This is a genomic window from Terrabacter sp. FW104-15G4B (genome assembly GCF_058790095.1).
Map to the genome: position 1 here is coordinate 165,101 of NZ_JBYTCI010000002.1, position 109,607 is coordinate 274,707.

The window sequence follows — 109,607 nt, forward strand, 5'->3', positions numbered from 1 at the left end:
CGCGGGGTGGGGGGGGGGGCGGGGGGGGGGACGCCGGTGACGCGCCCGAGCCCTTCGACGAGGACGGGATCCACCTGCACCCGGTGGCTCTCTCGGCCGAGGAGGTGCGCGACTACTACGAGGGCTTCTCCAACGACACCCTCTGGCCGATCTACCACGACGTCATCGTGCCGGCGAGCTTCCACCGCGAGTGGTGGTCGAGCTACCAGACGGTGAACCGGCGCTTCGCCGAGGCCGTAGCCGAGGTCGCCGCCGAGGGCGCCACGGTCTGGGTCCAGGACTACCAGCTGCAGCTCGTGCCGGCGCTGGTGCGCGCGCTGCGTCCCGACGTGCGCATCGGCTGGTTCAACCACATCCCGTTCCCGCCCGTCGAGCTCTTCGCCCAGCTGCCCTGGCGGGCCCAGCTGCTCGAGGGCCTGCTCGGCGCCGACTTCCTGGGCTTCCAGCGCCAGGCGGACGCCCGGAACTTCGTCCGCGCGTGCCGTCAGCTGCTCGGCGCCCAGACGCGGCGCGACCGGGTCACCGTCGAGGGCTCCCGCCGTCAGGTGCGGGCGGCGGCGATCCCGATCTCCGTCGACTTCAAGGGGCTCGAGGAGCTCGCGAAGCGCCCGGACGTCAGAGCCCGGGCCCGCGAGATCCGCGCGAGCCTCGGCGACCCGGAGGTGCTCATGCTCGGGGTCGACCGCCTCGACTACACCAAGGGCATCCGGCACCGCCTCAAGGCCTACGAGGAGCTGCTCAACGAGGGGCGCTTCGGGCCGCCGGAGGTCACTCTCGTGCAGGTCGCCACGCCGAGCCGGGAGCGCGTCGAGGCCTACCGCAACCTGCGCGCGGAGATCGAGCAGACGGTCGGGCGGATCAACGGCGACCTCGGCCAGATCGGCTCCCCGGCCGTTCACTACCTGCACCACTCCTATCCCCGCGAGGAGATGGCGGCGCTCTTCCAGGCTGCCGACGTCATGCTCGTCACGCCGCTGCGCGACGGCATGAACCTCGTCGCCAAGGAGTACGTCACCTGCCGCCACGACCTCGGCGGCGCACTCGTGCTCTCCGAGTTCACCGGTGCGTGGCACGAGCTGCACCAGGCCTTCGCGTGCAACCCCCACGACATCGAGGGCCTGAAGCAGACCATCATGCGGGCCATCAACACCCCCGCCAAGGACAAGCAGCGCATCATGAAGGCCCTGCGCCGCCGGGTCTCCGACCACGACGTCCAGCGATGGGCGGCGCGCTATCTTGCGGCGCTCGAGGCGGCGCCCGAGATGCCCGTGCCCGAGGCGCGCAGCCACCCCGTGCCGCACGCCGAGGAGACCCCGCTCATGCCCGGCCCCGGCGCGTCGCGCTCATGAGCGTCGGCGTTCCCCCGGCCGAGGCGCTCGAGCGGGCCGCAGCCGCGCCGACCCTGCTCGTCGCCACGGACTTCGACGGCGTGCTGGCGCCGTTTGACACCGACCCGATGAACGTCGCCGCGGTCCCGGGCGCCATCGACACGCTGCGCCGGCTCGCCGGCCTGCCCGGTGTGCACGTCGCCGTGGTATCGGGCCGCGACCTCGACACCCTGCGCGCGCTCACCGGCATCCGAGAGGACGAGCCGATCGTCCTCATCGGCAGCCACGGCGCCGAGTCGTCGAGCCCGGCCGTGCGAGAGGTCATGGAAGCGGCAGCCGTCACCCCGGACGACGAGGCGACCCTCGCCCAGCTGCGTTCCGACATCGAGGCGCTCGTCACGGAGCACCACCCGAAGGCCGCGATCGAGTACAAGTCGGCCGCCGTGGTCGTCCACGTCCGCGGACTCCCCCGTCAGCTGGCCGACGCCGCCGTCGCCGACGCGCGGCGGGTGGCCCTCGACCACCCGGGCGTCAAGGTGCTCAAGGGCAAGTCGGTGCTCGAGCTGTCGGTGTCTCACGCCGACAAGGGGTCTGCCGTGACCGCGCTGGGCCGGCACGTCGGCGCCGTCGCGCGCGTCTACCTCGGCGACGACGTCACCGACGAGGACGCCTTCATGCGGATGCGCCGTCCCGAGGATGTCACGGTCAAGGTGGGCAGCGGATCCACCGCAGCCCGCTACCGCGTCGAGGACGAGCCGGCCGTCGCGGACCTGCTCACCCAGCTGTGGCAGCTCTGCTCAGCGGCTCACGAGGCGGACTGACCCGACAGTCCCGGCACGCGGCATTCCGGCGCTCAGCGCCGGCTCCAGCCGTCAGCTGATGAGGTATGCCGGCCGGCGCGTCCGGCGCTCAGTGGCGCCGCACAGCGCCCGTCGACCCCCGCACGACGAGCTCCGGACGGAAGACGTATTCGGCACGGGGAGAAGGCTGCCCGGCGATCTCGTCGAGCAGGGCACGCACCGTCGCATCACTCATCGCGTTGACGCTCTGTCGCACGGTCGTGAGCGGCGGGTCGGTGAAGGCGATGAGCGTCGAGTCGTCGTAGCCGACCACGGAGAAGTCACGCGGCACGGAGAGGCCACGCTTGCGGGCCTCCCGGATCGCGCCGAGTGCCATGAGGTCGGAGCCGCAGACGACGGCCGTCGCACCACGGTCGAGCAGTCGCCCCGCGGCCGTGGCACCGCCCTCGACGGAGAAGAGCGAGCGCTCGATGAGGTCGTCGACATCGGACCGGCCCGTCAGCTCCTGCATGGAGTGGCGGAACCCCGCGATCTTGCGGATGACCGGCACGTAGCGGTCGGGCCCCACCGCCAGGCCGATCTCGCGGTGGCCGAGGCTCACGAGGTGCTCGAGGGCCAGGCCCATCGACGCGACGTCGTCGTTGCTGATGAACGGCGCGTCGACGCCCTCGATGAAGCCGTTGACCAGCACGAGCGGCAGGTTGCGTTCCCGAAGGGCGATGTAGCGGTCCGGCTGGGTCGTGGTGTCCGCGTGCAGGCCAGAGATGAAGATGATGCCCGCGACGCCGCGCTCGAGCAGCATCTGGACGTAGTCGTCCTCGTGCACTCCCCCGGCGACCTGGGTGCAGAGCACCGGCGTGTAGCCGTTCTGCGCCAGGGAGTTTTCGATGATCTGCGCGAAGGCCGGGAAGATCGGGTTGGTCAGCTCCGGCACGATGAGCCCCACGAGTCCGGCACTCTTGCGGCGCAGGCGACTCGGGCGGTCGTAGCCGAGGACGTCGAGCGCCGTCAGGACGGCCTGACGGGTCGACTCGGCCACTCCGGGCTTGCCGTTGAGCACTCGGGACACGGTGGCCTCGGACACGCTCGCCTGGTCGGCGATGTCGCGCAGTCGTGCCTTCACGTCACCCCCTCCTTCGTCGCACGTGCCGTGGACCGTCGTCGGTGGGACGCCACGTCCAGATGCTGACGCCGGGCCCCGAGGCGCCCAGTGTGACAGTCCGCTTGCGCACCTTCGGCGAATACCCGTAGAGCGGCGAGCCTGACTCGATCCCGGCGAGGTGCCGCGTGTCCAGGACGACCGGCTCGTGCGCGGCGCGCGCCACGTGCACCAGGGCCACCTCGTCGGGAGTCTCACGGAGGTAGACCATCGCGTCAGCCTCGGCGTGCACCCAGCGCAGGCCTCCGCGGCGAAGCGCGACCGACTCCCGACGAGCCCGGATGAGTCCGCGGTAGACCGCGAGCGTGCCTGCATCCCAGTCGCTCTCGTCCCAGGGCATGGGACGGCGGCCGTCCTCGCCGAACGTGCCCTCCATGCCGATCTCGTCGCCGTAGGTCACCATCGGCATCGAGGGGAAGGTCATGAGGAGTCCGGCTGCGGCCTCCACGGCCTCAGGGCCGACGAGGGTGCGGATGCGCGGGACGTCGTGCGACCCGACGAGGTTGAACGAGTGCACGAGGGACTGCCAGGAGATGCGCGAGGTGAAGTCACGCATCGTCTCGACGACCGCGCCGGCGTCGAGCAGCGGGAGCGGCACCGGGGCGCCGAGGAACCGCGGGTCCTTCGGTTCCTGCCGGAGCCATGTCCACGCGGGCTTGCAGAAGCCGGCGTAGTTCATGACGCCGTGCCAGCCGTCACCCGGCATGTCGGGCGTGTAGTCGTGGAAGTGCTCACCCACGAGCAAGGCGTCCGGCGCGACCCGGCCCATGACGTCACGCATCTGCCGGGCGACGTCGTGGTTGACGTCCGTGTCGCGCCAGCGACCGGTCATGTTGGCGACGTCCACCCGCCACCCGTCGAGCCCGCCGGAGCGACCCAGCCACTTGCGTACGACCCCTTGCGGGTGCTCGAAGATGCGGTGGCGCAGCGCCGCATTGAGGTGGTTGAGCTTCGGCAGGGACGGGACTCCCAGCCAGGCGACGTAGCCGCCGTCCTCCCAGATGTAGTAGTCGCGCTCCGGGGTGCGCTTGCTGCCGGGCCCTGAAGCCTTCAGGAACCACTCGTGGGCGTTGCCCGTGTGGTTCGTCGTGAAGTCGCCCATCACCTTCAGGCCGCGCTCGTGAGCGGCCTCGGTGAGCCGGCGCAGCGCCGGCGCGCCGCCGAGCAGCGGGTCGATCTGCTCGAAGGACGACGCGTCGTAGCGGTGGTTGGACCGGGCCGGGAAGAAGGGGGTCATGTAGACGACGTCGACACCCAGTGACTCGAGGTGGTCGAGGTGCTCGGTCATGCCGTCGAGGTCGCCACCGTAGAGCTGGTGAGCCACTCCCTTCGGGCTCAGGTCCACGGGGTCGGACCATGCAGCGGGGATCGCCCAGTCGGGGGTCTCGCGCTTGTCGGCGCCTGCCGAGCGCGCGAAGCGGTCTGGGAAGATCTGGTAGACGACGGCGCCCAGGGCCCACTCGGGAGGGGGGCTCGAGTGCGCCACGAGCCGGAAGTCGCTGGCATCCGGCACGTCACGCTGGTGCACGCCTGTGCCGTTGAGCCACGCGTACTTCGTCGGACCGCCGGTGAGCAGGAAGCGGTAGCTCGTGACCGGGTTGTGGCAGGTCAGCGTCGCCCGCCACCACTCGTCGACCGCGGTCGTACGGACCTTGCGGGCGACCGTGAAGGTGGCCTCGCCGTCGGGTGCCGTGCGCACGTGGACGGACTCCACCTCGGCCTCGAGCGGCACGCGGACGAGCACGTGGACGCGGTCGCCGAGCCGGGGCGCCTGGTTGGAGACGTAACGCCCCGACCCGTCGTGGTGCGGCTGGCTGAGCCAGCTCTGCTGGCGGACCGGGGCGGGGCTCACTTCACGGACCCCGTGGTGAGGCCGCCGACCAGCTGCTTCTGGAAGGCGAGGTAGAGCAGCATGACGGGGATCGAGCCGAGCAGCGCGCCGGCCGTGAACCGCCCGAAGAGCTCGTTGGCGTTGGTGCCGAGCGTCATGCCGTAGAGGCCGACGCCTAGCGTCTGCTGGTCCACGTCGGTGAGGAAGACGCTCGCCAGCATGAACTCGCCGTAGAGGCCGACGAAGACGAGCATGAAGACCGTCACGAGGATCGGCATGACGAGCCGCAGGGTCATCGTGAAGAAGATCCGGGCGTGGCTCGCCCCGTCGACGATCGCCGCCTCGTCGAGCTCGCGCGGCACTGTGTCGAAGTAGCCCTTGAGCAGCCACACGTTGGCGCCGAGCGCCCCACCGAGGTAGGCGAGGATCAGGCCCGTGGTCGTGTTGAGGCCGATGGCGGGGAGCACGTCACCGATGCCGGCGAAGATGATGTACGTCGCGACGATCGCGAGCAGCGCGGGGAAGAACGTCGTCAACAGCAGGAACATCATGCCCGGCCGCCGACCCTTGAACCGCAGGCGGGAGAAGGCGAATGCCGCGCACGCACCGAGGAAGACCGCCATGAGCGCCCCGGCGAACGAGATGATCATCGAGTTCTTGTACCAGGTCCAGAACGGGCGCGAGCTGTCGTTGAACAGGTCGGTGAAGTTCTTCGTCGAGAAGCCGGAGGGCCACAGGCTGGCGGTGTTCAGCGTGCCGCTCGGGTTGGTCGCGGCGGAGTAGATGAAGAGGATCGGGAAGAGCGCCCACATCAGGGCAAGGATGCCCAGGGCGTGACGCCACCAGACCGAACCGCCGAAGCCCTTCTGCTTCGGCGAGACCGGAGTCGTGGTGCTCGGGGGTTCCAGCTCGACGTGGGCGTCCAGGCGCGGGTCGGCGGGCACGGGAGTGTTGAGGGTCGACATCAGTTGACCTCCTCGAGGGCCTTGGTGCGACGGAAGCCCGGGATGCTCATCAGCGCCACGAGCAGGAAGATGACGACCGAGACCGCGGCCGCGAAGCCGTAGTTCGGCGCGCTGCCGGAGAAGGCCAGGCGGTACGCATACGTGATGAGCAGGTCGCTCGAGCCGATGCTCGTGTCGGCGCCGTTGAACGGGCCGCCCTTGGTGAGCAGGTAGATGAGCCCGAAGTTGTTGAAGTTGAAGGCGAAGGACGCGAGCAGCAGCGGACCGACGGCCACGAGCAGCAGCGGCATGATGATCGAGCGCAGCGTCCGGAAGGCGTTGGCGCCGTCGATGGTCGCCGCCTCACGTACGTCCTGCGGGATCGACTGCAGGGCGCCGGTGCACACGATGAACATGTATGGGAAGCCGAGCCACAGGTTGGTGATGAGGATCGCCGCCTTGGCCCCGGCGGGCGTGCCGAGCCAGTCGACGTCAAGGCCCAGCGTCTGGTTGATGATGCCGTAGTCCTGGTTGAACATGCCCTTCCAGACCAGCGCCGTCACGAAGCCGGGCAGCGCGTAGGGCAGGATCAGCAGCGAGCGGTAGATCGCCTTGCCGCGCAGCCTCGGGTCGTTGAAGAGCAGGGCGATGAGCATGCCGAGCAGGAACGTCGAGAGCACCGACACGATCGCGAAGACGACGTTCCAGGCGAAGATGCCGAGGAAGCCGCTGCGGATCGTCGGGTCGGTGAAGATGCGCGAGTAGTTCGCGGCGCCGACGCTCTCCTTCCACCCCTGCGGGAAGCTCACGGTCGGGTCGGCGACGTCCACCCAGCGGGCGTCCTTGGGCGCATACACCGTCGGAGGCTTGGTGGACGAGTCGGTGAGCCTGTCGGCGGCAGCGTCATAGGTGACCGTCGATTTGCCCTCGAAGGCCTCGGAGAGGCCGACCGGCTTGACGCCACCGCCGTCGCTCGTCGGTACGGCGATCGCGGACAGGTCCTTGCTCCGGGCGTTGGCCTGCCGGGCCGTCAGGACGGTGTAACCCGGTGCCTTGGTGACCTTGCCCAAGGAGGTCTTCGCGACACCGGCCGCAGCCAGCGGCTTCAGGCCGCCCTTGTCGCCGACGAACATCGAGCCGTCAGGCTTGGTGAGCAACAGCACCAGGTCGGCGCTGGTGGGGTCGCCGCCCTCCTTCGTCGCGATCGACATCTTGTAGCGCGGGGTGTCGGGGACCTCACGGACCGACTGGGCCACGATGTCGGTGACCGCCTCCTGCTTGCTGTAGAGGTGCCCGTCGCCGTAGTTCGTCGTCGAGAGGTTGACGGTGTAGAGCACGGGCCACAGCTGGAAGAGGGTCATGAAGAGCAGACCCGGCACCAGGTACTTCAGGGGGACGGCCCGTCGCATCGCGTAGACCGCGAGGATGCCCATCCCCACGAGTCCGGCGATGACCACGGCCATCGTGTTGCCTGCCTCCGCGAGCCTGGTGGCGATCCAGAGGATGCCGGCCATCACCGCGACGATGAGAACCCACTTGATCGCGAGCGCGATGGGCTTGGTCATGTGACACGTCCTTTTGCGCCGACCCGGCGCCGTTGCCGTAGATACACGAAGGGGAGCTCTCGCGGAGCTCCCTGGTGGCCCGGGCCCGTACGCGTGGCCGGGCCGGGACCCCCGGGGGCCGCCCCCCCGGCGGACCCCGGAACCCCTGGTGGACCGAGCGAGCTCAGCCCTTGGCGATGTTGGCCGCGATCTCCTTGGCAGCAGCGTCGAGACGCTCCTTGGCACCGGCCTTGCCTGCGATGATGTCAGCGGTCGCCTGGCCGAAGGGGCCCCAGACCGAGTTCATCGCGGGGATGTTGGGCATCGGCTTGCCGTCGGCGCCGGCCTCGTACCACGCCTTGACGTCGGGGTCGCTCGCGGCGACCTCGTCGTAGGCCTCCTTGAGGGCCGGCGGACGCTTGCCGACCTCGAAGAGGGCCAGCTGGACGTCCTTGCGCGGGATGTAGTTCGTGACGAACTCCTGCGCGAGGGCGGCGTTCTTGGCCTTGCTCGAGACGTAGAACATCTGGACACCGAGGAACGGCTTCATGGCGCTGCCACCGGTGAGGCTGGGCAGCGGGGCGATGCCGTAGTTGATGCCGGCTTCCTTGGCCTTCGCGACGCTCCACGGGCCGGAGATCATGAACGGGGCGGCCTTCGTGTCGAAGAGCGCGTCCTGGTTCGTGTCGTCGACGTTGGTCGAGAGGACCTTCTTCTTGCCGAGCTCGCCGAGGACCTCACCGCCCTTGACGGAGTCAGGGGTGTTGACGATCAGCTTGTTCGGGTCGTAGTCGCCGTTGCCCTTCGTGGCGAAGATGCCACCCTCGGGGAAGGCCGAGAGGTACGGGTAGGCGAAGTACGCGTTGCCGACCTTGGAGACGAACTGGCTGAGGACCTGCTTGGCCTTGCCCGCCTTGACGAGCTTCTCGCCGGTGGCGACGAGCTCGTCCATGGTCTTGGGGGCGTTGGGGACGAGGTCCTTGTTGTACATCAGGCCGATGTTCTCGACGGCGTAGGGAACGCCGTAGGACTGGCCGTTGAACTTGGTGGCCGCGATGGCGTTCGGCAGGAACTTGGCCGCGACGTCCGAGCTGAGGTTGACCGGGGCGACCGTGGAGTTCTGGACGAGCTCGCCGAGCCAGTCGTGGGCGCCGACGATGACGTCGGGGCCCTTGCCGACCTTGGTGGCGTCCTTGAACTGGGCGCGGGTGTCGGTCGAGATCTGGACCTTGACCGTCACGCCGTTCTCCGCGGCGAACTCGTCGGCGTACTTCTGCACGGCCTTGGAGCGGTCGGCGTCGGTCCAGATGACGAGGTCGACGTTGGCGTCACGGACGGGAGCAGCGGTGCCGCTCGGCGTCTCGGGAGTGCCGCTTGTGGTGGCCTTGCTGCTGCCGGCGCTGCCGGCGGTGCCGGCGGCACCGGTGTTGGACGGGGTGGTGGGGCTGGACCCACCGCAGGCGCTGAGGGCCAGGGCGGCAACACCCGTGACGGCAACAGCGGCAAGCGCACGCTTGTGCATGGATTCTCCTTTGAAGCCAGGTGGCACACGCCGCCACCGGTGCCCCGGAATGTAGCAAGAACTTGCAGAGATCGGGAAACCCCTTGCAGCAAGTCTTTGCAACGTTCCGGATACATCGCGAAACGTCCGGTCAGCCCCTTTGGGCGCGGGTTCCCGCCACGTCGGCCCAGGGGTGGTCATCCTGCCACGCATGGGTCATGATGACGGTGCCTGCCCACCCGGGCACGCAGCACCTTTACAACGGATCGTCCGGCACGTTCCTGCCGGTGAAGGAAGGCAAAGAAGCCATGGCAACAGTGACGTTCGACAACGCGACGAGGCAGTACCCCGGCAACCCGGTCCCCTCCGTCGACAAGCTCAACATCGAGATCGCGGACGGGGAGTTCCTCGTCCTGGTCGGTCCCTCCGGGTGTGGCAAGTCCACCTCCCTGCGCATGCTCGCCGGACTCGAGGAGGTCAACGAGGGCCGCATCCTCATCGGTGACCGCGACGTGACCAACCTGTCCCCCAAGGACCGCGACGTCGCGATGGTCTTCCAGAACTACGCGCTCTACCCGCACATGACGGTCGCCGACAACATGGGCTTTGCGCTCAAGATCGCCGGCGTCGACAAGTCCGAGATCCGCAAGCGCGTCGAGGAGGCCGCCAAGATCCTGGACCTGACGCCCTACCTGGACCGCAAGCCCAAGGCGCTCTCCGGTGGCCAGCGCCAGCGCGTCGCCATGGGCCGCGCCATCGTCCGCTCGCCGCAGGTCTTCCTCATGGACGAGCCGCTGTCCAACCTCGACGCCAAGCTGCGCGTCCAGACGCGTACGCAGATCGCCTCGCTCCAGCGCCGTCTCGGCGTCACGACGGTGTACGTCACGCACGACCAGGTCGAGGCCATGACGATGGGCGACCGCGTCGCGGTGCTCAAGGACGGCATCCTGCAGCAGTGCGACAGCCCGCGGAGGATGTACGACCACCCGGCCAACGTCTTCGTCGCGGGCTTCATCGGCTCACCGGCCATGAACCTGATGAGCGTGCCCGTCTCCGATGCCGGCGTCGACCTGCACGGCCACATGGTGCCGATCGCCCGCCAGGACCTGTCCGGCGTGGGCAAGGACGTGACCCTGGGGGTCCGTCCCGAGGACCTCGAGCTGTCGTCCGACGCCTCGGGCATCCCGGTCACGGTCGACGTCGTCGAGGAGCTCGGCGCCGACGCGTACATCTACGGCTCCACCGAGCAGAAGCTGCTCGAGGCGACCGGTGAGAACGCCGGCGCGGTGCCGTTCATCGCGCGCGTCGACGGTCGTCGCCCCCCGGAGAAGGGCGAGAAGATCTACCTCAAGCCGAAGCACGGCCACGTGCACGTCTTCAACTCCGAGTCGGGCCTGCGCGTCGGCGACTGAGCCACCCCGCGTAGCGCCGAAGACGCCGCCGGGCCGGCACCCCTCGTGGGGTGCCGGCCCGGTGCCGTTGCAGGGCCGTTGCAGGGCCGTTGCAGGGCCGTTGCAGGGCAAGGGCCGGGGTGGAGCACAGGTCCGGCAAGGCGTGGTGGCGACCCTCGACCTCGGGCCGTTGGTGGACTGGCACCCCCACCCCTTCGTGAACGTCGCCACGATCGGCGACGGCTCGACGCTGCTCAATGCGCCCGCATCGCCGTGCTGTTCCTGGCTCTGGCCACCCTGGCGCTGTGGGCCGATCGACGCCTCTCGCGCGGGCGTGCCACGATGATGGCGTGACGCTCCAGATCACCACAGCCAGGCCCGAGTCCGCCCTGCTCGACCTGCCCTGGTCGACACCGCTCGAGGAGTGGCCGGAGCACTACCTGGCCGCCCTCCCCCGCGGCATCTCCCGGCACGTCGTGCGGTTCGTCAAGCTCGGCCCCCGGGTGCTCGCGGTCAAGGAGATCAAGGACGACCTCGCCGACCGCGAGTACGCCATGCTGCGCAACCTGCGCCGCATGGACGTGCCGAGCGTCGAGCCGTTCGGTGTCGTCCACGGCCGCACGACGCCCGACGGCGAGCCGCTCGACGCCTGCCTCGTCACGCGTCACCTGCAGTTCTCCCTCCCGTACCGCGCCCTCTACAGCCAGAACCTGCGTCCTGACACTGCGGTGCGCCTGATGGACGCCCTTGCCCTGCTCCTCGTGCGCCTGCACCTCGAGGGCTTCTGGTGGGGCGACGTGTCGCTGTCCAACACCCTCTTCCGCCGGGACGCCGGCGCCTTCGCGGCCTACCTCGTCGATGCCGAGACCGGCGAGCTGCACGCGTCGCTCTCCGACGGTCAGCGCGAGCACGACCTCGACATCGCGCGGGTCAACATCGCCGGCGAGCTGATGGACCTCGCGGCCGGCGGCTTCCTCGAGGAGCACGCCGACCCGTTCGACGTGTCGGCGTCGATCATCGAGCGCTACCACACGCTCTGGGACGCCCTCACTGGCACCGAGCGCTTTGAGGTCGGCGACCGTTGGCGCGTCGACGAGCGCATCCGGCGCCTCAACGAGCTGGGCTTCGACGTCGACGAGCTGTCGATCACCACCGACATCGGCGGCACGGAGATCGTGATCACCCCGAAGGTCGTCGACGCAGGCCACCACTCGCGCCGCCTGCTGCGCCTGACCGGGCTCGACGTGGGCGAGAACCAGGCCCGCCGCCTGCTCAACGACCTCGACGCCTACGCGGCCGCCACCGACCGCCAGGGCGACGACGAGGAGATCGTTGCGCACGAGTGGCTGGCCAAGGTCTACGAGCCGGTCACCCGCGCCGTGCCGCGCGAGCTGAAGGGCCGCCTCGAGCCGGCCGAGATCTTCCACGAGGTGCTCGAGCACCGCTGGTACCTGAGCGAGCGGGCCGGGCACGACACGCCGATCGAGGAGGCGCTGCGCGACTACCTCGCGACGGTCCTTCCGGCCAAGCCCGAGGAGAAGTCGGTGCTCGGCGTCGACACCGAGGAGATGCCGGTCATCAGCCGCTTCGACTGAGGACGTATGCCGCCTGGCCCGTCTGGCTTGTCTGCCCCGCTGGCTCGTCGCGGGGGCTGAGCAGCGCGGGTCGAGGTGCGCCGTCGCGACCGGGCCCGGCGGCAGACCTCGAACGGGTCTAGGCGCGCTCGTCGGCCGGGGTGGAGAGGATCTGGCCGAAGAGCACGGCGATCCACAGCAGGAAGGTCACGACGTGCACCGCGGTGCACCACAGGCAGATGGCGTGGACGCGGTAGAGCTCGGCCCACACGAGGTAGAGCGCCATGCCGAGGCCGATGGTGACCCAGCCGAGGCGGACGGCGTCGAGCCACCTCTCCGGTCGGCGCCAGACGCCGGGCAGGCACAGGGCCCCGGTGACGGCGAAGAAGACGAGCCCGAGCAGGGCGACGGGCACGCCCATGAAGGTGCTCCAGGCGCTCGTCGTGACCTTGGCGCAGTCGACGACGCCGCCGATGCTGCAGGCGAGGGTCGCGTTGGCCGTGAAGTGCTCGAACGTCAGGTACACCGAGACGAGCAGGCCCACGACGGCGAGCGCGAGGGACACGGGGGCGAGCCAGCCTGGCCGCGCGCGGCGGCCTGGCACCGCGGCCCCGCCCTCCGTGGTCGGGTCGTCGCGCAGTGAGCTCACGGGGACGTCACCGCTTGAGCAGCACGGACGCGGACGCGACGCCCTGGCTCGTGCAGACGTCGGCCGGCTTGCCCTTGGTCTCCTGGCAGATCTGGGCCGTGATCATGTTGATCGCCGGGGTGACCGTCTTGCCGATGTCGGAGGTTGGGTCCTGGATGCCGGCGATGATCTGGTCGTAGGTCTTGCCCTCGAAGGCGTTCGCGTCGACGGTCGCACCGTCGGTGGCGTAGGTGCCGCCGTAGGTGATCCACGGGATGCCGCCGCCCGGGTTGAACTTCTGGAAGAGCGCGAGGTTCTGGCCGTCGAGGGTCTGCAGGGGCTTGCCCTCGCGGTCCTGGGTCTCGATGGCCTCGAAGGCGACGACGTCGCTGGTGTACTTGGCGTCCTTGAACGAGAAGGTCGGGGTGTTCGGGTGCACGTCGGTGCTCGAGCTCGTCGTCTCGGTGACACCGGTGACCGTGCCGAAGCGCGAGAGTGCACCGATGAGCGCCCAGCGCTCCATCGCGCAGAAGGGGCAGTACTCGGCGCCGATGTAGAGCACCTTCGGCTTGCCATCCTGGGTCAGGGGGGTGGCACCGGCGAGCTTCTTGGGCGCCTGCTCCGGGGAGGGCGCCGGCGCCTTGTCGAAGAGGGCTGCGGGCAGCTTCTCGAGGGTGGCGAGGGCAGCAGCACCGCCGGACGCGGCTGCCGCCGGAGCCTCCTTGGGCCGGTTCGAGATGACGACCCCGACGACGACGGCGATGACCACGATGACGACGGCGACCACGGCAGCGACGACCTGGGTTCGCTGGCGGTCCTTGCGGGCTGCGTCAGCGCGCAGCTGCGCGGCTCGGGCCGCCGTCTCGGCACGGTTGCTGTTCGCCACGGTTTCGGTCCTCCGGGATCTTCTGCTGCGCCAACCGCAGCCGGGCTCTGGGTACTACCGCTCGTAGTTGACCTGCGCACGCACTCTACCGAGGTCACCTGAACCAGCGTCGGAGAGGGTCCGTGAGTTCCCGGTGGCGTCAGGAGGCGAGCACGTGTGCCGTCCGACCGGCCGGACCGCATACGTCAGCGGCGGCGCTGCCGGGCGATCTCGTAGAGCGTCACGCCCGTGGCGAGCCCGGCGTTCAGCGACTCGACGGCGGAGCTCATCGGGATCGAGACGATCTGGTCGCACGTCTCGCGCACCAGCCTGGAGAGGCCCTTGCCCTCCGAGCCCGTCACGATGACGAGCGGCTCGCTCGCGAGCGTGACGTCGGGCAGCTCGACGTCGCCGTCCATGTCGAGGCCGAGGATGAAGAAGCCGGCCTTCTTGAACTCCTCGAGCGCGCGGGTCAGGTTGCTCGCCCGTGCCACCGGGATGCGCGCGGCGGCGCCTGCCGAGGTCTTCCAGGCCGACGCGGTCATGCCGACCGAGCGCCGCTCGGGGACCACGACGCCGTGACCGCCGAAGGCCGCCACGGACCGCACGATGGCGCCGAGGTTGCGCGGGTCGGTGATGCCGTCGAGGGCCACGACCAGCGGGATGCCGGGCATCTCGGGGTCGATGAGGTCGTTCGGGTGGGCGTAGTCGTAGGGCGGCACCTGCAGCGCCAGCCCCTGGTGTACCCCGCCGTCGGTCAGGCGGTCGAGCTCGCCGCGGGGCGTCTCGAGGATCGCGAGCCCGCGTTCGGTGGCCAGCTTGAGGGCCTCGCGGACGCGGTCGTCGGTGTCGATGCGAGTCGCGATGTACATCGTGGCGACGGGCACGTCGGCGCGCAGGGCCTCGACGACCGAGTTGCGGCCGTAGACCATCTCGCTCGACGCCTTGCTGCCACGGCTCTTTGACCGCGTCTGCCCGCGGCCCCCCGGACCCGAGGTCCCGGTGCCGGCACGCTTCGCGACGGCCTTGGCCCGCTTGTGGGCGGGGTGGTACTCGCGGTCGGCGGCCTTGGGCGTGGGGCCCTTGCCCTCGAGCCCGCGCCGGCGCTGGCCGCCGGAGCCGACGGTCGCGCCCTTGCTGTTCTTGCGGATGGCGCCGCGCCGCTGGGAGTTGCCTGGCATGTCAGCCCTGTGCCTTCTCGGCCCCGAGGGCCGCAGTGGTGAGGTCGGTGATCTCGGTGGAGGCGGCGTCGCCGCGGCCCGGCCGCGCGAGCGACCACTGGGCCCCCGAGGGGGTGTCGGTGATCTCGATGCCGACGGACGTGAGGGTGTCGCGGATCTCGTCGGCCCGGTCGAAGTCGCGCTCCTGACGGGCGACCTGGCGGGCGTCGAGGTGTGCCCGCACCAGCGCCTCGAGAGCGCGCTCGGCGGCGACGTCCTCGCGGCTGCTGCCCGAACCCCAGTGCGGCGCGAGCGGGTTCACGCCGAGCACCTCGGTCATGGCGACCACGGCGGCGGCCGCCTCGAGGGCCACCTCGTCGTCGTCCTCGTCGAGCGCGCTGTTGCCGGCCCGCACCGTGTCGTGCACGACGGCGAGCGCCCCGCTGACGCCCAGGTCGTCGTCCATCGCCGCGACGAAGGCCGCCGGCAGCTCGGTGGCCGGCACCGGACGGATCCGACCGCGCCGCCCGGCACGCTCGAGGAAGCCCTCGATGCGCTCCACCGCAGCGGCGGCCTCCTCGAGGGAGCCGGGGTGGTACTCGATCATCGAGCGGTAGTGCGCCGCCGTGAGGTAGTAGCGCAGCACGATCGGCCGCGTCGTCTCGAGCAGGTGGCCCACCTCGAGGGCGTTGCCGAGGGACTTGCCCATCTTCTGGCCCTTGACCGTGACCCACGCGTTGTGGAGCCAGTAGCGGGCGAAGCCCAGGCCCGCCGCCCGCGACTGCGCCTGCTCGTTCTCGTGGTGCGGGAACCGGAGGTCGATGCCGCCGCCGTGGATGTCGAACTCGTCACCGAGCCAGCGCCGCGCCATGGCCGAGCACTCGAGGTGCCAGCCCGGCCGGCCGGCACCGAAGGGCGTCGGCCAGGAGGCGCTCTCGGGCTCGTCGGACTTGTGGCCCTTCCAGAGGGCGAAGTCGCGCGGGTCGCGCTTGCCGCGGGGGTCGGCGTCGTCGACGCTCGCCATGTCGTCGAGCGACTGGCCCGTCAGGGAGCCGTAGTCGGGCCACGAGCGCACGTCGAAGTACACGTCGCCGCTGCCGTCGGGGGCGGCATACGCGTGCCCCTTCTCGATGAGCGTCTCCATGAGCGTCACCATGTCAGGCACGTGGCCGGTGGCGCGCGGCTCGTAGGTCGCGGGCTCGACACCGAGGGCGTCGAGCGCCTGCGAGGTGAGGCGCTCGTTGCGGTAGGTCAGGGCGAACCACGGCTCGCCCGCCTCGGCCGCCTTGCGCAGCACCTTGTCGTCGATGTCGGTGACGTTGCGCACGAGCGTGACGTCGTAACCGTGGCCGGTCTCGAGCCAGCGGCGCAGCACGTCGAACGCGACGGCGAAACGGACGTGGCCGATGTGCGGCGCACCCTGGGTCGTGAGGCCACAGATGTACATGCCGACCTTGCCCGCCTCGCGCGGCGTGAAGTCGCGCAGCTCCCGGGTCGCGGTGTCGAACAGTCGTAGGCTCACCCGCCGAAGTCTATCGGCGCGTCGCCGGGCACCCGACCACGCACGATCGCCCACCGCGCTCCCACCCGAGCACACGGCATACGCCGTCCCGCGTATGCCGTGTGCCGCGGTCCCAGCGAGGGGCTCAGTGCCCCCTGCGGATCCACTCCTCGACGTCCGGCGACTCGTCGCCGATCGTCGTCGAGTCGCCGTGGCCGGTGAGGACCGCCGTCTCGGGCGGCAGCGAGAGGAGCTGCTCCCGAATGGACTCGACGATGGTCGGGAAGTCCGAGAACGAACGCCCCGTCGCACCCGGACCACCCGAGAAGAGCGTGTCTCCGGTGAAGACGACGCCGAGGTCGGCCGCGTAGAAGCAGCAGGCGCCCGGCGCGTGCCCGGGGGTGTGCAGCACGACGAGCTCGACGTCGCCGACAGGGACGACATCGCCGTCGGCGAGGTCCTCCGTCGGGGCGAGGTCGGGGTGGGCCCGGTCCCACAGCACCCGGTCGTCCGGGTGCAGCGCGACCTTCACGCCGGGGTGCGCGGCGAGCAGCTCGGGCACGACGGTGACGTGGTCGTCGTGGGCGTGCGTCAGCAGCACGTGCGTGAGGCGGCGGTCGCCGACCAGTTCGAGGATCGGGGCCGCGTCGTGCGGGGCGTCGATGACGACGCACTCCTTGTCGTCACCGACGACCCAGACGTTGTTCTCGACCTCCCACGTCCCGCCGTCGAGGCTGAAGGTGCCCTCCGTGGTGGTGTGGTCGATGCGGACGCCGCCATCGGAGGCCGGGGACTCGGCGGTCTCGTCGGCGCTCACAGCTCCACCACCGAGCGCAGCACCTCGCCGGCGTGCATCTTGTCGAAGGCCGCCTCCACGTCGCCGAGGCCGATGCGCTCGGAGACGAAGGCGTCGAGGTCGAAGCGGCCCTGCTTGTAGAGCTCGACGAGCATCGGGAAGTCGCGGCTCGGGAGGCAGTCGCCGTACCAGCTCGACTTGAGGGCGCCGCCACGGCCGAAGATGTCGATCATCGGCAGCGTCACCTGCTGGTCGGGCGTCGGCACTCCGACGAGGACGACCGTGCCGGCGAGGTCACGGGCGTAGAACGCCTGCTCGTAGGTCTCGGGGCGCCCGACCGCCTCGACGACGACGTCGGCGCCGTTGCCACCGGTCAGGCTGCGGATGGCCTCGACGGGGTCGGTGTCCGCGCTGTTGACGGTGTGCGTCGCGCCGAAGTGCTTCGCCTGCTCGAGCTTCGCGTCGCTGATGTCGACGGCGATGATCGTGGTCGCGCCGGCCACCTCGGCACCGGCGATGGCGGCATTCCCGACGCCACCGCAGCCGATGACGGCGACCGAGTCGCCGCGGCTCACCCCGCCGGTGTTGACGGCAGCGCCGAAGCCGGCCATCACGCCGCAGCCGAGCAGACCCACCGCGGCGGCGTCCGCCTCCGGCACCTTCGTGCACTGGCCTGCGGCGACCAAGGTCTTCTCGATGAAGGCGCCGATGCCGAGCGCCGGCGTCAGCTCCGTGCCATCGGTCAGGGACATCTTCTGTGTCGCGTTGTGAGTGTTGAAGCAGTACCAGGGCTTGCCCTTGGCGCAGGCGCGACACTGCCCGCAGACGGCCCGCCAGTTGAGCACCACGAAGTCACCGGCTGCGACCTCCGTGACGCCTTCTCCCACGGCCTCCACGTAGCCGGCGGCCTCGTGCCCGAGCAGGAACGGGTAGTCGTCGTTGATGCCACCCTCGCGGTAGTGCAGATCGGTGTGGCACACGCCGCAGGTCTCGATCCTCACGACCGCCTCACCGGGCCCGGGGTCCGGCACGACGACGTCGACGACCTCGACCTCGGCCCCCTTGCTGCGGCTGATGACGCCCTTGACGGTCTGCGGCATGACTGCTCCTTCTGCCTCGTCGGTACGGTCGGTCCGATCCTGCCAAATCCACTCGCCGATGCAACGAGTGGTACGCAAGTGCCCACTCGACCGGGACTTGGCCTGATTCGAGTGGGCACCCCTTCACGCGCTCCAAAAGGCGTTCGGGCTCAGCTGTCGCGGGTGGTCCCGCCCGTGCGCCGGATCTCGCCGGCATTCCCGGTGTCGTCGCCGTAGCCGGTCTCGCCGCGCAGGCCCTCGCCGTTGCGCGTGTCGTCCAGGCGGTTGCCGTGCTCGTCGACGCGGTAGCCCTCCTTGTCGGTGCGCACGTCCGGGTCGTGCAGGTCGGCCTGGCGCATCCGCTCGTCCCGCTCGAGACGGACCGCCTCGGCGTCGCCCGAGTGCTCCCGGGCCTCGGCCTCGAGGCGCTCCGCCTCGAGCCGGCGCTTCTCAGCCTCCGCACGGGCGAGCTCCGAGCGGGCCTTGGCCTCGGTCGCACTCACCTCGCGCTCCCGCAGCTTCTGGTCGTGCTCCGCCGCCTCCTGCCGGATCTCGGCCGCCTTGTCGCGTTTGGCCTCCTCGCGTCGACCCTTGGTGCGTGACGTCACGAACGCGATGACCGCGATCACGACGACCACGGCCACGATGATCCAGATGATGGTGCTGGTCTCCATACGTCCTCCTGGTGAGGGCTACAAGCGGCGACTGACCGCTCCACGGGAGTGCGTACCCGCGAGGCCGCGAACCCAAGCGGCGGCTGACGCGGGGGCGACCGGTGCGGCTCGGTCAGCGCTCCGACCGGAGGACGACGACGGCGGTGGCGATGGCGGCGACGCCCTCCCCACGGCCGGTCAGGCCGAGCCCGTCCGTCGTGGTGCCGCTGACCGACACCGGAGCGCCGGCCGCTCCGGACAGTGCCGCCTCTGCCTCGCCGCGGCGGGAGCCCACCTTGGGCCGGTTGCCGACGACCTGGACGGCGATGTTGCCGATCTCGTAGCCCGTCTCACGCACCAGGCGCGCCGCCTCCGCGAGCAGGGTGGTGCCGGAGGCTCCGGCGAGCTCGGGTCGGCCGGTCCCGAAGTGCGCGCCCAGGTCGCCGATCCCGGCAGCGGAGAAGATCGCGTCGCAGGCCGCGTGGGCCGCGACGTCGGCGTCCGAGTGCCCGTCGAGCCCTCGCTCACCCGGCCACCTCAGCCCGGCGACCCAGAGCTCCCGGTCCGAGCCATCGGGTGCGTATGCGTGGACGTCGACCCCGACGCCGACGCGCGGCAGGTGCGCCATCAGGCGTCCTTCCAGTCGATCGGTCCCCGGTGGACCTTGTGCGGGGCGGCCTGCGCCACCGGCTTGACGACCATCGTGTCGATGTTGACGTGCTGCGGGAGCCCGACGACGAACCCGACGCACTCCGCGACGTCCTCGGCGACCAGGGGACGGTCGACGTTGTCGTAGACCTTGTCGGCCGCCGCGCGGTCGCCGTGCAGGCGGGTGAGGGAGAACTCCTCGGTGCGCACCATGCCGGGGCGGATGTCGATGACGCGGATGTGCTCGCCGTTGAGCTCGAGACGCAGTGTCTCGGACACCACGGAGGTGCCGTGCTTTGCCACGACGTAGCCGGCGCCGCCCTCGTAGACGCGCTCGCCGGCGATGGAGCTGATGTCGACGATCGTCGCCCGTGCCGACTGCCGCAGCAGGGGAAGCGCAGCCTGGGTCACCCGCAGCGTGCCGAGGACGTTGGTGGCATACATCCGCTCCCACTCCTGCGGGTCGCCGTCCTCGACGCGAGTGACTCCGAGCGCGCCGCCCGCGTTGTTGACCACGACGTCGCAGCGGCCGAGCGACGCGACGCCCGTGGTCACCGACTCCGGGTCGGTGACGTCCATGACGAGGGCGCGGGCCGACCCGCCGCCGTCCTCGATGCTCGCAACCACCTCGTCGAGCTTCTCGCGGCGGCGCCCGGCGACGACGACGTGGAAGCCGTCCTGCGACAGTCGTCTCGCGACGGCGGCCCCGATGCCGGTGCCACCTCCCGTGATGAGGGCCGTCGGGCGGGACTGGTCGCTGCTGAGGTGGTCGCTCGTCACCCCGCCGAGGATAGGGGTCGCAGCCGGGTCAGCGGATCAGGAGGCGGGCGGCCGCGTCGAGGTCGGCGGCAGTGGTCACCTTCAGGGCCCGCACGTCTCCCTCGACGACGAGGACCCGCTCGCCGAGGCGCTCGACGAGACCGGCGTCGTCCGTGGCGACGCTCGAGACGGCGTGCGCCCGCTCGAGCACGTCCCGCCGGAAGCCCTGCGGCGTCTGGACCGCACGCAGGGCCGCACGGTCGGGCGTGCCCACCACGAGCCCGTCGTCGTCGACCTGCTTGATCGTGTCGACGACGAGCGTGCCGGGCACGACCGCGACGGCCCCGCCCGCCACCGCGGCGACCACCCGGTCGAACACCTCGACCGGTGTCAGGCACCGCGCCGCGTCGTGCACGAGCACGATGTCGACCTGGTCGCCCAGGGCTCGCAGACCGGCTGCGACCGAGTCGCCCCGCTCGGCCCCGCCGACGACCACGGTCACGCGGCAGCCCGACCCGGCCTCACGGCATACGTCCTCGACGAGGCTGCCGGCCTGCTCGCGACGGGACTCCGGAGCCACCACCACCACCTCGGCGACGGCCGCACACGACAGCACCCCCCGCAGGGCGTGCCCCAGCAGGGGGACGCCCGCGAGGGGCACGAACGCCTTGGGCACACCGGCCCCCAGACGCGAACCGGAGCCGGCCGCGACGACGATGACGCCGACGCGACCGGCCCCGGTCTCGTTGTTCAGGATGCTGCCCGGATCAGGAAGCGAGGACCTCGTCGAGGATGGTCTCTGCCTTCTCCTCGTCGGTCTTCTCCGCGAGCGCGAGCTCGGAGACGAGGATCTGGCGCGCCTTGGCGAGCATGCGCTTCTCGCCGGCCGACAGACCGCGGTCCTGGTCCCGGCGCCACAGGTCACGAACGACCTCGGCGACCTTGATGACGTCACCCGAAGCCAGCTTCTCGAGGTTCGCCTTGTAGCGACGCGACCAGTTGGTCGGCTCCTCCGTGTGCGGGGTGCGCAGGACCTCGAAAACCCGGTCCAGACCCTCCTGGCCCACGACGTCGCGGACACCCACGAGGTCGCAGTTCTCGGCGGGGACCTCGATCGTCAGGTCACCCTGAGCGACCTTGAGCTTGAGGTAGAGCTTGTCCTCTCCCTTGATCGTCCGTGTGTTGATCTCTTCGATCAGTGCAGCCCCGTGGTGGGGGTACACGACCGTCTCGCCGACCTTGAAAACCATCTGCTGTTTTCCCCTTTCGCGACCTCAAGATTATCACGAAGCGGTGCACATCGCGATCTCAGGATCCGGCATCTGCGCAGGTCAGAGCCACAGTCGCAGGTCAAGGGGGCGAGATCGGGCCCTTGACAGAACGCCGGTTCACGTGCATCACGGGGGTCCGACTGCTCGCCGAGCCGCGTCCCGACGACGCGCGGCGGGTGCTCCGTCCCGCCCTGATCGGCGCCGGTAGGCTGGTGCCCGTGAAGCGTCGATACCCCGCCATGAGCCCCGTGCGCCGCCCGTCCACCCGCCAGGTGTCGACCCTGCTCGCCGGTGTGGCCCTCGCCGTCGTGACGACCGGTTGCCAGCTCGAGAACCCAGTCCAGACCAACGCTCCCTACCAGCCCGCCGACGGCGTGCAGGCGGACGTCGGCCAGCTCGCCGTGCGCGACCTGGTGCTCGTCGGCAACGGCACCGGCCCGGTGGTCATCTCCGGGTCCGCCTACAACTACGGCAACCAGGACCTCACGGTCCAGATCGCGCCGCAGCCGGACCCCAATGCGACCACGCCGCCCTCCGGGTCCGAGCTGCAGCTGCGCCCCTACGAGCAGGTCGACCTCTCGACCAAGGGCCTGCAGCTCACGGGCATCACGACGCGCCCGGGGGGTCTCGTGCCGATGACCCTCACCTCGAGCGCCGGCGGCACCACGGTCGTCAGGGTGCCCGTGCTGCCCGTTTCCGGGTACTACTCGACGGTCACGCCCGCGCCGACCGGCAGCTGAGCCGGCGCCACAGCGGTCGGCTGCGCCGGCGCGAGAGCGGTCACGCCGCCTCGAACTTGTAGCCGAGACCGCGGACCGTGACGATGTGCACGGGGTTCGCAGGATCCGGCTCGATCTTGGCGCGCAGGCGCTTGACGTGCACGTCGAGCGTCTTGGTGTCACCGACGTAGTCGCTGCCCCACACCCGGTCGATGAGCTGCATCCGGGTCAGGACCCGCCCCGAGTTGCGCAGCAGGATCTCGAGCAGCTCGAATTCCTTGAGGGGCAGCGTGACCGAACGCCCCTGGACGCGGACCGTGTGGCGCTCGACGTCCATCCGGACCGGGCCGGACTCGAGCGTCGCAGGCAGCAGGTCCTCGGGCTCGGCTAGCCGGCGCAGCACCGCCTTGACCCGTGCGAGCAGCTCACGGCTCGAGTACGGCTTGGTGACGTAGTCGTCCGCGCCGATCTCCAGGCCGACGACCTTGTCGATCTCGCTGTCCTTGGCGGTCACCATGATGACCGGCACCGTCGAGCGCTGGCGCAGCGCACGGCATACGTCCACCCCGGAGAGCCCGGGCAGCATCAGGTCCAGCAGCACCAGGTCGGCGCCGTTCTTGTCGAACTCGGCCAGGCCGTCCGGCCCGGTCCCGGCCACGGCGACGTCGTAGCCCTCCTTCTTCAGCAGGTAGGACAGCGGGTCGGAGAACGACACCTCGTCCTCGACGATGAGAATGCGACTCAAGACGGGCCTCTCAGGGTGGGGAAGCGTGGGTGTGGATGCTCGGGTGGTCAGCAGTGGTCAGCAGTGGTCAGCGGTCGTCAGCGGTCGGGCGAGGTCTGACGCGGCCTGGCGGGGTCGGGCTGCTCCAGGAGCCGGTCGGCGTCCGCGACCAGGGCGGCCGGCACGGCCGGGGCCTGGGGAGCGATAGCGGCGGACGCGTGCGCGGCGGGCAGCTCGATCGTGAAGGTGGACCCCCGGCCGGGCTCGGACCACACCGACACGTTCCCGCCGTGGTTGTCTGCCACGTGCTTGACGATGGCGAGACCGAGGCCGGTCCCGCCGGTGGCTCGCGAGCGCGCCGTGTCGACGCGGTAGAAGCGCTCGAAGATGCGCTGCTGCTCGTCGGCCGGGATGCCGAGGCCCTGGTCGGTGACCGACACGTCGATGACGCCGGACCGGCCGTGGCGGACCATGACCCCGACGCGGGTGCCGGAGTCGGAGTAGGCGATGGCGTTGCCGATGAGGTTGCTGACGGCTGTCGTGACGAGCTCGGCGTCACCCCAGACCTCGCACCCGTCGTCGATGGCCGTGACGAGCTCGATGCGGTGCTCGTCGGCGATGAGGCGGCTGCGCTCGGTGGCGTCGCGGGCGCACGCGCCGACGTCGATGAGCGTCGGGTCCTTGATGACGTCGGCCCCCTGCAGGCGGGACAGCTCGACGATCTCCTTGACGAGGCGCGTCAGCCGGTCGGACTCCACGCTCATGAGCTTCGCGAAGCGGGCGACCGCCTCCGGGTCGTCATGGGCGTCGAGCACGGCCTCGGCGAGCAGCGAGATGCCGCCGACCGGGGTCTTCAGCTCGTGGCTGACGTTGGCGAGGAAGTCGCGGCGGATCTCCTCGACACGGGCGGCCTTGGAGCGGTCCTCGACGAGGAGGAGCACGTGGTCGGCACCCAGGGGCGCGACGCGGGCCGCGACGACGAGGCGGCCGTCGCCGATCCCCTTCTGGAGCGTCAGCTCGGCCTCCCGGATGACGCCGTCACGGCGTACGGCCCGGGCGAGGTGGAGCAGCTCGGGGTGGACGAGCTCCTGTCCACGCACCAGGCCCTGCGCCACCGCGGCCGGGGAGTTGTTGACGACCCGGTCCGAGGAGTCGACGAGGATGCCGCTCGAGCGCAGCACGGCGATGACGTCACCGACGCCCGGGGGCAGGGGATGGTCCGGAAGGGGCGATTCCTCGCCCTCGGTCGAGCGGTCCGAGAGGCGTACGGCGACCATCGCGACGCCGCCCAGGGCGAGGCCGGCGATGCCACCGAGCGTTGCCGCGGTCGTCGGGTCCACGACACTCAGGGTACGCATGGAGTCGAGCTCCGCCGACCAGGCGTAGCGGCGTCGTGCGGGGAGTGAACCCACTGTTCACCTGAGCGCCCCCACCCATTCACGCGGGCCTGCGAACCTACGCATCAGCGGACCCGTGTCGCCCGTCCCCCGTATGCCGCGTGCGCACCTCACGCAGTGGCACTCTGGCTCGACACGAGCGCCCGACACCGCACGACCGGCAACCGACAGGAAGACCATGCGCGACCAGTTCCACGAGGACCTCGACACCATCTCGGACCAGCTCGTCGAGCTGACCCGTCTCGCGGGGTCGGCCATCTCCCGCGCGACGACCGCGCTCCTCGACGCCGACGTGCACCTGGCCGAGTCGGTGATCGACGCGGACCGCAAGCTCGACGACATCCGGATCGACCTGGACGAGCTGTCCATCGACCTGCTCGCCCGCCAGCAGCCGGTGGCCACCGACCTGCGCATCGTGGTCACGGCGATGCACATGAGCTCGGACCTCGAGCGGATGGGCGACCTGGCCCGCCACGTCGCCAAGGTGGCGCGGCTGCGCACGCCGGACTCGGCGGTGCCTCCCGAGCTGCGCTCGCACATCCTGCAGATGGGCCAGGTCGCCGAGGCGATCGTGGCCAAGTGCGGCTCCATCATCGCGAGCAAGGACGTCGCCGCCGCCATCGCGCTCGAGAAGGACGACGACGCGATGGACGAGCTGCACCGCCAGCTCTTCGCGGCGCTGCTCGACGAGAACACGTCATGGCCGCGCAGCGCGATCCTCGACCTGACCCTCGTCGGCCGTTACTACGAGCGGTTCGCCGACCACGCCGTGTCGGTCGCTCGCCGCGTCATCTACCTCGTCACCGGTGAGTACGACCAGAACGTCAGCTTCGACCACGAGGACGACGAGGACGCCGACGTGATCGCCGAGATCGAGCGGGACGAGAACAGCGACCGCAGCGCCTGACGCCACCCCCACCTCCTTTTTCACCGTCGAAAGGCCACAAACCGGGCTCCGCCTGGTGGCCCTTCGACGGTGAGGGGCCGGTTTGTGGCCTTTCGACGGTTGGGGGGTGGCGGGGTCGGGTGTCAGCGGCCCTGGTTGGCGACGGCTGCGGCGGCTGTCGCGGCGGCCTCGGGGTCGAGGTAGCGCCCGCCCGGGGTCACGGGACGGAACGACTCGTCGAGCTCGTAGACGAGCGGCATACCGGTGGGGACGTTGAGGCCGGCGATCGCCTCGTCCGAGATGCCGTCGAGCGTCTTGATCAACGCGCGCAGCGAGTTGCCGTGAGCGGCGATGAGCACGGTCAGGCCGTCGGCGAGGTCGGTCTGGATCTCATTCTCCCAGTAAGGCATCAGGCGCGTCACGACGTCCTTGAGGCACTCGGTGTCGGGCATCGCGGGGCCGAGGCCGTGGTAGCGGGCGTCGCCGTGCTGCGAGAACTCGTCGTCCCGGTCGATGGGCGGCGGCGGCACGTCGTACGAGCGGCGCCACAGCATGAACTGCTCCTCGCCGAACTGCTCGAGCGTCTGCTTCTTGTCCTTGCCCTGCAGCGCGCCGTAGTGCCGCTCGTTGAGGCGCCAGTCGCGCTTGACCGGGATCCAGTGGCGGTCGGCGGCGTCGAGCGAGAGGTTCGCGGTGGTGATGGCCCGGCGCAGCAGCGAGGTGTGCACGATGTCGGGCAGGATGCCGGCCTCCTTGAGCTGCTGACCGGCCCGCACGCCCTCGGCGCGGCCCTTGTCGGTCAGGTCGACGTCGACCCAGCCGGTGAAGAGGTTCTTGGCGTTCCAGTCGCTTTCGCCGTGGCGGACGAGGACGAGCGTGTAGGTCATGCGGCCAAGCCTATCGACGGCCGATCAGCCCCCCGACGCGTCGTCCAGCAGGTGACGGAAGGCGTCGAGGTTGCGGGTGGACTCCCCGCGCGACACGCGCCAGGCCCACTCCTTCCTCATCGAGCCGAGGAAGCCGAGCGCGAGCAGCTCGTTGAAGACGTCGTCGCTCGCCGCGAGCACGATCCCGAAGAGCTGGTCGAGGTGCTCCGGCTCGACGGCGACCGTCGGCACCTCTCCCCGCAGGTAGACGTCGCCGTCGGTGTCGATGGCATACGCGACGCCCTGCAGGCGCAGGTTCTTGCGCAGGAGGGTGCGGTAGAACGCCTCGTGGTTCTCGTCGGGGTTGCGGATGACGAACGCACTGACGCTCGTCGTCCGCTCGCGCACGAGCACCGACACGACCGTCTTGAGCTTCTTCTCGCCGGGCAGCGTGACGACGTACTCCCCCGCGCGACCGCCGAGCTCCCACTCGAGCCCCACGGAGCCGAGGTATGCCGTGAGCCGGCCTTCCGCGGCCGCGGCCGGGTCCCGCTCCGGCGATCCCTCGTCGCGCACGGCGTTCACGGGATCACCGCGGTGGGCACGCCGACGAGGTGCAGTCCCTCGTCGCCGGCGGCTTCGCTGCCACCGGTCGCGCGCTCGCGGATGGCCTGGCGGTAGACCTCGAGGAGCCGGTCGGTCGTGGCGCTCCAGCCGAACTGCGCGGAGTGCCGGACGGCGGCGTCGCCCAGGGCCAGGCGTCGGGCGTCGTCGTGCAGCAGGTCGTCGACGGCATCGGTCCAGTCCGGTGTGGCGTGACCGTCGACCAGGACGCCCGCGTCGCCGACGGCGGTCGGCAGCCCCCCGACCCGGGCGGCGACGACGGGGGTGCCGCAGGCCTGGGCCTCGAGCGCGACGAGGCCGAACGACTCCGAGTGGCTGGGCACGAGCACGAGGTCGGCGGCGCGGTACCACTGCGCCAGGACCGCCGGCTCGACCGGCTTGACGAAGCGCACGACGTCGTCGACGCCGAGGGACCGCGTCAGCTCCTCGAGCTCGTGTGGCCGGGTGAGCCCGCTGCCGCTCGGGCCGCCGACGACCGCGACGGTGAGCCGCTCGCGGCGCTGCGGGTCGCGGCGCACCAGCTCGGCGGCCACGCGCACGAGCACGTCCGGCGCCTTGAGCGGCTGGATGCGTCCGACGAAGAGGAGCAGCTGACCCTCGACGGGAAGTCCGAGCTCTCGACGGGCTGCCGAGGTGTCACCGGGACTGAAGGTGGCGAGGTCCACACCCGGCGGCACGACGGACACCTTGGCCGGCGGGGCGGCATACAGCTCGACGAGCTCACGGGCCTCGTCGTCCGTGTTGGCGATGAGCCGGTCAGCGGCCTCGACGACCTGGACCTCGCCGATCTCACGGCCGCGCGGCTCGGGCGCGTCGCCATCGGCGAGGTGGAGGTTCTTGACCCGGGCCATCGTGTGCATCGTGTGCACGAGCGCGACGCGCCAGCGGTCGGCGGCGAGCCACCCGACCTGGCCCGACAACCAGTAGTGCGAGTGGACGAGGTCGTAGTGGTCCTCGGGCACCGAGAGCCCGGCCTGCATGATGCCGGCGGAGAAGGCGCACAGCTGCCCCGGCAGGTCGTCCTTGCCCAGGCCCTCGTAGGGGCCGGCCGTCACGTGGCGCACGCGTACGCCGGGCACGAGCTCGACCTCGAGCGGGGTGTCGCCGGTGGTGCGGCGGGTGAAGATGTCGACCTCGACTCCCCGGGCAGCCAGTTGCTTCGCGGTCTCGGCGACGTAGACGTTCATCCCGCCGGCGTCACCGGTGCCGGGCTGCTCGAGGGGCGAGGTGTGGACGCTGATCATCGCCACGCGCTGTGGATCGGCCGCCATCGGCTTCCCTTCGTCCTGGGTCTCGTCGTCCCGCTCTTCCCGACTCAACCACACGCACGATTCGATGTATTCCGGCGCCACCCTTGACGCCGGTACACATCGACCCACGCTGAAAGGACGGTTTCGGACCGCCGGCAGCTGCTGGCTAGGCTGCCACGGTGCCCTCCCGCCAGCGCCCCGTCGGCACCGTCACCCGGGGCACGACGAACCCGAACCGGCTGCGGCGGTGTGACCGGTGGATCGCCGGACCACAGGCCTGGCGCCTACGCCGCAGCCCGACCGCTCCCGTCGTCGTCGACCTCGGCTACGGCGCCTCTCCGGTGACCGCGGTCGAGCTGCACGACCGTCTGCGACGGGTGCATTCCGACGTGCAGGTGGTCGGCATCGAGATCGATCGGGCCCGGGTGGCCGCCGCCAAGCCGCTCGAGCGCGAAGGACTGGGCTTCCGGCTCGGCGGCTTCGAGGTGCCCTTGGACGGTGGCGCGCGCCCCACCGTCGTGCGGGCCTTCAACGTGCTCCGCCAGTACGCCGAGGACGAGGTGCCGTCCGCGTGGGCCAAGGTGCAGGAGCGGCTGGCCCCGGGCGGCCTGCTCGTCGACGGGACGTGTGACGAGATCGGCCGCCGGGCCGCCTGGGTCGCGGTCGACGCGTCCGGCCCGGTCAGCCTGACCATCTCGATGCGCCTTGGTGGGCTCGAGCGGCCGTCCGACGTGGCGGAGCGGCTGCCGAAGTCCCTCATCCACCGCAACGTGCCCGGAGAGCCGGTCCACGCCTACCTCTCCGACCTCGACCGGGCCTGGGCCCGCAGCGCGCCGCAGTCGTCGTGGGGCGCCCGCCAGCGTTTCCTCGCCGCCGTCGCGGAGGTGGGTGAGAGCTGGCCGCTCCTGGACGGCCCCTCACGCTGGAGGATCGGCGAGCTCACCGTGGACTGGACGGCCGTCGCACCGGCCACCGGCTGAGGTCAGCCGAGCTCAGACCGGGCTCCCCGGGCCGTGTCCCGCCCGCAAGCCGCCTCAGCGGACGTAGTCGTCCTCGAGCCGCTCGATGTCGGTCTCGTCGAAGTGGCCGAAGCCCACCTCGAGCAGGCGCCCCGGGCGGTCGCCGGAGTTGCCCATGCGGTGGATGGCGTTGCGCGGCACCCAGACGGTCTCACCCGGCTGGGCGCTCCACGTGCGGTCGTCGACGGTCACGTCGATCGGCACGTCCAGCACCTGCCACATCTCACCGCGGTGGTCGTGGCGCTGGAGCGAGAGCCGGTGGCCCGGCTGCACCGTGATGATCTTGACGGTGACCTGCTCGTTGGAGACGAACTGCTGGAACTGGCCCCACGGCCGCACCGCGACGAAGATGTCCTCGGCGGGGTTGCGGTCCCCGAGCTCGTAGTCATCTGGCGTGTGCACCGGTGGGAGGTCGCTCTCCAGGACCTTCGGGACAGGGTCCCAAACGGTGGCACCCGCACGGTGGTGGTCGGTCATGGTTCCCCCATCATCGGTGGATGTTCAGTGTGCCTCACATCGCTACCGCTGATGCACCGGACGAAGGATAGTGCCTACCAGCCGCCGCTCGAACGGCCACCGATGCCCCGGACCTGGCGCAGTGCCGGGCGGACATCGGCGAGGTAGACCGCCGACCCGACGAAGGCGAGGAGCCCGAAGATGCTGAGCGGGTTGAACAAGGTGACGAAGCCGATCGCGAGCGCGACCCCCAGCACCACGAGCCAGAACGTACGCGTGCGCTTGCCGGCCGCCACATAGGCGTTCTCGGGGTGGCGCAGGGCGTCGACGAACGCGAAGATCTCACACCCGAGCGCGACCGCGCCGAGGACGAGGAGGACGACGCTCTGGAACCCCGAGTACAGCTGCATGGCGCAAGCGTAACCCGCTGGAGCCCGCTGGCCCCGGTTCGGCGTCTCAGGCGTCGACGACGAGCGTGACCGGCCCGTCGTTGACGAGCGAGACCGACATCATCGCCCCGAATCGCCCCTCCGCGACCTCGAGGGCGCGCTCCCGCAACGCCGTCACCAGGGCCGCGACGAGGGGCTCGGCGACGGGGCCCGGGGCGGCCGCGCTCCAGGACGGCCGTCGGCCCTTGCGGGTGTCGGCATAGAGCGTGAACTGGCTGACGACGAGCACCGGAGCCCCGGCCTCGGTGAGACTCTGCTCGTCGCGCAGGATGCGCAGCTCGGCGATCTTGCGCGCCATCCGCTCGACCTGCTCCGGCCCGTCGTCGTGGGTGACGCCGACGAGCGCCAGCAGCCCCGGGCGGTCGATCGAGCCGACGACCTCGCCGTCCACCTCCACGTGCGCGCGGGTCACGCGCTGGAGCACCGCCCTCACGACGACCTCGGCACGACGCGCCGCGTCAGATGCCCACGGCCACGACAGCGCCCACCGGCTGACCGTGGCCGAGAACGGGCTGGTTCTCCAGGACCTCGAGCAGGTCCTCGTCGCCGACCCCGATACGGCGGAGCACGGCGGCGAGGAGCACGCTGCGGGCCCGGGACGACCCGTCGGCCACCTTCAGGGCGATGCCACGCCCGTCCGCGAGACCGACGGCGTAGACGGCCTCCGCGCCGTCCTTGGCGACGAGCCCGTCGACGGACCGGATGAGGGCGGTGACGTCCCGGTGGGTGCCGCCGAGGTACTCCGGGAAGTCACGGATGGCCGTCGCGATCCGAGCCTCCGGTCCGGACGTGGCGGCCGCGAGCCGCCCGAACGAGCGCGCGAGGCCAGTCAGCGGGACAGCGTGGATCGGGGCGCCGCAGCCGTCGACGGCCACGGCGCTCGGCTCGAAGCCCGTGAGCTCACTGACGACGTCGGCGATGGCCTGCTGCAGCGGGTGCTCGGGGTCGCGATAGGTGACAAGGTCCCACCCGTTGACGACACAGGTCGCCAGCATCGAGGCGTGCTTGCCGGAGCAGTTCTGCACGATCGACTGCTTCGGGCGGCCGCTCGCGATCCACGCGATGCGGGCGGCCTCGTCGTAGGGGTAGTCCGGCGTGTTCTGCAGGTCGGTCTCGCTCAGGCCCGCGCCGGCGAGGATCTCGCGGGCGGCCTCGACGTGGAAGGCCTCACCGGAGTGGCTCGCGCAGGCGAGCGCAAGGAGGCGACCATCGGTGGCGAGTCCGGCCCGCACCATCGCGAGCGCCTGCAGCGGCTTGCTCGAGCTGCGGGGGAAGACCGGGCCGCTCGCGTCGCCGACCTCCAGCTCGACGGACCCGTCGGGCGCGGTGACGACGGCGGTGCCGTGGTGGACCGACTCGACGAACCCGGCCCGGACGACCTGCGCGACGACCGGTGCATGGGCGAGCGCGGCGCTGACGTGGTGGTCAGGCGCGGAGGTGGCAGACGGGGTGAGGTGTTCGGACACGACCCGAAGTATGCCGGAGGAACACGAACGGGCCGCCACCCCGGGTGGGGTGGCGGCCCGGTCAGCGGGCCGGCACCGAGCGTCAGCTCGTCGAGCCAGAGGTGGTCGTCGTGCTCTGGGCCGGCGTCGTCGCCGGAGCCGACTTCTTGGCGGGCGTGGCTTTCTTCGTGGCGGACTTCCTCGTCGACGAGGCCTTCTTCGCCGGCGTCGCGCGCTTGGTCGCGGTCTTGCTGGCCCTCTTGGTCGTCGCCTTGGCCGCCGTGCCCGAAGCGGCCTTGGTGGCCCTCTTCCTGACCGGGGCCGTCTTGCGGGCGACGGTCGCGTTCGCGTCGTCGGTCGTGGCGGAGCTGCGAGCCGCGACCTTGCGGGTGGTTGCGGCCTCGACCGCGTTGGCCCGGCGCGTCGCAGCGGCCTTCTGGGCCGTCGACCGGCGGATCGCCTGTTCGTGCGCGGCGGTGCGCGTGACGGGGACCGGGGCGGCGGCCGACTCGACGGCCTCGGTGGCGGCCCCGACCTGCGAACCGACCTTCGACGCGTCCTTGGCGATGACGTCCGCCAGGGTCTGGGCGACCTTGGTGCCCTCGGTCACGGCGGTTCCGGCGACGCGACGCCCACGCGTCACCGTGGCCGTGCCGCGCTCGGCGAGGTCGTATGCCGTCCGCTCCCCCTGGGCGCGCAGGTCGGTGACCACCTTCTCACCGCGGGCGGCAGCTGCGCCGTACTGGTCCTTGGCGTTGCTGGCGATGACGAGGCCCTCGTTGAGGACGCGGGCCGGGAGGTCCTGTGCCTGCGTGACGAAGCGCTCGGCATACGTCGTCGCGAGCTTCTGTAGCTCCGCGGTGCGGCCCTGGAGGTCGGCGATGCGCTTCTGGAGGTCCTTCTGCAGCTGGTTCGCCTCCTTCTTGGCGCCCTTGCGCAGGTCGACGTTCTTGGCCTGCTTGCGGGCGACCTCGAGCTGCTCGCCGGCGGTGCGCACGGTGTCGATCGCGATGTTCGCGGCGCCGACCACGGCGTAGAACGGCGTCGCGTCGACCTGCACCTCGGGCATGCGGCCCTCGACCTGCACGAGCTGGCCGCGCACGTCGGCCACGGCGGCCTCGGCCTGCTTCTGGGCGTCCCTGACGGCCTGGGTGATCTTCTTGCTGACTGCCATCTCAGTTCTCCTTCTCGTTGAGCTCGGGGGCAGCGGTTTCGCTGCGCGACGGGCGGCCGCGCGGGGCTGCGGGTGCAGCCGTCGTCGCGGGAGGTGGTGGCGGCGCGGCTGCGGCCGGGGTGGCCCCGCGCTCGCCGACGAACGACAGGTAGATGTCGACGAGCACCGTGCGTTGCCGGTCGGTCAGGACCGGGTCGGCGGCGATGGCGGAGAGGACGTCCGGGGTGGCGGCAGGGTCGCTGTCGGCGACCCGCTCGTCGAGGATGCCGGCCCGGACGTAGAGCGACTCGGCCGAGACCTGCAGCCCCTTGGCGATCTGCTGCAGGATCTCGGCACTGGGCCGTTTGAGCCCGCGCTCGATCTGCGACAGGTAGGGGTTGGAGACTCCGGCCATCTCGGCGAGCTGCCGCAACGACAGCTGGGCGCTCTCGCGCTGCTCGCGCAGGTAGGCCCCGAGGTCGGGTAGCGGAAGCTTGCTCATGCCTCCATTGTGCTAACTACAGCAAGCAGAATGCAAACTCTGGGAAGCGTGAGACGTCCCACACACGACTCTCAGGGGGTTCTGCGGTCCTTGATCGCGAGCACCTCGCGCGCCTCCGTGGTCGACATCGGTGGGCGCTGCATGACCGTGGCGATCTCGGCGGCCCTCGCCACGAGCTCTCGGTTGTCGGCGACCGGCCGGCCCTTGGCATACACCAGGTTGTCCTCCATGCCGACCCGCAGATGGCCGCCGGCAGACAGGGCCGCGGCCACGATCGGCAGGTGCGCCCGGCCGATCCCGGTGGCCGACCAGCTCGTCACCTCGGCCGGGAGCATCGAGACGCCGGCGAGGAGCGCCTGGGGCGTGCCCGGCATCGAGCCCGGCACCCCGGTGACGAAGTCGACGTGGACCTTGCCGCCGTAGGGCAGGCCGCACTCGTCGATGAGCCGGCGCAGCGCGTGCACGTGACCCAGCTCGAAGAGCTCGAACTCCGGCACGACCTCCCGTTCCTGGGCCTGGCGGTAGAGGTCGACCATGAAGCCCCACGGGTTGAGGAAGACGCCGTCGCCGAAGTTCGTGGTGCCGCACGTCAGCGAGCAGGAGTCGGGGCCGGCGTCGAGCACGGTCAGGCGCTGCTCGAGCGGGTCGGTGATCGACCCGCCCGTCGAGAGCTGGACGACGAGGTCGGTGGCCTCGCGGACGCCGTCGACGGCTTCCTTGAGCAGCACCCCGTCGAGCGTCGGCTGGTGCTCGCGGTCACGCACGTGGATGTGGATCAGCGCCGCGCCGGCCTCCTCGCAGGCGACCGCCGTCTCGACGAGCTCCTCCGGCGTGGTCGGCAGGGCCGGGACGTCGGCCTTGGCCGTCTCTGCCCCCGTCGGCGCGACGGTGATCAGCGTGCTCGCCGGGGCGGACCGGGCGCGTGCGGTCGTCATGGCGCTCATCCTGCCAGCGCCCGCGCCGCCAGGGCTCAGGGCGCGACGATCGTCGTCTGTGCCGCAGAGAGGTCGTCGACGAGCAGCTCGAGGGCGGGGTCGGTGTTGCGCTTGATGATCGCCAGGGCGATGGGCCCGTCGACGTGGTGACGCCCGACGGACGTGACGTGGCCGATCACGCGCTCTCCCGCACGGACCTCGCTTCCCCGCGCCGGAAGGACGTGGCCGGAGCCGTCGAGGTGGAGGAAGACCAGACGGCGCGGCGGCCGGCCGAGGTTGTGTACGCGAGCGACCGTCTCCTGCCCGCGGTAGCAGCCCTTGTGCAGGTGCACCGCGGTACGCAGCCAGTCGACCTCGTGGACGATCGTGCGGTGGTCGGTCTCGAGCCCGAGACGTGGGCGCCACGCGGCGATCCGCAGCGCCTCAGCCGCCCAGAGCCCGGCCACCGGCCGGTCGCCTACTGCGGCAACGAGACCCGCCCGCGGCACGATGACCTCTCGCCAGGCACGCTCCGTGCCGGGATGGTCAACCACCGGGCCGTATGCCGTCGTGTCGCCGACGAGGTCGGGCCACGGGTCGCGCCAGGCCAGGGGCTCGCCCGCGACCGACTCGCTCGCGTGCGGCTCGCCGAGCACGGCCCAGTCGTCGGTGACCAGGGCGACCTGGACACGCAGCATGAAGCGCATCTTGTCGAGCCACCCGGCGAGCGCCGGGCCGGCGCCGGGCTCGGTCGTGATCCACATGGTCTCGCCGTCGTCGACGAGGTGCAGCGAGTGCTCGACGTGGCCCTTGGGCGTCAGGATCAGCGCCTCACGTGACTGGCGCGGCTCGATGCCCAGGAGGTGCTGCGTCGTGAGCGAGTGGAGCCAGGTCAGCCGGTCGGGTCCGGTGACGGTCACGACGTCGTGGTTCGAGAGGTCGACGACCGCGAGGCCCTCCTCGAGCAGGCGCTGCTCTCGCATGGGGTCGCCGTAGTGCAGGGCGACACCCACCTCAAGCCCCTCGCCCGCCACGGCGCCCGGGCGTGACAGCAGCGGGCTCGTCGTCGGCCGGGTGGGCAGCTCCACGTCGCTCATGTTGGGTGGAACGCTCACGGCATACCCCTCATTCCGTGGTCACTCGACGCGCTTGAGCGTGGCCGACACGTGGCTCTGGAGCTCCTGGCCCACGGCTGCCATGTCCATGACCCACAGCAGGTTGGACTCGACGAGGCCGTACATCCGCGTCGCCGCGTTGTACTCCTTCGCACCGGGTGAGCGCAGGACGCCGTCGGTCTTGAGCTGGATCCTGGCCGGCTCGACTTTGCCGTAGTAGAGCTCGAGGATTCCGGTCGGGTGGGCGAGCAGCAGCTCCACCTCGCCGTTCTCGAGCGGACGCCAGAAGCCGGACTCAACGGCGGCCGGGCGCACCTTGGCGCCGTTCTCGGAGTCGAGGATCCAGGCGCGGCTCTCCCACTTGAGGAAGCCGCGCCCGTCGTGGGTGACCTCGACCTCCTGGCCGAAGTGCGCGGACTCGATCGTGGGATAGCCCACGACACCCGCGCCCTCCCAGCGTCCGATGAGCCAAGCCAGGGGTCGCAGCGGCTCCGGGATGTCCTGGTCGAGGTTGAACATGCGCCCGATCGTAGCCTGAGGCCATGGACACCCCTGCGCGCTCGCTCGTCGTCAAGGTCACCGCCGGCACCGAGGCTCCGGAACGCCTCTCGCAGGCCTTCACGGTCGCCGCGACAGCCGTCGCGAGCGGCGTCGAGGTCTCGCTCTGGCTGACCGGGGAGTCCACGTGGATGGCCGTGCCCGGGCGGGCGGAGCAGTTCGAGCTGCCGTATGCCGCCCCGCTCGTCGAGCTGCGCGACGCCGTGCTCGCCGGTGGACGGCTCACGGTCTGCACGCAGTGCGCGGCCCGGCGGGACCTGACGCCGGAGCAGCTCGTCGACGGCGCAGTCATCAAGGGAGCGGCGGTCTTCGTCGAGGAGGTCATGGCGCCGGGCGCGCAGGCCCTCGTCTACTGACTCCCTCACTCGCTTCCCAACCGTCGAGAGGCCACGAACCGGGCCCGGTTCGTGGCCTTTCGACGGTTGTCAGGTCGCGAACTTCGGCCTTTCGACGGTTGTCAGGTCGCGAAGTCTGGCCTCTCGACGGTCAGGGGAGGACGGCGAAGAGGTGCACCACCGCGCCGACGACGAGGACCGAACCGACGCCGGCACCCACCTGACCTCGGGCGGTCAGCATCGCCGGCTGGAGCGCGAACACCCGCCGGAACGACCACGACGCGGCGCCCGCGGCGGCGCCGATCCCGAGCGCCTCCGGCGTGCCGATCCCTGTGCTCAGGGACGCGGCGAGGAGCGCCGCGGCGACGCCCAGGACCAGCGCGACCACTCCGAGCACCGGAGCGAGCAGGCGCACGCCGGCGAGCAGGTCCGTCGCGACGGCGGCGACGACAGCCGCCATGGCCACGAGCGCGACCGTCTGACCGCGGTCTGTGTTCGCGGCCACCACCGCGGTGGTTCCCGAGGCGATGACGACGAGACCGCCGAACGACGAGAGCAGGGTGAGCACCAGGCCCTCGCGGCCCCCGCGCCGGACCAGCTGTCCACAGAAGGCCAGCAGGATGCCGAAGGCGACCGCAGCCGGCACCCACAGGAGGTCCGCCCGCAAGGCGCTCAGCACGATCGCGACGGAGGCGACGGCGAGCACGACCGTCGTCGGGGTGGGCGTGTAGGAGCCGGTCAGCAGTGGCCAGCCCCACGACAGCGCGAGAGCGAGCACGAGCGTCACGCCCAGCGTGGCGGCATACCCCGTGCCCTGGGCGACCAGGAGCGCGACCGCGGCGACGAGCGTCGCGGCGACGCCCAGCCAGCGGACCCGGTCAGCGGCCACGGGCGAGAGCGGGAGGTGCATCGACCCGGCGCCCCCGGAGGCGTCGGGGCCGGGCTCGCGCAGGGCCGCGTTGTCCTCAGGCACGGGCGCCATTGTGCATCACCCGCCGGCGAAGGGCGGCAGCACCTCGACGGTCACGCCGTCGGCCACCGGTGCGTCACGACCCACCTTGCGCCCGTCGAGCAGGAAGGTCGCCACCGAGGCGACCCGCTCGAGCGCCGGGTGCTCGGCCACGGCCGCGTCGACCACCTCTCCGACGGTGGCGCCCGTCCGCGGCTCGCTGTCGGAGCCCACCGCAGCCCGAGCCGCTGCCCAGTAGCGCACGATGACCGTGGCAACCGGCGCCGGCGTGCTGCCGTCTCCGTGAGCGGGCTCGGCGGTCGGTGCCGTCGTGCTCGGCTGGCGTCCAGTCGGGCCCATCTCACTCCGTCTCATCGTTGGTGCGGTGCGGTCCGCGGGTGTCCAGTCTCGCCTATCCTGCACGAGATGGCCCGACTGCTGCTGCTCACCAACGCGCTGGCCCCCAGTGCCGAGGTGCTGCCTGCCCTCGGGCTGCTGAGCCACACGGTGCGGGTCCTGCCCGCCGAGGCCACGGCGCTGGTCGACTCCCCCGACTGCGATGTCGTCATCGTCGACGCGCGGCGCGAGCTCGCCAGTGCCCGCTCCCTGTGCCGGGTCCTGCGCACGACGGGCATCGGCACGCCCCTTCTGGCCGTCCTCACCGAGGGTGGCCTGGCTGGCCTCACGGCCGAGTGGGGCCTCGACGACGTCCTGCTCGACTCCGCCGGGCCGGCCGAGGTGGACGCGCGCCTGCGCCTCGCCATGACCAGGGGCCAGGACGACGAGGCCGCCCTCGACATGCCGATCACCTCCGGCGAGCTGGTCATCGACGAGGCGAGCTACTCGGCGAAGCTGCGGGGGCACCCGCTCGACCTCACCTACAAGGAGTTCGAGCTCATCAAGTACCTCGCCCAGCATCCCGGACGCGTCTTCACCCGCGCCCAGCTGCTGCAGGAGGTCTGGGGCTACGACTACTACGGCGGCACCCGTACCGTCGATGTCCACGTGCGGCGGCTGCGCGCCAAGCTCGGCCCCGACCATGAGGCGCTCATCGGCACGGTCCGCAACGTCGGCTACCGCCTCGTGCCGGACCGCACCGGCGCTACGGCGCCTGAGCCCGCCGACGCCTGACCTGAGCCGCTGGCCCGACGGGTGCTGCCTGCCCGGCCCTGCGCAGGGCCCTCCGGACGGCCCTCTCTGGGAGGGAACGTGAAGCGGGCCCCCCCCCCGGGGGGGGGCGGGGGCGCGTCCGTCCCCGTCGACAGCGCCCCCGGGTCGGGGACGGGCCGCTTCGAGGTCTCGCCGCGTCAGGGAACCACGGTGATGCGCGTGGCCGGGGCCGGCGCGTAGTTCGCGTTCTCCGGCTTGGCGAGGTAGTTCGCGAAGGCGTCGATGTCGAGCCCACCGAAGTACTTGCCGGTGCCACCCTGGAAGGCGGGGAAGTTGTCGCCGCCGTCCGACAGGAAGTTGTTCGTGACGATGCGGTACGAGGCAGCCTTGTCGACCGGCGTGCCGTTGATTGCGACAGTCCCGTCGACCACCTTCTGCGTGGCCGTGCTCCAGGTGTAGGTGAAGCCCTTGTTGACCTGCAACATCTTGGCGTTCGAGCCGGAGTTCGACCCGGTCCGCTGCGCGTTGAGGACGTCGTAGATCTGCTGACCCGTGAGGTTCATCGACACGAGGTAGTTGTTGAACGGCTGGACGTTGAACGCCTCCTCGTAGGTGACAGCGCCGGGCGCCTCGGCGTACTTGGAGTTCGCGTACGTGAGGTCCGTGCGGATGCCCCCGGGGTTCATGAAGGCCGCGACCGGCGTCTGGCCGCCGGTGACGACCGACGGGTCGGCCAGCTGGGCGTCGGCGATGAGGTCACCCAGCGGGGACTCCCCGGCTGCGTTCTGCGTGCGCACGATGTCCGCCGAGATCGTGCCAATGATCTTGCTCGCGATCGCCTTGACGAGCTCCTTGTACTTCGCGAGAAGCTTCGTCTGGGCCTCGTCCGGGGTGACGGTCCGCGTCACGAGGTTGTTGACGGAGTCGGCCTCGGTCGGACGGACGATGTCGGAGGTGCGACGGTCGTAGGTGACCTCGGTGTCGTTGTAGAGCCGCCCGAAGGACGACGCCGACGTGACGAGGCGCGGGACGCCGTTGGAGTCCGGGATGGCGCACACGTAGGGCTGGTGCGTGTGGCCCGAGATCACCATGTCGATGGCCGGGTCGAGGTTCTTGACGATCGGGACGATCGGCGAGTCGGCCGACAGCGAGCCGCCGCCCTTGCACGTGTAGTCGTACGGCGTGTTGGCCGGAGGGGTGCCGCCCTGGTGCACGAGGACGACGATGGCGTTGACGCCCTGGGCCTTGAGGACCGGGACGAGGGCGTTGGCGGTCTTGACCTCGTCGTTGAACTGGAGGCCCGCGACGCCGGATGCCGTGACGATGGACGGCGTCTCCTTGAGCGTCATGCCGATGAAGCCGATCTTGGCCCCGTCGAAGTTCTTGACCCAGTAGGGCGGCAGGATCGTCTTGCCGGTCGCCTTCTCGACGACGTTGGCCGCGAGGTACTGGAACCTCGCACCGGTGAAGGTGCCGGCGGGGCAGGAGTTCTGGTTGTTGGCGCCGGCGCCGTCGTCGATGCAGCCGCCGTTCTGCAGGCGCTGGAGCTCCTTGTAGCCCTCGTCGAACTCGTGGTTGCCTACGGACGTGGCCTCGAGGCCGAGGTTGTTGAGAGCCTCGACGGTCGGCTCGTCGTGGAAGGCCGCGGACAGCAGCGGGGAGGCCCCGACCATGTCGCCGGCCGCGACGGTGACGCTGTTGGGATGGCCGACGCGGGCCTGCTTGAGGTGGGTCGCGAGGTACTCGACGCCGCCGACCGCGGTGGTGTCGGTCTTCGTCGGGCCGGTCTGCAGCGTGCCGCTCGACCCGGACGGGGTCTCGAGGTTCCCGTGGAAGTCGTTGAACGACAGGATCTGGATCGGGAACTGCGTCTTGCCGGGAGCCTTGCTCGTGTCAGGGCTCGCGGTGGGTGCGGCGAGCGCGGGTGCCGCGAGGGCCGCGGCGCAGATCCCTGCGACGGCGACGCCCGTGATGCGGCGGGTGGTACGGGACATGTGTTCCCCTTGTCAGCGGTGTGGATCGCGTGCCCATCGGCACCCCACGCGAGGCTAGTGCCCGCGGGTGCCCGAAAGGGGCGCGCTGCGTAACTATGTGGTGAATTGCCGGAGGCGCCGGAGGACGGGACGTGCCCGGTCTCGCGCCTGGTGTGCAGGGCCCCCTGCCCTGCCCGGACCCTAGCGGGGAACACCGACGACGGGGAGCCCCCAGAAGGGCCCTGTGGTGGAATCTCGGTATGCCGAGCCCGACGGTCGCCCGACGCGATTCGACCCACCCGCTCACTCCCGGCGAGTCCGCCGCCGCCCTCGAGCTGGCGGCCCGGGCCGCAGAGGCCGACGGCTCCGAGCCGCTGTCGGAGCAGTTCCGCCTCTCTCTGCGCGACCGGCAGCACGAGGGCGTCGACCACCTCCTCGCCATCGGGCCGGACGGCGAGATCGTCGGCTATGCGCAGGTCCGGACGGGTGACGGGCCGCCCTCCGGTGAGCTCGTCGTCGCGCCCGGCGACCGGCGACGCGGCGCGGGCCGCGCCCTGCTCGCGAGCCTGCCGGACGGCATACGCCTCTGGAGCCACGCGAGCGGCGCCGCGGCCCAGGCGGCCTCGGCCTTCGCCGCCGCGAACGGGCTCGAGCCCGTGCGCTCGCTCCACGTCATGGGCCGCGACCTGCAGACCGGCCCCGCCTGGCCGGAGGCGGCCCTCGACGAGCGGTATGCCGTCCGCTCCTTCGAGCCCGGACGTGACGAGGACGCCTGGCTGGCCCTCAACGCCGCGGCCTTCGCACACCACCCGGAGCAGGGTTCGATGGGTCGGAGCGACCTCGACCAGCGGATGCGCGAGCCGTGGTGGGACCCGGCCGGTCTCATCCTCGTCGTGGAGGCGGACCGTCCCGACGTGCTCGCCGCCTCACACTGGACCAAGGTCGACCCGCCCGGTGGTGAGGTCGGCGAGGTCTACGTCGTGGCAGTCTCACCCGACCGCCAGGGCCAGGGTCTCGGCCGGGCGGTCACCGTGCTCGGCCTCGACCACCTGCGCTCCCTCGGGCTGCGGCGCGTCGTGCTCTACGTCGACGAGGACAACGTCGCCGCCGTGCGGACCTACACGGCACTGGGCTTCGAGGACCTCGAGGTGCATCGCCAGTTCGCCCGGGCCAGAACGTCGGTCGACACGTCGAACTCGCAGCTGCCCCCGGTCGACTGAGACGAGTTCACCCTCGGGTCGCTCATCGGTGTCACGATGGGCGCATGAGCACCGGCAGCCTCACTCCCCCTGGCCTCCACGAGGACGGCCCCGACCCGGCCGCATCCCAGGACGCGGCGAGGGCCTCGACGGCCGTGACGGTGGGCCCTGCGGCCGAGGAACCCGCGAGCGAGGCCGCCGAGATCAGCTCGTTCACGAGCACCGTGCCGACGCGACGCATCCCCCAACGGGCTCCCAACGGCCGCTTCGTCGGGCCCCGCCAGGAGGGCGCGGCCGACCTGCCGGTCGACCGGTACCTCGAGCGGGAGCTGTCCTGGCTGCAGTTCAACGAGCGGGTGCTGCAGCTGGCCATGGACCCGGCTGTGCCACTGCTCGAGCGCACCCGTTTCCTCGCGATCTTCGCCAACAACCTCGACGAGTACTTCATGGTGCGGGTGGCCGGCCTCAAGCGCCGTATCGCGACCGGGCTCGCCGTGCGCACGGCTGCGGGCCTCGAGCCCCGAGAGCTCATCGAGCGCGTGGCCCGCCTGGCCCACGAGCTGATGCAGCAGCACGCCTCCGTCTTCCAGCACGACGTGCGCCCGTCGCTGGAGGACGAGGGCATCACGATCGTCCGCTGGGACGACCTCGACGAGGACGACCGGGAGCCCCTGCACTACTTCTTCGCCGACCGCGTCTTCCCGGTGCTGACGCCGCTGGCCGTCGACCCGGCGCACCCGTTCCCCTACATCTCGGGCCTGTCGCTCAACCTCGCCGTGCTGCTGCAGAACCCGAAGACCGGCACCGAGCACTTCGCTCGGGTCAAGGTGCCGCCGAGCCTGCCGCGTTTCATCCTCGTCGAGGAGGACATCGACGCCGAGGTCGAGCGCAAGCGGTTCGTGCCGCTCGAGGACGTCATCGCCAGCCACCTCGACCAGCTCTTCCCCGGGATGCTCGTGCAGGAGCACTTCAGCTTCCGGGTCACCCGCAACGAGGACCTCGAGGTCGAGGAGGACGACGCCGAGAACCTCCTGACCGCCCTCGAGAAGGAGCTGACCCGCCGGCGCTTCGGGCCGCCGATCCGCCTGGAGGTCGAGGACGACATCGACCCCAAGGTCCTCGACATGCTGGCCCGGGAGCTGCAGATCAGCGACCGCGAGATCTACATGCTGCCGACGCCGCTGGACCTGCGTGGCCTGTTCACCGTCGCCGACGTGGACCGATCCGACCTCGAGTTCCCCAAGTTCTTCCCGCGCACCCACCCGGACTTCGCCCCAACCGAGAGCGCCAAGGCCATCGACCTGCTCGCGGCCGTGCGTCAGAAGGACGTCCTGGTGCAGCACCCCTACAACTCGTTCTCGACGTCGGTGCAGGCCTTCATCGAGCAGGCCGCGAACGACCCGAAGGTGCTGGCGATCAAGCAGACGCTCTACCGCACCTCCGGCGACTCCCCCATCATCGACGCCCTCATCGACGCCGCGGAGGCCGGCAAGCAGGTTCTCGCCGTCGTGGAGATCAAGGCGCGCTTCGACGAGGTCAACAACATCTCGTGGGCCCGCCAGCTCGAGGAGGCCGGGGTCCACGTCGTCTACGGCGTCGTCGGCCTCAAGACCCACGCCAAGCTGTGCCTCGTCGTGCGCCAGGAGTCCGAGGGCCTGGTGCGCTACTGCCACATCGGCACGGGCAACTACAACCCCAAGACGGCACGTGTCTACGAGGACTTCGGCCTGTTCACCACCGACCCGCAGGTCGGTGAGGACCTCTCGCGCCTGTTCAACCTGCTCTCCGGCTTCGCCCCGCGGAGCAAGTTCAAGCGCCTCCTGGTCGCCCCTCGGTCGGTGCGCTCGGGGCTGATCGACCTCATCGACGAGGAGATCGACATCCACGAGTCCCGGCACGAGAACGCGCCCCCCGGGCGCATCGTGCTCAAGGCCAACTCCATCGTCGACGAGGCCCTCATCGACGCGCTCTACCGGGCCAGCATCGCGGGGGTCCGGGTCGATGTGTGGGTGCGCGGCATCTGCGCGCTACGACCCGGCGTCGAGGGTCTCTCCGAGAACATCCGCGTCCGCTCCATCCTCGGGCGCTTCCTCGAGCACTCCCGAGTCTTCTGGTTCGACCACGGCGGCGACCCCCAGGTCTACATCGGCAGCGCCGACATGATGCACCGCAACCTCGACCGCCGCGTCGAGGCGCTGGTGCGCATCGCCGAGCCGGCGCACATCGTCGAGCTCGCCGACCTCATCGACCTGGCCTTCGCCGACACGACGTCGCGCTGGGACCTCGGCTCCGACGGCCGGTGGGTGCGCCACCACCTCTCCGACTCGAGCGAGCCGCTCGACGATCTCCAGGAGAAGCTCATCGAGCGCCACGACAAGCGACGCCGCAAGGCCCGCCGGCGCTGAGCACGGCGGGACACGGCTGGAACTCGCACCTAGGGTGGGCCCATGACGTCGGTCAGGCAGGTCCAGGTCACCTTCGACTGCGCCCAGCCCGAGCGGGTCGCCCGCTTCTGGTGCGAGGTGCTGGGCTACGTCGTGCCGCCACCACCGCCGGGGTTCGCCACGTGGGGCGACTTCGACCACTCACTGCCGCCCGAGCGCCAGGGTTCGGCGTTCGCGTGCGTCGACCCGTCAGGGGTGGGCCCGCGGCTGTTCTTCCAGCGCGTGCCCGAGGGCAAGGTCGTCAAGAACCGGCTGCACCTCGACGTGCGGGTCGCCACCGGGCTCGTGGGCGAGGAGCGCCTGGAGGCACTCGAGGCGGAGTGCGAGAGACTGCTCCCCCTCGGCGCGGCACGCGTGCGCCTGCTGGTTGCCGATGGCTTCAACGAGTCGTGCCTGGTGATGCAGGACGTCGAGGGCAACGAGTTCTGCCTCGACTGAGAGTTCCCGACGTGGTCAGGCCGCCCCACCGGCACGCCGCAGCACGTCTGTCGCCGCCCGACCGACCTGCCCGGCTGACCGGCATACGGGCAGGTTGGGTGTCGGGAGGACCGCGCGACCGCCATCGGGCAGACTGGCGCGCGTGGCCTCTGTGATCCCCGCCGCCGGCACGCTGCCATGGCGACGTCGCGACGGACGTCTCGAGGTCGCCCTCGTGCACCGTCCCAAGTACGACGACTGGTCCTGGGCCAAGGGCAAGCTCGACCCCGGCGAGCGCCCGTGCGTGGCCGCTGCCCGCGAGACCTTCGAGGAGACGGGGCTGGTCGTGCGCCTGGGGGTGCCGCTGCCGTCGGCGGAGTACCCCGTGCTCGACTCGACCGGTGGCCCCGCGACGAAGCAGGTGCACTACTGGGCCGCGCGGGTCACGGGCGGCACCGGCGCGCTCGAGCACGAGATCGACGAGGTGGCCTGGGTCGACGTCCGCACGGCGCACGACCGGCTCGACTACGCCCGCGACCGTGAGCAGCTGCTCGCCCTGGTCCGCGCCGAACGCGCCGACGAGCTTCGGACCTGGCCGCTTGCCCTCGTGCGGCACTCCAAGGCGACGCCGCGCGGCAAGTGGGGCGGCGACGACCGCCGCCGCCCGCTGGACGCCGTGGGCCGTGCCCAGTCCACGACCGTCGCCGCGGTGCTCGGGGCGTACGGGGTGACGCGACTGGTGTCCTCGTCCTCCACCCGCTGCGTCGCGACGCTGGAGCCGTATGCCGTCGCCCGCGGACTGCGCCTGCGCACCCGTGACGCCCTGTCCGAGGAGGGCTTCGCCGAGAGCGAGGTCGACGCCGTCGCCCAGGTGCAGCGGCTCCTCGAGCGCGGGGACCCGGCCGCCCTCTGCAGCCACGGGCCGGTGCTGCCGACCCTGCTGGCGCTGCTCCACCCACGAGTCGCGCCGTCCCCTGAACGACCCGGCGTCGCGGAGCAGCTGCGGGCGGCCGGCGCCGAGCCGATGGGCAAGGGCGAGGTGCTGGTCTGCCATGTCGTCGGACGCGGCGAGGACGCGCGCGTCGTGGACGTCGAACGCATCGACAGCTGACCGTTCGGGCCGCCGGAGCAGGGGCCGACGCCAGTCGTCGAGGCCGTCAGTCGCGACTCGTCGAGGTGGCTCTCGAACCCTCCATCGTGCGTCGATCCGCGCGTCCGCGCACCCCAGGTCAGACCCCTCCCCAAGTCGTCGCCGTGCGTTCACCCCGCGTTAACCGCACGTGGGCGGCTGGTCATCCGGCGGTCTTATCTTCGCGGTGGATGAAGTCCACGCACCTCGGTCGGAATGACCGAGCCACCCGCACCACCTCATCGAGAGGGACCACACTCGTGTCAGTTTCGCGTATCGGCGCATTCGGCGCCATCGCCCTGTCCGGCGCCCTGGCGCTCTCGGCCTGCGCGTCCGAGAACACCAGCGCCGCACCCGCCGCGGACGGGGCCTCCGCCGGGTCGACCGCCGCCGGTGACTGCTTCAGCGGCGACCTGAAGGCCGAGGGCTCCTCGGCCCAGAAGAACGCCATCGACGAGGCCATCGCGGCGTACCAGACGAAGTGCGCCGACGCCAACATCGACTACCAGCCCACGGGCTCGGGTGCCGGCATCAAGCAGTTCATCGCCACGCAGGTCGACTTCGCCGGCTCGGACTCGTCGCTCAGGACCGAGCCGAAGGACGGCAAGGTCGAGGCCGACGACGCCAAGGCCGCCTGCGGCTCCGAGGCGTGGAACCTGCCCATGGTCACGGGCCCGATCGCGATCGCCTACAACGTCAAGGGCGTCGACAAGCTCGTGCTCAACGCCGAGGTCGCCGCCAAGATCTTCGACGGCAAGATCACCACCTGGAACGACCCGGCGATCGCTGCGCTCAACAAGGGCGTGACGCTGCCGTCGACGCCGATCAAGGTGTTCTTCCGCTCCGACGAGTCGGGCACCACCGAGAACTTCACCAAGTACCTCAAGGCCGCCGCCCCCGACGCCTGGTCCTACGAGACCGGCAAGAAGTGGACCGGCAAGGGCGAGGGCAAGGAGAAGTCCGCCGGCGTCGCCACCGCGACGAAGGGCCAGGACGGCGGCATCACCTACGTCGAGCTCTCCTACGCCCAGCAGAACCAGCTGCCCATGGCCCAGGTCGACACGGGCTCCGGCCCCGTCGAGCTGACCGCCGAGTCGGCCGGCAAGACGATCGCCACGGCCAAGCAGACCGGCTCCGGCAACAACCTCGCGCTCAAGATCGACTACGCCACCAAGGAGGCCGGGGCCTACCCGATCGTCCTGGTGACCTACGAGGTCGTCTGCTCGAAGTACGCCGACGCCGAGACGGGCAAGAAGGTCAAGAGCTTCCTCAAGACCTTCGCCTCGGACGAGGTGCAGAAGGACCTCGGGGCCAAGGGCTACGCGCCGCTGCCGACCGAGGTGGCGACCAAGGTCCAGGCCGCGGTGGACGCGATCTCCTGAACCGCCTGACCCGGCCGGAGCGATCCGGCTGGGTCCACGCAGGGGTGGGCGCCACAGACGGCGTCCGCCCCTGCGCCAGTACCACGTCATCGAAGGAGGAGGCCTCCACGTGTCGACATTGACGGGCGTGTCCGCCGCGGACCAGACCCCGGGACCAGACGGCCAGAAGCCACTGCAGGCGGACCAGGCGTCCACCGGCCGGTTCGGCGACCGCCTCTTCGGCGGAGCCGCCACGGTGTCGGGCATCCTCGTCATCGCCCTGGTCACCCTGATCGCCGTCTTCCTCGTCATGCAGGCCGTGCCTGCGCTCATGGACAACTCGGCGGGCTTCTTCACCAGCCGGGTCTGGGCGCCGGGCGGCGACAAGCCGGCCTTCGGCATCCTCGAGTTCCTCTGGACCACCGTGACCGCCTCGACCATCGCGATGCTCGTCGCGGTCCCGGTCGGCGTCGCGGTGGCCCTGTTCATCACCCAGTACGCGCCGACCTGGATGCGCCGCCCGGCTGCCGGTCTCGTCGACCTGCTGGCCGCCGTGCCCTCGATCGTCTACGGTCTCTGGGGCCTCATCGCCTTCGCCCCGGTCTTCAAGCCGGCGCAGGGCTGGATCGAGGACAAGCTCGGCTGGTTCCCGTTCTTCGCCCCGACCGGCATCAGCGGCGGCACCATCTGCTTCATCGGCATCGTGCTCGCCATCATGGTCCTGCCGATCGTGACCGCCCTCTCGCGCGAGGTGTTCGACCAGACGCCGCTCGCCCACAAGGAGGGCGCCCTCGCGCTCGGCGCCACCCAGTGGGAGATGATCCGCACGGCCGTGCTCCCCTTCGGCCGGCCGGGTGTCATCTCCGCCTCGATGCTCGCGCTCGGTCGCGCCCTCGGCGAGACGATCGCCGTGACCTTCCTCGTGTCGGCGCTGTCCGACAACAGCCCGTGGACGTGGTCGCTGTTCAATGGCGGCGAGACCTTCGCCTCGAAGATCGCCAACAACGCGGCCGAGTTCAGCAACCCCAACAAGACCGGTGCCTACATCGCGGCCGGTCTCGTGCTCTTCGTGCTGACCTTCGTGGTCAACAGCATCGCCCGCGTCGTCATCGAGCGCAGGAAGGCCTTCACCGAATGACCGTGACCACCGACCGACGCCTCCCCGAGCCGATCCTGCCCGGGGACCCCTCGACACCGCCCGGCGGCCGGTCGGGGCGTGAGGCGCTCTCCGAGATGAACCACCCGCACCGGGCCCGCGGCGTCAAGGACGTCGTGGTCAAGGTGGTCATGTGGGCCGCCTTCGCGCTGGCGATGGTGCCGCTCGTGTGGATCCTCGGAACGGTGGTCGCCAAGGGCTTCCACATGCTGACGACCATGACCTGGTGGACCGGCAACCAGCGCAACATCAACTCCGACGACTTCGGCGGCGGCGCCCGCCACGCCATCGAGGGCACTCTCCAGATGGTCGGGTTCACCGCCCTCATCGCGGTCCCGGTCGGCATCCTGACGGCCGTCTACCTCGTCGAGTACGGCCGCGGCCGGCTCGCGCGGGCGATCAGCTTCACCGTCGACATCCTCTCCGGCGTCCCGTCGATCGTGGCGGCCCTGTTCATCTACGCCGTGTGGGTCACGACCTTCGGGCTCGGCCGGTCCGGCTTGGCCGCTGCGCTGGCGCTGGTACTGCTGATGATCCCCGTCGTCGTGCGCTCCACCGAGGAGATGTTGAAGCTCGTGCCCAACGAGCTGCGCGAGGCGGCATACGCCCTCGGCGTGCCGAAGTGGGTCACGGTCGTCAAGGTCGTGCTGCGTACGGCCTTCTCGGGCATCGTCACCGGCGTGCTGCTGGGCATCGCCCGTGTGATGGGCGAGACGGCGCCCCTGCTGATCCTCGCGCCCTACACGAAGAACTTCCAGCGCGACCTGTTCAACGGCAACTTCCCCACGCTGCCCATGATGATCAACCAGGACCGCGGGGACTTCGCCCTCTCGACGGCAGCCGAGCGCATGTGGGGCGCAGCCCTCACCCTGATCCTGCTCGTCCTGCTGCTCAACGTCATCGGCCGGGTCATCGCGCACTTCGGCTCGGTCAAGAAGTAAGAGAAAGCGAATCTGAAACGATGGCAAAGCGAATCGACGTCACCGACCTCAACGTCTACTACGGCGCCTTCAAGGCCGTCGAAGGCGTCTCGATGACGGTCGAGCCCCGGTCCGTCACGGCGTTCATCGGCCCCTCGGGCTGCGGGAAGTCGACCTTCCTACGGACCCTGAACCGGATGCACGAGGTGATCCCCGGCGGCCGCGTCGAGGGCAAGGTCATGCTCGACGACCAGGACCTCTACGCCAGCTCGATGGACCCCGTGACCGTGCGCCGCACCATCGGCATGGTCTTCCAGCGGCCCAACCCCTTCCCGACGATGTCGATCTACGACAACGTCGCCGCGGGCCTGCGGCTCAACGGCGTGAAGAACAAGAAGACCCTCGACGGCATCGTCGAGCAGTCGCTCCAGGGCGCGAACCTCTGGACCGAGGTCAAGGACCGGTTGAACAAGCCTGGTGCCGGCCTCTCCGGTGGGCAGCAGCAGCGGCTGTGCATCGCCCGGGCCATCGCCGTGCAGCCGCAGGTGCTGCTCATGGACGAGCCGTGCTCGGCGCTCGACCCGATCTCGACGCTCGCGATCGAGGACCTCATCAACGAGCTGAAGAACGACTTCACGATCGTGATCGTGACCCACAACATGCAGCAGGCGGCCCGTGTCTCGGACCGGACGGCCTTCTTCAACCTCAAGGCGACCGGTGAGCCGGGCCGGCTCGTCGAGATCGACGACACGACCCGGATCTTCAACAACCCCTCGGAGCAGGCGACGGAGGACTACATCTCCGGCCGCTTCGGCTGAGTCCTCCACACGGCAAAGTGCCCACCCGACCTCGAGGTCGAGTGGGCACTTCGCGTATGCCGTATGGCTGTGGTCAGCGGAAGATCCCGGTGACGAACCAGGTGGCGGCGGCGACGAGGGCCGCGCCGGGGAAGGTCATGACCCAGGCGCCGACGATGTTGCCGGCCACGCTCCAGCGGACGGCCGAGAGCCGCTTGGTCGCGCCGACACCCATGATCGCCGAGGTGATCGTGTGCGTCGTCGAGATCGGGGCACCGAAGGCCAGTCCCGCGACGTAGAGGATCGAGGCTGCGGTGGTCTCGGCGGCGAAGCCCTGCGGCGGGGTGAGGTCGATGATGCGGCGACCGAGCGTACGCATGATGCGCCACCCTCCGGCATACGTCCCGGCCGAGATGACGATGGCCGACAGCAGCAGGACCCAGATCGGGATGGTGGAGCCCTGGTGGTACCCGGCGATGTTGAGGGCGAGGACGATGACTCCCGCCGTCTTGGCGGCGTCCTGCAGACCGTGGCCGAACGCCATGGCGGCCGCCGACGCCGTCTGCGCCAGCCGGAAGCCGCGGGTGACGCGGCCCGGGTTGGAGTGGCGGAAGGCCCATAGGATGGCGAGCATCACCAGGTAGCCGATGGTGAGACCGAAGACCGGCGAGAGCAGCATGGGGATGACCACCTTCGTCCAGATCACCCCCCACTGCACGACGACGCCCGCCGCCAGCGCCGCACCGGCCAGACCGCCGATGAGGGCCTGCGAGGACGATGACGGCAGGCCGAACCACCAGGTGATGAGGTTCCAGCCGGTGGCGCCGACCAGGGCCGCGGCGACGAGCCACAGCCCGTTGACACCGGTCGGAGCCTCGATGATGCCGGAGCCGATCGTCGCAGCGACCTTGCCGCCGAAGAAGGCTCCGAACAGGTTCGCGATCGCGGCCATCGCGAGCGCGACTCGGGGCGTCAGGGCCCGCGTCGAGATCGAGGTCGCGATGGCGTTGGCCGCGTCGTGGAAGCCGTTGGTGTAGTTGAAGCCCATCGCGAGCGTGACGACGACGACGACCCCCACGAACAGGGCAGGTGTTGATTCCATCGTCGGGTCAGGACTCCTTGACCGCGATGCCCTCGACGACGTGGGCCACCTTCTCGAACGCGTCAGCGGCGTTCTCGAAGCCGTCGACGATGGACTTGACCTTGATCAGGTTGACCGGGTCGGGCGAGTTGTTGAAGAGGCTGGCCACCATCTTGCGGTGGAGCGAGTCGGCCTGGTTCTCGAGACGGTTGATCTCGATCCAGTAGCTCTTGAGGTCCTTCATCGTGCGCAGCCGCGGCATGGCTTCCGCCGTCACCTCGGCCATGCGGGCGAGGATCTCGAACTGCTCGGCCAGGCCCTCGGGGATCTCACCCATGCGGTAGAGCACGATCAGGTCGGCGGTCTCCTCGATGAGGTCCATGCAGTCGTCGAGCGACGCGGCCAGACCGTAGATGTCCTCGCGGTCGAAGGGGGTGATGAACGAGCTGTTGACCTTGTTGAGGAGCTCGTGCGTCGCGTCGTCGGCGGCGTGCTCGAGGTCCTTCAGCCGGTCAGCCACTGCCTGACGCTCGGCGGGCTCCACCTCGAGGAAGCGGGTCAGCTCCCGCGTCGCCTCGACGAGAAGCTGCGCGGTGGAGGTGAAGAGGGAGAAAAAGCTCGTGTCCTGGGGTGTCAGGCGAAAACCCACGGGGATGCTCCGGTCGATCGGGGTCTGGTCCGGGGAAGATGCTACGGGTTGGTGGTCACTGCGGCGCAACCGAGCGTCCACCGGCCCTTCACGTGCGCAGTCCTCAATGGGCCGGGTCGCGATCCTCGACCGGAGCCTCGGACGGAGTCCTCCCCGCGGCGTCGGACGTGCCCGAAGGCGTGCCGCCGATGCCGAGGAGCTGGTCGACCTCCTCGGGAGTGAAGTGGCGCCCGCTGGACGAGGCGGCGACCACCAGGTCGCTCACGAGCTCGATCTCGTCGGCGAGTGCCACGTCGAGCAGGTCTCCAGACCGCTCCTCCTCCGGTGTCATGACTCCAATCTAAGGGCCTGCAGCCCACTCGCGCAGGCATGGTCCCGACTTGTATCGCTGTGCCGCCGCCAGTCGCGGTGCATCATTGGGCCATGCCCCTCCACACGGGATCGGGCTCTGCCGACGGCTGGACCATCGTCGAGCAGGGCAGCTTCGTCATCGGGCGCTGTGACGCCTGCGGCTTCACCAGCGCCGCACGGCGGGCGCGTTTCTCCGCGGAGACGGACATGCGCGACCACGTGAGCCTGTGCGTGTGGCAGGGCTCGAAGGGCTTGGCGACGGACGGGCCGCCCGCTCGAGCGACGGCCACCGCGCCGCCGCCGGGACCGGCTGCCGATCCCGAAGTAGGTGCGTCGGGTCGGGAGCGCCTCTCGGCACAGGGCCGCTCGTAGCGGCTGAATTTGGGACCCGGGGCTACCACGACCCGACGCGCACACAAGGATAAAGCCGTTCCAACGGATCACCAAAGACCCGTCAGCGCAAGGGGCAGGGCGCGCGTGAAGCCGACGACGGCGACCCGAAGACCACGGTGACCAGGGAACGACCTCAGTCGAGCGCGCCGTCGCGCCACAGGCGCGCACAGATCGTGAGGTCCTCGGCCATGACCAAGACGTTGGCCGCCTGCTCGGCAGCCTCGTCGCCCGACGACGTGTCGGCGCGGCCGGCGGAGACGACACGGCAGAACGCCGCAGCCCGTTCGAGGGCCACGGCGAGGTCGCCCTCGAAGACCCCACGCAGGACCTCGTCGATGACGCGGCCCATCTCCTGGGGCCCCGGTGGCTCGGCGGCGCCCGCCACGGCGTGGTTCGGACCGGTGAACCGGATGCCCGCGGCATACTCCCGGCTGGCCTCCTCGGGCCCGCGCTTGACCCACTCACGCAGCACGTAGAGGCGCCACAGGGCACCCGGGAGCGAGCGGGCGGGTCGCTGCGACCACAGCTCGGCGAGGGTCGAGAGGCCGATGTCGTCGACCAGCGCGACGAGCTTCTGCGTCACGGCCGGGTCGGCCGCCGCCCGACCGGCGTGCACCAGCGCCAGCGCTGTCTCGTGTGCGACGTGGATCTGCTCCGTCGGGTCGTAGACAGGACCGTGGGCCTCCAGTGCGGACTCGGTGAAGAAGGCGGGCCGCCTGTGGGCGCGGTGGTCGCTCTCACTCATTCCAGAAGGCTAGCCCCGGCACCCACGGGACGGGTCTGGCAGGCTGCGCTGGTGAGCTCACTCATGCCCCGTCTCGACCGCGTCTCCCGCACCTTCTGGCGCACGACCGGACGCCGCGTCGAGCTCGCCGGCGCGCACGCCTGGCTCGATGCGCCCGTGCACGACGGCGCCGTGATCGGCGACGCCTGGCTGGCGAGCGCGGCCGGCCGGTGGGGTGGACAGGTGCGCGAGGACGTCGAGGATGCCGGCCTGCTCCCTGACCTGGCCGTCCTCGACGGGCCCGGCTTCCGCGCCGCCGCCCTGCATCCCGACGTGCGGGACTTCTACGAGCACACGTCCCGGTGGCGGATGGAGGTGTGGACGCAGTGGACGGCCGCCTTCCAACCCGGAGGCGAGCTCGTCTCCCGCTTCTTCGGCCGCCGCGTGCAGCAGCTGGCCCTGCCGATGCGACCCATGGACGTCGCGCACGGGATGGACAGCCGGGTCGCCGTCATCACGGACGACAGCGGTGGCCAACGGGCCGCCGGGTGGATCCGCTCCCTGCGCTCCACGGGCGAGTTCGTCTACAGCGGCTGCTACGCGAGCCGGGTGCTGCCGGGCGCCGACCGCGCGAGCGTGCACGTGACGTTCCCGCTCGAGGCGGGCAACGTGCAGGTGTTCCTCCGGCCGACCGTGCTCCCCGACGGCTCGTTGCAGCTCGACTCTCCCCGGGGCGCCTTCGGCACGGACGGTGCCTACGTCGTCGTGACGGGCGCGCAACGCGACCACGCGGCCCGGGCACCGATCCACGAGCGCTTCCGCGTCTACGTGGATCGCGAAGGGGTGCTGCGCACCGACCACGAGCTGCGCATGTGGTCAGCCACCGCAGTTCGCCTGCACTACAAGCTCACTCGCATCGCCTGAGGGCGCCTGCAGGACCGCGTATGCCGTGTGTCAGCTGACGATGACGACGTGCAACGTGCGGGGGCCGTGGACGCCCTCGACACGGCTGAGCTCGATGTCGCTCGTCGCCGACGGACCGCTGATCCACGTCGTCGGGCGGGTCGGGTCGAGCCGGGCGACAGCGGCCGGGACGTCGTCGACGACCTGGTCGGCGCGGACGACGCAGACGTGGAGGTCGGGCACGAGCGTCAGCACTCGTCGCCCCTCCCCCGGCCCGTGCGAGAGCATGATCGTCCCTGTGGTCGCGATCGCGACCGTCGCGGTGGTGACCACCGCCGTGGTCGTGTCCAGGTCGGTCGCAGTCAGCCCGTCGTCGGGGACGGCGCCCGGGACGGCGTACGGCAAACCGTCCGGGGCGACGACGGAGGCGCCCTCGGGCAGCGCCGCGGCGATGGCGGCGTCGGCGCCGTCGGGTGCGCAGCGCACGACGGTGGCGCGGTAGTCGGCGACCCGCTGGGCGAAGAGGTCGACGTCGCCGTCCCGCTGGGGCCGGTCGAGCGAGGGGACGACGACGGGGCGTCGGGCCGACGCGATGGCGTCGCGGACCGCGCCGAGGATCTCGTCGCGGGCGCTCATCGCCTGCCTCCGTCGGTGCGCTTCCACCAGGCGCGGAAGGACTCGGCGGGCGGCACCGGGAGGTCACGGGCGTCGGTCCACGCCGCGCCGGGTCCCGGCAACCGGCCGAGCAGGCGGCGCTCCCCCGCTCGACGCGCGCCGCCGCCGCGGGAGGTGAGCGCGGCGAACGCGCGTCCGGCGAGACCCGCGACGCGCTCGGCGGCGCCGAGCCGCGCACCCGAGCCGAAGGTGGCCGCAGCCGCACGCATCGCCAGGGCCTCGGGACCGGGCACACCCGAGCGGTGGCTGTCGACGACCTGAGCGCGCAGGTCGACCAGGACGCTGGGGATGTCGATGAGCACCGGGCACGCCTCGAAGCAGGCGCCGCAGAGGGACGACGCGTAGGGCAGCGAGTCGGTCTGCGGGTCGTGACCGACGCCCCTGAGGAGCGGGTTGAGGATGGCGCCGATCGGCCCGGGATAGACCGAGCCGTAAGCGTGACCCCCCGTGCGCTCGTAGACCGGGCACACGTTGAGGCAGGCCGAGCACCGGATGCAGCGCAGCGCCTGTCGACCGACCTCGTCGGCGAGCGCGCGGGTGCGTCCGTTGTCGAGCAGGACGACGTGGACCTCCTGGGGACCGTCGCCGGGCGTCACCCCGGACCACGTCGAGGTGTAGGGGTTCATCCGCTCGCCGGTGGACGACCGCGGCAGCAGCGTCAGGAAGACGTCGAGGTCGTCCCACGTCGGCACGACCTTCTCGATGCCGACGACAGACACGAGGACCTCGGGCAGGGTCAGGCACATGCGGCCGTTGCCCTCGGACTCGACGACGACGAGGGTGCCGGAGTCGGCGACGGCGAAGTTGGCGCCGCTGACGCCGACCTTGGCGCGGAGGAACTTCTCGCGCAGGTGCAGCCGGGCGGCCTCTGCCAGACGGGCGGGGTCGTCGGTGAGGTCGGCGGGCGCGGCACGCCCCACGCGCGCCATCTCGCGCTCGAAGATCGCGCGGATCTCCGCGCGGTTGCGGTGGATGGCGGGAACGAGGATGTGGCTCGGCAGGTCGTCACCGAGCTGCACGATGAGCTCGGCGAGATCGGTCTCCCAGGCCGAGATCCCCTGCGCTGCAAGGTGGCCGTTGAGGTCGATCTCCTGGGTCGCCATCGACTTGACCTTCACGACCTCGTCGACGCCGTGGGCGCGGGCCACCTCGGCCACCACGTCGGACGCCTCCTGTGCAGTGCGGGCCCAGTGCACGACGGCACCACGCTCGGTCAGGGACTGCTCGAGGCGGAGGAGGTGCTCGTCGAGGTGGAGCAGGACGTCGTCCTTGACCGCCGCGGCCCGCACCCGCAGCGCCTCCCAGTCCTCGACCTCCGCTACGACGGCGGCCCGCTTGGCCCGGATCGTCGTCGTGGCGTGGGCGAGGTTGCTGCGCAGCTGGGTGTCGGCGAGGGCAGCGCGTGCGGCGGTGGGGAACGGCGGCATACCGACGAAGGTGCGGCTCATTAGGGGACCTCCGTCTGGGCCGGGCCCTCGGTGGAGGCGAGGACCTCCGCGAGGTGCATGACGCGGATCCCGGCGTGCTGCCGGGTCAGCATGCCGCCGATGTGCATGAGGCAGGAGCTGTCGCCGGCGACGAGCACCTCCGCCCCGGACTCGCGCACGTGCCGCGCCTTGTCGGCGCCCATGGCCACGGACGTGTCGGCGTTCTTGAGTGCGAAGGTCCCGCCGAAGCCGCAGCACTCCTCGGCGCGCGGGAGGTCGAGCAGCCGCAGGCCGCGGACGGCGCGGAGCAGCCGCTCGGGCCGGTCGCCGACGCCGAGCATCCGCAGGGAGTGGCACGTCGGGTGGTAGGTCACCGAGTGCGGGAACGAGGCGCCGACGTCTTCGACGCCGAGGACGTCGACCAGGAACTCGGACAGCTCGTGGACCCGCGGGGACACCTCGGCGACGGCGGCCGCGAGACCCGGGTCACCGGATCGGCGGGCGACGAGGGCCTGCTGGTGGCGGGCTGAGCCGACGCACGAGCCGGACGGCGAGACGATGGCGTCGTAGCCCTCGAACGCGCGGACGAAGGTGCGCACCACCGGCACGGCCTCGTCGAGGTAGCCGGTGTTGACCATCGGCTGGCCGCAGCACGTCTGTGCCGCAGGGAAGTCGACGTCGACGCCCAGTCGGCGCAGGAGGCGCACCACGGCCTTGCCGGCGTCCGGGAACATCGCGTCGTTGATGCAGGTCACCATCAACGCCACACGCATCTGGCCACCCTCGCACAGGCCGGCAGCGTCCGGGTGCCTGGGACCCGAGCGGCTGGCGCGGACCTTTCGGCATGTCGAGGGCTTGTGCAATGTTGATTGTTTGTCTAGGGTTCTCGTTGTCGGTCAAGAAAGCGCCGCCACCCTCTCTGGATGGAGACGACATGACCGACCCTTCGCGCGGTCCTCGCAAGGACGCCCGCACCCGTGAGCTCATCGCCACCCACCGCACCTCGGAGTCCGAGGCCGAGCGCTCGGAGGCACTGGAGGCCGTGACCCGGCTGCACATGCCGCTGGCGCGCTCCCTCGCCCACCGCTACGCCGGCAAGGGACTCGACCGCGAGGACCTCGAGCAGGTCGCCTTCCTCGCGCTGCTCAAGGCGATTCGTCGTTTCGACCTCGATCAGGCGACCGAGTTCGGCGCGTACGCCACCCCGACGATCACGGGCGAGCTGCGCCGCCACTTCCGCGACCACGGCTGGCTCGTCCGGCCGCCGCGCGGCCTGCAGGAGCGGCGGCAGCTCGTCACCGACACCCGCACGCGCCTCGAGCAGCAGCTCGGGCACGAGCCGGACCAGGAAGAGCTGGCGCAGGCCCTCGACCTCACCCTCGACCAGGTCAGGGAGGCGCAGGTCGCCTCGACCAACCTGCGACCGGCCTCGCTCGACGCCACGACCACCGAAGGCGGTCGCCCGGTGCTCGACCTCGTCGACGCCCGCGCCGACCACCAGTCCGACCCCGGCCTCGACGACGGCATCGTGGTGCGCACGGCGATCAAGCGGCTGACCCCGCAGGAGCAGGAGATCATCGAGCTGCGCTTCGCGCACGACATGACCCAGGCCGAGATCGCCCAGACGCTGGGCCTCAGCGCCATGCAGGTCAGCCGGCTGCTGCGGCGGGTGCTGGCCGAGCTGCGCGAGCACCTCGACTCCTCGGAGCTGATGAGCGCCTGAGGCCCGAGGTAGGGCACGTCGCCTGATCGAGACGTATGCCGGGTCGCCCCGCGGGCGACCCGGCATACGTCATTCGTCGGCGCGTGCCGACGAGTCAGTGCTGGTAGGTGCCGTGGATGACGGCGCGCGCCAGCGTCTTGAAGGCCAGGTTGAACGACACGGCTGCTGGTGACGCGGAGTCGTCGACGCCGAGCGACGGCTCGGAGACGGCATGGACGACGAAGAAGTAGCGGTGCGGCATGTCGCCTTCGGGGGGCGCGGCCCCCATGAAGCCCTGCTCGCCGCCGTCATTGCGTACGTGAAAGGCGTTGCCGGGCAGGGGTGCCGAGGCCGCTCCAGTGTCGACGGAGGTGAGATCGGCAGGAAGGTCGACGAGCACCCAGTGCCAGAAGCCGGACGGTGTCGGCGCGTCGGGGTCGAAGCACGTCACGACGTAGCTCTGCGTGCCCTCGGGTGCCCCCGTCCACGACAGCTGCGGCGACGTGTTGCCCTTCGCGGCGACCTGGTCGTCCTTCAGTGGCTCTCCGTCGGTGACGTCGTCGCTCGTCACCGTGAACGACGCCACGGCGGGGAGCAGGTCGTACGGATTGGGGGCGACCGGTCGGTTCAGGCTCATGCGGTCCTCCTGCGAAGTCGTTGACGCTCGGACCATACCCAGCGACGCCGTGTGCCGCGTCTGATGGCTGGGTGCCTTTCGTTCTCGGCGTCGACGGACGACCGCTCCACGTCGATAGGCTGGAAGTGACGAAAGTGTCATAACGGACAGGGGTCGGGATGCGCGAGGAACGACGGGCGGTGGGCATCGCACCAGCGGCGCCGGTGACGATCGAGGCCTCCGGGGCGCGAGCTGGAACCGACTTCCCCGTCTTCGCCGTCCGGGAGTGGGCTGCCCGCTTCTACGAGCAGGAGCGGCTCCGGCACGACGCAGTCTGGTGGCGCGCCAGCTGGCCCTTCGCCGTCGCGCTCCTGCTGGCCGCGGGCGCCGCCGGCGTGGCCCGATGCTGGCCGCTTCCCGAGACCGACGCCGCTCTGGGTGCTGCTGTCGTCCTTGCAGCTGCGGCGGTCGGCACGACCGCCGGCGGGCTGGTCCGCCTGCGGGCGCTGCAGATGCGCCTCTCCACGGCCCGGGCGCGCCCGGCGACGATCGAGGAGATCCCGGCAGCGGCCCGCGCCGTGGTGCTCGACTCCCCCAGGATGCGCTTCCGACGTCCCACGGACGGCACCGGCTTCGCCGCCGTCCGCGACGGCGTGGCCGCGATCGCGCCCGTCGGGGGGTTCGCCGCCGCCGTGCTCGTGTGGGCGCTGGTCATGCAGGGCAGGGTGGAGGGCACCTTGGAGGACTGGGTCCGCGGCCGCCGAGCCTGACGCCGCCGCCTACGCCGGATGCGCGGTTTGGCATGGGTGCTCCCGGGTAGGAGCGGGTCCAGCCCGGCGGCGAGGGGCCTGGCCGGGGGTCGAGCGAACCGCCAGGAGGCCGGCGCGATGCAGGGTCGGGCCACCGAGGACACTCCAGGCGAGCAGGGCTGGCCGCCGTTCGACGGCGTGGGCAGCATCGCCGTGCTCACGGCATCCGGCATCGGCGACTTCCTCGTGAGGGTGCCTGCCCTCGAAGCGCTGCGGACGGCATACCCCCGGTCTGCGATCACCGTGCTGGGTGACGTCTGGCACCCGGCCTTCCTCGAGGGTCGCCCCGGCCCGTGGGACGGCGCCGTGAGCGTTCCCAGGAACGAGGGCATATGCCGTCTCGACGGCGAGACGAGTTCGGGCACAGCCCAGTTCATGGCGCAGCACCGAGGCCGGTACGACCTCGTGGTCCAGATGCACGGCGGCGGCGCGGAGAGCAACGCTGTCGTGCGTGCCCTCGAACCCCGGTTCAGCGTGGGGCCGTGGACGCCGGGAGCCGAGCCGCTGACCCGCTGCCTGCCGTACGTCGACGGTCGCCCGGAGGTGCTCCGCTGGCTGGAGGTGGCCGAGCTGGCGGGCGCCCAGACCGCTCTCGGGACCGAGCGACTCGTGCCGTCGGTGGTCGTGACGGAGACGGACCTGGCGGACAGCCGCGTGGCGTGGGACGGCGACGGCCCGTTCGTCGTGCTCCATGCCGGTGCGCGGGACCCGCGGCGCTGCTGGCCGGCGGCCAAGTTCGCGACGGTCGCTCTGGAGCTCAGGCGCACCCTGGGCGCGTACGTCGTCATCGTCGGCACGGAGCGTGACCGGGCTGCCGCTGCAGAGCTGGTGCAGCGGATCGGCTCCGGGACGGTCGACCTCACCGAGGACCTCTCCCTCGGCGCGATGCTCGGTCTCGCCTCACGCAGCTCCCTCTTCGTCGGCAACGACTCCGGCCCCCGGCACCTCGCAATCGCAGCAGGAGCCCCGACCGTCGGCATCTTCTGGATCGGCAACCTGATGGCCTTCGGGCCACTGGTGGGGGGCGCGCACCGTGCAGCCCTCTCCTTCACGATCGACTGCCCGGTGTGCGGACTGCGGCAGCTGGACGGCCGGTGCCAGCACGCCGTGTCCTTCGTCGACGACGTGAGCGTCGAGGACGTGCTCGACCAGTGCGCTCTGGCCCTGGGTGCAGCGCGATGACCGGGTGCTTTCAGGGCGCCTCGCTGCCAGAATATGAGGATGACCGGCTCGCACGACCAGCCGTCATCCGCGGCTGACTTCGCGCAGCTCGCCCGGTTCCTCGCCGAGACACCGGGCGTGCTTCCCACCGTGCGTGGTGTGGTGTTGACCGCCGTCCGGAGCGTGCCGTGCGACTGGGCGGCCGTGGCCGTGACCGATGAGCTCACCCAGCGCCCGGCCCGGCTGGCGGCTTCGAACGACGAGGAGCTGGCGGTGCGCATCGGCACGATCGCCGCCGCTGCCGGCAGCAGCCCCGGCATCGCCGCCTTCGACCAGGACCGCATCGTCGCCTGTCCCGACCTCACCCGCGAGCAGCAGTTCGACGCCTACGCCCAACGGATGCTCGCCCAGACGGACGTGCGCTCGGTACTGTCCCTGCCGTTGCACCTCCACAACGAGAGGGTGGGGGTCATGACGCTCTATGCAGCCCGGCCCGAGGCCTTCCCCCTCGATGCGGTCGAGCGCGCGCAGGTCATCAGCGACCACGCGGTGATCGCCATCGAGTCCGCTCGCGCCGAGGACCAGGCCGTGAACCTCGAGGCCGCGCTGCGCACCAGCCGTAGCATCGGGATGGCGCTGGGCATCCTCATGGAACGTCACAAAATGACCCAGGACGCCGCCTTCGAGAAGCTGCGCGACGCCAGCCAGCACACCAACCGCAAGCTCTACGAACTGGCTGCCGACCTCGTCGAGACCGGGGCCGCCGACGGGATCCTCGACGACGGGACGACGCCACCCGATCCCTGACTGCGCGCTCCTACCGGCGTCGCGTGGTGGCATACGGGGTAACCGTCTGGCATGGAGCCGATCCCGGAGACACGACGCGCGCTGCTCGACCTGTCACAGTTCGAGGACACCGGGATCTACGGCGAGCTCGGGACCCTGGCCGCACAGGCACAGAAGCTGGTCCCCAGCCTCGCCGGGCTCAGCGTGACGGTCCTCGCCGAAGGCATCACGCTGACCTACGTCGCCTCGTCCGACGCCGTCGCGGCGCTGGACGCCGTGCAGTACGCCGACGGCGGTCCGTGCGTGACGGCGGTCGAGGAGGGGCAGGTGCTCGCAGCGGAGGGGGCCGGCCTGCTCGACGAGCGGCGTTGGCAGCTCTTCGCGCAGGCGGCAGCCGCAGCCGGGGTCCGCAGCACGCTGTCCCTGCCGATCCTCGGCGAGGGCCGGCCCGGCGCCGAGGTCGCCGACAGGAGTGACCCAGCCCGCGATGCGGAGTCGGGCGTCGGCACGCGGCTGGACACCGCGCCCGTCACGGCGGGCGTCAACCTGTACGGTTCGCGCGCCGACAGCTTCGACGGGCTGCACGAGCGGTTGGCGGAGCTGTTCGGCGCCTGGTCGCCCGGCGCGGTGACGAACGCGGACCTGTCCTTCAGCACCCGCCTCGCGGCGCTCGACGCACCTCGACGTCTCGACGCCCTCACGCTGGTGGGGCGAGCCGTCGGGGTGTTGGCCGCGGCGCACGACGTGACGCCGGACGAGGCGGGCCGCAGGCTCCGGTATGCCGCCGCGCGCGCCGGGGTGCCGCTCACCGTGCTGGCACGGATCATTCTCGGCGAACGGGACTGAGGGCGACCTCCGCCCGGCCGCTCAGCCGGCGAATGGCTCAGCGATGCGGGCCGCGGCGCCACTGACCAGGGCTGCCTCCTCGAGGACCTCGACCTCAATCCGGCTCGGCCGGCCCATCTCGACACCCTGGGTGATGACGAGCGTGTCGCCGACGCTTGCCTGCCCGATCGCGCGGAGGTAGCCCACGAGGGCGGCGGCGGCTGCTCCTGTCGCGGGGTCCTCCACCACGCCACCCCACGGGAACGGGTCCCGGGCACGCCACTTCCCGGGACCGGTGGCGGCCACGAGCTGCACCGTCACCCAGTCGTGCTCGCGACTCAGACGCTGCAGCGCCGGGAAGTCGTACGCCAGGTCAGCGAGCCGGGCCAGGTCCCGAGCGACGAGGACAGGATGCCGGTTGCCGCCGAAGCCGATGGCTGGCGGGAACCCGGGGTCGAGGTCGTCCTCCGACCAGTGCAGGGCATCCAGCAGCCGGCTCAGCAGGTGGCGCTCGAGCGGGAAGCAGCTGGTAGCGGGGCTGCGCAAGGCGCCGACGGATCGCATGCCGATGCGCCGGCCGGTGATGGCGACCGGACCGACCGGTGTCGAAAGCGTGTAGCTGCCGGCGCCCACGGACTCGCACAGGGCCACGGCGGTGGCGATGGTCGCATGGCCGCAGAAGTCGACCTCCCCCTCGGGGGCGAAGTAGCGGATCGGGATCGGGGGCGCTTCGGCCGCGTCGGCCGCGTCGGCCGCGTCGGCCGCTCCCGTCTGGCGTGCCGGAGCGATCGGGCCGGTGACGAAGGCCGTCTCGCTGTACCCGACCTGCGCGGCGATCTGCTGCATCTCGGTGGCACTGAGCTCTCCTGCGTCCAGCACGACCCCAGCGGGGTTGCCGCTGTCCGGGTCATCGCTGAACGCCGCGAACCTCTCGATGTGGGGCGCCTTCGAGGTCATGGTCGCCATCCTCCACGACCGGCGCACCTCATGGGCGGACTCCGATTCGCCGTGAGCCTCGCGCCCCCTCGGGGCGCGGCGTCGTACGCTCACGCGTTGTGACCCCTGCTGCCGTAGCCGTCTGTGTCCTGTTGGTTGCCCTCGCCGTCCTCCAAGGACTGCTGGCATGCGGCGTACCGCTCGGGCGGTTCGCCTGGGGCGGTCAGCACGACGTCCTTCCGACGCGTCTGCGGGTGGGCAGCCTGGTCACCATCGTCGTCTACGTCCTGATCGGCTGGGTGGTGCTTGCCCGCGCCGGGGAGCGCAGCGGCGCCGGCGGCATCCTCGGCGTGACCACCTGGGTCGTTGCGGGAGCCTTCCTCCTCGGCGCCGCGGGCAACCTCGCGTCACGCAGTCGCCCGGAGCGCCTCGTGATGACCCCGGTCGCCGTGGCGCTCTGTGCCCTGACCGGTGCCGTTGCGATCGCCAGTTGACGGATGGCTCGTGTGAACATCCCCGGTCGGCTGCGGCATACTGGCCCCGGGTCGCACTGCGACGGGACCACGGCAACGTTGTCCCGACCACTGCTGCGAGGGAAGCTTGTCTGAGCTCCCCGTCCCGGGCCTCTAGCTCAGTCGGTAGAGCATCGGACTTTTAATCCGCCGGTCGTCGGTTCGAGCCCGACGGGGCCCACCGCTTGCGTATGCCGTCTGCTCCGACCAGGAAGTCACTGCCGTGAACGACGCGTTCGTCTACGACGCCGTCCGCACCCCGTTCGGCCGTTTCGGCGGCGCGCTGGCGACGACCCGGCCGGACGACCTGGCGGCGCTCGTCGTCAAGGCTGTCGTCGACCGCTCCCCCAGCCTCGCCGCGGACCCGTCCCTGGTCGACGAGGTCGTCTTCGGCAACGCGAACGGCGCGGGCGAGGAGAACCGCAACGTCGCCCGCATGGCCACCCTGCTGGCGGGCCTGCCGACGAGCATCCCCGGCACGACGGTCAACCGCCTCTGCGGGTCCAGCCTGGATGCCGCGATCATCGCCTCGCGGCAGATCGAGACGGGCGACGCGGATGTCGTGCTCGTCGGCGGCGTCGAGTCGATGACGCGCGCCCCCTGGGTCATGCCGAAGACCGACAAGCCCTACCCCGTCGGCAACCTCGAGCTCTCGTCGACGACTCTCGGCTGGCGTCTCGTCAACCCGAGGATGCCGTCCGAGTGGACCGTCTCCCTCGGTGAGGCGACCGAGCAGCTGCGCGAGCGGCACGGCGTGACGCGCGAACGGCAGGACGAGTTCGCGGCCAGGTCGCACCACCTTGCGGACGCCGCCTGGACCGAGGGCTTCTACGACGAGCTCACCGTGCCGGTCCCGGGCGTTGAGCTCGCCCGCGACGAGTCGATCCGCGCCGACACGACGGTCGAGCGCCTCGCCGGTCTGCGCACGTCCTTTCGGGCGGAGGGTGGCACCGTCACGGCCGGGAACGCCTCCCCGCTCAATGACGGCGCCTCGGCCGTCCTCCTCGGCAGCGCGGCGGCTCAGGACGGCCTCGGCCTCGACGCGATCGCCCGCGTCGCCGGGCGCGGAGCGAGCGCGCTCGACCCGCAGTTCTTCGGCTTCGCGCCGGTCGAGGCGGCGAACCGGGCCCTCGTTCGCGCCGGCATCACGTGGGCGGACGTGTCAGCGGTCGAGCTCAACGAGGCCTTCGCGGCGCAGTCGCTCGCCTGCATCGACGCGTGGGACATCGACCCCGAGATCGTCAACCGGCACGGCGGCGCCATCGCCATGGGCCACCCGCTCGGCGCCTCGGGCGGGCGGATCCTCGGCACGCTGGCTCGCGACCTGCAGCGGTCCGGCGGCCGGTGGGGCGTCGCCTGCATCTGCATCGGGGTCGGCCAGGGTCTCGCCGTCGTCCTGGAGAACGTCACCCGCTGACCCCACCGATGGCGTATGCCGTCCGCTGACCCAGGTGCCCGACGTCCGCACCCGCGCGGGCCAGCGGCACCGTGCATCGTGTGCGGGTGTCCCCCGTGTGCCGAGCCCTTCGCAGGCTGTGCACGCTCAGGGCAGTGACGCGCCGCCGCACATGACGATGGTCTGGCCGGTCACCATCGCCCCACTCGGCTCGAGAAGGAAGCGGGTCAGGGCCGCGACCTCGGACGGCTCGACGAGGCGGCCGAGCGGCGGCACGACGGGCGGCACCGAGGCGCGCTTCGGGTCGTCGAGCATGGCCGTACGTGTCGGTCCCGGAGCGACGACGTTGACCGTGATGTGCCGCGTCGCGAGCTCCGCGGCCCAGGCACGGGCCATCGCGGCGAGCGCGGCCTTGGTTGCGGCGTACTGGCTCTTGCCCGGCACCCCGGTCATCGTGCGGCTGCCGACGAGGACGACGCGGCCACCGTCGAGGAGCGAGCCGACGAGCCCGCCGACAAGGAGCTCGGCGCCGCGCACGTGCACGGCCCACATCCGCTCACCCTGCTCGGGTCGCAGCTCGCCGACCCCTGCGGAGAACTGCAGGCCGGCGGCGTGGACGACCGCGTCCACGCCGCCGATCACGGTCTCGCGCACCAGGCGTAGGGCCTCGTCGGCCGAGGTCACGTCGGCCAGGTCGCACGGCACCCACGTGGCGGCGTCCGACAGCGCGCCGCGTGAGCGGCTGAGCCCGAGGATGCGCCAGCCGGCACCGACGAGGTCGTGCGCGATTGCGAGGCCGATGCCCGAGCTGCTCCCCGTGACGACCGCGGTGCGTGCCTCGCGCCCGTCCCCAGCACGTGGAACCGCACCGGGCGGCGCCGGCGCGGTCACCGGGATGGGCTCCGAAGGATGCGGTCGACGACGTCGGCAGGCAGGTGGACGTGCTTGATGGCGCGGCGGTGGTAGGTGAAGGCGACGTGCAGGTCGCCGTCCGGGCCGGGCAGCACCGAGGGGTAGGACAGCTCGCGGTTGAGCCCGTCACGGGAGTTGTTGGACATGCAGTAGCCGTCGCCCGTCTCGAGGTCGACCTGCACGGGCCACGTCCGCCCCTCGTCGGGGCTCAGGGCCAGCGTCATCGGCGCCCGCGGTGCGCCCCAGAAGGCCGTGCGACGGCCCGCGGCCTCAGGAGCCTCCCGCGAGGACTCGGCGACGACCGGACCGTCGAGACCGTCAACGACGCCCTCGTCGTCGATCTCGTCGTAGAGCGACACCCGTCGCTCGCTCGCGTCGAGGGCCGAGCTCCGGTTGAAGACGAGCGCCACCTCTCCCCCGCCGACCGCCACGGCCTGGATCGACGAGTTGTTGTTGGGCAGCACGGTCGGAGTGGGCTTGGCCCACGTCAGACCGTCGTCGGCGGAGGTCGTCTCCCACACGTGGTCGGCCCAGCGGCTCCGGAAGCAGGCCCACAGCGAACCATCTTCTCGCACGACGACGTTCATGTGAACGCACCCGAGCGACCCGGGCACGACTGCCTCGACCCAGGTCAATCCGCCGTCATCGCTCCACCAGACGCTCGAGGTGTCCTCGTTGCCGACCCACTTCTCGCCGGGCACGGTGACGCAGTTGAACACCGGCAGCAGGATGCGTCCGCTCGCCAGCACGACCGGCGGCTGGCGCACGAACACGCCACCGGCGTCGGTCGCCGGGAGCAGCACGGTCGGCGCCTCCCAGGTCTCCCCGCCGTCGCGCGAGACACGGCGTCGCACCTCCGACGTGTCCTGGTTGCCGGCGAGCTGCGCCGTGTAGAGCAGCCACACGTCACCGTTCGGCGCGGTGCACAGGACCGGGTTCTGCTCCGACCGCGTGGGGTCGTCGCTGAGCGGCACCGGGGCCAGCCACGCGTGCGAGCCGGATGGCATGCGCGAGAGGTAGGCGGTGATGTCGCTGACGCCCTCCTGCGTGCCGCCGAACCACACGCACGCGAGGTCACCGTTCGGCAGCCAGGCGAGGTTGGCGGCGTGGCACTGCACCGTTGGGGTGGGGAGGTATGCCGTGTGGCCGCCTCCCTCGCGCGGGCGCTGGACGCCGTCGGTCGGGAGCGTCTCCGCGCTCTCGGCGGGAGCGGGCCGGGCCACGGTCACGACTCGCCTCGGGCCGCCTTGAGGTGGGCCGTCGCGGCCTGCTCGAGGTGGATGAGGTCAGACGAGACGGTGGCGAGGGTGAAGCCCTGCCCTAGTCGCTTGGCCGCGACCTCGCCACTGGGCGTGTGGAAGCCGGCTGCGATCCCCGCGGACTCGGCCGCACGCAGGATGCGCTCGACCGCGGCCTCGAAGGCGTCGTCGACGGCCGGGTCGGTCGAGGTCGCGCCACCGACAGCGAGCCGGAGGTCGGACGGGCCGATGTAGAGGCCGTCGATGCCGGGCGTCGCAGCGATCGCCTCGACGTTCTCGAGCCCCTGCGGCGTCTCGATCATGGCGAGGACGACCGTCGCCTCGTTGGAGTCCACAGGGTTGGGACCGATCCGCAGCTGGGACCGCATCGGACCGTAGGAGCGGATCCCCTGCGGACCGTACTTCGCGTAGGAGACCGCGCGGGCAGCGTCCTCGGCCGTGTTGACGAGCGGCACGATGATGCCGGCCGCCCCTGCGTCGAGGGCCTGTCCGATGAGGAAGGGGTCGTTGCCGCCCACCCGGACCATCCCGACGGACTCACCGCCCGCGTCGATGGCCTGCATGCCGGCGAGGATGCCCTTGTAGTCGAGCAGCCCGTGCTGGGCGTCGAAACAGACGTAGTCGTAGCCGAGCCGGGCGAGCCGCTCCGTCGACACGGGCGAGTCGATGATGATCCAGTAGCCGAGGATCGTCTCGCGGGCCCGGAGGCGCCGCGCGTAGTCGAGCACCCGCTCGCGGCTGCGCTCCATCGCCGTGCCTTCGCCGCTCATCGGTTGTACCCCGGCATCGACCCGGCGATCGCCAGGCCTGCCACGTCGCAAGCGGCAACGACGTCGTCGGGGAGCGGACCGGCTTGTGCAGCAGTGATGTTGGACTCCAGCTGGTGTGGTTTGGATCCCCCGAGCAGGACCGACGAGACGACCGGCTTGTTCAGCAGCCAGCGCAGCGACAGCTCGGGAAGGGTGATGCCGGCCTGCGACGCGATGGCGCCGAGGGCCTCGATGACCGCGAACGTCTCTGCGTTCCAGTAGCGGTCCTTGTACATGGTCGCGAGCGCCGACGAGCCGAAGCGCCCCTCGCCCGGGGTCTCCGTAAAGGAGTGGCGCCCGGTCAGCAGCCCGCCGCCGAGCGGGTTGTAGACGATGGTCGGGAGGCCCTTGGTCGTCGCGAACTCGGCGTACTCGTCCTCGATCCGGCGCGCGACGAGGTTGTAGAGCTGCTGCGCGAGGATCGGCCTCGGGGTGCCGAGGTCGTCGCACGCGGCGAACACGTCGCCGATCTGCCAGGCGGAGAAGTTGGAGACTCCGATGGCGCGGACCGAGCCCTCCTTGACGAACTGGCCCAGGGCAGCGACCGTCTCGTCGATGGGCACGGACCGATCGGGCTGGTGCAGGTAGTAGACGTCGACGTGGTCGGTGCGCAGCCGGCGCAGGCTGGCCTCGAGCGAAGAGCGCAGTCCCGCGGCCGAGAGCAGCGGCGCGCCGCCGGCGTCACCGGGATAGATGCCGGCCTTCGTCGCGATCGTCACGGCGCCACGCCGGCCGACGAGGATCTCGGCGATCATCTCCTCGCTGCGCCCGGCGGCATACCCGTTGGCGGTGTCGATCGACGTGATGCCCGCGTCGAGCGCGGTGTCGACCATCGTGCGAGCGGTGCCGAGGTCGACGGTGTCGCCGAAGGTCATGGTGCCGAGGACGAGCCGCGGAAGCGGCATGTCGAGGCCGGGCAGGTCGAGGGTGGGGAGGTCGACGCGGGTCATGACGCCTTCTCGGTCTCGGCCGTGCGGGAGGCGGCGATGTGTCGGATGAGGTGTCGCGGCTTGATGCCGGTCATGAGTCCCGGCTCGAGTGCGGAGCGGCGCAGGCGCTGGGTGTACTCCTCCTGCGGGTGCGAGAGGAGGTCGTCGGTGCGGCCGCTTTCGACGATGCGGCCCGCCCGCATGACGACCGTGTCCTGCGAGATCGCCCGCACCACGCCGAGGTTGTGCGAGATGAACAGGTAGGTCAGCCCGGTCTCGGCCTGGATGTCGGCGAGCAGCTCGAGCACCTGCGCCTGGACGGACACGTCGAGGGCGCTCGTCGCCTCGTCGCAGACGAGCAGCTCCGGGCCGGAGGCGAGCGCGCGGGCGATGCCGATGCGCTGGCGCTGCCCTCCGGAGAACTCCGGAGGCTTGCGCTCGAGAGCGCTGCGCGGCAGCCCGACGCGCTCGATCAGCTCGGCGGCCTTGTCCCGCTGCACCCTGACCGATCTCTCGCCTCGCACCCGGATCGGCTCGGCGACGATCTCCTGGGCGGTCAGGTGCGGGTCGAGCGAGCCGTAGGGGTCCTGGAAGACCATCTGCACCCGGTGACGCATCGGGCGCAGCTGCTTCTCGGAGAGGCGGGCCAGATCCGTGCCGTCGAGGTCGATGACGCCCGAGGTCGGGGTCAGCAGGCGCACGAGCGCCTTGGCGATCGTCGACTTGCCGCAGCCCGACTCGCCGACGATGGCGAGGGTGCCGCCTCGCGGCACGCGGAAGGACACGTCGTCGACGGCACGGAAGGCGTCCTTGCCGGTGCCGTACTCGACGACGAGGTTGCGGACGGCGAGCAGGTCCTCAGCCATGGCTGGCCTCCTTCACGAGCGGGGCTCTGACGGCCGGGTCCTGCCACGGACCCAGCTCCGGGATCGCCCCGAGCAGCTTCTGGGTGTAGGGGTGCTGCGGGTGGTCGACGACGTCGGTCACCGGGCCGCCCTCCACGAAAGCGCCCGACTTCATCACGTGGACGCGGTCGCTCATGAGGCGCGCGACGCCAAGGTCGTGCGTGATGAGCAGAAGCGCGATCCCGGTCTGCTCCTGAAGCTCCAGAAGCAGGTCGAGGATACCGGCCTGCACCGTGACATCGAGCGCGCTGGTCGGCTCGTCGGCGACGATGAGGTCCGCGTCCGTCGAGACGGCCATCGCGATGAGCACGCGTTGGAGCATGCCGCCGGACAGCTGGTGCGGGTAGGCGTCGAACTGCTTGGCGGGGTTGCGGATGTGGACCTGCTCCATGAGCGAGAGGGCCCGCGCCTTCGCCTCGGCCTTGCCGAGCCGGGGGTACTTGATGCGCACGGCCTCGGTCATCTGCCGACCGATGGTGCGAATGGGGTTGAGCGCCGTCATCGGGTCCTGCGGGATGAGCGCGACGGCGCGACCGCGGAGCTTGTCGATGACCGCGCGGCTGCCCGTGACGTCCTGGCCGGAGATGCGCGCCTCGCCCGAGATGACCGCGAGGTCGTCGGGCAGCAGGCGCAGGATGGCCATCGCCGTCGTCGACTTGCCCGAACCGGACTCGCCGATGATCGTCACCGTCTCGCCCTGGTCGATGTGGAAGCTCACGCCGTCGACGGCGCGCACGACGCTGGTGCCGGTCAACAGCTCGACCTGCAGGTCCCTGACCTCGAGGACTCTCATGCCTGGTCTCCCCTCGCGCGTCGCACGCGTTCGCGCATGCCGTCTCCGACGAGGTTGACCCCCACGACGAGGAGTGCGATGGCCACGCCGGGGACCGTTACGAGCCACGGCTTGCCCGTGACGAACAGCTCACGCCCGTCCGAGATGATGCCGCCCCACGTCGGGTACGGCCGCTGGACCCCGGCCCCGAGGAAGGACAGCGCGCTCTCGAGCAGGACGGCCTGGGCCAGCAGCAGCAGCACGACGACGAGCACCTGCTGGAGGATGTTGGGCACGACGTGCTTGCTGAGGATCGAGAACTTCGGCAGGCCCAGCACCCGAGCGGCCGCGACGTACGGCTTCTCCCGCTCGACGAGCACCAGCGCGCGGGTGATGCGCGCCGGCTCGGGCCACTGGGCGAACGCGATGACGAGGGTGATGACGGGGATCGACGGGCCGAAGAGGGCCACGACGAGCAGCAGCATCAGCAGCAGCGGCAGCGCCATCTGCGCCTCGAGCAGTCGGGAGATGATCGTGTCGACCCAGCCGCCGAAGTAGCCGGCGGCGGCACCGGCGACGATGCCGAAGAGCCCCGAGACGAAGATCGCGAGCATGCCGATGACGAGCGAGGTCTGCCCGCCGTGCAGGATGCGTGAGAGCAGGTCGCGACCGTTGGGGTCGGTGCCGAGCAGGTGCCCTGCGCTGAACGGCGGCAGCGACGATTCGCTCAGCTGGCCGACGATCGGGTCGGGCAGGGGCAGGACCCCCGCGAGCGCGACCGGGATGACGACGACGCCGGCACAGATGGCGCCCACCCAGATCTTGATCGTGCTGTAACGCGCCCGGCGCGCGGCTGCCGAACGACGCATCAGCACCTTCGTCACGGCCGAGTCGCGGCCGAGGATGGAGCCGGGCACCTCGCTGAGGTTCGGGACCTGCGGGTGGCCGGGCAGGTTCGTCGAGGTGGTCATGAGCTGGCCTCTCCGAGTCGGACGCGCGGGTCCATGAGCGGGTAGAGCAGATCCACGACCAGCTGGACGACGAGCGCCAGCACCACGGTGACGAGGACGGTGGCCTGGATGAGCGGGAAGTCGCGCTGCTTGAGCGCGTTGACGACGAGCTCGCCGACGCCGGGCCAGTTGAAGACGACCTCGACGATGACGACGCCGTTGAGCATCGCCGCGAAGCGGGTGCCCAGCGCGGTCACGACCGGCAGGGCGGCGTTGGCGAAGGCGTAGCGCCAGGTCAGCGCCCGTTCGGACACCCCGCGCGACCGTGCCACCGTGAGGTAGGGCGCGGCGAGGTTGACCACCATCTCTCGGCGCACGAGCCGGGAGATCAGGGCGATCTGCAGGATCGCGATCGTCACCGTCGGCAGGATGATCGAGGTGGCCGAGTCGAAGCCCGAGGGCGCGAACCAGCGCAGGTTGACGGCGAAGAGCATGAGCAGCACGAAGCCGATCCAGAAGTCCGGCATGGACTGGCCGGCGATCGTGCCGATGTTGGCACCGAGCTCCGGCGCGGAGTTGTTGCGACGCGCCATCCACACGCCCAGCGGGATCGCCACGACCGCCGTGACGACGATCGCCGCGACCGCCAGGGTGATCGTGTAGGGCAGGCGTTCCAGGACGACGTCGAGCGCCGCGCGCTTGAAGAAGAACGACGTGCCGACGTCGCCCTGGAACAGGTGTTGCAGGAACGTCCAGAACTGCACCGGGATCGGCTGGTCGAGCCCGAACTGCTGGCGGATGGCCTCGAGCTGCGCCGAAGTGGGGTTCGGCGGCGCATAGTTCGCCGCCGGGTCGCCCGGGGCCATCCGCAGCAGGACGAACACCGTGGCGGTCGCGAGGAACGCGGTGAGCACGGTCTGCCCGATGCGCTTGAGGACGTAGGTCAACATGGGATCACCTTGAGGTGCCGGGGTGCGGCGACCGAATCAGGCCGAGACCGTCACGGAGCCGAGGTCATAGGAGTTGATCGCGCGCAGCTTGAGGCCCTGCACACGCTTGCGCTTGGCCAGGACGTTGTTGGGCGTCCAGGCCCACATGGCCGGCCACAGTGCCCACACCTTCTCCTGAGCCTGAGCGAGCAGGGCGTTGCGCTTGGTCTCGTCGGCCTCGGCGCCGGCCTGGTCGAGCAGCGTGGAGATCTCGGGGAAGACGAACCCCTGGTAGGTGTCGCGCGTCTTCTCCTTCTCGGCCGTGCCGCCGTACTGCCCCACGAGGTTGGTCAGGGCCAGCCCGGTCTGGTTGCCGTAGCCGTTGGCCAGCACGTCCCAGTCGCCGGACTCGCCACGGCGCCAGGCGTTGATGTCGCCGCCCTTGGGGATCATCTTCAGCGTGGCGGTGACGCCGACTGCGGCGAGCATCTGCGAGATGGCCTCGAGCACGCGGGAGGCACCCGCGAACTCCGAGTCCTCCCAGATGAAGGTGAGCTTGAGACCGCTGCCGCCGTTGTCGGCGAGCATCTGCTTGGCCTTGGCCGGGTCGTAGGTGTAGTCGCCGGTCTTGACGTAGCCCGCCAGCGTCTTGGGCACGACGCCCTCGGCCGAGGTGACCTGGTTGTTCATCAGGGCCTTGATGAGCGAGTCGTGGTCGATCGCGTAGGTGAGAGCCTCTCGCACCTTCGGGTTGGCGAGCGGGTGGCCCTTCGGCTTGCGGAAGTTGTAGAACAGGTGGATCAGGCGCGTGCCGGGGGTCTCGATGACGTCGACGTCGTTGTTCGTCTTGAGCGAGGCCGCCGACTCGGGGGTGATGGTGTCGATGACGTCCGCCTGGCCGGAGGTGATCGCGATGACGCGGGCGCCCTCCTCCTCCTGGTAGGAGACGTTGACCTGGTCCAGCTTGGCCTTCTCACCCCAGTAGTTGTCGTTGCGGGTCAGCTTGTAGCTGCCCGTGCCGGTGTCGGCGCTCGCGATGACGAACGGCCCCGTGCCGAGGCCGTTGCTCAGCTCCTCGGCCTTGTTGTCCTTGGCCGGGGTGATGAGGATGTTGGACATCAGGGAGTTGAGCGTGACGACGGGGACCTTGGTCGTCAGCGTGAACGTCCGGTCGTCGATCTTCTTGAAGCTCGGCTGCTCCGGGAACTGCGAGGCCACGTAGCCGGCCTTGACCTGGAAGTAGAGCTTGAGCGCGGTCTCGACGTCCTCGACCTTGACGGGCGACTTGTCCGAGTAGTGGATGTCGCTGCGCAGCTTGACAGTCCACTCGGTGGGCTTGGTCTGCTCGAACGACTCGGCGAGAACGAGCTGCGGCTTGAGGTCGTCGCCGATCTTGGTCAGGGCCTCGCGAACGGCGCGCTGGACGGTGACCGCCGCGTCGTACTGGTTCAGCTTGTTGTCGAGGCTGACCAGGTTGCGGTTGAGCACGATGCTCAGTGTGCCTCCTGCACCACCTGCTCCGGCGGTGCTGGCGGAGTTGGCGGTCTTGGGCCCGGCGCAGGCGGCGAGGGCGGGAGCGAAGAGTGCTCCGGCGCCGGCCAGCGAGGCGAGCTTGAGGATGGAGCGACGCGAGACCTCGCGCGTCGGCTGGTCAGACGTGGGAAGCAGTGCAGGCTGCTGGGGCATCGGGACTCCTCGTTGAGCGGTGGCCTCCCCGTCGGTGGCGCACGCTGCGCCCCTCGGGTTCGACCACCCTCGCACCATTGCGCGATTCGCGCAATACCTGTAGCGTTTTTTGTGAAGGAGCACCGGGTCGTATGCCGTCCAGCGCACTCCCGGAAGCCAGTACCCCCTCCTTCACTTACTTCGGCAGAGTCGCCAATCCCTCTGTCGCGCAAGACTTGTAGGCATAACCAGCACGGTGAGGAGGAGACATGACCGCACTGGACCTGGGCATCGTTGCGGACGACCTGAGCGGCGCCGCGGAGTGTGCGGCACATGCACTTGTGCGCGTTCCGCGCAGCAGCGTCTCCTTCGTCACGAACTCCGCCCCGCCGCGCAACGCGCCTCCGGCCGCGCCTGGCACCGGCTCACACAGCGACACCGCCGGCCAACAGGTCGTGGTCACGGTCGACACGGACTCTCGCCGTCTCGCCGCCGAGGACGCCGCACGCGTGGTTCGCGCGGCCGCGTCGCTCGTCGCGGCTGCACCCGTCGTCGTCAAGAAGGTCGACTCCCTGCTGCGCGGGCACGTCGCAGCCGAGGTCGCCGCCCTCGCGGACGAGCTGGGCCGGACGCCGGTCGTGGGCGTCGCAAACCCCGGCCTCGACCGCGTCGTGCGCGACGGGGTGCTCCACGTCGGCGGCATGCCGCTGCACGAGACCGACCTGTGGGCGGTCGAGCCGACCCCCGCCCCAACGCGCGTGGCCGAGGCCCTGCACCCGCTGCCCACGGTGCTCGTGCCCCACTCGACCGTGCTGCTCGGTGTCAGAGCGGTGGCCGAGGCCCTGGTGGCAGCCGCCCGCGCGGGGTTCGTGCCGGTGTGCGACGCCGTGACGGAGGCCGACCTGGACGTCGTCCAGGCGGCCGCCGTGAGGTCGAGTGCGGTCCTCGGGTCCCGCACGCTTCTCGTCGGCTCCGGCGCCCTTGCCGACGCTGCCGTGCGCGCCCTGCCCGACCACGGCGCACCGAGGCGGCCCACGGCAACCCGCGAGACGGCATACGACCTCGAGCACGGGGCCCCGGCGTCCCTGCTCATCGTCCTCGGGACCCGCGCCCACGGCGTGGCTGCGCAGATCGCGCAGCTTGGGCCCCTCGCCGCCGAGACCCTGATGGTGCAGCCCGACATGCTCTTTCGCGACCCGCAGTCGCTGGGCGAGAGGCTCGCGGCGCTGCCCACCAACGGGATCGTGCTCGTGGCCCTCGACCCGGCCGCCGCCGCCGACACGAGCCGCTCACGCGCCCTTACGGACGCCCTCGCCGCGATGGTGGCACCCCTGCTCGACGGCTACGACGCAGCCTTCCTCTCCGGCGGCGAGACTGCCCGCGCCGTTCTCGACCGTCTCGGCGTGGACTCCCTCGACGTCGTCGCCGAGGTGGAGACCGGCACGGTCGTGAGCCGCCGACCAGGCGGCCGGCTCGTCGTCACCCGCCCCGGCAGCTTCGGCGACTCCACGTCACTCGTCCGCGTCGCCGCGCACCTGCTCGGCGAGCGCCCGTCCGCTCACACCGCATCCACCCACACCGCAACCCGCGCCACCCCCGACGCGACCACCCAGGAGAACTCATGAGCGCCGCCCTTCCCCGTATCGCCGTGACCATGGGCGACGGCGCCGGCATCGGCCCCGAGATCATCGTCAAGGCGCTCGCCGACCCGCACGTCGCCACCATGGCGCGCGTCGTCGTCGTCGGTGACGCGCTCCGCCTCAAGCAGGCCGCCGACATCGCCGGCGTCCCGGTCGACATCGTCACCATCGACGAAGTCGAGGAGGCGAGCGAGACCGCCGGGCGCATCAACGTCATCGACCTGGCCCTGCTGCCCGCCGATCTCCCCTTCGGCCAGCTGTCCGCCGTCGCCGGCGACGCGGCCTACCACTACATCCGCGTGGCCTCCGAGTTGGCGATGGCCGGCAAGGTGCAGGCCATCTGCACGGCGCCGCTCAACAAGGAGGCCCTGCACGCCGGCGGCCACGTCTTCCCAGGGCACACCGAGCTGCTCGCCCACCTCACCGGCACGCCCGAGGTCTCCATGATGCTCTCGACGGAGAAGGTCAAGGTCATCCACGTGACGACCCACATCGGCCTCATCGACGCGGTCAACCGCATCGAGCCGGGCCTCGTCGAGCGCGTCATCCGTCGCGGCCACCAGGCCCTCGTCGACGCCGGCAACCCGAACCCGAAGATCGGAGTCTGCGGCATCAACCCCCACGCCGGCGAGAACGGCCTCTTCGGCTACGGCGAGGAGGAGTCCAAGATCAACCCCGGCATCGAGGCGTGCCGCGCCGACGGCATCGACGTCCACGGCGCCCTCCCGGCCGACACGCTCTTCTTCCTCGCCGGCCGCGGGGACTACGACCTCGTGGTAGCGATGTACCACGACCAGGGCCACGGCCCGGTCAAGGTGCTCGGCCTCGAAGCCGGCGTCAACGTCACGATCGGCCTGCCCGTCATCCGCACGTCTGTCGACCACGGCACCGCCTTCGACATCGCCGGGACCGGCATCGCCGACCACCGCTCGATGATCGAGGCGCTGCGACTCGGTGCGGAGATGGCGCCCCGACCCGCTGGCGCCTAAGGTGCCGAGCGTGGCGAAGCACACCGCACAGACGCGTCGGGGCGAGATCGTCCGCCTCGCCACCACCAGTGGTCTCGCGAGCGTGGAGGAGCTGTCCGAGGAGCTCGGTGTCACGGCGTCGACGATCCGTCGTGACCTCGCCAAGCTGACGGCGCAGGGCAAGCTGGCCCGCACCTACGGCGGGGTGATGAGCCTGGCCCACCACCCCGAGGCCTCGCTTCGCCAGCGTCTCGGCGAGGCGCACGCCGCCAAGCGCGACATCGCGCACTGGGCGGCCGCGCAGATCGAACCCGGCGAGACGGTGCTCCTCGACGCCGGCTCGACGATGGGCGCACTCGCCGACGCCATCACCAGGACCCCCGAGCTGACGGAGCTGACGGTCGTCACGGCCGGCATCAGCGCCATGGGCACCCTCGCCGACAGCATCGGCATCGACGTCATCGCGCTCGGGGGCCGGCTGCGGCCCCTCAGCCAGGCCTTCGTCGGACCGCTCGCCGAGGTCGCCGTGCAGCGGCTGTCGTTCGACCGCGCGTTCATGGGCGCCGACAGCGTGCACGCCGAGCGCGGCATCTGCGAGGCCGACCTCGAGCAGACCCGGCTCAAGGAGCTCATGATGAGCCGCGCCGAGCGCACCTACGTCCTCGCCCACGGCGCCAAGCTCGGCCAGTCGCCCTTCCACGCCTGGGCCGTCATGCCCCGCACGTGGACGCTCGTCACCGACGACTCCGCCGATCCCGCTGCGCTGCAGGCCTTCCGCGACAACGGCATCGAAGTGGTCGTCGCTCCGCGCCGCGACTGACGCACCCGAGCACCAGCGGGCGTATGCCTCGGGCTGCGGCCCAACGGCATACGCCCGCTGTCGCAGTGTTCAGTCCACGACGATGGTCGTCCTGACCCAGTCGCGCACCTCGGGCATGTCCTCGAGGTGCTCGACGATGTACTTCTGGTGTCGGTCGAGCTGCGCCGCGCACCACTTCTTGAGCTCGCTCGACCCGCGGACCTGCCGCCCGGCGTTGTTGATGGCGTCCATGACGAGGTTGTAGCGGTCCACCCCGTTGCGCACCACCATGTCGAACGGCGTCGTCGTCGTGCCCTCCTCGCTGAAGCCGCGCACGTGGAAGCGGTCGGCGTCCGGCCGGCCGTGGACGAGCTGGTGGATGGCACCGTGGTAGCCGTGGAAGGCGAAGACGACGTCGACGTGGTCGGTGAAGAGCTCGCCGAAGCGGATGCCGTCCATGCCGTGCGGGTGGCTTCGCCGGCGCGACAGGGTCATCAGGTCGACGACGTTGACGACGCGGACTCGTAGCTGGGGCAGGCGCTCCCGCAGGATCTGCGCAGCGGCCACCACCTCCATCGTCACGATGTCGCCCGCGCACGCGAGCACGACGTCGGGGTCGCCGTCTCCGTCGTCGGTGCCCGCCCAGTCCCAGATGCCGGCGCCGGCCGTGCAGTGCTCGACGGCGTCGTCGATCGACAGCCACTGCGGCTGCGGCTGCTTGTCGATCACGATGAGGTTGACGTAGTTCTTGGACCTGAAGCAGTGGTCGGCCACGGACAGAAGGCAGTTCGCGTCCGGCGGCAGGTAGATGCGGGCCACGTCAGCGCGCGCGTTGAGGACGGTCTGGATCAGCCCGGGACCCTGGTGCGAGAAGCCGTTGTGGTCGTTGCGCCAGGCCGTCGAGGTCAACAGGATGTTGAGGCTCGGCACCTTGGCGCGCCAGTCCAGCTTGTTGGCCTCCTCGAGCCACTTGCTGTGCTGCACCGTCATCGACGCGCTCACCATCGCGAAGGCCTCGTACGTCGCGAAGAGGCCGTGCCGCCCCGTGAGGGTGTAGCCCTCCAGCCAGCCGTGGCAGCTGTGCTCCGAGAGCACCTCCATCACGCGCCCGTCGCGGGAGATGGCCTCGTCGATGTCCACGACACGCTCGGCGGACATCCGGTCGGAGACGTCGAAGACCGCGCCGATCCGGTTGCTGTTCGTCTCGTCCGGGCAGAACAGGCGGAACGAGTGCGGGTTGCGCACGTAGAGCTCGCGCATCAGCTCGCCGATGGCGCGCGTCGACTCCTGCCGCGCGCCTCCCGGCGACGGCACCTCGCGCGCCAGGTCGCGGAAGTCGGGCAGGTCGAGGTCGGTCGTCAGCACGCCGCCGTTCGCGTGCGGCGACGCGCTCATCCGGAGGTCGCCCTCCGGGTTGGCTTGCCGCACGAGCTCGCTCGGCGCACCTGACTCGTCGAAGAGCTCCTCGGGCCGGTAGGAGCGAAGCCACCGCTCGAGCAGGCCCAGGTGGTCGGGGTTGTCCTTGACGCCGGCAAGCGGCACCTGGTGCGCCCGCCACGTGCCCTCCACCTGCTTGCCGTCGACGACGTCCGGGCCCGTCCAGCCCTTGGGGCTGCGCAGGATGATGAGCGGCCAGTGCGGCCGCGTCCCGTCCCAGTCGCCGCCGCGCGCCTTGTGCTGGATCTCCCGGATGCGGGCGTATGCCGTCCCCAGCGTCTCCGCGAAGCGCTCGTGCATGCCGGGCAGGTCACCGCCCTCGACCTCGAGCACCTCGTAGCCGTGCCCCTCGAGCAGGCTGCGCACCTCGGCCGGGTCCTTGCGGGCGAGCACGGTAGGACCGGCGATCTTCGCGCCGTTGAGGTGCAGGATCGGCAGCACGGCGCCGTCGCGGGTCGGGTTGAGGAACGAGATGCCCTTCCACGAGCCCTCGAGCGGAGCGGTCTCCGCCTCACCGTCACCCACGACCGTGAGCGCGAGCAGGTCGGGGTTGTCCATGACCGCCCCGAACGCGTGGTAGAGAACGTAGCCGAGCTCGCCCCCCTCGTGGATGGAACCGGGCGTCGGGACCGACACGTGGCTGGGGATGCCGCCGGGCGCCGAGAACTGCCGGAAGAGGCGCCGGACACCCTCCTCGCCGATGGTCACCTTGGGATAGATCTCGGAGTAGGTGCCCTCGAGGTAGCCGGCCGCGACGAGGGCCGGACCCCCGTGCCCGGGGCCGGTGAGGTAGATCGTCTCCTGGCCCGTGTGACGGATGACCCGGGACATGTGCGTGTAGATGAACGACAGGCCCGGACTGGTGCCCCAGTGCCCGAGCAGCCGCGGCTTGATGTCGTCCGGGACGAGCGGCCGCCTCAGCAGCGCATTGTCCTGCAGGTAGATCTGGCCGATGGTGAGGTAGTTGCTCGCCCGCCACCACGCATCCATCGACGCGATCTCGTCCGCCGTCGGGGCGGGCACCGTGCTCGTCTTCGGTAGGTCGGGTGTGGTCGTCGCGGGCGTCGTCACAGCTGGGCCTCTCGAGGGATGCGGTCGTCCCGTCGAGCCTCATGGACGGCGGGCGCGCTGGCAAGGGGGTCGCGACCCTCCCTACCCAGCGCGACGGCATACGGCCACGGACAGCGACGGCGCCGGGACACAGCAGTGGGCCGGTCCCCAGGGAACCGGCCCACCCCACTCCGGAAGTGGTCAGCGGTTGAAGGCGTCCTTGACGTCGTCGCCCGCATCCTTGAGCTGCTCGCCCCGCTGCTTGAGGTCCGCCGAGGCCTGGTCGCGCTCGCCCTCGGCTTCGAGTCGCTCGTTGTCGGTGACCTTTCCGGCGGCTTCCTTGGCCTTGCCCTTCAGGTTCTCACCCATGTTGTTGGCCTTGTCTTCGGTACCCATGTCAGGGCTCCTTTCGCATCCGATCGGATACCTGCCCCCTACCCGGTACCACCGGATCGCCACCACGACGCAACGCGCCGCCCGCGGCTGGGCCACACGACCAAGGCGTCGGTGGTCTTTGCGACACTTGAGGTGTGTCCGCACTCCCCAACCCCGCCTCCGAGGTCTCCAGGGCCGATCGCTCGCCCCAGACCCGCGACCTGAGCCGGTTCGCCTACCTGTCCATCGCGGCCGCCGTCGTGACCATCACCCTCAAGGTGATCGCGTGGCGCATCACCGGTTCCGTGGGATTGCTCTCCGACGCCGCCGAGTCGGTCGTCAACCTCGTCGCCGCGATCGCGGTCCTCATCGCCCTCAAGGTCGCGGCGATGCCGGCCGACAAGAACCACCACTTCGGCCACACCAAGGCGGAGTACTTCTCGGCCGCCATCGAGGGGATGATGATCTTCGTCGCAGCCCTCGTGATCATGTTCACCGCGGTCGAGCGCTTCCTCGACCCGCGACCTATCGAGAACGTCGGCATCGGCCTGGCCATCTCGGTGGTCGCCTCGGCCGTCAACGGCGCGGTCGCCGTCGTGCTGCTACGCGCCGGTCGCAAGCATCGCTCGCTCACGCTCACGGCGGACGGCAAGCACCTGATGACCGACGTGTGGACCTCCGCCGGCGTCGTCGTCGGCGTGCTGCTCGTCGGCCTCACCCACATCGAGCGCCTCGACCCCGTCATCGCCTTCCTCGTCGGCCTCAACATCGTGTGGACCGGCTGGAAGCTCGTCCGTGAGTCGTCGGAGGGGCTCATGGACATCTCGATGCCCAAGGAGGACAACCGGGCCATCGCCGACATCCTGGCGCGCTTCGTCACGCCCGAGGTCCACTTCCACGCGCTGCGCAGCCGCGTGTCCGGGCACCACCGCTTCGCCGAGGTGCACGTGCTCGTCCCCGGCGCATGGACCGTGCAGCGAGGGCACGACCTCGTGGAGGACGTCGAGCAGGCCGTGCACCGCGAGTTCGGCGAGATCGGCCTGACCTGCCACCTGGAGCCCTCCGAGGACCCTCGCGCCTACGGCGACTACCCCGCCGAGTTCCCCGTCCCGACCCACGAGGACATCGTGGCCGCTCACCGGGCGCCGGCCCCACGAGGCGACGAGCAGGGATGATGCGCCGGCACGTCGTGCTGCCATCGCCCCTCGGCGACCTGACCGTCGTCGCAGAGGGCGGCGCCATCACGCACGTGCTCATGGACACCGGCAAGCACCGTCCCGAGCAGCCGGACGCCTTCGGCGACGTGGGGGACCTTGCCGACGAGCCGTTCGCGGCCGCCGCCGTGCAGCTGGCCGCCTACTTCTCCGGCGCCCTGACCGTGTTCGATCTCCCGCTGGCGCCACGTGGTGACGACTTCCAGCAGCGCGTGTGGGCGCTGCTGCGCGAGATCCCCTACGGCCAGACGCGCACCTACGGCGCGCTCGCCACCACGCTCGGCGACCGCAACCTCGCCCAGGCGGTGGGCTCTGCGAACGGCCGCAACCCCATCGCGGTGGTCGTGCCCTGCCACCGCGTGATCGGTGCCGACGGCTCCCTCGTCGGGTATGCCGGTGGCCTGGAGCGCAAGCGCCTGCTCCTCGCGCTCGAGGAGCCCCCCGCCGACCGGTCAGGCCGGCTCTTCTGACCCCGCTTCCGCGCCGCGCGGTGGCCGGGCGCCTTCATCCGCCACACTTGGACCTCACACTTCCCGAGGCCGGAGCGTCTACAGGGCATGAAGCGACCGTTCGAGCAGGCCGTCACCGAGCACGGGGCCGTCGTGCTGCGGGTGTGCCGGGCCGTGCTCGGTCCCGACGAGGCCGACGACGCCTGGTCCGAGACGTTCCTGTCCGCCTTGCGAGCGTGGCCTGACCTGCCCCACGACGCGAACGTCCGCGCCTGGCTGGTCACCATCGCGCACCGCAAGGCGATCGACGTCGCCCGTGCGCGGGCCCGACAGGCGGTGCCCGTCGCGGAGCTGCCCGAGCCGGTGGCACCACGCAGCGACCATCCGGAGGCCGCCCTCTCCGACACGGACCTCTGGAATGCGCTGGCCGCCCTACCCGACAAGCAACGCCGGTGCGTGGCCTACCACCACGTCGCGGGCCTTCCCCATCCCGAGGTCGCCCGCATCGTCGGCGGCACCCCTGCGGCCGCCCGTCGTGCCGCTGCCGACGGCATAGCGAGACTCCGAACCACCTACGCCCCTGACGAAAGGGTGAGCGCCCATGCCTGACAAGGCCATCCAACTGCTGACCGAGCCCTCCGCCGATGACGACGCGCGACTTGCCGCGCTGCACAGCGCGCTGGTCGAGCGCGCCAGCGCCGAGGCCGCCATCGACGCGACCTACCGCGTCATGGACTCACCGGTGGGGCCGCTCCTGCTCGCGGCGACGGACCGGGGTGTGGTCCGCGTGGCCTTCGCGATCGAGGACCACGACAAGGTCCTGGGCTCGCTGGGCGCCTCCCTCGGCTCCCGCATCCTGCGCGGCGGCAACCGCCTCGACCCCGTGGTGAGGGAGCTCGACGACTACTTCGCCGGACGGCGCCGCAGCTTCGACGTCCCGCTCGACCTGCGGCTGACCGGGGGCTTCCGCCTCGCCGTACTGCGCCACCTGCGCGAGATCCCGTACGGCTCCACCGAGAGCTACCGCGAGGTCGCCACGGCCGCGGGCAGCCCGCGAGCGGTGCGCGCGGTGGGCTCCGCCTGCGCCACCAACCCGCTACCCATCGTCGTCCCCTGCCACCGGGTGGTCCGCTCCGACGGGTCGCTGGGCGGCTACCTCGGTGGGGTGCCCACGAAGCAGCGCCTCCTCGCGCTCGAGGCAGCCGCCTGACGGGTTGGGTCGGGGGCGCGGCTCCGGGAGGCACGAGAGTGCGACGATCGGGGCATGCGAGAGGGAGCGAGGCAGTGACCTGGCCCGTGCGTGGGACACGGCTGGCCTACGAGAACCAGTGGATCCGCGTCCGCGAGGACCAGGTCGTGCGGCCCGACGGGACCGCCGGCGTCTACGGTGTCGTGGAGCTGCGGCGCCCGGCCGTCTTCGTCGTGGCGCTGACGGACGAGGACGAGGTCGTGCTCGTGACGGTCGACCGGCACACGGTCGGCCCGTCCGTGGAGGTGCCCGCGGGTGGGACGGACGGCGAGGACCCGCTCCTGGCTGCGCAGCGCGAGCTGGCCGAGGAGACCGGGTTCGTTGCCCGGCACTGGCGACAGGTCGGCGCGATGGACGCGCTGAACGGGGTGTGCCGCGCCCCCGAGGTCGTCTTCCTCGCCACCGACCTGGCCGCAGCCGCCGGCGACGACGAGGCCGCGCGCGCCGAGGAGGGCATCCACGAGGTGCGCCGCGTGCCGCTGCCCGAGGTGCTCGAGCTGGTCCGTGACGGCGGGATCACCGACGGTGAGACGATCGCGGCGCTCATGCTCGCCCTCCTCGCCCTGGGCCGCGTCGCCTGACCTCCGCCTCCTGTGGGAGCCCGGCGGACGGCACAGGCGATCACGGAGGACGGCAGGGAGTGCAACGGTTCCGGGCGCCCGCGTGTCGAAGGGGTGTACGACACTGACAGCCACGCGATCGGCACCACCCTGACGACCGGAACCGGCGGGAGCACATGAGACGCAGGGACGAGGCGGCCTTCCGCAGCTTCGTGGAGGAGCGGCAGACGATGCTGCGCCGACGCGCTTACCTGCTCTGTGGCAACTGGGCGGACGGGGACGAGCTCGTGCAGGAGGCCCTGGCGCGCGTCTACGTCGCGTGGCCGCGCATCGCCAGCGGGGCCGAGACCGCCTACACGAGGCGCACGATGATGAACCTCTACCTCAACGACCAGCGCAAACGACGCCGCGAGGTGCTCACCGACGAGGCCCCCGAGCCGGCGACCACGGACCACGACCGCGAGCTCGCCATGACCCTGACCGACCTGCTGCGCGACCTGCCGGAGAAGCAGCGTGCCGTGCTCGTGCTGCGCTTCTGGGAGGACCTCACGGTGCCGCAGATCTCCGAGTGCACCGGCGTCGCCGAGGGCACCATCAAGAGCCAGATCTCACGCGGGCTGGCGGCCCTGCGCGACCGGCTCGCCGAACCACCACTGACCGGGGCAGGAGCTCTTCCATGAGTGACGACACGACGCGCGGACAGGGCACCGGCGCGGGCGCCGGCTCCGGCGCCGAGGAGGGCGAGCTGCAGCTGCGAAAGGCGCTGTCGACGATGAACGACCTGCAACCACCACGCGACGACCTCTTCGCCCAGCGCGCCCTCCTACGCGGGCGGGCCCGCACGTCCCGACGCCGTTCCGCCGTGCTCGGCGCCGCCGCCGCAGTCGTCGTCGTCGGCGCCGTGGGTGGCACGTGGGTGGCCGCCACCCACGGCTCGTCGTCGACGTCCAGTGCCAGCGCCGGGGCGGCCCGCGACGCACGGACGAGCGCGAGCGGAGGCCCCTACGCCCCTCAGTCGCAGCGCGGCGCCGAGGGCTCCGGCGGCGCAGGCGCCCCCGGTGTGGCCCCGTCGGTGCCGCCCGCAGGAGACACGTCACCGTGGTTCGGCGCGCTGTCCACGCCGCAGACGCACGCCTTCGACGCCGTCGAGCCCACGGTGGCCTCCCGCTGGCCCGCCGTCTTCTCCGGGGCGTATGCCGCCGACCCCGCCGGTGCCCGCGTGGCCGTCGTGGTCACCCGACACGACCCCGACCTCGAGGCGTTCGTCAGGCGCGCCATGCCGGCACCGAGCGATGTGGAGTTCGTCGTCATGAAGCATTCCCTGGAGGAGAAGCAGAAAGTGGCGAAGGAGATCGTCGACCAGCGAATGCTCTGGCGTTCCAAAGGAATCGAGATCATCGCCGTGACGCAGGACGCGCGCCGCGACCAGGTGGTCGTCGTCGCCGACGAGGGCTCGGCGCCGGGCCTCATCGCTGCGCAGTACGGCGACATCGTCCGCGTCGTGCCCGGCACCCCGAGCACACCGGGCAAGCTGCCTGACGGCAGCACCCTGCCACCCCTCCAGCGCTGAGCAGCCTGCTCGCCGGTCCACGCCGTTAGGCTGCTCGGCATGGAGCAGCCGACCCCTCCGCGGGCCCCGATCAGCCCGCTCGACGCGCTGCGCCGCATCTGCTTCCTGCTCGAGCGAGGTCGCGAGAGCAGCTACCGCGTCGACGCCTTCCGCAAGACGATCGAGGCCATCACCCTCATCCCGGAGGTGGAGCTGCGCGAGCGCGTCGAAGCCGGAACCCTCAAGCAGATCAAGGGGATCGGCGACTCGAGCGCCGCGATCATCGGCCAGGCCGTGCGGGGCGTGCTGCCGGCATACCTCGTCTCCGCCGAGGAGAAGCACGGCGAGCCGCTGACGCGCGGAGGCGCCGAGCTGTATGCCGCGCTGCGCGGGGACCTGCACGCCCACTCCAACTGGAGCGACGGCGGCAGCCCCATCGAGGAGATGGTCCTCGCCGCCGTCCAGCTCGGCCAGGAGTGGATGGCACTGACCGACCACTCACCCCGGCTGACCATCGCGAACGGCCTGAGCCGCGCCCGCCTCACCGACCAGCTGGAGCGTGTGGAGGCCATCAACGCCAGCCTCGGCGACTCCTTCACCCTGCTCAAGGGCATCGAGGTCGACATTCACCTCGACGGCACCCTCGACCAGGACGACGACATGCTCGAGCAGCTCGACGTCGTCACGGCCTCGATCCACTCCAAGTTGCGACAGCCGTCCTTCGAGATGACCCCTCGGATGGTCGCCGCCGTGCGCAACCCGCACACCAACGTCCTCGCCCACTGCACCGGCCAGCTCGTCACCGGCGGCCGCGGCAAGCGACCCCCGTCGCAGTTCGACGCCGAGAAGGTCTTCCGCGCCTGCCTCGAGAACGACGTCGCCGTGGAGATCAACTCGCGGCCCGAGCGGTGCGACCCTCCCGACGAGCTGATCGAGCTGGCGCGCGACCTCGGCTGCCTCTTCACCATCGACTCCGACGCACATGCACCGGGCCAGCTCGACATGAAGTCCCTGGGCTGCGAGCGCGCCGAGCGCCTCGGCATCCCGGCCGAGCGCATCGTCACGACCTGGCCCGTCGAGGACGTCCTGGCGTGGGCGAAGGCGTGATCCGGCCGCTCCTGCCGGGCCGCCTGGAGCGGATTTGGCCGGTGCCCGAAACTCCCCTATAGTTTCGACGTCCCAACGGATAGGTCGGGCAGGTCCCCATCGTCTAGCGGCCTAGGACTCCGCCCTTTCACGGCGGCAGCACGGGTTCGAATCCCGTTGGGGATACGCAGTAGAGTTCCATCCGCACCACCCAGTAAGGCCCCGTAGCGCAGTTGGTTAGCGCGCCGCCCTGTCACGGCGGAGGTCGCCGGTTCGAGCCCGGTCGGGGTCGCAAGACCACGGAAGCGCCGCTCTCAGCAGAGAGCGGCGCTTCTTCGCTTGTCGCGACCGCCGACCTCGAGGACGACCAGCAAGCACCTTCCCCGGACCACGTCGAGTGGGCACTTGATCACGAGCGTCAGGCTCGGCCCGGCACCACCGAGCGCAGCGAACTGCCCACTGAACCGTGTTCAGGTGCCCGCTCGACGTGGGTTTCGGCGGTCGGGGTGTCGGGTCAGCGGTGACCGGCGCGCAGCACCAGCTCGAGCTCGAACCGCACCTCGGGGTCGGCGAGCGACTCGCCGAAGAGCTCCTTGAGCTGGGCGACGCGGTAGCCGACGGTCTGCTGGTGGACGAAGAGCTCCTCGGCGATCGGTGCGCGCTGGCCCTGGTGGCGCAGCCACGCCAGCAGCGTCTCGGTGAGCCGGTCGCGCACGGCGGGGCGCAGCTCGTCGAGGGGCGCGAGCCGGGTGCGCGCGAGGTCGGCGGTCGCGAGCGGCTCGGCGTGGACGACGAGCTCGGCGAGGTGGTCCTCGACCCACACGGGCGCCGCGTCACCCTCCGGCTGGTCCGGCGTGGGGGCGATGCCGTGCGCCCCGGCGGAGGTGGCCAGGTGCAGCGACTCGCCCGCCTGCTGCCACGGACGCGCGGGCCCGACGATCGCCCGGCGCCCCCGGAGAGCCCGCTCCAGCTCACGCCTGCGGGGGGTGCGGTTGGCGTAGGGGAAGACGACGACCACGTCGGTGCCGCGGTCGGCGACGAGCCCCTCGGGGCCGAGGCTCGCCCGCAGTCCGTCGACGTGCGGGAAGGGGACGAGCGCCACGACGACGACGTCCGGCAGCGTCCATCCGACGGCGGCCGCCAGCCGGGCCACGCCGCCGTCGCTCGAGTCGCCGCGCAGGATCATCTCGAGCAGCTCGCTGCGCAGCCGCAGCTGCTCGCCCGCACGCTCCGACTGCTCCTGCGCGTAGCCCTGAGCGCTCGCCGCCGAGAGCTCGTCGATGTACGCGAAGAGCGACTCCCCGAGGGAGAGCAGCACGTCGGGCGACAGCTGCGAGACGTCGACCGTGCGCGAGATGGCGCGGAAGGTGACCCGAGCGCCGTAGCGGTAGGCCGCGAGCAGCGACTCGAGGCTGCGGCCGGAGCGCACCTCGCCGCGGCCCAGGCTCTCGTAGACCCACTTGCCGTCCTCGGACAGCGCGGGCAGACGGGTCCCCGGGAGATCGAGGAAGCGGTTGAGCGCGACCGTCACGCCCTGCCGCACGCCCTGGCCGAACCGGCCCTCCATCGGCATGGCATAGACGGGTACGTCACGGGGTATGCCCTCGATGATCGCCTCGACGATGTCGGTGACGACCGGACGCAGCACGGTCGCGACTTCGGCTGGCAGAGACAACCACGGCGGGTCAGACGTGGCTTGTGTCACTTCGCCCTCCAGCAACTTGTCGCCGCACAACAGTTTCTTGCGACAAAGAGTACGCCTCGCTCCAAGATTGCGAGGCCCCTGGGAGGGCAGGATGGAACCATGACCCAGATCAGAGCTCTCCGGCGCGTGGTGTCGCTCCTGACGACCCCACTCTCGCCCGAGGACATCATCGGTCTGGTGAACCCCCTCGCCTCCGCGCGTCAGCTCCGCGGCGTCGTGACGAAGGTCGAGCGCGAGACGCCCGACTCCACGACGATCCACTTCCGCCCCGGTCGCGGCTGGAACGCCCACGCTGCCGGCCAATGGGCCCGCATCGGCGTCGAGATCGACGGCGTGCGCCAGTGGCGCAGCTACTCGCTGTCCGCCGCGGTGGGCCACGACCCGGCCATCACCGTGACGGCGATCGGCTTCGTCTCGACCGCGCTGGCCCGTGACACCAAGGTCGGCGACATCCTCTTCCTCGACACCCCGCAGGGCGACTTCGTGCTGCCCGAGCACCCGCGCCCGCTGCTGATGCTCACGGCCGGCAGTGGCCTGACGCCGGTGATGTCGATGATCCGCACGCTCGTGCCCCGGCGCCCGGACGCCGACGTCGTGCTCATCCACTCGGCGCGCACCCGTGAGGACGCCCTCTTCCACGACGAGCTGCTCGAGCTGGCCGACCAGTTCCCGGGCCTGACCGTGCGCCACTGGTTCACCCGCGAGGAGGACGGCCGCCGTCTCGACCTCTCGGACGCCACCGACCTCGAGACGCTCTGTCCCGACTGGCGCGAGCGGGCGGCATACGCCTGCGGCCCCACCGAGTTCCTCGACGCCGCCACCGAGCTCTGGGCCCGCGAAGGAGCCGACACCCCCGACGCCGAGGCGGCCGGGGCACCTGGACTGACCATCGAGCGCTTCGCGCCCGTCCTGCTGGAGGGATCCGGCGGTGAGGGCGGGCTGCTGACGTTCGAGAAGTCCGACAAGGAAGTGGAGGTGGGCGGCGACGTCCCCCTCCTCGAGGCCGGCGAGGAATGTGGCGTGGTCATGCCGAGCGGGTGCCGTATGGGCATCTGCCGCAGCTGCCTCGTCCCACTCGTTGCCGGCAAGGTCCGCGACCTGCGCACCGGTGAGGTGCACGGCGACGAAGGCGAGCTGATCCAGACTTGCGTCAACGCGGCCGCCGGACCCGTCCACCTGGACATCTGAGAAGGGAAAACGAATGACCGCCACCACGAACCGACCGACGACGACGCCCACCGGCGCCCCCGAGGCCGTTGCGGGCACCGCCACGACGATCCGGCCCAGGAAGCCGGTCCTCGCAGCGTCCGGCGGGCCCAGCAAGCGCCCGAGCGCCGCCGCGCACCTGTCCGAGGAGGACGTCGAGCGCCTCGGCAAGGAGCTCGACGCCGTGCGCGACCGCATCGTCGCCTCGCGCGGCGCCAAGGACGCGGCCTACATCCGCCGTGTCATCCGCGTGCAGCGCACCCTAGAGGTCGCCGGCCGCGCCACGCTGCTGCTGTCGAAGAAGAAGTCGGCGTTCGTCGCCGGCACCGCGATGCTCTCCGTCGCCAAGATCCTCGAGAACATGGAGATCGGCCACAACGTCCTGCACGGCCAGTGGGACTGGATGCGCGACCCCGACATCCACTCCACGACCTGGGAGTGGGACTTCGTCACCCCGGCCGCCGCCTGGAAGCACACCCACAACGACCTGCACCACACGTGGACCAACGTGCTGGGCAAGGACAAGGACGTGGGCTACTCGACCCTTCGCATGGCCGAGGACCAGCCGTGGCGCCCCTTCAACGTCCTCAACCCCGTCATCAACATGGTGCTCGCACCCTTCTTCGAGTGGGGCATCGCCATCTACGACCTCGAGCTCGAGGCGGTCAAGGACGGCGAGAAGTCCAAGGAGGACCTCAAGAAGGACCTCAAGGCCGTCGGACGCAAGGTCCTGCGCCAGTTCACCAAGGACTACGTCGCAACGCCCGTCGCCGCCGTGCCGTTCGGCTCCGGCAAGCAGGCTCTCCTCGGCACGTTCACGGCCAACGCGATCCGCAACGTCTGGGCGCACTCCGTCATCTTCTGCGGCCACTTCCCCGACGGCGTCGACGTGTTCACCGAGGACGAGATCGAGGGCGAGACCCGCGGCGACTGGTACATCCGCCAGATGCTGGGGTCGGCCAACATCTCCGGCAGCAAGCTGATGCACCTCATGACGGGCAACCTCAGCCACCAGATCGAGCACCACTGCTTCCCCGACCTGCCGAGCAACCGCTACCACGAGGTCGCCGTCGAGGTCCGCGAGATCTGCCAGCGCTACGGCCTGCCCTACACGACGGGCCCGTTGCCGAAGCAGGTCTACCAGGCGTGGGCCAAGGTCTTCCGGCTCGCGCTGCCCAACCGTCCTCGCCCCCTGCCGAAGGGCGACGCCAAGGCCGTCAACGCCGCGGTGCCGCCGCGCCGCTCCGCCCTGCCGATGGTGGCGCGTGTCGGCTGACGCCACGGCTGGTCCCGCGGCGGCGGCTGCGTTCTTCGACCTCGACCGCACGCTGATCCGCGGGTCCGCCAACTACCCGCTCGCCATCGCCGCATTCCGCGGCGGTCACGTGCCGTGGATGGACCTCGTCAAGGACACCGTCAACGCGATCTCCTTCCACCGCAAGGGTTCCACCGACGAGGGCTCGGAGGCTCTGCGTGAGCGCATCCTCCGGGCCGTCGCCGGCATCCGGCAGTCGGAGATCATCCACCTGGCCGACGCGATCGTGCCGGGCATCGTGCGCAAGGCCATCCCGGCCTCGATGACCCTGCTCGCCGAGGCGCAGGCCCTCGGCCAGCACCGGATCGTCGTCTCGGCCTCCCCCATCGAGCTCGTCAGCCGCATCGCGACCACCCTCGGGCTCGAGGGCGCGGTCGCGACCCGCAGCGAGCTCGACGAGGAGGGCCGCTACACCGGCCAGCTCGTGGGCGAGTTCTGCTACGGCGCCGGCAAGGTCATCGAGATCGAGAAGCTCGCCGCCGAGCGCGGCTACGACCTCTCACGCTGCACCGCCTACAGCGACTCGGTGAGCGACCTGCCGATGATGGAGCGTGTCGGCACGGCCGTCGCCGTCAACCCCGACCGAGAGCTGCGCGAGCTGGCGCACGAGCGCGGCTGGCGCATCGTCGAGGTCGGCCGCAAGCGCCTCTGAGCGCCTCTGAGCGTCGCCGCGCCCCTCGCCGAGAAACGCGATGGTCTGCGCTCCGGCGGGGTGATGACGCCACCACCCGCCGGATCATCCGGCATCCCAGGTCGGCTGGCCGTGTCAAGGCGCCACGACTCACGCTCGCCCGGCGTTCGGGGTGGACGGGACGAGCTGTCGCTGGTGACGCAGCACCGTCACGGCGTGCTGGAGCCGGTCGAGGGTGGTGCGCGCGGCGGGGGCTGCAAGGACCCCTGCGCGAACGGGCTGGGCCGCCGCTCGTCGCGTGCCAGACTTCGGCGCATGCTCCGCAAACGACCGGCCCTCGCGCTATTGGGTGTCACGATCACCGCACTGGCCACTGCAGCGTGCGGCACGCCGTCGGGCCGGGGCCCCGGCGCCACCCCGGTCGACGGCACTGCGACGGCCACCGGCTGGTTCGCCTATGCGCCCCTGTCCGAGGCCGCCGCGGTGCCCGTGACCTCGGTCGCCTCCACGCCGGACGGGTCTGCGTCCACGCCGTCGCGCCCACCCACCGAAGGATCAGCCACGATGTCACGTGACGAGTTCTGGGCCGTCGTCGACCGCGTCGCCGATCCGGACCCCGCCACGGCGGCGAACGCCTTGACCTCCCAGCTCGAAGCCCTGACCCCCGAACGAATCGTTGGCTACGAGAAGCAGTACACCGCCCAGATGGCCCGGGCCAACACGTTCCTGCACCGCGCCGCAGCGGAGACGATCATGGGCTACACGAGCCAGGACGTGTTCGTGAACTTCCGCACCTGGGTGCTCTACCAGGGCCGCACGGTGTTCGACGCCTTCGTCGCCGATCCGGACTCGCTCGCCGGTCACGGCCCGGTCGACGACGAGCAGATCGGGACGACGGAGATCCTCGAGCTCGCACCCAAAGAGGCCTGGCAGACCAAGACCGGGCGTGATTCGCAGGCTGCTGGGAGCGGTGCGCCGGACGACGGAAGTCTCTACACGGAGCCGACCGGCACGCCCGTCGGTCGGGCCGAGCTCGCCGTCCGGTTCCCTCGGCTCACGGCGGCGTATGCCGGGGGCGACCCTTCCGTCGGTCCGGCACCGATCCGTACGCGCTGAGCCTCACCAGGAGGTGTGGAGCGGGCGTCCCTCGGCGAAGCCGGCGGTGCTCTGGAGCCCGACGACTGCCCGCTCGTGGAACTCCTCGAGGGTGCGCGCACCGGCATACGTGCAGCTGCTGCGCAGGCCGGCGACGATCTGGTCGATGACGTCCTCGACGGACGGGCGCGCGGGGTCGACGTACATCCGGGCCGTGCTGATGCCCTCCTCGAAGAGCGACTTGCGACCCCGGTCGTACTCGGTGTCGGTGGCCGTGCGGTTGCGCACCGCGCGGCTGCTCGCCATGCCGAACGACTCCTTGTACTGCCGGCCGTCGTTGTCGGTGTAGAGGTCGCCGGGCGACTCCAGCGTGCCGGCGAACCAGGACCCGATCATGACGTTCGACGCCCCGGCGGCGAGCGCGAGCGCGACGTCTCGTGGGTGCCGGACCCCGCCGTCCGCCCACACGTGCTTGCCGAGCTCCCTTGCGGCCGCTGCACATTCGAGCACTGCCGAGAACTGCGGACGACCGACGGCAGTCATCATGCGGGTGGTGCACATCGCGCCGGGACCGACGCCGACCTTGACGATGTCGGCGCCCGCCTCGATCAGCTCCCGCGTGCCCGCGGCCGACACGACGTTGCCGGCCACGATCGGCACCTGCGGGTCCAGGGCCTGCACCGCGCGCAGGGCCTCGATCATCTTGTCCTGGTGGCCGTGCGCCGTGTCGATGACGAGGACGTCGGCGCCGGTGCCGAGCACCTCGGCGGCCCTGGCCGCGACGTCGCCGTTGATGCCGACCGCGGCGGCCACGCGAAGCCGCTGCGACGCGTCGACGGCGGGCGAGTAGAGCCCGGCGCGGATGGCGCCGCCGCGGGTCAGGATGCCGACGAGCTCGCCGTGCTCCGACACCACCGGGGCCACCTTGCGGCGCGCCGCGGAGAGCCGCCCGAAGGCCTCCTGTGGGTCGATCGAGTCGGGCAGCACGACCATGTCCTCGTGCATGACGTCCTGCACCTGGGTGTAGCGATCGACGCCGGTCAGGTCCTTCTCGGCGACGATGCCGACCGGCTTGGGGCCGTCGACGACGACGGCGACGCCGTGGGCTCGCTTGCCGATGAGCACGAGGGCCTCCCCAGCCGTCATGTGCCGCTCGAGCGTGATCGGGGTGTCGTGCACGAGGTGACGCTGCTTGACCCACGCCACGACGTCGCGGACCACCGGGACCGGAATGTCCTGGGGGATGACCGCGATGCCGCCACGACGGGCGACCGTCTCGGCCATGCGCCGGCCGGCGATCGCCGTCATGTTGGCCACGACGAGCGGGATCGTGGTGCCCGAGCCGTCGACGGTCGACAGGTCGACATCGAGGCGGCTCGTCACCGACGAGCGGCTCGGGACCATGAAGACGTCGTCGTAGGTGAGGTCGAGCTGGGGCTGGAGGCCGTTGAGGAACTGCACGAGCACCAACTCTAGGCGTGCGGGTCGACTGACCCGCAGGAGCGGGCTCCCAACCACGGCGCGAGGACGTATGCCGTGTGCCTCGCTGCGCGGCATACGTCCTCGCTCGCCTTGGGCGTAAGGCATTGACCTTCTCTGGTAACGGGGTAATGCTGATTACATGATTACCAATGAGGCACTGGAGCGGGTGCGCGGCTGGTTCGTCGGCCGCCTGCCCGAGGAGTGGCGCAGCACGCCACCCGAGATCACTGTCGACCGTGAGGAGATCACCGTCGTGCTCACCATCGCCGACGTCGACCTGCCCGACGGCTCGAGCGACGCCGAGCGCGAGGAGGCCCGCGCCGGTCGCACCAGGGGCTTCCGCGAGGACACCCGCGGACGCCGCATGGAGATCGCCCGTGAGGCCCAGCATCGCTTCGAGCGCAAGGTGTCGTGGGCCGTCCGCGTCGGTGACCGCACCGAGCTGTTCACCCACGTGGCGGCGCCGGCGATGACGCGGCTGCGCCAGCCGGAGCGCCTCGTCCTCGACACGCTCGTCGACGCCGGCGTGGCACGATCGCGGGCGGAGGCGCTCGCGTGGTGCGTCAAGCTCGTCGCGCAGCACGAGAGCGACTGGCTCGGCGAGCTGCGCGAGGCGATGTCGCACGTCGCCGACGTGCGCACGAAGGGTCCAGCGGCCTGAGGCGCTGGGTGTGCGGCCAGGCGGCCAGGCGACCTACTGGCCCGTCTGGCCGCTGCCTCGTTTGATGGCCGAGATCTCGAACTCGAGCGAGATCCGCTCGGAGACGAGCACGCCGCCCGCATCGAGCGGCATGTTCCACTCGAGACCGAAGTCGCGGCGGTTGATGCGCCGGGAGCCCTCGAAGCCGGCGCGCAGGGCGCCCTGCGCGTCGGTCTGGACGCCGACGAGCTCGATGGGCAGCGTGACCGCCTTGGTGATGTCGCGGATCGTCAGGTGGCCCGACACCATGTAGGCATTGTCCTCGACCTCCTCGATCTGGGAGCTCTCGAAGCGGATGTCGGGCCACTTCTCGGCGTCGAAGAAGTCGGGGCTGCGCAGATGGTCGTCGCGCTGCTGGTTGCGCGTGTCGATGCTGGCCGTGCGGAGCACGAGCTCGGCATGGGACTTCGACATGTCGTCGAGGTCGGCGTAGAAGTGGCCGGTCACGTCGTTGAAGGAACCGCGGACCGTCGTCACCATGGCATGGCGGGCCGAGAAGCCGATCCGGGTGTGTGCGGGGTCGAGATCCCAGTCGCCGGTCAGGGCGGAGTCGCGGTCGGTCATGGTCTCTCCCTGCGGGTCGGTGGATGCGGTCGCGGCATCCGTCGACGACCCGGATGGCCGGTTCTGGCACGGTCACCTCGTGGTTCGGCGCGCGTGAACCGTGAGGTGTGGGCCGGAGCCCCCGAACGGCCGCTCTCCCCTTACCCCGTGGGGATCGGGAGCATGCCCCCGGCGCCACCCGCGGCCGGGTTGCAGGACGGCCTGCGGGGTCGGCTATAGTTCCACTCGTTGTCCCGGCCAGGTAGCTCAGTTGGTACGAGCGTCCGACTGAAAATCGGAAGGTCGGCGGTTCGACCCCGCCCCTGGCCACCACCCGAAACCGCAGGTCAGAACCCTCTGACCTGCGGTTTTGTCGTTTCTGTGGTCGGCCGACGTGGCAACGACTGCCGCACCGCTGCCTGGCTGGCCTGGCCCCAGCCCGGCGGCAGGAATGACCTCCCCGCGGCCGGGTAAGCGGGGACTGCAACGTCATGTTCGGAGGAGGAGATCCATGGCCGCACACGCCGGCGAGCGGGCCGAGAAGACCGGTGACTTCTACTGCGCCTCCTGTGACGAGAAGGTCCATGTCACACAAGGCGACCGCATCCCCAAGTGTCCGAACGGGCACTCCGAGTTCGAGACGCGGCGCAACGAGCCCCGCTGACTGGACGTCGGAAGGTCGGCGGTTCGACCGCGCCCCTGGCCACCACTCCGAGTCAGCTCGCGGTGGCCTCGCGGTCCTCGTCGCGGGCCTTGGCCCAGGCGTCGAGGAGGTCCCGGGTCGGGGAGTGGGCGTCCACGGGTAGAGGGCTGATCTCTCGGGTGGCACCCTTGCGGACCATCTCGGCGCCGTCGGCTGACATGGCCACGTCGAGCGGGTCGAGGCGGCGCCAGTCGCGGCCGGCCAGGAAGTCCCGACACAACGTCCCGGCATACACGGGCTCGATGGCGCCGACGCCGTCCGCGCGGACGACCAGCACGCGGACCTCCGTGGCGGACACCGCGGTCGCGAGGGCCTCCTTGGCCGTGGCGAGCACGGTCGACGCGATGGCGGTGGCGTAGAGGGCGTTCCGGTCGGTCTTGGTGCGTTTGCGCAGGGTCGGCTTCCCGCCGGGGGTGGTGTCCGGTCGGTGCTCGGGCACGATGTCGATGCCGGCGTAGGTGACGACTGCGGTGACGTACCGGGCTCCGGTATGCGGCTCGGTGGCCGCGTCGACGCAGGTGGAGTCGCTGGCGTTGTCGGCGAACGCCTCGTCGACGGCCTCGATCACGGAGAGCGGGTCGTGCTGTTGCAGCGCCTGCCAGTCGTGGTCGAGGTGGCACTGCTGCAGCTGGGTGGTGACGAGCTCGCCGTCGTGACGGCGGCCTGTCTCGCTGGGTGCCTGCTGCACGGCCCAGGCCTTTGCCTGCTTGCGCAGCGCGCGCTTCCACACCGGGACCCCGGCGGTGGCCGCCCGGTACAGCTCACGGCATACCGCCTCGACGGTGTCGCGATCCGGTGCCGGCGGGACCGGCACGACGTGCCGGGTGGATACGGGAAACTCGGAGTGGTGCAGCGCGGTCAGGGACCGCTCGGAGTCGGCCACGTCCGCGACCTGCCGGGCGCGTTCCGCCGCGCGCGCCTGTGCCTGGAGCTGCGCGACGTTGGGTTGCCGGGTGCGGGCCGAGCTGGTCACGGCCCGGGTCGACGCGGAGGAGGCGGAGCGCGACGTGCCGCGTCGGCCCGCGCCGACGGCCGTGGAGACCGTGATGGGTCCGACCCCGCTGGAGATCCGCGTCCTGCCGGACCCGACGTGCACGCGCGCGGCGCGCGGCCCGATGCTCGTGCGGACGCCCCGGGACGATGCGCGCACGCGCACTCCGGGCGCGAGCTTGAAGCTGATGCCGAGCCCCATCTACCCGTCCTGCCTTCCGTGGGCCGCTCGCAGCGGCGCGTGGTGTCCTGGCACGGTCATGCCGTTTTCATGGAGGGGGCTCACGCGGAGCGCCAGCGGGCGCGGATGTCGCCCGACTTCAGGGAGCACTGCATGAGGGTGCCCTTGCTGGTGTAACCGTGGGCGCCCTGTGGAGAGCAGAACGCGCCCGGATGCACCCCCTGGACCGGTGCCGGGGCCGCCGGCTGCACGCTCGGCTTGGGCGCCGGGGCGGCTGGCTTCGAGACCGGCGTGGGGGCTGGCTGCGACGCCGGCTGCGTGGCCGGCGTCGCGGCTGGCTTCGGGGCGGGTGGCTGGTAGAGCGGGAAACCACCGAGCTCGGCCACGGTGACGACCGGGACCTTCGTCGTGGCGCAGGTGCTGAGGACGCCGACGATCGCGGAGCGCTCCGCGGCGGTCACGGCGAGCTGGTACTTCGCCTTGACTGCGACCTGACGTGCCACGTAGGTGCACCGGTACGCCTTGGCTGGGGGCAGCCACGTGGCCGCGTCACCGCCACCCTTGGACTCGTTGACCTTCGCGGCGACCGCCGCGAGGTTCAGGGTGTCGTTGGCGAAGGCGGTCCGCTTCGCCTGCTGCCAGCCGGCCGCACCCTTGACCCAGGCGTCGGCCAGGGGCACCACGTGGTCGATCTGGACCGGCGAGGCGGATGACGTCGTCCGCGCGAACGTGATGGCCTTGCCCGTGTACGGGTCCGTCAAGGTGCCGGTCATCACCGTGCATCCGTGCGTGCCGGCCTTGAGAGTGACCGTTGTCAGGTCGCGTCGCAGGGTGTCGTTGCGCTGGTCGCAGCCGTTGCGGTCGACGTCGGTCCAGGCGGCACCGAACGCGACCCGCGCATACCCGCTCATCGGGCCACGGCCCTTGACGCTCAGGGTCCCCACCGTCGCCAAGGCGGTACCGGGTTGCGCCTGCGCGATGGCGTCGACGACCGGGTCCCCCACCGGAGCTGGGGCCGGCGACGTGGTGATCGGCGTTGGTGCGGGCGCCGGTGTCGCAGACCGAGAGGTCCCTGCCGGGGAGGGCACGAGTGTCTGCGGTGCTGCCGGAGCCGATGTGGGGACCACCGGCGGGGACACCGCGCCACCGATGGCAACGGCGACCGCAGCGCCGGCGAGGGCCACCGCTCCAGCCGCGCGTGTGGGCAGATGGGCCCACCGCACTCGCCCACGGACCAGGGCGACGACGGCCACGACGAACGCGAAGACGCCCGCGAAGAGCAGGGCGCCACCGATGCCGGAGATGAGGCCGAGAAGGGCGCTGACGGCGATGCCACTCCAGCCGAGACCTGCTGCGAGCCGCGCCCGGCTCAGCTCCCTCCGAGCGGGCGCCGGCGGCACCAGGGCCGGCGCGGCCGCAGCGGCGGCGGCGGCGCCAGCGGGCCCGGCGACGCTGCCGCCGAGCCAGGGCGGTCGCGGTGGTGCCGCCGTCCCGTACGAGGCTTCACCGTCCGACGCGGTCGTCGGCTGCGGCGCCCACGCGGACTGCGGCAAGGCGCCGGGCACATCGGGCACGTTGGCCCAGAACTGCCATTCCGGGGGCGCCGGGGGCCACGACGAGTCCGGCAGCCATCCGGATGGTGGCTCCCAGCCGGCTGGAGGAGCGGGCCATCCGGGGGGCGGGTTGAACACAACAGGCATATCGAGTCAGCAGTCCCTCACGTCGTTTTCGCGGGCGCCCCGTCCCGGCCGCGCCACGCTACTCCCACGTCGTCGTGCACCACGCCATTTCCGACAAATGACCTTTCGGTGTTCCCCGTGCTGCGGGCGTCTGCGGCGGATTCGCTGGGGTGCCGAAGCGCTAGAGCTGTCGGCTGGTTCCTCGCAGCAGCAGGTCGATGACCCCTTCGGCCCATCCTGGGCGGGTTCGGCCGTGCTGCAGGACCTCCCCCAGAAAGGCGCCGAAGGCCAGTCCTGCGAGCGCCTCTGCGTCGACGCCCTCCCGGATGCGACCGTCAGTGATGTCGGCATCGATCTCGCCCTGCACAGCGCTGAGCCGTCGTGTCAGCCGCGTCCGCAGCGCCGCGCTGAACGCCGGGTCCGTGCCCGCGAGGGCAGCGGCGACCGCCCCTCGACCGAGCTGGTCCTCGACGAGCTCCCGCACCTGCTCGAGCACCCACCGGAGCTTGTCCTCGACCGGCAGCCCGGCCGCCGGGAAGGGGGCGTCGACGAACCCCTCGAGAGTGGCCGCGAGGAGGGCGTCCCGATTGCGAAACCGCCGGTAGATCGTCGTGCGAGCGACGCCCGACCGAGCCGCTACCGCGTCGATGTGAACGGACTCGGGACCGCCCTCGCGCAGCAGCTCCAGAGCTGCACGAGAGATGCGTTCATCCACCCGCGTGTCCCGCGGCCGTCCGGGAGAAGAAGCCATCGTCGATCCTTTCGGGAACAAAGGCCGCATCAATAGCGCTACACCTTATGTAGCGATACTAGCGCGGCATCACCGTGCGAGAAGGAGGTTCCCCGATGACAGCCAGCGAAGTCCTGGTCCCCAGCGCCCTCGTGATCCTGTTCGTGGTCGCGTGGTTCGTCTTCGGCGTGATCGACGCGATGCGCGAGGACCCGGTCGATCACAGCGAAGCCCCTGAGCGGGCGTCGGCCGAGGCCGGGTCTGGACCTCGGCCCTGACGGAGGGGCCACCGAGCGCACCGTCTCCTCAAGGGCTGCGACGCCCACCGCTCCCTTCGCCAGGGGCTGCCCGCAACCGGAGCCACTGGGCACTCGGCACTGGCCTGCAGCCACCCCTGAGGTCTGGGTGGGCGGGGCTGACGTCGTCCGCAGCCGCTCGTGGACCGCTCGCTGAACAGCACTCGCAGCAAAAGGCGGACGGCACCGGCCCGAGAGGCGCACGATGTCATCGTGGAGACCTGGGACGCCTTGCGGGCGCGACGAAACGTTCGGCAGTTCACTGAGCGGCCAGTCCCTGACGAGGCGCTCCACCGAATCCTCGACGCTGGGCGGCGTGCACCATCGGCGGGCAACTGGCAGCCGTGGGACTTCGTACTCGTCACGGACAGGGCGCAGCTGGTGGAGCTGGCGAAGGTCTGGCAGGGCGCCAAGCACGTCGCCGGAGCGGCGGCAGCGATCGCGATCGTCGCGCCCGAGCCGGAGGACGATCGGCAGTCGGCGCTCCTCCAGTACGACCTCGGCCAGGCCACGTATGCGATGACCATCGCCGCGGCCGACCTCGGCGTCGGAACCAGCCACGCCGCGGCCGCCGACCAGGATCAGGCGAGGGCCGTTCTCGGCTTCCCCGACGGACGGTTCCTGGCCTGCCTGCTCTCCGTCGGCTATCCGTCGGACAAGCCGTTGGCCGTCATCGAGCGGCTCAACCGGCGCCCCTTCGACGAGGTCGTGCACCGCGGACGGTGGTGACCAGTCCGGCGGCCTAAAGCAACGTGCCGAGCGGGCCCAGATCGATGTTGAGGTCCTCCGTCGTCAGGCCGTAGCGCTCCTTGAGCTCCTCCATCGCCTGCTCCAGGTGCATCAGGCCCTGCCCCAGGCCCTCCACCTGCTCGTCGGTGAGGTCGCCCTCCTCGACGCGGCGCAACGCCTGCTTCTCCATCAGCTGCCGGATGAGCTCGATGATGGTGAGCACGAGCTTGAGCAGGTCGCGCGCCACGGCATCAGCGTCCGTCTCCAGCCGTTGCGGCAGCAGCGCCCGCCCCAGCGCAGAGGCGAGCCGCCCCTCACCCGCCGACGCACCCGGCTGGGAGGGGTCCGGCGGCGGCCAATCGCTCACGTCGGTCCCGCCTTGCGGTCCTGCGCCATCTCGGCTCGGACCGCGCTCACGACCAGTTGCAGCCGGATCTCGACGAGGTCGACGCCGGCCAGCGACACGATGACGTCGCCGGCGACGACGACACCGGTGCCCAGCAGCCGGTCGAGCAGGTCGACGAGCGCGACGGGAGCGAGGTCGCGGGGCGGCGAGCCGGACTGCGAGTGGACGGCCGTCACGTGTCCTCCAGCAGGGCGAAGGAGTAGGGCGGCCACGGTCCGCGGCCGTCGACGACCAGGCCAGGGTGCTCGCCGCGCAACCGCGTGACCAGCTCCTCGAACTCGGCCGCCTCGTCGTCCTGGACGAGGTACGCGGCGTTGAGCACCATGCTCCCTCGATGGCCGGAGAGGCGCGGATCCTGTGGCGGCAGCTGGCGACTCGCGCGCGACCGTTCGGCGAGCTGCTCGTGGATCCGCCGTGCCGTCGCCACCGCCTGCTCCTCGGACTCGAGCTGCCGCGTGGCCTGCGCCTTCTTGCGGCGAAGGTACTCCGCTCCACTGGGTTGCGGCGCGTCCGCCGCGTCGGCCCGGGCCTCCTGCGGGGAGGCCAGCACCTTGACGCTCCACTCCGCGCACCCCGTGACCCGGTCGAGGGCGTCGCTCAAGGGGCCGTATGCGTGGTGCAGTCGCTCGCGGACGGCATCGTCGTCGTAGCAGACGGTCGCAAACCGCAGGGGTGCCGTGGGCGCCAGCGTCGCAGCAGCATGGATGACCGCGTCGTGGGCGCGCACCGTGGTCTCCAGCCACGCGAGGTCCTCGAGGTTGCGGCGCAGCGCCTCCTCTCCAAAGTTTCCCATCGGTACGGCGCTGACGAGTGCGACCAGGTCCTGATGGGTCACCAGCTCCACAGGTTGGCCGTCGATGCCACGCACCGCTGCCAGGTCAGCTGTGGTGAGACCCCGGCACACGGCATACAGGTAGCGTCCCGTCGACGGCGTCGTCGTGGCTGGATCCTCCTGTCGCTGTGCCGGCGTCACGTGGCCTGCCCCTCACGCCGTCTGGCGTCGCGACCCAGAGGACGGCTCATCGGCCGTGTCGCCGGAGTCGCCGGAGTCACCGGAGTCGCCGGAGTCCTTCGCGCGGCCCTCGAGCTGAGCCAGGCGTTCGCGCAGCTCCCGGTTCTCCTCGTCGAGGCCGCGTTCACGGACGGTGAGCATCGGGTCGTGGCGCCACCAGTCGATGCCCATCTCCTGCGCCTTGTCCACCGAGACGATGAGCAGCCGCAGCTTGATCGTGAGCAGCTCGATGTCCAGAAGGTTCACCCGGATGTCGCCCGCGATGATGATGCCCTTGTCGAGGACGCGCTCCAGGATGTCCGCCAGGGTCGCCGGCTGCGGAGCGCCGGTCCGGCTGGATGCGCCCGGGTTGTACGTCCGCGTGGGGGCGCCGGCGCCTGACCGCTCCGTGAGGCCATCCGTGGCATCGGGCGGTCGTCCGGTCGTGCCCTCGCTCATCCGCGCCCCGCTCCGGCATCCCCGCGCACGTAGCGAGCCAGCCGTTTGTAGCCGACCAGCTGACCGGAGCCGTCGAGGGTGACCTCGAACGTGGCCAGGACGTCCGTGGTGCTGGGGATGCGAGACATCTCGAGCACCTCGACCTCGACGCACCAATCGTCCCCCTCTTTGCGGATGCCCACGATCCCCTCGAACTCCTTGCCCGTGAGCTCCGCCAGGTACAGGGCCGCGCGCCGGGCGGCGCGTCGGCCGTTCATCGGCCTGGTCGCCTTTCCGGAGGAGGACCTGCTGCGGTCTGCGTCCTGCTCGGACCTGGTGTCCGATGCGCTGTCGGCCTCAGCCATGTCGTGTCCTCTCCTGAGCCACCATCAGTCGCTCGATGAGCTCGTCCTCCCGCTCTGTCGCCGTGACCTCGTCGATCTGGCCTTCCTCCCTCAGGCGGTCCACCTCCTCGAGCTGACTTCGGATCGCGGCAGGGTCGTAGTAGATGTCCTCAGCCTGACGCAGCAGCTGGTCGCCCACGGCGGCCAGGCCACGCAGGGGCGCGAGCGGCAATGTCAGCAGTCCGCTGATCAGTCCCATGACCCCTCCCCCACGAAGTCGTAGGCAGCGAGCGGGCCGAGCAGCCTCAAACGGATCGTGCTGTGCACCGCCTCCGCAAGGTGCTCGAGTGCGGCGACGAGGTCGTCGGCACGCGAGTCGTCCACGAGCAACGCCACGTCCAGGACCTGCTTGGCCGAGGTGGGGCTGCGCAGCACGTGTGCAGCGGTCAGCGGCACCACGGTGGCCAGCACCAGGTCGGCGTCGTTCGCACTGCGTTCCTCCAGGGCCCGAGAGACCAGCTCTCCCAGACGAACCCGCTCGCGGTAGGACGCCTCCTCGGGCACATCACGGGTCAGGTCGCGCAGCTCACGGACCTCCGGACTGCTCGCGACGATCTCGGCCAGAACAGCCTCCTCGACGGGGGTCGCTCGCAGGTTGTACTGCCGTCGACCCCGCAGACCCTCGATCACCCGGACGAAGTACTCACCCTGGCCGACGTGCAGCTCGTCCACCAGCGTGTCCGCGTCGGGCAGCAGCGTCCCGAAGCGAATCGGGACGACCGGCGCGGCAGCGGCCAGGGCGTCGAGGACCGCCTGGTACGCCAGCAGGTCCGCCCGGCGCTGCATCGGCCTGTCCAGATCGACCACCGTTGCCGCAGTGGCCAGCTCACCGCTCCGGACGAACGTGAGGGGACGCCCCTCGATGCCGGTGAGGTCCGCGGCCAGCCGGCTCTCGACAGCGTCGAGTCCGGCGGCCGGGACCACCCCGTAGACGAACAGCGCCTGGTCCACGCCCACCTCGACCGGTGGTGCCGGACCTGCCGTCGATCGTCTCGTCATGACCATCCCTCACTCTGCCGACTGCGTCGACTTCTTGGCCGGCCGACGCTCGTCGTCATCCTTGCTGTCGTCCTTGCTGCCACCGCTGGTGAGCGCTCGCTTCACGCCCTCCACCGCCCCTTGGGTCTTGCCGGAGGCGCCCTTGTGCTGCAGGTCGTTGACCAGCTCGGGCAGGTCCTTGCCACCCTTCTCGTAGAGGTCGAGTCGGTTGGTGGCCTCGGCGAACCTCAGGTAGGTGTCCACGCTCGCGATGACGATGCGGGCATCGATCGTGAGCAGCTCGATGCCGACCAGGGAGACACGGATGTACGCGTCGATGACGATGCCCTTGTCGAGGATGGTGTCGATGACGTCGGCCAAGCCACTCGGAGCCGGGCGCTCCAGGTAGCCGCCGCCCTGTCGTCGATGTGTCTGTACTGTCATGGATCAGACTCCTGCCCCGTTCCACGGAACGTGCTCTGTCTCGGCTGTTGCTCGCCTCGCTCACCGTCTGGATGGCGAGGCGTTCGCGGCCCCGGCCTACTCCTCCTCGCGGCGGACCCTCCCGGAGCTCTGCTGGGAGTCGCCGTCGGCGTCGCCGCCCTCGGACTCCTCGTCGTCGTCCTCATCGTCGTCCTCGAGCTCCTCCTCGTCGTCGTCGTCGTCGAGGTCCTCGTCTTCGTCGTCGTCGAGCTCCTCGTCGCCCTCGAACTGCTCGTCGTTGTCCTCATCGCCGGAGCCGCCCTCCGACTCGTCCGACTCGTCACCTCCCGACTCGTCACCTCCCGACTCGTCGCCCTCGGACTCGTCGCCCTCGGACTCGTCGCCCTCGGACTCGTCGCCCTCGGACTCGCCCTCGGACTCACCCTCGGGAGACTCGTTCTCCGACGACTCCGAGTCCTCGGAGCCCTTGTCGTCCGGACCCTGCGACTCCTGCTCGTCACCCTGCGAGTCCTGCTCCTCGTTCTCGGACTGCTCCTGCTGGGCCTCCTGCTCGAGCGCCTCCTCGTGGGTCGTCACGACCTCGCTGTCGTGGATGGTGCCCCGCCAGCCCTCGATCTCTTCGCCATCGAGGATGCTCCGGGTCATCACGTGCCTACGGAAGTGCTTGAGCTCCAGACGAGCTCGTCGACCTTGGGCACGCCAGATGTTGCCGATGCGCTCGAACAAGCCCTGCGGGTAGTACTCCAGCACCACGAGGATGCGGGTCATGTTCGGCGTGAGCTCGTGGAAGGTCACGGCGCCGTCGGGATGCCCCTTCTTGCCCTTGGAGCGCCACACGATCCGCTCGTCCGGGGTCTGCTCGAGGATCGTCGCATCCCACTCGCGGTGCGACCAGACGATCTTCGCCTTCCAGTGCAGCTTGTTGTCCTCCTGCGCATCGACGGTCTCGACCTTCTTCATGAAGCTGGGGAAGTCGCCGAACTGGGTCCACTGGTTGTAGGCGACGCGGATCGGCACGCCCACGTCCGTCGACTCGATGATGTTCGTGGCCTTCGTCGGCTTGGCCGTCTTGCCGCCGCCACCGCCACCCCCGCCGAGGCCCGGGATGACGTCCTTCACCTTGTCCTTGATGCCGCTCGCGGCACCCTTCAGGGCGCCCTTGACGGGGCTCTCGCCCTCGAGGACCGACTGCCCGCCGCCGATCACGGCCTTGGCCGACGGGTTGCCCTCGGCCACGCCCTCGAGGCGGTCGCTCAGTCCGCTGACACGGTGACCGACCGCGCCCACCACTTTGCCGCTGAGAGCCTTGAGCAGGCCACCGGACGCGGTCTTGAGTCTGCTTCCACCAGAACTGCTCAACATGGCCATCACTGACCCTTCCCGGCCTGGCGCTTGGCGGCCTTCTTCGCCGAGACCTTCTTGGCGACGTTGCGCGGAGTTGCCTCCTTGGCAGGGGGTGCAGAGCCATTGGAGCCCTCGTCGGTCGACGAGTCGTCGTCGGCGCCACCCTGCTGGTCCTGCTGCTGATCCTGCTGCCGGTCCTGCTGCGGCGAGGCGTCGGACTCGTCGTCCTCGTCCTCGTCCTCGTCGTCCTCGTCGTCCTCGTCCTCATCGGACTCGGCCTCGTCGTCCTGGGACTCGGGCTGATCCTGCTCGTCCTCGTCCTCGTCGTCCTCGTCCTCGTCGTCCTCGTCCTCATCGGACTCGGCCTCGTCGTCCTGGGACTCGGGCTGATCCTGCTCGTCCTGCTCGTCCTGCTCGTCGTTCTCGGCCTGATCGTCCTGGGCCTGCGGCTCGTCCTGCTCCTCCTGCTCGTCGCCCTGCCCCTCGTCCTGCTGGGCCTGCGGCTCGCCGCCCTCGTCCTGCCCGCCCTTGGACTTCTTGCCCCCCGCCTTCTTCCTCAAGCCGGACAACGTGCCGGTCAGGCCGCTTTTCGCGCCAGAGGCAGCGCCAGACGCAGCGCCCACCGCACCGCCAGCGCCCTGCTCTCCGCCGGACTGCTCGCCGGACTCCTCGCCCCCGGACTCCAGACCGCCCTGCAGCGACTTCGTCAAGGCCTCGACCTTGGTCGCGGCCATGGTCAGCGCCGCTTCCCGGGCCACCTCGACGAGGCGCCCGGTGAGCTGGTTCTGCAGCTCCTTGAGCTGGGGATTGTCCTGGATCAGCTTGGTCCCCTGGCTCAGCAGATCCTGGCGTTGGGCGGCGATCCGCTTGCCGGCGAGCATGCCGGCGAGGGCGACTGCGAGACGCAGTTTCTTGGTCCGTCCCAGCAGGTATCCGCCGGCGACGCCAAGAGCGATTTTCGTTGGTACAGACATAGATTCGTGCCGCGATGTCGCCCCTTCGGACGGCAGGTCGCGGCTACCTCCTTCGGCCATTGTGTACCCCTCGACTTGTCCATCAAACGGTAAATCGGCGATCCCGGAAACAGTCGAAGGCAAACTCGTGAGAGTGCCCCGACCGGGCCCGGACAGCCGTCATCTGGGGGTGCCGCGTGTGCGGGATCCCCGGGTTCCGAGCGGCTGGTTAGGCCGACTCGATGAGATCCGCCAGGCGCCGCATCATGGGCACGCTGGGGTAGTTCTCCTCGCGCATCTTCTGCAAAAGCACGGCTGCATAGACAGGCACCTCATCGGGCAGCAACAGCTCCTCGATGAGGTTCATCATGGTGCTCGAGGCGTACCTGTCCTGGGCGACCTTCTCGAGCAACATGTCGAGCAGTCGAGCTCGGACGTCCGTGCCGTCGTCGTTCGTCATCGGTTCTCGTTCCGTGTTTCCGACCCTGCGACGGGCCGGGTCACCGTACGCACAGCCCGGGGGCCGCACCTCGTGCCCACGCCACACCCAGATGTGGCGGAAGTGGTCGGCAAGGCCGACCAACAGGAGCGGTGTCAGCTCGGGGCGCCCCCCGGCGTCACGAGCAAGCCACGCTCGTCGACGCCTCCTCGGCACTCTTCTCGACCGTCGGGCGCAGAAGGGGCGTCCACCTGTCCTTACCCCACCGACGGAGATTCGCAACCAACCCTCGGAGACCCAGCCGTGGGCCGGTCAGGCGCGTGAGCACCGTCTGCTACCCACCGGCCCGGTGCACTCGGCGCGCTGGGGAGAGGTCCATGGTGTGCGCAGCTCGTTCCACCTTCGCGGCCAGGTAGTGCGCGTTGGTGTCGTAGAGGTGGACACCGGTGGGCACCCGGTGCACCACGGTGATGCCGAGCTCCCGCAGCTGCTCGGCCTTGTCCGGGTTGTTGCTGAGCAACGAGATCCGCGCGACGCCGAGCGCGACGAGCATCTGCGCCGCCACGGAGTAGTCGCGCTCATCCTCGCCGTAGCCGAGCGCGACGTTGGCCTCGTAGGTGTCGAGCCCGGCATCCTGGAGCACGTATGCGTCGAGCTTCGGGTAGAGGCCGATCCCCCGCCCCTCCTGCCGCAGGTAGAGCAGGAAGCCGCCGGAGGCGGTGAGGCGCCCGACGGACTCACGCAGCTGGGCGCCGCAGTCGCAGCGTCGGCTGCCGAAGACGTCACCGGTCAGGCACTCGCTGTGCAGGCGCACGGGCGTCGTCCCCGGGGCCCGGGTGCCGGGTCGAGGCGGCGCTGAGTGGTCACCGAGGCCGAGGGCAAGGTGCTCGCGCCCGTCGGCCAGGCCGTCGAAGGTGAACGCGCGCGCGGTCGTCTCGAAACCGTCGGCGAAGGCGAGCGGCAGGAGCACCTGGGTGCGCACCCGGGCTGCGGGAAGACCCGGCGACACGGCCGTCACCGCCCCTCCTCGAAACGCGAGGACAACGCATACCTGAGCAGGACGACGTCGCCGATCTGGCGCACCTCGGCCAGCCGCGCGCGGCGACCCGGGTGCCACGGGAACCGTCCGTCTCCGACGAAGCGGCAGCCCGCCGGGTCGCCGACGAAGAAGGGCGCGACGACGAGCTGGAGCTCGTCCGCGAGGTCGTCGGTGAGCAGCTGCGTGTGCACGGTGCCGCCCCCCTCGACCATGAGGCGCTGCACGCCGCGGTCGCCGAGGTCCTCGCAGACGCGCCGCAGGGTGGCCGGCCGCCCGGCGTCGACGACGGCTGCCACGGCGCCGAGCCGGACGCGCGCCTCCTCCACGACACCGCTGGGGCAGTAGACGATCTTGTCGGCGCCGTCCGCGGCGAAGAAGTCAGCGCCCCGGTCGAGCTCACCGCGCCTCGTGACCGTGACCTTCGTCGGCGATGGCGCGAGGCCACGCGCGACGCGCGCGGAGCGGCGCTCGGCGGAGCGGACGAGCAGCCGCGGGTTGTCCTGGCGGATCGTGCCGGCGCCGACCATGATCGCGTCGCTGGCAGCCCGCTCCCCGTCGACCCGGTCGAAGTCGTCGTCGTTGGACAGCAGCAGGCGGGTGGAGCGCCCTGCGCTGAGGTAGCCGTCGATCGACATGCCACAGCTGAGGAGCGTGTAGGGACGGTCAGCCATGGACGGCTCCTTCGAGGACGGGGGCAGGGGCGACGACGGCGCTTGCCGGCACCGCGGCTCGCCTTGACGCGACGAGCAGTGCCGCACCGGGCAGGCTCGCCGCGAACGCCATCACCCCGTAGACGACGGCGGTGCCCACGCCGCCTGCCGCGCCGAGCCCGGCACCGGCGAAGAGCCAGGCCGCCGCCCCCTCGCGGGGGCCCCACCCGGCGACGTTGAGCGGGAGCGCCATCGCCACGAGCACGAGGAGCGCCAACGGCAGCAGCTGCCCCACCGGCGCCGTGACACCGGCGCTCCGGGCGGCCAGGACGAACGTGGCAACGTGCCCGGCGACCACCGCCAAGGAGGCCAGCACCACCCCTGGCCAGGTATGCCGTCCCAACAGCCCCGCGCGCGCGTCGGCCCAGGCGGCGCGCGCCACGCGTGCCACCCTTCCGCCGTCGCGCCCTCGGCGGATCCGCACCATGACCGCCGCAACGGGGAACGTCAGCAGGGCCGCGCCGAGGAGGAGGACGACACCCGCCACGCGGACGCGCGTGTCAGGCAGCGCGGACAGGCCCAGCGGTGAGGAAAGCAGCACGGCGCCCAGCGTCACGCCGCCCAGCACGACCTGCCCGGCCGAGCGTTCCCAGACCACAGACCGCAGCCCGGCGCCGACGTCACCGGCACCGCGCCCGTGACGCACCCCGCGGTTCACGTCGCCGAGCACGCCGCCGGGCAGGGTCACGTTGAGGAACTGGGACCGGTAGGACTCGGCCATCGCCGAGCGCAGGGGCAGGTCGATGCCCAGGCCGCGAGACACGAGGGTCCAGCGCCACGCCGCGCACAGGGTCGTGAGGACGGCGATGCCCGCGGCAGCGACGACCGCCAGCCAGTCGACCTGCCGCAGGGCGTCGGCCACGCTGGTGACGCCGACCCGCCAGATGAGGACCCCGAGGATCGCGGCGCCGACAAGGGGGCGCAGCCAGGACCGGTCGCCGTGCATCTGCATCGACCTTTCTGCGGAAGGTGTCTGTTGGGAAGGACGTCCCTGCCCGCCATCGGGTTCAGCGGCCCGGGACCTCACGCGACAGCTATCCGTTGACGCGCGAGAGCACGCTCGCGACCTGGTCCGTCGTCATCGACCACATGGGCAGCGACTCGCGCCGGTGGGCGGCGCCCTCACGCAGCCGCCGGCGCAGGTCCGGATCGCCCAGCCAGCCCCGCAGCGCCTCCGCGAGGGCGTCGGGGCGCCGCGCCGGCACGAGCAGCCCCGGGTCGCCGACGCCTCCTCCCCCGCCGAGCGCCTCGGGCACACCCCCGACCGCCGTGGCGAGGACGGGTACGCCCCGGGCGAGCGCCTCGGTCACGACCATGCCGTACGTCTCCGCATGGGAGGGGAGCACGAGGAGGTCCGCGGCGGCATACTCCCGGCCCAGCGCGTCGGCGCCCAGCGCGCCGAGCAGCTGGACGCGCTCGGCCAGCCCCTCCCGCTCGATGCGGTCGCGCAGCCCGGCGACGAAGTCGGGGCTCCGGGTGAGCGCGCCGGCCAGGGCGCACGACCAGGACAGGTCGCGCACCTGCCCGAGGGCCGTGACGAGGTCGGCCTGCCCCTTGCGGGGGGCGACCGCGGCGACGCACAGCAGGCATCCCCCGCCGGGCGTGCCCACGGCCGCCGGCGCCGGGTCGACGCCGGGGTGGGCGACGTGGACTGCGTCCGGGGCGAGGCCGTACGCGTCGAGCAGCCCGTCGCGCGTCCACCGGCTCGTCGTGATGACGGCGGCC

At 71.0% G+C, this 109,607-nt stretch carries 119 protein-coding genes and 4 tRNA genes (1 of these 123 cut by a window edge); 49 read left to right on the forward strand and 74 right to left on the reverse strand.

Annotation, left to right across the window (positions count from 1 at the left end; translation table 11 throughout):
* Together AC3WRT_RS02615 and otsB are read left to right on the forward strand one after the other, a co-directional pair.
* Positions 1–1,349: alpha,alpha-trehalose-phosphate synthase (UDP-forming) (locus tag AC3WRT_RS02615; protein WP_492718781.1), on the forward strand; the 1,349-nt coding region annotated here is incomplete at its 5' end.
* A complete protein-coding gene (gene otsB / locus AC3WRT_RS02620) occupies positions 1,346–2,149 on the forward strand; it encodes a trehalose-phosphatase (protein ID WP_492718783.1) in 804 nt (267 codons plus the stop codon). The genes AC3WRT_RS02615 and otsB, both read left to right, overlap by 4 nt.
* Before the next feature lie 88 nt (positions 2,150–2,237).
* Here the strand turns inward: otsB and AC3WRT_RS02625 are convergent, their stop codons facing one another.
* The 5 genes from AC3WRT_RS02625 to AC3WRT_RS02645 all read right to left on the reverse strand — a co-directional run bounded on the left by AC3WRT_RS02625 (position 2,238) and on the right by AC3WRT_RS02645 (position 9,128).
* Positions 2,238–3,251 carry a LacI family DNA-binding transcriptional regulator gene (locus tag AC3WRT_RS02625; protein ID WP_492718785.1) on the reverse strand — a complete coding sequence of 338 codons (1,014 nt, stop codon included), beginning with the start codon at positions 3,249–3,251 and terminating at the stop codon, positions 2,238–2,240.
* Position 3,252: 1 nt separating this feature from the next.
* The gene (locus AC3WRT_RS02630; protein WP_492718787.1) at positions 3,253–5,139 is read right to left on the reverse strand and encodes a glycoside hydrolase family 13 protein; all 1,887 of its coding nucleotides are present in this window, start codon (positions 5,137–5,139) and stop codon (positions 3,253–3,255) included.
* Positions 5,136–6,083, reverse strand: a complete 948-nt coding sequence (locus AC3WRT_RS02635) for a sugar ABC transporter permease (protein WP_492718789.1) — start codon at positions 6,081–6,083, stop codon at positions 5,136–5,138. The genes AC3WRT_RS02630 and AC3WRT_RS02635 overlap by 4 nt, the downstream gene beginning before the upstream one ends.
* The gene (locus AC3WRT_RS02640; RefSeq protein ID WP_492718791.1) at positions 6,083–7,627 is read right to left on the reverse strand and encodes an ABC transporter permease subunit; all 1,545 of its coding nucleotides are present in this window, start codon (positions 7,625–7,627) and stop codon (positions 6,083–6,085) included. Before AC3WRT_RS02640 ends, AC3WRT_RS02635 begins: the two co-directional genes overlap by 1 nt.
* Positions 7,628–7,790: 163 nt before the next feature.
* Positions 7,791–9,128, reverse strand: a complete 1,338-nt coding sequence (locus tag AC3WRT_RS02645) for a sugar ABC transporter substrate-binding protein (RefSeq protein ID WP_492718793.1) — start codon at positions 9,126–9,128, stop codon at positions 7,791–7,793.
* A gap of 287 nt (positions 9,129–9,415) precedes the next feature.
* Between AC3WRT_RS02645 and AC3WRT_RS02650 the strand changes: the two genes are divergently transcribed.
* A complete protein-coding gene (locus tag AC3WRT_RS02650; RefSeq protein WP_492718795.1) occupies positions 9,416–10,519 on the forward strand; it encodes an ABC transporter ATP-binding protein in 1,104 nt (367 codons plus the stop codon).
* Positions 10,520–10,848: 329 nt separating this feature from the next.
* A complete protein-coding gene (locus tag AC3WRT_RS02655; RefSeq protein WP_492718797.1) occupies positions 10,849–12,093 on the forward strand; it encodes a DUF4032 domain-containing protein in 1,245 nt (414 codons plus the stop codon).
* 118 nt (positions 12,094–12,211) lie between these two features.
* On the opposite strand, the gene AC3WRT_RS02660 is transcribed toward AC3WRT_RS02655, so the two are convergent.
* The 11 genes from AC3WRT_RS02660 to AC3WRT_RS02710 all read right to left on the reverse strand — a co-directional run bounded on the left by AC3WRT_RS02660 (position 12,212) and on the right by AC3WRT_RS02710 (position 21,411).
* Complete coding sequence (locus AC3WRT_RS02660) at positions 12,212–12,721, reverse strand: vitamin K epoxide reductase family protein (protein ID WP_492718799.1); 510 nt, start codon at positions 12,719–12,721, stop codon at positions 12,212–12,214.
* A 7-nt stretch (positions 12,722–12,728) separates the two neighbouring features.
* The gene (locus AC3WRT_RS02665) at positions 12,729–13,586 is read right to left on the reverse strand and encodes a DUF929 family protein (RefSeq protein ID WP_492718801.1); all 858 of its coding nucleotides are present in this window, start codon (positions 13,584–13,586) and stop codon (positions 12,729–12,731) included.
* A 185-nt stretch (positions 13,587–13,771) separates the two neighbouring features.
* Complete coding sequence (rlmB, locus tag AC3WRT_RS02670; protein WP_492718803.1) at positions 13,772–14,746, reverse strand: 23S rRNA (guanosine(2251)-2'-O)-methyltransferase RlmB; 975 nt, start codon at positions 14,744–14,746, stop codon at positions 13,772–13,774.
* 1 nt (position 14,747) lies between these two features.
* On the reverse strand, positions 14,748–16,247 hold the full coding sequence (cysS, locus tag AC3WRT_RS02675; protein WP_492718805.1) for a cysteine--tRNA ligase: 1,500 nt from the start codon (positions 16,245–16,247) through the stop codon (positions 14,748–14,750).
* Positions 16,248–16,371: 124 nt separating this feature from the next.
* A complete protein-coding gene (locus AC3WRT_RS02680; RefSeq protein ID WP_492718807.1) occupies positions 16,372–17,043 on the reverse strand; it encodes an MBL fold metallo-hydrolase in 672 nt (223 codons plus the stop codon).
* Entirely contained in the window at positions 17,040–18,122 is a 1,083-nt protein-coding gene (locus tag AC3WRT_RS02685; RefSeq protein ID WP_492718809.1) for an S-(hydroxymethyl)mycothiol dehydrogenase, read from the reverse strand. The genes AC3WRT_RS02680 and AC3WRT_RS02685 overlap by 4 nt, the downstream gene beginning before the upstream one ends.
* Positions 18,123–18,271: 149 nt before the next feature.
* Entirely contained in the window at positions 18,272–18,775 is a 504-nt protein-coding gene (locus AC3WRT_RS02690; RefSeq protein ID WP_492718811.1) for a hypothetical protein, read from the reverse strand.
* Between the two features lie 112 nt (positions 18,776–18,887).
* The gene (gene ispF, locus AC3WRT_RS02695) at positions 18,888–19,382 is read right to left on the reverse strand and encodes a 2-C-methyl-D-erythritol 2,4-cyclodiphosphate synthase (RefSeq protein WP_492718813.1); all 495 of its coding nucleotides are present in this window, start codon (positions 19,380–19,382) and stop codon (positions 18,888–18,890) included.
* Entirely contained in the window at positions 19,382–20,182 is an 801-nt protein-coding gene (locus tag AC3WRT_RS02700) for an SDR family oxidoreductase (protein WP_492718815.1), read from the reverse strand. Before AC3WRT_RS02700 ends, ispF begins: the two co-directional genes overlap by 1 nt.
* 28 nt (positions 20,183–20,210) lie before the next feature.
* On the reverse strand, positions 20,211–20,837 hold the full coding sequence (gene ispD / locus AC3WRT_RS02705; protein WP_492718817.1) for a 2-C-methyl-D-erythritol 4-phosphate cytidylyltransferase: 627 nt from the start codon (positions 20,835–20,837) through the stop codon (positions 20,211–20,213).
* Positions 20,838–20,928: 91 nt separating this feature from the next.
* Positions 20,929–21,411, reverse strand: coding sequence for a CarD family transcriptional regulator (locus tag AC3WRT_RS02710; protein WP_030199704.1), 483 nt, complete (start codon positions 21,409–21,411; stop codon positions 20,929–20,931).
* Between the two features lie 239 nt (positions 21,412–21,650).
* On the opposite strand from AC3WRT_RS02710, the gene AC3WRT_RS02715 reads away from it, so the two are divergent.
* Positions 21,651–22,172 carry a hypothetical protein gene (locus AC3WRT_RS02715; RefSeq protein ID WP_492718820.1) on the forward strand — a complete coding sequence of 174 codons (522 nt, stop codon included), beginning with the start codon at positions 21,651–21,653 and terminating at the stop codon, positions 22,170–22,172.
* Between the two features lie 40 nt (positions 22,173–22,212).
* Here the strand turns inward: AC3WRT_RS02715 and AC3WRT_RS02720 are convergent, their stop codons facing one another.
* Positions 22,213–22,896 (reverse strand): response regulator transcription factor, encoded by a 684-nt coding sequence (locus AC3WRT_RS02720; protein WP_492718822.1) that lies wholly within the window; start codon positions 22,894–22,896, stop codon positions 22,213–22,215.
* 77 nt (positions 22,897–22,973) lie between these two features.
* Positions 22,974–24,215, reverse strand: a complete 1,242-nt coding sequence (locus tag AC3WRT_RS02725) for a sensor histidine kinase (protein WP_492718824.1) — start codon at positions 24,213–24,215, stop codon at positions 22,974–22,976.
* 235 nt (positions 24,216–24,450) lie between these two features.
* On the opposite strand from AC3WRT_RS02725, the gene phoU reads away from it, so the two are divergent.
* Positions 24,451–25,179, forward strand: a complete 729-nt coding sequence (phoU, locus tag AC3WRT_RS02730; protein WP_492718826.1) for a phosphate signaling complex protein PhoU — start codon at positions 24,451–24,453, stop codon at positions 25,177–25,179.
* 122 nt (positions 25,180–25,301) lie between these two features.
* Here phoU and AC3WRT_RS02735 read toward each other — a convergent pair whose 3' ends face one another.
* From AC3WRT_RS02735 to mshA, 3 genes are read right to left on the reverse strand one after another with little or no spacing between them, the layout of a single operon-like run.
* Positions 25,302–26,045, reverse strand: coding sequence for a phosphoglyceromutase (locus tag AC3WRT_RS02735; protein WP_492718828.1), 744 nt, complete (start codon positions 26,043–26,045; stop codon positions 25,302–25,304).
* 24 nt (positions 26,046–26,069) lie between these two features.
* Entirely contained in the window at positions 26,070–26,600 is a 531-nt protein-coding gene (locus AC3WRT_RS02740) for a type III secretion system chaperone family protein (RefSeq protein ID WP_492719134.1), read from the reverse strand.
* A 5-nt stretch (positions 26,601–26,605) separates the two neighbouring features.
* A complete protein-coding gene (mshA, locus tag AC3WRT_RS02745) occupies positions 26,606–27,919 on the reverse strand; it encodes a D-inositol-3-phosphate glycosyltransferase (protein ID WP_492718830.1) in 1,314 nt (437 codons plus the stop codon).
* A gap of 158 nt (positions 27,920–28,077) precedes the next feature.
* Here mshA and AC3WRT_RS02750 point away from each other — a divergent pair, with 158 nt between their 5' ends.
* Positions 28,078–28,878, forward strand: coding sequence for a class I SAM-dependent methyltransferase (locus tag AC3WRT_RS02750; protein WP_492718833.1), 801 nt, complete (start codon positions 28,078–28,080; stop codon positions 28,876–28,878).
* A 54-nt stretch (positions 28,879–28,932) separates the two neighbouring features.
* Here AC3WRT_RS02750 and AC3WRT_RS02755 read toward each other — a convergent pair whose 3' ends face one another.
* The 9 genes from AC3WRT_RS02755 to AC3WRT_RS02795 all read right to left on the reverse strand — a co-directional run bounded on the left by AC3WRT_RS02755 (position 28,933) and on the right by AC3WRT_RS02795 (position 35,470).
* Positions 28,933–29,394, reverse strand: coding sequence for a phosphomannose isomerase type II C-terminal cupin domain (locus AC3WRT_RS02755; RefSeq protein ID WP_492718836.1), 462 nt, complete (start codon positions 29,392–29,394; stop codon positions 28,933–28,935).
* A 74-nt stretch (positions 29,395–29,468) separates the two neighbouring features.
* Positions 29,469–29,783, reverse strand: a complete 315-nt coding sequence (locus AC3WRT_RS02760; protein WP_492718839.1) for a DUF2516 family protein — start codon at positions 29,781–29,783, stop codon at positions 29,469–29,471.
* Positions 29,784–29,829: 46 nt separating this feature from the next.
* Positions 29,830–30,255 carry a D-aminoacyl-tRNA deacylase gene (gene dtd, locus AC3WRT_RS02765; RefSeq protein WP_492718842.1) on the reverse strand — a complete coding sequence of 142 codons (426 nt, stop codon included), beginning with the start codon at positions 30,253–30,255 and terminating at the stop codon, positions 29,830–29,832.
* A 25-nt stretch (positions 30,256–30,280) separates the two neighbouring features.
* A complete protein-coding gene (locus tag AC3WRT_RS02770; RefSeq protein ID WP_492718844.1) occupies positions 30,281–31,288 on the reverse strand; it encodes an asparaginase in 1,008 nt (335 codons plus the stop codon).
* An 82-nt stretch (positions 31,289–31,370) separates the two neighbouring features.
* Positions 31,371–32,441: a hypothetical protein gene (locus AC3WRT_RS02775; protein WP_492718848.1), complete on the reverse strand. Its 1,071-nt coding sequence runs from the start codon at positions 32,439–32,441 to the stop codon at positions 31,371–31,373.
* Position 32,442: 1 nt separating this feature from the next.
* The gene (locus AC3WRT_RS02780) at positions 32,443–32,922 is read right to left on the reverse strand and encodes a helix-turn-helix domain-containing protein (RefSeq protein WP_492718851.1); all 480 of its coding nucleotides are present in this window, start codon (positions 32,920–32,922) and stop codon (positions 32,443–32,445) included.
* Positions 32,923–32,993: 71 nt separating this feature from the next.
* Positions 32,994–33,857 carry a beta-keto acid cleavage family enzyme gene (locus tag AC3WRT_RS02785; protein WP_492718854.1) on the reverse strand — a complete coding sequence of 288 codons (864 nt, stop codon included), beginning with the start codon at positions 33,855–33,857 and terminating at the stop codon, positions 32,994–32,996.
* Between the two features lie 35 nt (positions 33,858–33,892).
* Positions 33,893–34,933: a CAF17-like 4Fe-4S cluster assembly/insertion protein YgfZ gene (gene ygfZ, locus AC3WRT_RS02790; RefSeq protein WP_492719137.1), complete on the reverse strand. Its 1,041-nt coding sequence runs from the start codon at positions 34,931–34,933 to the stop codon at positions 33,893–33,895.
* A gap of 39 nt (positions 34,934–34,972) precedes the next feature.
* Complete coding sequence (locus AC3WRT_RS02795; RefSeq protein ID WP_492718856.1) at positions 34,973–35,470, reverse strand: heme-binding beta-barrel domain-containing protein; 498 nt, start codon at positions 35,468–35,470, stop codon at positions 34,973–34,975.
* A gap of 23 nt (positions 35,471–35,493) precedes the next feature.
* Between AC3WRT_RS02795 and AC3WRT_RS02800 the strand changes: the two genes are divergently transcribed.
* Positions 35,494–35,865, forward strand: coding sequence for a DsrE family protein (locus AC3WRT_RS02800; protein ID WP_492718858.1), 372 nt, complete (start codon positions 35,494–35,496; stop codon positions 35,863–35,865).
* Positions 35,866–35,995: 130 nt separating this feature from the next.
* Here AC3WRT_RS02800 and AC3WRT_RS02805 read toward each other — a convergent pair whose 3' ends face one another.
* Positions 35,996–36,826, reverse strand: a complete 831-nt coding sequence (locus tag AC3WRT_RS02805) for a hypothetical protein (protein ID WP_492718862.1) — start codon at positions 36,824–36,826, stop codon at positions 35,996–35,998.
* A gap of 6 nt (positions 36,827–36,832) precedes the next feature.
* Complete coding sequence (locus AC3WRT_RS02810; RefSeq protein WP_492718864.1) at positions 36,833–37,168, reverse strand: MoaD/ThiS family protein; 336 nt, start codon at positions 37,166–37,168, stop codon at positions 36,833–36,835.
* Between the two features lie 51 nt (positions 37,169–37,219).
* Here AC3WRT_RS02810 and AC3WRT_RS02815 point away from each other — a divergent pair, with 51 nt between their 5' ends.
* Entirely contained in the window at positions 37,220–37,924 is a 705-nt protein-coding gene (locus AC3WRT_RS02815; RefSeq protein ID WP_492718866.1) for a response regulator transcription factor, read from the forward strand.
* A 176-nt stretch (positions 37,925–38,100) separates the two neighbouring features.
* On the opposite strand, the gene AC3WRT_RS02820 is transcribed toward AC3WRT_RS02815, so the two are convergent.
* Positions 38,101–39,897 (reverse strand): bifunctional metallophosphatase/5'-nucleotidase, encoded by a 1,797-nt coding sequence (locus tag AC3WRT_RS02820; RefSeq protein ID WP_492718868.1) that lies wholly within the window; start codon positions 39,895–39,897, stop codon positions 38,101–38,103.
* A 239-nt stretch (positions 39,898–40,136) separates the two neighbouring features.
* Here AC3WRT_RS02820 and mshD point away from each other — a divergent pair, with 239 nt between their 5' ends.
* The 8 genes from mshD to pstB all read left to right on the forward strand — a co-directional run bounded on the left by mshD (position 40,137) and on the right by pstB (position 49,320).
* A complete protein-coding gene (gene mshD / locus AC3WRT_RS02825) occupies positions 40,137–41,096 on the forward strand; it encodes a mycothiol synthase (protein WP_492718870.1) in 960 nt (319 codons plus the stop codon).
* 44 nt (positions 41,097–41,140) lie between these two features.
* The gene (locus tag AC3WRT_RS02830; RefSeq protein ID WP_492718872.1) at positions 41,141–43,480 is read left to right on the forward strand and encodes an RNA degradosome polyphosphate kinase; all 2,340 of its coding nucleotides are present in this window, start codon (positions 41,141–41,143) and stop codon (positions 43,478–43,480) included.
* A gap of 42 nt (positions 43,481–43,522) precedes the next feature.
* A complete protein-coding gene (locus AC3WRT_RS02835; protein ID WP_492718874.1) occupies positions 43,523–43,957 on the forward strand; it encodes a VOC family protein in 435 nt (144 codons plus the stop codon).
* 142 nt (positions 43,958–44,099) lie between these two features.
* On the forward strand, positions 44,100–45,047 hold the full coding sequence (locus tag AC3WRT_RS02840) for an NUDIX hydrolase (RefSeq protein WP_492718877.1): 948 nt from the start codon (positions 44,100–44,102) through the stop codon (positions 45,045–45,047).
* Between the two features lie 278 nt (positions 45,048–45,325).
* On the forward strand, positions 45,326–46,447 hold the full coding sequence (pstS, locus tag AC3WRT_RS02845; RefSeq protein ID WP_492718879.1) for a phosphate ABC transporter substrate-binding protein PstS: 1,122 nt from the start codon (positions 45,326–45,328) through the stop codon (positions 46,445–46,447).
* Between the two features lie 109 nt (positions 46,448–46,556).
* The gene (pstC, locus tag AC3WRT_RS02850; protein WP_492718882.1) at positions 46,557–47,564 is read left to right on the forward strand and encodes a phosphate ABC transporter permease subunit PstC; all 1,008 of its coding nucleotides are present in this window, start codon (positions 46,557–46,559) and stop codon (positions 47,562–47,564) included.
* On the forward strand, positions 47,561–48,523 hold the full coding sequence (gene pstA, locus AC3WRT_RS02855) for a phosphate ABC transporter permease PstA (RefSeq protein ID WP_492718884.1): 963 nt from the start codon (positions 47,561–47,563) through the stop codon (positions 48,521–48,523). Before pstC ends, pstA begins: the two co-directional genes overlap by 4 nt.
* 20 nt (positions 48,524–48,543) lie before the next feature.
* The gene (gene pstB / locus AC3WRT_RS02860; protein WP_492718887.1) at positions 48,544–49,320 is read left to right on the forward strand and encodes a phosphate ABC transporter ATP-binding protein PstB; all 777 of its coding nucleotides are present in this window, start codon (positions 48,544–48,546) and stop codon (positions 49,318–49,320) included.
* A 73-nt stretch (positions 49,321–49,393) separates the two neighbouring features.
* Here pstB and AC3WRT_RS02865 read toward each other — a convergent pair whose 3' ends face one another.
* From AC3WRT_RS02865 to AC3WRT_RS02875, 3 genes are all read right to left on the reverse strand, one after another.
* On the reverse strand, positions 49,394–50,401 hold the full coding sequence (locus AC3WRT_RS02865; RefSeq protein WP_492718890.1) for an inorganic phosphate transporter: 1,008 nt from the start codon (positions 50,399–50,401) through the stop codon (positions 49,394–49,396).
* Positions 50,402–50,408: 7 nt separating this feature from the next.
* Positions 50,409–51,029, reverse strand: a complete 621-nt coding sequence (locus AC3WRT_RS02870) for a DUF47 domain-containing protein (protein WP_492718892.1) — start codon at positions 51,027–51,029, stop codon at positions 50,409–50,411.
* 103 nt (positions 51,030–51,132) lie between these two features.
* Positions 51,133–51,360: a hypothetical protein gene (locus tag AC3WRT_RS02875; protein WP_492718894.1), complete on the reverse strand. Its 228-nt coding sequence runs from the start codon at positions 51,358–51,360 to the stop codon at positions 51,133–51,135.
* 92 nt (positions 51,361–51,452) lie between these two features.
* On the opposite strand from AC3WRT_RS02875, the gene AC3WRT_RS02880 reads away from it, so the two are divergent.
* On the forward strand, positions 51,453–51,752 hold the full coding sequence (locus tag AC3WRT_RS02880; protein WP_492718897.1) for a hypothetical protein: 300 nt from the start codon (positions 51,453–51,455) through the stop codon (positions 51,750–51,752).
* 154 nt (positions 51,753–51,906) lie between these two features.
* Here AC3WRT_RS02880 and AC3WRT_RS02885 read toward each other — a convergent pair whose 3' ends face one another.
* Positions 51,907–52,518, reverse strand: a complete 612-nt coding sequence (locus tag AC3WRT_RS02885; protein WP_492718900.1) for a hypothetical protein — start codon at positions 52,516–52,518, stop codon at positions 51,907–51,909.
* Positions 52,519–52,569: 51 nt separating this feature from the next.
* Between AC3WRT_RS02885 and AC3WRT_RS02890 the strand changes: the two genes are divergently transcribed.
* Entirely contained in the window at positions 52,570–53,421 is an 852-nt protein-coding gene (locus tag AC3WRT_RS02890; RefSeq protein ID WP_492718902.1) for a hypothetical protein, read from the forward strand.
* A 30-nt stretch (positions 53,422–53,451) separates the two neighbouring features.
* On the opposite strand, the gene AC3WRT_RS02895 is transcribed toward AC3WRT_RS02890, so the two are convergent.
* The 3 genes from AC3WRT_RS02895 to AC3WRT_RS02905 are packed head-to-tail and all read right to left on the reverse strand — an operon-like array spanning position 53,452 to position 56,275.
* A complete protein-coding gene (locus AC3WRT_RS02895) occupies positions 53,452–54,036 on the reverse strand; it encodes a LutC/YkgG family protein (protein WP_492718904.1) in 585 nt (194 codons plus the stop codon).
* Positions 54,033–55,523: a lactate utilization protein B gene (locus AC3WRT_RS02900; RefSeq protein WP_492718906.1), complete on the reverse strand. Its 1,491-nt coding sequence runs from the start codon at positions 55,521–55,523 to the stop codon at positions 54,033–54,035. The genes AC3WRT_RS02895 and AC3WRT_RS02900 overlap by 4 nt, the downstream gene beginning before the upstream one ends.
* The gene (locus AC3WRT_RS02905) at positions 55,523–56,275 is read right to left on the reverse strand and encodes a (Fe-S)-binding protein (RefSeq protein ID WP_492718908.1); all 753 of its coding nucleotides are present in this window, start codon (positions 56,273–56,275) and stop codon (positions 55,523–55,525) included. The genes AC3WRT_RS02900 and AC3WRT_RS02905 overlap by 1 nt, the downstream gene beginning before the upstream one ends.
* Positions 56,276–56,436: 161 nt before the next feature.
* Here AC3WRT_RS02905 and AC3WRT_RS02910 point away from each other — a divergent pair, with 161 nt between their 5' ends.
* Complete coding sequence (locus AC3WRT_RS02910) at positions 56,437–57,225, forward strand: sigma-70 family RNA polymerase sigma factor (RefSeq protein WP_492718910.1); 789 nt, start codon at positions 56,437–56,439, stop codon at positions 57,223–57,225.
* Positions 57,226–57,319: 94 nt separating this feature from the next.
* Here AC3WRT_RS02910 and AC3WRT_RS02915 read toward each other — a convergent pair whose 3' ends face one another.
* A complete protein-coding gene (locus AC3WRT_RS02915; RefSeq protein ID WP_492718912.1) occupies positions 57,320–57,841 on the reverse strand; it encodes a YbhB/YbcL family Raf kinase inhibitor-like protein in 522 nt (173 codons plus the stop codon).
* 179 nt (positions 57,842–58,020) lie between these two features.
* Here AC3WRT_RS02915 and AC3WRT_RS02920 point away from each other — a divergent pair, with 179 nt between their 5' ends.
* The 4 genes from AC3WRT_RS02920 to AC3WRT_RS02935 all read left to right on the forward strand — a co-directional run bounded on the left by AC3WRT_RS02920 (position 58,021) and on the right by AC3WRT_RS02935 (position 61,422).
* A complete protein-coding gene (locus AC3WRT_RS02920) occupies positions 58,021–58,590 on the forward strand; it encodes a hypothetical protein (RefSeq protein ID WP_492718914.1) in 570 nt (189 codons plus the stop codon).
* 117 nt (positions 58,591–58,707) lie between these two features.
* Positions 58,708–59,811, forward strand: coding sequence for a glycosyltransferase family 9 protein (locus AC3WRT_RS02925; RefSeq protein WP_492718916.1), 1,104 nt, complete (start codon positions 58,708–58,710; stop codon positions 59,809–59,811).
* A 39-nt stretch (positions 59,812–59,850) separates the two neighbouring features.
* The gene (locus AC3WRT_RS02930) at positions 59,851–60,597 is read left to right on the forward strand and encodes a GAF and ANTAR domain-containing protein (protein ID WP_492718918.1); all 747 of its coding nucleotides are present in this window, start codon (positions 59,851–59,853) and stop codon (positions 60,595–60,597) included.
* 51 nt (positions 60,598–60,648) lie between these two features.
* A complete protein-coding gene (locus AC3WRT_RS02935; protein WP_492718920.1) occupies positions 60,649–61,422 on the forward strand; it encodes an ANTAR domain-containing protein in 774 nt (257 codons plus the stop codon).
* Positions 61,423–61,443: 21 nt separating this feature from the next.
* On the opposite strand, the gene AC3WRT_RS02940 is transcribed toward AC3WRT_RS02935, so the two are convergent.
* The gene (locus AC3WRT_RS02940; protein WP_492718922.1) at positions 61,444–62,358 is read right to left on the reverse strand and encodes a PhzF family phenazine biosynthesis protein; all 915 of its coding nucleotides are present in this window, start codon (positions 62,356–62,358) and stop codon (positions 61,444–61,446) included.
* Positions 62,359–62,456: 98 nt separating this feature from the next.
* Between AC3WRT_RS02940 and AC3WRT_RS02945 the strand changes: the two genes are divergently transcribed.
* The 3 genes from AC3WRT_RS02945 to AC3WRT_RS02955 all read left to right on the forward strand — a co-directional run bounded on the left by AC3WRT_RS02945 (position 62,457) and on the right by AC3WRT_RS02955 (position 64,266).
* Positions 62,457–62,831: a hypothetical protein gene (locus AC3WRT_RS02945; RefSeq protein WP_492718924.1), complete on the forward strand. Its 375-nt coding sequence runs from the start codon at positions 62,457–62,459 to the stop codon at positions 62,829–62,831.
* A gap of 126 nt (positions 62,832–62,957) precedes the next feature.
* Positions 62,958–63,030: transfer RNA gene (locus tag AC3WRT_RS02950), tRNA-Lys, on the forward strand.
* A 42-nt stretch (positions 63,031–63,072) separates the two neighbouring features.
* Complete coding sequence (locus tag AC3WRT_RS02955; RefSeq protein WP_492718926.1) at positions 63,073–64,266, forward strand: thiolase family protein; 1,194 nt, start codon at positions 63,073–63,075, stop codon at positions 64,264–64,266.
* A gap of 126 nt (positions 64,267–64,392) precedes the next feature.
* Here the strand turns inward: AC3WRT_RS02955 and AC3WRT_RS02960 are convergent, their stop codons facing one another.
* From AC3WRT_RS02960 to AC3WRT_RS03000, 9 genes are read right to left on the reverse strand one after another with little or no spacing between them, the layout of a single operon-like run.
* Positions 64,393–65,136 (reverse strand): SDR family NAD(P)-dependent oxidoreductase, encoded by a 744-nt coding sequence (locus tag AC3WRT_RS02960; protein ID WP_492718928.1) that lies wholly within the window; start codon positions 65,134–65,136, stop codon positions 64,393–64,395.
* Positions 65,133–66,386 carry a sialidase family protein gene (locus AC3WRT_RS02965; protein ID WP_492718930.1) on the reverse strand — a complete coding sequence of 418 codons (1,254 nt, stop codon included), beginning with the start codon at positions 66,384–66,386 and terminating at the stop codon, positions 65,133–65,135. Before AC3WRT_RS02965 ends, AC3WRT_RS02960 begins: the two co-directional genes overlap by 4 nt.
* Positions 66,383–67,186, reverse strand: coding sequence for an HpcH/HpaI aldolase family protein (locus AC3WRT_RS02970; protein ID WP_492718932.1), 804 nt, complete (start codon positions 67,184–67,186; stop codon positions 66,383–66,385). The genes AC3WRT_RS02965 and AC3WRT_RS02970 overlap by 4 nt, the downstream gene beginning before the upstream one ends.
* Positions 67,183–68,175 carry an aldo/keto reductase gene (locus tag AC3WRT_RS02975; RefSeq protein WP_492718934.1) on the reverse strand — a complete coding sequence of 331 codons (993 nt, stop codon included), beginning with the start codon at positions 68,173–68,175 and terminating at the stop codon, positions 67,183–67,185. Before AC3WRT_RS02975 ends, AC3WRT_RS02970 begins: the two co-directional genes overlap by 4 nt.
* On the reverse strand, positions 68,172–69,020 hold the full coding sequence (locus AC3WRT_RS02980) for an ATP-binding cassette domain-containing protein (RefSeq protein ID WP_492718936.1): 849 nt from the start codon (positions 69,018–69,020) through the stop codon (positions 68,172–68,174). Before AC3WRT_RS02980 ends, AC3WRT_RS02975 begins: the two co-directional genes overlap by 4 nt.
* Positions 69,013–69,852 (reverse strand): ABC transporter ATP-binding protein, encoded by an 840-nt coding sequence (locus tag AC3WRT_RS02985; RefSeq protein WP_492718938.1) that lies wholly within the window; start codon positions 69,850–69,852, stop codon positions 69,013–69,015. The genes AC3WRT_RS02980 and AC3WRT_RS02985 overlap by 8 nt, the downstream gene beginning before the upstream one ends.
* Positions 69,849–70,802, reverse strand: coding sequence for an ABC transporter permease (locus AC3WRT_RS02990; RefSeq protein ID WP_492718940.1), 954 nt, complete (start codon positions 70,800–70,802; stop codon positions 69,849–69,851). Before AC3WRT_RS02990 ends, AC3WRT_RS02985 begins: the two co-directional genes overlap by 4 nt.
* Entirely contained in the window at positions 70,799–71,731 is a 933-nt protein-coding gene (locus AC3WRT_RS02995; RefSeq protein WP_492718943.1) for an ABC transporter permease, read from the reverse strand. Before AC3WRT_RS02995 ends, AC3WRT_RS02990 begins: the two co-directional genes overlap by 4 nt.
* Before the next feature lie 36 nt (positions 71,732–71,767).
* Positions 71,768–73,396: an ABC transporter substrate-binding protein gene (locus AC3WRT_RS03000; RefSeq protein ID WP_492718945.1), complete on the reverse strand. Its 1,629-nt coding sequence runs from the start codon at positions 73,394–73,396 to the stop codon at positions 71,768–71,770.
* A gap of 248 nt (positions 73,397–73,644) precedes the next feature.
* Between AC3WRT_RS03000 and AC3WRT_RS03005 the strand changes: the two genes are divergently transcribed.
* The 3 genes from AC3WRT_RS03005 to AC3WRT_RS03015 are packed head-to-tail and all read left to right on the forward strand — an operon-like array spanning position 73,645 to position 76,803.
* Positions 73,645–75,000 carry a four-carbon acid sugar kinase family protein gene (locus AC3WRT_RS03005; RefSeq protein WP_492718949.1) on the forward strand — a complete coding sequence of 452 codons (1,356 nt, stop codon included), beginning with the start codon at positions 73,645–73,647 and terminating at the stop codon, positions 74,998–75,000.
* Complete coding sequence (gene pdxA, locus AC3WRT_RS03010) at positions 74,997–76,004, forward strand: 4-hydroxythreonine-4-phosphate dehydrogenase PdxA (RefSeq protein WP_492718952.1); 1,008 nt, start codon at positions 74,997–74,999, stop codon at positions 76,002–76,004. The genes AC3WRT_RS03005 and pdxA overlap by 4 nt, the downstream gene beginning before the upstream one ends.
* Before the next feature lie 10 nt (positions 76,005–76,014).
* Positions 76,015–76,803, forward strand: coding sequence for a DeoR/GlpR family DNA-binding transcription regulator (locus tag AC3WRT_RS03015; protein ID WP_492718954.1), 789 nt, complete (start codon positions 76,015–76,017; stop codon positions 76,801–76,803).
* Positions 76,804–76,872: 69 nt separating this feature from the next.
* Here the strand turns inward: AC3WRT_RS03015 and AC3WRT_RS03020 are convergent, their stop codons facing one another.
* Both AC3WRT_RS03020 and AC3WRT_RS03025 read right to left on the reverse strand, forming a co-directional pair.
* Positions 76,873–79,290 carry a phosphoketolase family protein gene (locus AC3WRT_RS03020; protein ID WP_492718959.1) on the reverse strand — a complete coding sequence of 806 codons (2,418 nt, stop codon included), beginning with the start codon at positions 79,288–79,290 and terminating at the stop codon, positions 76,873–76,875.
* Positions 79,291–79,470: 180 nt separating this feature from the next.
* Positions 79,471–79,665, reverse strand: coding sequence for a CsbD family protein (locus AC3WRT_RS03025; protein ID WP_492718962.1), 195 nt, complete (start codon positions 79,663–79,665; stop codon positions 79,471–79,473).
* Positions 79,666–79,799: 134 nt separating this feature from the next.
* Between AC3WRT_RS03025 and AC3WRT_RS03030 the strand changes: the two genes are divergently transcribed.
* The 10 genes from AC3WRT_RS03030 to AC3WRT_RS03075 all read left to right on the forward strand — a co-directional run bounded on the left by AC3WRT_RS03030 (position 79,800) and on the right by AC3WRT_RS03075 (position 86,043).
* The gene (locus AC3WRT_RS03030; RefSeq protein WP_492718964.1) at positions 79,800–80,819 is read left to right on the forward strand and encodes a cation diffusion facilitator family transporter; all 1,020 of its coding nucleotides are present in this window, start codon (positions 79,800–79,802) and stop codon (positions 80,817–80,819) included.
* Entirely contained in the window at positions 80,816–81,328 is a 513-nt protein-coding gene (locus AC3WRT_RS03035; protein WP_492718966.1) for a methylated-DNA--[protein]-cysteine S-methyltransferase, read from the forward strand. Before AC3WRT_RS03030 ends, AC3WRT_RS03035 begins: the two co-directional genes overlap by 4 nt.
* Before the next feature lie 87 nt (positions 81,329–81,415).
* Positions 81,416–81,916: an RNA polymerase sigma factor gene (locus AC3WRT_RS03040; RefSeq protein WP_492718969.1), complete on the forward strand. Its 501-nt coding sequence runs from the start codon at positions 81,416–81,418 to the stop codon at positions 81,914–81,916.
* The gene (locus AC3WRT_RS03045; RefSeq protein WP_492718971.1) at positions 81,909–82,517 is read left to right on the forward strand and encodes a methylated-DNA--[protein]-cysteine S-methyltransferase; all 609 of its coding nucleotides are present in this window, start codon (positions 81,909–81,911) and stop codon (positions 82,515–82,517) included. The genes AC3WRT_RS03040 and AC3WRT_RS03045 overlap by 8 nt, the downstream gene beginning before the upstream one ends.
* A gap of 74 nt (positions 82,518–82,591) precedes the next feature.
* Positions 82,592–83,137 carry an NUDIX domain-containing protein gene (locus tag AC3WRT_RS03050; RefSeq protein ID WP_492718973.1) on the forward strand — a complete coding sequence of 182 codons (546 nt, stop codon included), beginning with the start codon at positions 82,592–82,594 and terminating at the stop codon, positions 83,135–83,137.
* A 155-nt stretch (positions 83,138–83,292) separates the two neighbouring features.
* Positions 83,293–83,796, forward strand: coding sequence for a SigE family RNA polymerase sigma factor (locus tag AC3WRT_RS03055; protein ID WP_492718975.1), 504 nt, complete (start codon positions 83,293–83,295; stop codon positions 83,794–83,796).
* Complete coding sequence (locus AC3WRT_RS03060) at positions 83,793–84,686, forward strand: hypothetical protein (protein ID WP_492718977.1); 894 nt, start codon at positions 83,793–83,795, stop codon at positions 84,684–84,686. The genes AC3WRT_RS03055 and AC3WRT_RS03060 overlap by 4 nt, the downstream gene beginning before the upstream one ends.
* A 39-nt stretch (positions 84,687–84,725) precedes the next feature.
* The gene (locus tag AC3WRT_RS03065; protein WP_492718979.1) at positions 84,726–85,772 is read left to right on the forward strand and encodes a PHP domain-containing protein; all 1,047 of its coding nucleotides are present in this window, start codon (positions 84,726–84,728) and stop codon (positions 85,770–85,772) included.
* Between the two features lie 92 nt (positions 85,773–85,864).
* Positions 85,865–85,937, forward strand: a tRNA-Glu gene (locus AC3WRT_RS03070).
* A 32-nt stretch (positions 85,938–85,969) separates the two neighbouring features.
* Positions 85,970–86,043: transfer RNA gene (locus AC3WRT_RS03075), tRNA-Asp, on the forward strand.
* Positions 86,044–86,265: 222 nt separating this feature from the next.
* On the opposite strand, the gene AC3WRT_RS03080 is transcribed toward AC3WRT_RS03075, so the two are convergent.
* Entirely contained in the window at positions 86,266–87,426 is a 1,161-nt protein-coding gene (locus AC3WRT_RS03080; protein WP_492718981.1) for a PucR family transcriptional regulator, read from the reverse strand.
* A gap of 129 nt (positions 87,427–87,555) precedes the next feature.
* On the opposite strand from AC3WRT_RS03080, the gene AC3WRT_RS03085 reads away from it, so the two are divergent.
* The 4 genes from AC3WRT_RS03085 (at position 87,556) to AC3WRT_RS03100 (ending at position 91,724) form a co-directional block, all read left to right on the forward strand.
* Positions 87,556–88,644, forward strand: a complete 1,089-nt coding sequence (locus tag AC3WRT_RS03085; protein ID WP_492718983.1) for a ferredoxin reductase — start codon at positions 87,556–87,558, stop codon at positions 88,642–88,644.
* A gap of 13 nt (positions 88,645–88,657) precedes the next feature.
* Positions 88,658–89,938, forward strand: coding sequence for a fatty acid desaturase family protein (locus AC3WRT_RS03090; protein WP_492718985.1), 1,281 nt, complete (start codon positions 88,658–88,660; stop codon positions 89,936–89,938).
* Positions 89,928–90,629: an HAD family hydrolase gene (locus tag AC3WRT_RS03095; RefSeq protein ID WP_492718987.1), complete on the forward strand. Its 702-nt coding sequence runs from the start codon at positions 89,928–89,930 to the stop codon at positions 90,627–90,629. The genes AC3WRT_RS03090 and AC3WRT_RS03095 overlap by 11 nt, the downstream gene beginning before the upstream one ends.
* Before the next feature lie 294 nt (positions 90,630–90,923).
* A complete protein-coding gene (locus AC3WRT_RS03100; RefSeq protein ID WP_492718989.1) occupies positions 90,924–91,724 on the forward strand; it encodes a DUF4240 domain-containing protein in 801 nt (266 codons plus the stop codon).
* Positions 91,725–91,727: 3 nt separating this feature from the next.
* On the opposite strand, the gene AC3WRT_RS03105 is transcribed toward AC3WRT_RS03100, so the two are convergent.
* Positions 91,728–93,164 carry a GuaB1 family IMP dehydrogenase-related protein gene (locus AC3WRT_RS03105; protein WP_492718991.1) on the reverse strand — a complete coding sequence of 479 codons (1,437 nt, stop codon included), beginning with the start codon at positions 93,162–93,164 and terminating at the stop codon, positions 91,728–91,730.
* Between the two features lie 160 nt (positions 93,165–93,324).
* On the opposite strand from AC3WRT_RS03105, the gene abmR reads away from it, so the two are divergent.
* A complete protein-coding gene (gene abmR, locus AC3WRT_RS03110) occupies positions 93,325–93,846 on the forward strand; it encodes an ATP-binding transcription factor AbmR (RefSeq protein WP_492718993.1) in 522 nt (173 codons plus the stop codon).
* Between the two features lie 33 nt (positions 93,847–93,879).
* Here abmR and AC3WRT_RS03115 read toward each other — a convergent pair whose 3' ends face one another.
* On the reverse strand, positions 93,880–94,449 hold the full coding sequence (locus AC3WRT_RS03115) for a YceI family protein (RefSeq protein ID WP_492718995.1): 570 nt from the start codon (positions 94,447–94,449) through the stop codon (positions 93,880–93,882).
* A gap of 235 nt (positions 94,450–94,684) precedes the next feature.
* Here AC3WRT_RS03115 and AC3WRT_RS03120 point away from each other — a divergent pair.
* Positions 94,685–94,761 (forward strand) — tRNA-Phe (locus AC3WRT_RS03120).
* Positions 94,762–94,939: 178 nt separating this feature from the next.
* Positions 94,940–95,092, forward strand: coding sequence for a zinc ribbon-containing protein (locus AC3WRT_RS03125; protein WP_492718997.1), 153 nt, complete (start codon positions 94,940–94,942; stop codon positions 95,090–95,092).
* Positions 95,093–95,144: 52 nt separating this feature from the next.
* Here AC3WRT_RS03125 and AC3WRT_RS03130 read toward each other — a convergent pair whose 3' ends face one another.
* From AC3WRT_RS03130 to AC3WRT_RS03140, 3 genes are all read right to left on the reverse strand, one after another.
* Positions 95,145–96,323, reverse strand: a complete 1,179-nt coding sequence (locus AC3WRT_RS03130; RefSeq protein WP_492718999.1) for a DUF4236 domain-containing protein — start codon at positions 96,321–96,323, stop codon at positions 95,145–95,147.
* A gap of 80 nt (positions 96,324–96,403) precedes the next feature.
* The gene (locus AC3WRT_RS03135) at positions 96,404–97,867 is read right to left on the reverse strand and encodes a GmrSD restriction endonuclease domain-containing protein (RefSeq protein ID WP_492719000.1); all 1,464 of its coding nucleotides are present in this window, start codon (positions 97,865–97,867) and stop codon (positions 96,404–96,406) included.
* A 295-nt stretch (positions 97,868–98,162) separates the two neighbouring features.
* Positions 98,163–98,732: a TetR/AcrR family transcriptional regulator gene (locus AC3WRT_RS03140; protein WP_492719002.1), complete on the reverse strand. Its 570-nt coding sequence runs from the start codon at positions 98,730–98,732 to the stop codon at positions 98,163–98,165.
* 95 nt (positions 98,733–98,827) lie between these two features.
* On the opposite strand from AC3WRT_RS03140, the gene AC3WRT_RS03145 reads away from it, so the two are divergent.
* Together AC3WRT_RS03145 and AC3WRT_RS03150 are read left to right on the forward strand one after the other, a co-directional pair.
* On the forward strand, positions 98,828–98,989 hold the full coding sequence (locus AC3WRT_RS03145; protein ID WP_492719004.1) for a hypothetical protein: 162 nt from the start codon (positions 98,828–98,830) through the stop codon (positions 98,987–98,989).
* A 231-nt stretch (positions 98,990–99,220) separates the two neighbouring features.
* A complete protein-coding gene (locus tag AC3WRT_RS03150) occupies positions 99,221–99,736 on the forward strand; it encodes a nitroreductase family protein (protein WP_492719007.1) in 516 nt (171 codons plus the stop codon).
* Between the two features lie 13 nt (positions 99,737–99,749).
* On the opposite strand, the gene AC3WRT_RS03155 is transcribed toward AC3WRT_RS03150, so the two are convergent.
* The 15 genes from AC3WRT_RS03155 to AC3WRT_RS03225 all read right to left on the reverse strand — a co-directional run.
* Positions 99,750–100,103 (reverse strand): gas vesicle protein K, encoded by a 354-nt coding sequence (locus AC3WRT_RS03155; RefSeq protein ID WP_492719009.1) that lies wholly within the window; start codon positions 100,101–100,103, stop codon positions 99,750–99,752.
* Complete coding sequence (locus AC3WRT_RS03160) at positions 100,100–100,318, reverse strand: gas vesicle protein (RefSeq protein WP_492719011.1); 219 nt, start codon at positions 100,316–100,318, stop codon at positions 100,100–100,102. Before AC3WRT_RS03160 ends, AC3WRT_RS03155 begins: the two co-directional genes overlap by 4 nt.
* On the reverse strand, positions 100,315–101,115 hold the full coding sequence (locus tag AC3WRT_RS03165; protein ID WP_492719013.1) for a GvpL/GvpF family gas vesicle protein: 801 nt from the start codon (positions 101,113–101,115) through the stop codon (positions 100,315–100,317). The genes AC3WRT_RS03160 and AC3WRT_RS03165 overlap by 4 nt, the downstream gene beginning before the upstream one ends.
* 12 nt (positions 101,116–101,127) lie before the next feature.
* Positions 101,128–101,592, reverse strand: coding sequence for a gas vesicle protein (locus AC3WRT_RS03170; protein WP_492719016.1), 465 nt, complete (start codon positions 101,590–101,592; stop codon positions 101,128–101,130).
* A complete protein-coding gene (locus AC3WRT_RS03175; RefSeq protein WP_492719018.1) occupies positions 101,589–101,936 on the reverse strand; it encodes a gas vesicle protein GvpO in 348 nt (115 codons plus the stop codon). Before AC3WRT_RS03175 ends, AC3WRT_RS03170 begins: the two co-directional genes overlap by 4 nt.
* Entirely contained in the window at positions 101,929–102,174 is a 246-nt protein-coding gene (locus AC3WRT_RS03180) for a gas vesicle protein GvpG (RefSeq protein WP_492719021.1), read from the reverse strand. Before AC3WRT_RS03180 ends, AC3WRT_RS03175 begins: the two co-directional genes overlap by 8 nt.
* Complete coding sequence (locus AC3WRT_RS03185; protein ID WP_492719024.1) at positions 102,165–102,974, reverse strand: GvpL/GvpF family gas vesicle protein; 810 nt, start codon at positions 102,972–102,974, stop codon at positions 102,165–102,167. Before AC3WRT_RS03185 ends, AC3WRT_RS03180 begins: the two co-directional genes overlap by 10 nt.
* Before the next feature lie 9 nt (positions 102,975–102,983).
* The gene (gvpJ, locus tag AC3WRT_RS03190) at positions 102,984–103,397 is read right to left on the reverse strand and encodes a gas vesicle protein GvpJ (protein ID WP_492719027.1); all 414 of its coding nucleotides are present in this window, start codon (positions 103,395–103,397) and stop codon (positions 102,984–102,986) included.
* Between the two features lie 96 nt (positions 103,398–103,493).
* Positions 103,494–104,765: an SRPBCC family protein gene (locus AC3WRT_RS03195; RefSeq protein WP_492719029.1), complete on the reverse strand. Its 1,272-nt coding sequence runs from the start codon at positions 104,763–104,765 to the stop codon at positions 103,494–103,496.
* On the reverse strand, positions 104,765–105,715 hold the full coding sequence (locus tag AC3WRT_RS03200) for a hypothetical protein (RefSeq protein ID WP_492719032.1): 951 nt from the start codon (positions 105,713–105,715) through the stop codon (positions 104,765–104,767). The genes AC3WRT_RS03195 and AC3WRT_RS03200 overlap by 1 nt, the downstream gene beginning before the upstream one ends.
* 208 nt (positions 105,716–105,923) lie before the next feature.
* A complete protein-coding gene (locus tag AC3WRT_RS03205) occupies positions 105,924–106,154 on the reverse strand; it encodes a hypothetical protein (RefSeq protein WP_492719034.1) in 231 nt (76 codons plus the stop codon).
* A 313-nt stretch (positions 106,155–106,467) separates the two neighbouring features.
* Positions 106,468–107,151, reverse strand: a complete 684-nt coding sequence (locus tag AC3WRT_RS03210; protein WP_492719036.1) for a GTP cyclohydrolase II — start codon at positions 107,149–107,151, stop codon at positions 106,468–106,470.
* The gene (locus tag AC3WRT_RS03215) at positions 107,148–107,843 is read right to left on the reverse strand and encodes a RibD family protein (RefSeq protein ID WP_492719038.1); all 696 of its coding nucleotides are present in this window, start codon (positions 107,841–107,843) and stop codon (positions 107,148–107,150) included. Before AC3WRT_RS03215 ends, AC3WRT_RS03210 begins: the two co-directional genes overlap by 4 nt.
* A complete protein-coding gene (locus tag AC3WRT_RS03220) occupies positions 107,836–108,834 on the reverse strand; it encodes a lysylphosphatidylglycerol synthase transmembrane domain-containing protein (RefSeq protein ID WP_492719040.1) in 999 nt (332 codons plus the stop codon). Before AC3WRT_RS03220 ends, AC3WRT_RS03215 begins: the two co-directional genes overlap by 8 nt.
* 82 nt (positions 108,835–108,916) lie before the next feature.
* Positions 108,917–109,607, reverse strand: partial view of a glycosyltransferase family 4 protein gene (locus tag AC3WRT_RS03225; RefSeq protein WP_492719042.1) — the 3' portion only. 371 nt of this gene lie beyond the right edge of the window; the window shows 691 of its 1,062 coding nt (coding positions 372–1,062); the start codon falls outside the window, past its right edge; it ends in the stop codon at positions 108,917–108,919.

Coding starts and splice junctions, on each gene's coding strand:
- AC3WRT_RS03125 (WP_492718997.1), top strand. CDS start 94,940: ATGGCCGCACACGCCGGCGAGCGGGCCGAGAAGACCGGTGACTTCTAC.
- mshD (WP_492718870.1), top strand. CDS start 40,137: ATGCCGAGCCCGACGGTCGCCCGACGCGATTCGACCCACCCGCTCACT.
- AC3WRT_RS03065 (WP_492718979.1), top strand. CDS start 84,726: ATGGAGCAGCCGACCCCTCCGCGGGCCCCGATCAGCCCGCTCGACGCG.
- AC3WRT_RS03220 (WP_492719040.1), bottom strand. CDS start 108,834: ATGCAGATGCACGGCGACCGGTCCTGGCTGCGCCCCCTTGTCGGCGCC.
- ygfZ (WP_492719137.1), bottom strand. CDS start 34,933: ATGAGCGACGTGGAGCTGCCCACCCGGCCGACGACGAGCCCGCTGCTG.
- pstA (WP_492718884.1), top strand. CDS start 47,561: ATGACCGTGACCACCGACCGACGCCTCCCCGAGCCGATCCTGCCCGGG.
- AC3WRT_RS02910 (WP_492718910.1), top strand. CDS start 56,437: ATGACCGACCCTTCGCGCGGTCCTCGCAAGGACGCCCGCACCCGTGAG.
- AC3WRT_RS02685 (WP_492718809.1), bottom strand. CDS start 18,122: ATGCCGCAGACCGTCAAGGGCGTCATCAGCCGCAGCAAGGGGGCCGAG.
- AC3WRT_RS02640 (WP_492718791.1), bottom strand. CDS start 7,627: ATGACCAAGCCCATCGCGCTCGCGATCAAGTGGGTTCTCATCGTCGCG.
- AC3WRT_RS03145 (WP_492719004.1), top strand. CDS start 98,828: ATGACAGCCAGCGAAGTCCTGGTCCCCAGCGCCCTCGTGATCCTGTTC.
- AC3WRT_RS02990 (WP_492718940.1), bottom strand. CDS start 70,802: ATGACCACCTCGACGAACCTGCCCGGCCACCCGCAGGTCCCGAACCTC.
- AC3WRT_RS02780 (WP_492718851.1), bottom strand. CDS start 32,922: ATGAGCAAGCTTCCGCTACCCGACCTCGGGGCCTACCTGCGCGAGCAG.
- AC3WRT_RS02805 (WP_492718862.1), bottom strand. CDS start 36,826: ATGGCGCCCGTGCCTGAGGACAACGCGGCCCTGCGCGAGCCCGGCCCC.
- AC3WRT_RS03115 (WP_492718995.1), bottom strand. CDS start 94,449: ATGACCGACCGCGACTCCGCCCTGACCGGCGACTGGGATCTCGACCCC.
- AC3WRT_RS02880 (WP_492718897.1), top strand. CDS start 51,453: ATGCCCCTCCACACGGGATCGGGCTCTGCCGACGGCTGGACCATCGTC.
- AC3WRT_RS03035 (WP_492718966.1), top strand. CDS start 80,816: ATGATGCGCCGGCACGTCGTGCTGCCATCGCCCCTCGGCGACCTGACC.
- AC3WRT_RS02900 (WP_492718906.1), bottom strand. CDS start 55,523: ATGAGCCGCACCTTCGTCGGTATGCCGCCGTTCCCCACCGCCGCACGC.
- AC3WRT_RS03170 (WP_492719016.1), bottom strand. CDS start 101,592: ATGAGCGAGGGCACGACCGGACGACCGCCCGATGCCACGGATGGCCTC.
- AC3WRT_RS02995 (WP_492718943.1), bottom strand. CDS start 71,731: ATGTTGACCTACGTCCTCAAGCGCATCGGGCAGACCGTGCTCACCGCG.
- AC3WRT_RS02735 (WP_492718828.1), bottom strand. CDS start 26,045: ATGACCTACACGCTCGTCCTCGTCCGCCACGGCGAAAGCGACTGGAAC.
- AC3WRT_RS02635 (WP_492718789.1), bottom strand. CDS start 6,083: ATGTCGACCCTCAACACTCCCGTGCCCGCCGACCCGCGCCTGGACGCC.
- rlmB (WP_492718803.1), bottom strand. CDS start 14,746: ATGCCAGGCAACTCCCAGCGGCGCGGCGCCATCCGCAAGAACAGCAAG.
- AC3WRT_RS02690 (WP_492718811.1), bottom strand. CDS start 18,775: ATGGAGACCAGCACCATCATCTGGATCATCGTGGCCGTGGTCGTCGTG.
- pstB (WP_492718887.1), top strand. CDS start 48,544: ATGGCAAAGCGAATCGACGTCACCGACCTCAACGTCTACTACGGCGCC.
- AC3WRT_RS03180 (WP_492719021.1), bottom strand. CDS start 102,174: ATGGGACTGATCAGCGGACTGCTGACATTGCCGCTCGCGCCCCTGCGT.
- AC3WRT_RS02975 (WP_492718934.1), bottom strand. CDS start 68,175: ATGACCCGCGTCGACCTCCCCACCCTCGACCTGCCCGGCCTCGACATG.
- AC3WRT_RS02940 (WP_492718922.1), bottom strand. CDS start 62,358: ATGACCTCGAAGGCGCCCCACATCGAGAGGTTCGCGGCGTTCAGCGAT.
- abmR (WP_492718993.1), top strand. CDS start 93,325: ATGATTACCAATGAGGCACTGGAGCGGGTGCGCGGCTGGTTCGTCGGC.
- AC3WRT_RS02710 (WP_030199704.1), bottom strand. CDS start 21,411: ATGGTTTTCAAGGTCGGCGAGACGGTCGTGTACCCCCACCACGGGGCT.
- AC3WRT_RS03000 (WP_492718945.1), bottom strand. CDS start 73,396: ATGCCCCAGCAGCCTGCACTGCTTCCCACGTCTGACCAGCCGACGCGC.
- AC3WRT_RS03205 (WP_492719034.1), bottom strand. CDS start 106,154: ATGACGAACGACGACGGCACGGACGTCCGAGCTCGACTGCTCGACATG.
- AC3WRT_RS03185 (WP_492719024.1), bottom strand. CDS start 102,974: ATGACGAGACGATCGACGGCAGGTCCGGCACCACCGGTCGAGGTGGGC.
- AC3WRT_RS02925 (WP_492718916.1), top strand. CDS start 58,708: ATGCAGGGTCGGGCCACCGAGGACACTCCAGGCGAGCAGGGCTGGCCG.
- phoU (WP_492718826.1), top strand. CDS start 24,451: ATGCGCGACCAGTTCCACGAGGACCTCGACACCATCTCGGACCAGCTC.
- AC3WRT_RS02785 (WP_492718854.1), bottom strand. CDS start 33,857: ATGACGACCGCACGCGCCCGGTCCGCCCCGGCGAGCACGCTGATCACC.
- otsB (WP_492718783.1), top strand. CDS start 1,346: ATGAGCGTCGGCGTTCCCCCGGCCGAGGCGCTCGAGCGGGCCGCAGCC.
- AC3WRT_RS03005 (WP_492718949.1), top strand. CDS start 73,645: ATGACCGCACTGGACCTGGGCATCGTTGCGGACGACCTGAGCGGCGCC.
- AC3WRT_RS02795 (WP_492718856.1), bottom strand. CDS start 35,470: ATGTTCAACCTCGACCAGGACATCCCGGAGCCGCTGCGACCCCTGGCT.
- AC3WRT_RS02830 (WP_492718872.1), top strand. CDS start 41,141: ATGAGCACCGGCAGCCTCACTCCCCCTGGCCTCCACGAGGACGGCCCC.
- AC3WRT_RS02905 (WP_492718908.1), bottom strand. CDS start 56,275: ATGCGTGTGGCGTTGATGGTGACCTGCATCAACGACGCGATGTTCCCG.
- AC3WRT_RS02815 (WP_492718866.1), top strand. CDS start 37,220: ATGGCCCGACTGCTGCTGCTCACCAACGCGCTGGCCCCCAGTGCCGAG.
- AC3WRT_RS02760 (WP_492718839.1), bottom strand. CDS start 29,783: ATGCAGCTGTACTCGGGGTTCCAGAGCGTCGTCCTCCTCGTCCTCGGC.
- AC3WRT_RS02930 (WP_492718918.1), top strand. CDS start 59,851: ATGACCGGCTCGCACGACCAGCCGTCATCCGCGGCTGACTTCGCGCAG.
- AC3WRT_RS02885 (WP_492718900.1), bottom strand. CDS start 52,518: ATGAGTGAGAGCGACCACCGCGCCCACAGGCGGCCCGCCTTCTTCACC.
- mshA (WP_492718830.1), bottom strand. CDS start 27,919: ATGGCGGCCGATCCACAGCGCGTGGCGATGATCAGCGTCCACACCTCG.
- AC3WRT_RS02820 (WP_492718868.1), bottom strand. CDS start 39,897: ATGTCCCGTACCACCCGCCGCATCACGGGCGTCGCCGTCGCAGGGATC.
- AC3WRT_RS02810 (WP_492718864.1), bottom strand. CDS start 37,168: ATGAGACGGAGTGAGATGGGCCCGACTGGACGCCAGCCGAGCACGACG.
- AC3WRT_RS03100 (WP_492718989.1), top strand. CDS start 90,924: ATGCTCCGCAAACGACCGGCCCTCGCGCTATTGGGTGTCACGATCACC.
- AC3WRT_RS02865 (WP_492718890.1), bottom strand. CDS start 50,401: ATGGAATCAACACCTGCCCTGTTCGTGGGGGTCGTCGTCGTCGTCACG.
- AC3WRT_RS03175 (WP_492719018.1), bottom strand. CDS start 101,936: ATGGCTGAGGCCGACAGCGCATCGGACACCAGGTCCGAGCAGGACGCA.
- ispF (WP_492718813.1), bottom strand. CDS start 19,382: ATGGCGCACCTGCCGCGCGTCGGCGTCGGGGTCGACGTCCACGCATAC.
- AC3WRT_RS03040 (WP_492718969.1), top strand. CDS start 81,416: ATGAAGCGACCGTTCGAGCAGGCCGTCACCGAGCACGGGGCCGTCGTG.
- AC3WRT_RS03055 (WP_492718975.1), top strand. CDS start 83,293: ATGAGACGCAGGGACGAGGCGGCCTTCCGCAGCTTCGTGGAGGAGCGG.
- AC3WRT_RS02650 (WP_492718795.1), top strand. CDS start 9,416: ATGGCAACAGTGACGTTCGACAACGCGACGAGGCAGTACCCCGGCAAC.
- gvpJ (WP_492719027.1), bottom strand. CDS start 103,397: ATGACAGTACAGACACATCGACGACAGGGCGGCGGCTACCTGGAGCGC.
- AC3WRT_RS02800 (WP_492718858.1), top strand. CDS start 35,494: ATGGACACCCCTGCGCGCTCGCTCGTCGTCAAGGTCACCGCCGGCACC.
- AC3WRT_RS02835 (WP_492718874.1), top strand. CDS start 43,523: ATGACGTCGGTCAGGCAGGTCCAGGTCACCTTCGACTGCGCCCAGCCC.
- AC3WRT_RS02985 (WP_492718938.1), bottom strand. CDS start 69,852: ATGAGAGTCCTCGAGGTCAGGGACCTGCAGGTCGAGCTGTTGACCGGC.
- AC3WRT_RS03200 (WP_492719032.1), bottom strand. CDS start 105,715: ATGTCTGTACCAACGAAAATCGCTCTTGGCGTCGCCGGCGGATACCTG.
- AC3WRT_RS03045 (WP_492718971.1), top strand. CDS start 81,909: ATGCCTGACAAGGCCATCCAACTGCTGACCGAGCCCTCCGCCGATGAC.
- pdxA (WP_492718952.1), top strand. CDS start 74,997: ATGAGCGCCGCCCTTCCCCGTATCGCCGTGACCATGGGCGACGGCGCC.
- AC3WRT_RS03025 (WP_492718962.1), bottom strand. CDS start 79,665: ATGGGTACCGAAGACAAGGCCAACAACATGGGTGAGAACCTGAAGGGC.
- AC3WRT_RS03090 (WP_492718985.1), top strand. CDS start 88,658: ATGACCGCCACCACGAACCGACCGACGACGACGCCCACCGGCGCCCCC.
- AC3WRT_RS02970 (WP_492718932.1), bottom strand. CDS start 67,186: ATGAGCGGCGAAGGCACGGCGATGGAGCGCAGCCGCGAGCGGGTGCTC.
- AC3WRT_RS02935 (WP_492718920.1), top strand. CDS start 60,649: ATGGAGCCGATCCCGGAGACACGACGCGCGCTGCTCGACCTGTCACAG.
- AC3WRT_RS03060 (WP_492718977.1), top strand. CDS start 83,793: ATGAGTGACGACACGACGCGCGGACAGGGCACCGGCGCGGGCGCCGGC.
- AC3WRT_RS03195 (WP_492719029.1), bottom strand. CDS start 104,765: ATGGCCATGTTGAGCAGTTCTGGTGGAAGCAGACTCAAGACCGCGTCC.
- AC3WRT_RS02645 (WP_492718793.1), bottom strand. CDS start 9,128: ATGCACAAGCGTGCGCTTGCCGCTGTTGCCGTCACGGGTGTTGCCGCC.
- AC3WRT_RS03215 (WP_492719038.1), bottom strand. CDS start 107,843: ATGGCTGACCGTCCCTACACGCTCCTCAGCTGTGGCATGTCGATCGAC.
- AC3WRT_RS02980 (WP_492718936.1), bottom strand. CDS start 69,020: ATGGCTGAGGACCTGCTCGCCGTCCGCAACCTCGTCGTCGAGTACGGC.
- AC3WRT_RS02755 (WP_492718836.1), bottom strand. CDS start 29,394: ATGACCGACCACCACCGTGCGGGTGCCACCGTTTGGGACCCTGTCCCG.
- AC3WRT_RS02775 (WP_492718848.1), bottom strand. CDS start 32,441: ATGGCAGTCAGCAAGAAGATCACCCAGGCCGTCAGGGACGCCCAGAAG.
- AC3WRT_RS02915 (WP_492718912.1), bottom strand. CDS start 57,841: ATGAGCCTGAACCGACCGGTCGCCCCCAATCCGTACGACCTGCTCCCC.
- AC3WRT_RS03130 (WP_492718999.1), bottom strand. CDS start 96,323: ATGGGGCTCGGCATCAGCTTCAAGCTCGCGCCCGGAGTGCGCGTGCGC.
- AC3WRT_RS03140 (WP_492719002.1), bottom strand. CDS start 98,732: ATGGCTTCTTCTCCCGGACGGCCGCGGGACACGCGGGTGGATGAACGC.
- AC3WRT_RS03085 (WP_492718983.1), top strand. CDS start 87,556: ATGACCCAGATCAGAGCTCTCCGGCGCGTGGTGTCGCTCCTGACGACC.
- AC3WRT_RS02895 (WP_492718904.1), bottom strand. CDS start 54,036: ATGAGCGCCCGCGACGAGATCCTCGGCGCGGTCCGCGACGCCATCGCG.
- AC3WRT_RS02875 (WP_492718894.1), bottom strand. CDS start 51,360: ATGACACCGGAGGAGGAGCGGTCTGGAGACCTGCTCGACGTGGCACTC.